This window comes from Rickettsia endosymbiont of Oedothorax gibbosus (assembly GCF_936269705.1).
Lineage (GTDB): Bacteria > Pseudomonadota > Alphaproteobacteria > Rickettsiales > Rickettsiaceae > Tisiphia.
In genome coordinates, this window is the sequence record NZ_OW370493.1 from 1,819,705 (window position 1) to 1,935,047 (window position 115,343).

Here is a 115,343-nt window from a genome sequence, read left to right on the forward strand (position 1 = left end):
GCGTCTTCAAGGGCTGTTACACAAAATTCACTTTCCAAACTAATGGAGATTCGCCAACTTAGAATATAACGACTATACCAGTCAATAATAGCTACTAAATATACGAACCCTTGGCTCAGTCTTATATACGTTATATCTGCACTCCAAACCTGGTTTGGCAATACTATTTCTAATCCTTTTAGTAAATAAGGATATATTTTATGCACTTGATTCCTCTTGCTTAAATTTATTTTAGGATAAACAGTAAGGTGGTCCCCTTTGTCTAGACAAAGGGGACCACCTTAATTCATCAACTTCTGCTTGAGTAAAACCATAGAACTTAGAATATTTTTCATCAAGCAAGCTATACTCACTAACATTATTCAAATCCGAAAATAAATTAGCTTTAGCAACTCGTAATATGCCAGTAATTACGCCTTTCTCTAAATAAGGATTAGTTTTTAAACTACTGCCAAACATCCCGCGGAATATTTTTAGTACATCATCAAATTCTTTTAATTTATCACCAAATTCAATGTATGAACTATTGATCGGTGTATCATATTCATCGATTAAGATGTATACTTTTTGATTAAAATGTTTGTACAACACTTCACTCAAAAAACTTAAACTATTTTTTAAATCGTTCTTCTCAAGTTTCCCATCAAAATATCTCCTTAGTTTTTCTTTTTGTGCATTATTTAATAGTCCTGTATCTTCTGTTACATGATGATTTAAGTAATGATGACTTGCAAATAATTCTATAACCTGATCCTTAATACTTAGTTCTATTTCCTGATAACTACTGCCTTTTACATCTTTAAGATTGAGCAAAATTACCGGAAATTGACCCTGACGTTTCATGCTACTTGCATCACTCGCAATTTTCAAAGGTTTTAGCTCTTTAGTTTCGTCAAATCCTAAATCTACTGTACCACCAGTAAATAGCTTGTTATTTACTCTACCTTCTTCAGCTAAAGACATACCTCTCTCATCTACCTCTATCTCAAAAAATTTCTGGAGCATGTTCATATTCAAACTTTTCCCCCAACGCCTTGGTCTGGTGATTAGGATGACTTCACCACTATCTTCTAGTAATTCTTTAATCATTAGGCTTTTATCAACAAATACATCACTATTTAACAATAACGTCTTAAAATCATCAGTACCTGTTCTCATTCTTGGTGGCGTATTACTTTCCATATAAATATCTTGATTGGTTGTATTATGATTAGAAAGTTTAATAGTCATATTATTTGATCATATTTGAAAATAAATATTTAACCTGGATATTGCATGGTAGATAATAAATCAATTGCTCTATCCCTTGTCTTATAAGGGCTACAAGCTAAAATATAATAAATTTTAATATACAATTTGTATTTTTGTATAATCCCTCCTAATTCCTTATATTACAAGGAGTTCAGAGGTGAATTTTACTATCTTCATGCAATATCCAGGCTAGGAGGCTGCCTGCGATAAATTGATTATGCAGAAAGTTTAATTAACATATGTTTCTTCTTACCCGCAGATATCTTAATAACTTGGTTGTCCTGCATAAAAGTCAAGTCAACCATCATATTTTCATCTTCGATTAGTTGATTATTGATTTTAGCCCCAGCCCCTCTAATGAGTCTACGCCCCTCAGATTTTGATTCAACAAGACCCAACTCATGAAGCAATTCATATACTGAAATGCCTAGAGTTAACCGACTATGTTCAATATAGATAGTTGGTAAATTTACGTCGATTTCCCCTTGTTCAAAAACCTTTGTAGCTGTTTCTAAGGCTGCTATAGCCGCTTGTTCACCATGACAAAGTTTTGTTAAATTAAATGCTAATTGCTTCTTGGCACCATTAATATCAGACTCAGCAAGTACTATAAACTCTTGCATTTTATCTTCCTCTAACTCGCTATATAATTTAGCAAATTTGACTACATCTTGATCTTCACAATTCCGCCAATATTGATAATAATCATATGGACTTAACATATCTTCATTTAGCCACACTGCTCCACCAATAGACTTACCCATCTTATTGCCAGAAGCAGTTGTTAATAATGGTGTAGTCATACCAAAAACTTCATTACCTGTTAGTTTCCTAGTAAAATCAACGCCCATTATGATATTACCCCATTGGTCGCTACCACCTATTTGCAAAGAACAGCCATATACTTTGTTTAAATGATAAAAATCGTAGGCTTGTAGCAACATATAGTTAAATTCTAAAAAACTCATATGCTGTTCTCTTTCCAAACGTAATTTCACCGAATCCATAGATAACATACGATTCACAGAAAAAAAACTACCAAAATTGCCAAGAAAATCTAAGTAACTTAACGATCCGAGCCACTCTGAATTATCAACTAATATTGCATCATTTGTCCCAGTACCGAATTTAATAAATTTTGATAATGATTTTTTTATACCTTCAGCATTTTTGGCAATTTCTTCTTTTGTTAAAGATTTTCTTGCCTCATCTTTACCAGTAGGATCACCAATTTTACTAGTCGCCCCTCCCAGGATTACTATTGGTTTATGACCATATTGTTGCAATAGACGCAAAATCATAATTTGCATCAGACTCCCAACATGTAAAGATTGAGCTGTACAATCAAAGCCAATATAAACAGATATTTTACTATTGTTCATTAGCGTCGTTAGTTTTTCTAAATCAGTACATTGATATAAAAAGCCTTTATTCTCAAAATCTTTAATAAACATAATGATTTACAAAATAATAAAATTAAACAAAAAACTATATAGCTAACCCCTTCGTCATTGCGAGAAGCTACTTTAGCGACAATAAAGCAATCTATAAATGTGGTCTCACTAATAGCAGATATAGTTACTTACTCATTGATTGTTGAGTCCCTTTACCCATAGCAGCCTCTTTTATTGCCGAACCTAGATTAACAACACTCTTGGCAACGTCTCCCATGGCTATAGCATTGTTTAAACTACTTTTAACTATAGTACTAACTGCCTTACATGAACATTTTATTACATTCACCACCGCATTTAAAATCTTATTATCTTTGATGGCATTAATGGGTGCCTCAAATATTTTTTCAACTTTTTTTAATTGTTCTGTAGCAAAATCTTTTAAGCGACCTGTAAGAGTTAGTGAAGAGCTTAATTTATCTAGAGGTTTTTTATGATCTACATTATCAGCGAATTCCTTGAGTTTTTCAAATGAACTCATAAATTCCTCAAACACCTTTCCTGCTTTCTCAAATTCTAATTTCTTTACCCCAGAAAAAGCCTTACTAGCAGTACCAGAAAAACATTTCCGTGCTTCCTCCAGATTCTTTTTTACTTCTTCTAGTTGTTGCAAGGCTAGAAAAGTACCAGGCATTTCTCCTATATGACTCTTTAGTTCTTCTGCAGGCAAACTCTCTTGAACTTCATCTACTTTTTTACCCATAATTTCCTCTGATTATTTAATTAAATTTTTTATCCATGGACTTCACTAGAAATTGTAGCAGAAAATTCCCCTTATCTCAATCATTAAAAATCTAAATCGGCGTAGCATGTGGGTGGAGTAAAACCTGGTATTTTGTCTTGTAGTAGGGAGCGAAAGCTAGGTCTGGATTTGACTATTGCATACCAATGACGAATAGATGACCATTTATCCCAGTTAACTTCACCGAAATAATCTAGAACGGAGATATGACAGGCGGCAGCTATATCTGCACAGCTTAAGGAATTTGATGCAATAAAGCTACGTAACTCCAATAAATTGGACATATAGTTCAAGTGATGTGACAAATTAGTCTTTGCTGCTCTAAGAAAATCGGTTCTAGGTCCCCCTAATTGACAGGATGGTCTTACTACTTTTTCATCGATAATAATTTTTGTTACTTCGCGGTAAAATTTTTCATTAAACCAACTGAGTAATCGACGGATTTCGCATCTAATATCAAAATCTTCGTCCATAAAATTAAAATTTGGATATTTTTCATGAAAATACTCAGTGATCGGATAAATTCCTGCTATAATTAAATTGGATGCCTCTTGTAAGACCGGTAAAGTACCCGCCTGATTTAAAGACAAAAATTCCTGATTCCTCTGCCAATAATCCTCTTTAACCATAGTAAATTGAGCATCTAGTTCTTTTAGCAACACCCGAACCTGACGTGATAATGGACAAATAGGATAATGGTATAATTTTCTCAATTAACTACCCTTGATTTAAACATTAAACCTAAAATGCACTACATCTCCATCTTGCATTTTATACTCTTTACCTTCTAAACGCATTTTACCCATTTCTTTGGCTTTTACTTCCCCATTAAACTTTATATAATCCTGATAGCTAATGACTTCAGCCCGAATAAAACCTTTCTCGAAATCAGTATGAATAATACCAGCTGCTTTAGGAGCCAGTGTACCATTACTAAAAGTCCAGGCATGTGTTTCTTTAGGTCCAACAGTAAAAAAGCTTTTTAGATCTAATAAATTATACATTTCTCTTATAATTTTACTCAGACCTGTTTCCGCAAGCCCTATACTATTTAAGAACTCAATTTTTTCCTCTTTACTTTCCAAAACTGCAATATCCGCTTCAATTTTCGATGAAATGAGGACATGTTTTGCCCCTTCTTCTTCAGCTTTTTTTGCTACAAGCTCGGTAAATTTATTACCAGTAATCGCCTCATTTTCCAAGACATTACAAGCATATAAAACTGGCTTAGAAGTCAATAATTGCAATTGATCTAACATTTCTTTGCTATAAGCCTTGCTGATGCTGCGTATTGGCTTACCTATCGCTAGAGTTGCTTGAATTTCTTTTAATAACTCTACTTGATCTTTTAAAGCTTTATCACCTGTTTTTAAACGTTTCTCAGCATTCGTTAAACATTTTTCTACCGATTCAAGATCGGCTAAAATTAATTCTGTTTCTATTATTTCAGCATCATATATTGGATCAATTTTATTATGCACATGAGTAATATCTATATCCTCAAAACAACGTAATACGTGCAAAATAGCATCGACCTCCCGTATATGAGATAAAAACTTATTACCAAGCCCCTCACCTTTACTAGCCCCTTGTACCAAGCCAGCAATATCGACGACTTCTATATAAGTAGGAATAATTTTAGTAGAATTAGCAACAACTGCCAACTCATTTAGCCTAATATCCGGTACTGATACTATAGCCGAATTTGGCTCTATAGTGCAGAAAGGATAATTAGCCGCTTCTGCTGCAACACTGGAAGTTAAAGCATTAAACAAAGTTGATTTTCCTACATTTGGCAAACCAACAATACCACATCTTAATGTCATAAATCTTTCCTTAAATAATATACTTCCGAATCTTTATCATAGCCACTTCTTACAAACTCTAATTTAAAGCCTAATTTTTCATAAAATGGTTTGGCCTGCCAATCGGTAGTGCATACAGTCATAAATTTACAATTACGCTCTCGTGCTACATCTTCCACCTTTGCCATCAGTAAAGTGCCATAATTCTGACCACGAAAATTTTCGGAAACCCATAACATGTCAACAGATAAACAACCATAGAAGATCTTGCCATCTACACCAGCAACAAAATTTTTATCATTATCAAAACAGGTGAAGGAAAATGATTTTATAACATCAAGCCCCTTCTTGACTTTAGCCTGCTCATTTAAACCATCTTCCATTATCTTCATATATTGTGCATCTATGCTATTATCTGCATAGATTATCTGTAAATTTAATGGTTTCTCCATAACTCCTGTTAAATTCTTCTACTTTACCTGAAAGTAATAAATGGAAATTATTGGTTATTACTTCAATGGAACTGATAATAATTTTATATTCTTCTTTAGAAAAAGGAGCTAAGACGTAATCCGATACATCATCATATGCCGCTGGTCTTCCTACCCCAATTCTGATACGGTGATAATCATTCCCTACACACTGATCCAATGATTTTAAACCATTATGCCCTCCGCTACCACCAGCTAATTTATATTTTATTCGACCAATTTCTAAATCTATATCATCATGTAAAATGAAAATATTTGGTGGATTGATATTATAGTAAGAACATATGGCTTGTACTGCTTTACCGGACAGATTCATATAAGTTACAGGTTTTACCAATAGTAACTTCTGTCCGTTCACTATCCCTTGAGCCAGTTCTGCATGAAGTTTGGATTTTGTATTCCAAGAAATTTTATAGTATTCTGATAAATAATCGACAGCTATGAAGCCAACGTTATGACGAGTATTTTGATACTCCTTGCCTATATTCCCCAAACCTACAACGAGTACACTCTTCTGATTTGAGTATATATTTGAAGGCTTTGAAGAATTGGCTTCGCCAATAATTGAGGGATATTCACGCGTTTTTGATAATGTCATTATTACGACCTTTTGTCATTTCACACCACTTCATCATTTCCACCCACTATTGTCATATATGGACGAGTGAATTTGTTATTCCCGCGTAGGCGGGAATCTAGACCCCGCACCGAAGCAGGTATGACACAAAAATGGATTGCTTCGTCGACCTACGGTCTTCCTCGCAATGACGGCTATATAATTATTTTGCTTTCACTTCGTCAGTTGCAGTTTCTTCACTTTCTGCCTTACTACCCTTACGCCCAATGATAGTAGCAATAATAAAATCACTTTTACTAGCTAGCTGAGTTCCTTCAGGTAATTTAATGCCTTTAGCTTTTAAAGACTGACCTATTAGCATATTGCTAACATCAATATTAATATTTTTAGGTATATTATTGACATCACATAAAAGAGTCATAGTTCTTTTGATGATATTAAAGAATCCACCCCTTTTAACTCCTAAAGCTCTTTCTTTACCTTCGTAAACTACTGGAACTTCCATTGTTTGGGTTTTTTCTTCTAAATGGACAAAATCAACATGCCTAACTATGTCAGTAATAGGGTGCAATTCTACAGCTTTTGGTAATACTTTATGAGTTTTGTTCCCCACTTTAATTTGAACAATGGATGATATAAAACCAGGCTTTCTATAGTGCTTAGTTATTTCTTTTTCTTCAATAGAAACGGCAAGTGGCTGTTTATTTGCTCCATAAACCACAGCAGGAACCATACCTCTTCTGCGTAGGTCTCTTGCAGCTCCTGTCCCAAATTTCTCCCGCATTTCCGCTGCAAGTTCTAATAGTTCACTCATCTTTTTCTCCCAAGAGATTTTAATAATATTAGGTAATGATAGTACTAAATGCTAAAAAATTCAAGTATTAATTTGACAAGTTGTTTGTCAATTGGTTACTATAGAAGTTCATAGTAAAGTTATATAGGGAGTATTTGCATGTCAAAAGATCAAGGTCAACAACAAATAGAAGCTGTGTTATTAAAAGAAACCACTGCATTAACAAAGATGCAGAATGCTATAGGTGGACTCCTAGAGGCTAATAAACAACTGGAGGACAGTATACAGTTAAAACAAAAAGTGGAAAAGCTAAAAAAAGAAGCACCATCTTTACCTTGGTTTAAAAGACTTGTGCAAATTATTCCACAGGTAAAATATCTTTTTATAAAAAATGATGAGCAGATCTCTGCAGAGAAAAGAGAAATTAACAGAGAGATACTTACAGATGTTGACGATACATTAAAAAAAATAGGAAAAAAATCTTCATCGTTACAAGTAATCATCGATAAAGAATTGCAAAAAGGGTTGGATAAGATTTTGCAAAAAGAGTTATCGGATAAACAAAAAGAAAAAGCAGCAGAATTACAAGAACAGTTGAACAACTTGGCTGTATCCCAAGAAAATTTTAGGGAAATTGTACCAAAAGTTTATAATGCTAATGAAGCTGTGGCATTAATGCACGAAAGAACACAACTAACCCAAATACAAAAAGACATCACCAAACTGGTAAATGCTAATGATAAAGTGCAAGGGCTGCTTACTATAAAACAACAATTAGCAGAATTGCGGCAAGAATTACCATCAACTTGGTTAGATGGTCTTAAACAAATTGTAACAAAAATCAAGCACATTTTTGTAAGTACTCCGGAAGAAATTCTAAAAAACACCGTAACCAAAAACAATGAAACGTTACATCATATTGATAATGCTTTAAAATTCACTGGTAAGAACATAGAGAGTTCAAAACTAGCTAGAAAAGATAAGTTACATAAAGAATTAGAGAATTTGACAAAAAGAAAGTTATCAGATGAGCAGTTAAATTCAGTGGAAGCTTTAAGTAGTAAAATTGATTTGACTTTTTCCAAAATAATTTCCACTTCAGAACCATTACTAACTACGATTGGTCAAGAGCAGACTCAGTCACAAGCCTTGCACTCATCAATGCCTAATCTACAGACGGAGCCACTACGTCCAGCCCCGCCACCACCTCCTTTAGCTAACGCCTCATTACCAAACCAAGCTGTTCAGCAACAAAACACAATACCACAAGCACCACCTCTACCTCCTGGGGATATAGGTCTTCAGCAAGCAGCCGGCTCTATACCACGACCAACACGTCCAGCTCCACCGCCGCCTCCTCCACTAACGCCTACTACTTCGTTGCCGGATATAAATGCTCCACAACCAGAAGAACATGCTAGACGAGCATCTATGCCATCGTTAACAAAACGGCATGCTCCACCTCCACCTGTACGTACTACGTCGTTGCAGAATCTAGCTGACCCACAACCAAATATTGCAGCGGAAATACCTCCAGCACCGCCACCACCACATGTGATACCAGGCTTACAACAAGGGGCTCATCAAGAACCCCAAATAATACCACCGCCACCACCATTGCCACCTACAGCAACCCAACCAGTTCCGCCGCCTCTACCAGGAGGGTTTGATCAACCGCTACCACCTCCACCACCGCCACCACCTGGTCAAACTAACAACCCGGCAGCAGCAAACCCAATAGAAGGGCAGGATAATGCTCATGGGCAACTATTAGATGAAATTAATAAGGGAATACAACTTAAACCAGTGGCAGTAGCTGGGGAGAAACAGCCGGCAGTAGCAGTGCATGAGGAAAAACCGGTAGATACAAGGGGCGATCTATTAGCTGCAATTAAGGCTAGCAAGGATGGTGGCTTTAAACTAAAGACAAAAGAAGAAAGAGACAGAATAGAAGAAGCAAGAGTAAAAAAAGCAGGAGTAGAAAAAGACGGTGATAAGGGTGAAACTGAAACACAAAACGACCTGCAAGCTATACTGGAAAAAGCAATTGCTAATAGAAGACCTGCGTTCCAAGATAATGACGACGATGATGAACACCCACATGCTGAGCTTGTGGAGTTTATTGAAAACAAAAAAGTTAATGAATCTACTCTTATTGATACACTTCATGCTGAACTTCCGGAGACTAAAGATATTAAGAACAAAGAAAAGCTAATTGAATTTATTGGGAAAGATTTTAGTTTTGATGATGATGATAGTGATGAAAAACAAACAAATATCGTTAACAAGCTAAATGAACTTAAAGAGAAATATGAGAACAAGAAGCTTGACTTATCAGCTAAGCCTGTTGTTGAAGTGGTAGCAACAAAGGAAGAGCTCCCTAAAGAGCTTCAGGCAGAAGCAAAAGCTATTGCAGCCGCTATCCCTAAACCCGAGAATGTTACAGGAGCCAATAAGCCCCCTCCTCCACCACCTCCTCTCCCTAAACGACCTGTGGGAAGTCATGGTAAATAGGCTAACAACCATAATACAGTCTAGGATTGGATTGCCTTCAATGGCACTAAAGTGGCTCTGAGCCATGAAGCTGAGGCTAAAAGGATTGTGAGTTGTCATATATGGACGAGTGAATTTGTCATATATGGACGAGTGAATTTGTCATTCCCGCTTCTCTTTGTCATTCCCGCTTCTCTTTGTCATATATGGACGAGTGAATTTGTCAACAAAGAAAATAAAAAAATAGAGCCACAAAGGAAGCGGTCATATATTCGGCATCGAGTGCCATAATGGTTTCTGCATTCTTATAAATATCCTTGAGTGACCTCTCATTCCCACGGCTTCTAGAGCCTCGACATAATTACGGATTTTATTCAGAATACTTATTCATTAACTCTTTAACTTTCGTTCTCTTTATTGTTACTATTCTTTACTCGCAATATTTATCAATTACCAATTTTTATTTAGTTGACATAGTTTCTTCTTTTTTCTCAACTAAACTAATTTGCAACATATTCGCTACCATTGGTGACTACTGCATAAGCAATCCTTGCTAACTTATTTGCTAAACCAACACATATAATATTATATGATTTATTTTCAGCAAATTTCTTCACTGCCCACTGCACGCACTAGTTTATCTTTCGATTCCTTACCACTTTTTGCTCTTATTGCTATTGTCCTTGCGGCTTGAATCAACATAGTTCTGGCATATCTATCTCCCTGTTTGGTAATCCCTCCTAAAACTATCTTATCTCCTGAGCTATGTTGCTTTGGTACCAAACCAAGCGAAGCAGCAAAATCCCTCGGGGTTGGATAACTTTCCATTGGGGCTACACTCAAACAACTAGCATTGATTGCTCCAATGCCAAAAATTGTCTGCAACCTAGTAGCTTTCTCACTTTGCTTATTATTGCTGATAATCAGCTTTTCTAAAGTTTTCTCTTTGTCACATAAATCCTCAATTTCTTTACATTCTAAAAGTAAAATTGACCGTATCCCAGAATTTATATAACCTTTACTATACGCTAACTCTACCTCCAGCCTACATGATTTGCAAAATTTATTTTTACTTAATTTTGTATTATAGCCATATTCACATAAACTTGATATTGTAGAATTAGTTTTTTGCACACGATCTCTGATCGTATTACTTCTAATTTTATGCAAAAATTTTATATCTTGTTCCTCTTTGCTTTTTGGCAGCACAGTTTTTAATTCTGGATCACGAGCCGCTTTGCATATTGCTAACGCATCGTTATAATCATTTTTCTGTTTCGATGTAGCATAAACTTTTACATCTTTTGTTTTCATTAGTTTGACTTGCAAACCAAGCTTAGCAATTTCCTGTGACCAATAATTAGCTCCTCCACATGCTTCCATAGCTACCAATGAACTTTTATCGAGATTGCTTAAATAGGCTATTAACTCATCTCTTGTAACTTTTTGATAACCTATTTTTTTGCCATTTTGATCGACTTGCACCAAGTGCATACTATTTTTTGCTAAATCTATTCCTATTATAGTATTTTTTATGCTATTATTTATCATGGTATGGACCTATTAATTAAATTATTATTTAATTTGGAGCAGCTGAAAACTATTTTTCAGCTGACTCCGTACAAGTAAAGCATATTTCGCTTCACTCGTCCATACCATCATTCCCGCGTAGGCGGGAATCTAAGACCCCGCACCGAAGCAAGGGTGACATTGAGCCAAGCAGGGGTGACACTAAATCACAACTGTTAAAAGTTAAAAAGAGAGCCAATCACAACTAAAGGTTGTGTATAAATATAAACTCAGGGTAATTATAGTCAATTGATGAGAAGTTGGTGACGTCGTTGCTCAATGCTCGCCTATTACTTATAGGCGTCGCTCCATCGTTCCTAGCCCCAAATTCTCCTGAATTAACTATACCATACAAACCCGTCATTGCGAGCTGATGTATCCCCACGAAATTAAGCACGACAAAGCTCCGTCTTTATAATAGATGCCAGGGGTTCTACCAATGGTTTTATGGCATGCAAATAATTAAATTCAATAATAAATTTCCCAAGGGTAAAATACGGCTCTGTACAAATAAGTGTGTAAATTTTTCAAAGGTTATATAAAAATATAATATAACAAAAGGAGAAATTATAATGCGTCACAAACAAAATGAAGCAATGAATCAAGCAATAGATTTATTAATAAATAATGATACAGATATATCAACTTTATTTAAAGAGGATGGTTTATTAAAACAATTAACCAAAAGGCTTGTAGAGAAGGCATTGCAGTCAGAGATGAATAATCACTTAGGATATGATAAATATTGTCATACTGATAGCAATAATGTTCGTAATGGTAGTAAAGTAAAGAATCTAGTAACAAATAATGGAGTTGTAGAGATTGAGGTTCCAAGGGATAGAAGTAGTACATTTGAACCTGCATTAATTCCGAAGCGTCAAAGACGTATTGAAGGATTTGATGATAAAATAATATCGTTATACGCTAAAGGAATGAGCTTATCTGATATTAAGATTCAAATGCAAGAATTGTATGGAGCTGACGTTAGCGAAAGTTTGATAAGTCAAATTACTGATGATGTAATTGAGGATGTCAAGATATGGCAAAGCCGACCATTGGATCGAGTATATGCTATAGTATTTTTTGACTGTTTAGTAGTAAAAGTACGTCAAGATAAACGAATTATCAATAAGTCTGTATATGTAGCATTAGGTATTGATTTATCTGGAAGGAAGGATATTTTAGGATTGTGGAACAGTGAAAATGAAGGAGCTAAATTTTGGCTTGGTAATTTTACTGAGATGAAGAACAGAGGTATGCAAGACATGCTTATTGCTTGCAGTGATAATTTAACCGGTATGTCTGAGGCAATAGAAGCAGTTTTTCCGAAAACCGAACATCAATTATGTATTGTACATCAGATTAGAAATAGTTTAAAATATGTATCATATAAAGACCGAAAAGAATTAGCGGCTGATTTAAAGCCTATATATACTGCTAGCACAGAGGAAGAAGCACATCTTGCTTTAGAATCTTTTGAAGCTAAATGGAGTAAACAGTATCCACAAATTGCTAAATCTTGGTATGTTCATTGGGAAAATTTAATGGTTTTTCTAGAATACCCTGAGGCGATAAGGAAAGTAATATACACAACTAATAGTATAGAATCTGTCAATAGCCAATTACGTAAGGTTACTAAGAATAAAAGGGTTTTTCCAAATGATAATGCCGTTTTTAAGACCTTATATTTGGCAATTGATTATATGACCAAGAAATGGGTTATGCCGATTCCGAACTGGAACGCAGCTATGGCTCACTTTTTGATAAAATTTGAAGGTAGAATTTAAGCGAGTCTGTCCTATAGTTTGTGTAAGTTGCAAAGAAAGCAGTAAGAGATTACTGTAAAAAAGTAACTTAAGCAAGCAAGGAGGAATTATGGCTAAAAAATTAGATACAGATAAAGATACATTAAACATCAGTAATCAGCTAGTAGAAGAATTATTATCAAAAGCAGATCCATCGGAGTTATTTGGTCGAGATGGTTTATTTCAACAGCTAAAGAAGCAAATAGTTGAGAAAATATTAGCAAGTGAGTTGGATCATGAATTAGGATATTCAAAACATAGCAAGATGCCAAAAGTAGATAATAATCGTCGTAATGGTAGCTATGAGAAGACAGTAATTGATGGGGATGGTCGTAAGCTGACAGTAGAAGTACCAAGAGATCGGGAAGGAGAGTATAATCCTCAATTAATACCAAAAGGGCTGAGGAGATTTAATGGATTTGATGAGAAAGTGATATCCCTTTATGGTCGCGGTATGACAGTCAGCGAGATCCGAGGGCATTTAGAAGAAATATATCAAACTGATGTATCTGGTGACTTGATATCCACCATAACAGATGGGGTAATAGAAGAAGTAACTAGGTGGCAAAATCGTTGTTTAGATAGGGTGTATCCAATATTATACTTGGACTGTATCTATGTAAAATCTAGAGACAATCACATAGTAATAAATAAAGCAGTATATTTAGCACTTGCTGTAAATATAGAAGGGAAAAAGGAGTTACTTGGCATTTGGATAGGCAAAAATGAAGGTGCTAAATTTTGGATGCAAGTAGTTACTGAGTTAAAGAATCGAGGAATTGAACAAATTTATGTTGCTTGTGTGGGGTTTAAAGGGCTTTCCAGAAGCTATAAGCAGTGTATTCCCGAGTACTATAGTACAATTATGTATTGTACATATGGTTCGCAATTCAGTAAAGTATGTGTCATATAAAGATTTAAAAGAGGTCACATCAGATCTAAAACAAATTTATACAGCTAATAATGACGAAATGGCACGTTTAAAACTTCAGCAATTTGGTGTAAAATGGGATAAAAAATATCCGGTAATTTCTGATATTTGGCAACGTAATTGGTCTGGGATAATACCGTTTTTTGCCTTTCCTGAAGAGAACAGAAAGGTAATTTATACTACTAACACTATAGAATCTGTAAATCGTCAAATTAGAAAAATTATCAAAAATAAGGGGGTGTTTCCAGATGATAAGTCAATTCAAAAAATAATATTTTTATCCCTACAAAATGCAGCCAAAAAATGGACCATGCCTATTAAAGATTGGTCTTTAGCTTTAAATCAATTTGAAATACTTTGTGGAGATTTTAAATATGATTTATTGGAAAATAAAAAATGAACTTTGTGAGTAGACCTAACCAATTGCTTGGTTAAGCCCCTCCTCAGAACCGGACATGCAGAGCTACCGCATCCGGCTCCCGAAAGGTAAGATAGGCTTGTACCCTATTTTTTTTTTGTTGGTTTTAGAACATTGAAATGGTCTTCCACTTATTTGGAAAGTCGACCCTTTTGAGTATTTCAGCTAATCTTTGCCAATTCATCTTACGCTTCCCACCCATTCTATTAAACCACCCATATATTGCTCGCCTAGTTTGGTGAATAAATGAACTTACTCGTCTTTGATTATCTGATATACCATGATAATTGATCCACCCCTTTGTAGCTCTAATGACTTGCAATAATATCTGTTCTTTGCCCCTCTCATTAAGGTGACTTCGTAGATATTCTCTTAGCCCTTTAAGCTTCTCGGTAAATCGATCTTTCCTTGTGGTATATTTTAATCTCCATATGTTACCAAACCTTGATTTACCCCAATAGCAAGTAAAGCCAAGAAAATTATAACTCTTGATCTTCTTACCTTGCTTAGCTAAGTCCTCAGCATGGTATCTACCGGACTGAATCATCTGCGATTTAGCTTCATTGATGTTCAAGCCATACTTGTTTAATCTTTTGGGCAAAACCTCATAAAACTTCCTCGCGTCTTCTTCATTCTCAAAGACGAACACCATATCGTCACAATACCTCACCATTCCAGTTTGCCCTCTTATGTTTTCCTTGCTGATTTTAGCAAACCAACAGTCAATAACATAATGTAGGAAGACATTTGCCAAAATTGGTGATGTTTTAGACCCTTGGCGGCATCCTTCCTTGTTAGTAACTGTAATGCCGTTTTCTATAATTGGTGTTTCCATCAGTTTCATAACTAGTCTTAGGAATCTTTTGTCAGATATTCTCTTTCTTAGGAATCCCATCAACTCAGAATGTTTGATTGAATTGAAGCACTTAGTTATATCAATTTCAACTACAGCTCCTTTATTGAAGTTATACGTAAGTCTATTCAACTCCTTAAGTGCATCATGGGCGTTTAATTTAGGTCGAAACCCGTAAGAACATTTTAAGAATATTGGCTCGAACACTGAGTTTAATATCTTGCTTACTGCCGACTCGATTATCTTGTCTTCAAAGCATGATATTACCAAAGGTCTTTTGCCTCCATCTTCTTTTGGAATCAATGTAATTCGTGCAGGTTTAGCTTGATATTGCCCCTTGCGAATTTTAGTAAGGAGCGAGAGCAAATTTGCTTCCAACTTCTTACCATAAACCGCTTTGGTTATACCATCTATTCCTACAGCTTTCTTGCTATCAAGTTCCTTATATTGTTCTTCTAACATCTTTAAATCAATAATATGTCCAAGATTATTAAACTTTATGTCTTGATTTTGTGATGATAGCAACTTTATACGCTCAAGTTTCGTTGACCATGTATTTCCGTCTATGCTGTGTACGGTCATTGTTTCCCTCTTACGTTCTTACCTTTCTGTCAGCCCTTCGCTCCACTCCCATTACGAAGCTTCATCACTACTACAACTGACTCAGCCATCCTTAACACCATCTCCAAAGCCTTATGTTTCGGCACTTGTACTTTGAATACTTACTTAACTCAGTAAGAGTTATAAGGACTTCTCAAGTTGTGTCATTAATCTCTACAAACTCGCTGACGCCTGAGACCCCGATGGTTGAAAACTTTCGGATTTTCGCTAGTTTGACCTCTAGTTTTCTCTTGTCTACTGCGTTGTGTAGCACATCGACTTCCACTACCAATATCATTTCAGGGCTATCACGTTCACCATTTGGTTTCGGCTCGGATGTTTCGCTGTCTACGCTTTACTACTGTCGTTACCTTCAGCAGCACAAGACTCGCTATATGGTGGAGCTAGCTACTCCTTCCATAACAGGACTTTCACCCGTAAGATTAATGCACCTTATCTTGACGCACACACAAATTAAATGATTGACTCATTTAAGCCCTATGAAAAATTTACACACTTAATTAGAAAGGCTCTCCACACAAGCAACATAAATTTGTTCAATTCCTCGATTCTTTAACTCAGTAACTACTTGCATCCAAAATTTAGCACCTTCATTTTTGCCTATCCAAATGCCAAGTAACTCCTTTTTCCCTTCTATATTTACAGCAAGTGCTAAATATACTGCTTTATTTATTACTATGTGATTGTCTCTAGATTTTACATAGATACAGTCCAAGTATAATATTGGATACACCCTATCTAAACAACGATTTTGCCACCTAGTTACTTCTTCTATTACCCCATCTGTTATGGTGGATATCAAGTCACCAGATACATCAGTTTGATATATTTCTTCTAAATGCCCTCAGATCTCGCTGACTGTCATACCGCGACCATAAAGGGATATCACTTTCTCATCAAATCCATTAAATCTCCTCAGCCCTTTTGGTATTAATTGAGGATTATACTCTCCTTCCCGATCTCTTGGTACTTCTACTGTCAGCTTACGACCATCCCCATCAATTACTGTCTTCTCATAGCTACCATTACGACTATTATTATCTACTTTTGGCATCTTGCTATGTTTTGAATATCCTAATTCATGATCCAACTCACTTGCTAATATTTTCTCAACTATTTGCTTCTTTAGCTGTTGAAATAAACCATCTCGACCAAATAACTCCGATGGATCTGCTTTTGATAATAATTCTTCTACTAGCTGATTACTGATGTTTAATGTATCTTTATCTGTATCTAATTTTTTAGCCATAATTCCTCCTTGCTTGCTTAAGTTACTTTTTTTACAGTAATCTCTTACTGCTTTCTTTGCAACTTACACAAACTATAGGACAGACTCGGGTAATGGAAAAAGTAAAAAAGATAATTGCTGTGCCTCCATATCCTCTTTTACCATCTTTCAACATTTTCTTGCGGAAGTTGGGAGAGAATTGACTATATAGAATTCTTTAATTATCTCCGACAGCAGCTTCTGGTCTCTGCTGTTACTCCTGTACAAGGTGCAATACTTTAAACAATAGTCCCATTTTATTGGGAGCAATTAGTCTATCAACTTGCTTGGCTATGATATTTGCCTCTATAATAGGTAATTTACTTTGTAACAGTTGACTTCGTAATAATATACCATTGCTAATTAAGAAATCACGTTGAGTTATTGATCCATACACATTTATTCCTATATTTTTGCTTACTGTCTTTAAGGCATAAAAGTCAACATGTGCTGATAAATCGGCTTCTCCTAAAGTTTCAAGTAGTGGATAATATTTATGATTTTTTATCGCTTGTAAAGTAGGATTATATTGGTTACGCGTCCTCTTTATTGGATCTATATCATAACCGTAATCGATAATTAAGCTAGCCCCACCGAATTGCATTATATGCTTGCTGATAAATTTTACGATTTCTAATGATTTAGGGGATTCTTCTATTACTGCTCCATCATGTGCGTTTGAGTGTTCTTGCAGTAAATAACGCTGTAACTCCTTACTAACCTCTATCTTATCGAATTTAATCTTACCATCAGCTGGGTCAATAATAAGTGTTAGCTCGTACCAAAGCTTTTTGCTTTTAATATATTGCTTAATTGGCATAGCATCAAAAAATTCATTAGCTATTATAATAGAAGGAATTTTAGATATATATTGTATGGATGTATAGTGTTTGATAGGTAGAGCTGTTAACTTTAGGTTTGTTTTTTGTTTTTTGATAAAATGAGGATTAATATCAATTAATTCTATAGAGAGAGTGCGGTAAAATTCTGGAACTAATTTAGCAACATTTAGCAAATCTCGCATTAACACTCCCTGCCCAGGACCCAATTCAACTAAATTAGTTTTCTGTGGGCAACCCATTTTATACCATTGGTCAATAGTCCATAAAGCTATCATTTCACCAAAAAGCTGAGAAATTTCTGGAGCTGTTGTAAAATCTCCTAAGCAACCTAGCTTATCTTGTTTTTGGTAATAGGAAGAAGGGGCTACAGATGTTACTTGGAGCATCATTTCATCAAGCTTAATACTACCATTTTGCTCAATAAGTTTTCTTATTTTGGAGTCGACTGGCATTTAATTCGTATTATTAAATAAATTCCTAGTATTAGCATAGGTAATGACAAAATTTGCCCCATAGTTAAATTATTAAAAATAAAACCTATGTGAAAGTCTGGCTCACGAAACATTTCTATAATAATTCGAAATACCGAATAGAATATTAAAAATATAGCAAAATTTAACCCATGGATATTTATAGTTTTGTATTTAAAAGTGGCGTAAGCTAGAATTAGGAATAATACAATTCCTTCAAAAAATGCCTCATAGAGTTGGCTAGGATGTCTTAGTTGTAGATCACTATTTGGAAAAATCATGCCCCAAGGCATTGTAGTCACTCTGCCATATAATTCCCCATTAATAAAATTGGCAATTCTACCTAAAAATAAACCAATAGACCCAACCGTAGCTAATATATCACACATAAGCAAGAAGTTAACTTTATGCTTATAGCAGAAAAAATAACTAGAGATGATTAAACCAATCACACCACCATGAAATGACATACCTCCTTCATAAGTCTTTAAAATGAGAATAGGATCAGAAAAATATTGAATCGGATTATATAGGAACACATAGCCTAATCTTCCACCTATTACGATACCAAGAATAGCCCAAGTAACAAAATTTTCTAAGTGTACTGTAGTAACACCAACTTCGAATTTTTTTATAATTTTATAAGCATAGAACCACCCAGCTATTATACCCAAAACGTAAGCCATAGAGTACCAATAAACAGTAAATGATCCGATAGAAAAAATAACAGGATTGATATTTGGAAAGAGCATACGTTTATTATATACACAGACTTTATCGATTGCAAGTAGTAGTAGGAAAAAATGTTAGGTGTTATGGCGAGGAGTGCGGAAACCGCACGACTAAGAAATCCATATAGTCTTGATGTATCTATACTAATTCTTATGGATTGCTTTGTCGCTACTATAGTCAAGTCAGAAGAATTGGGGGCTAGGAGGTTGCCTGCAATAACTAATTAATTATATTTTGAGCTATTTTTCGGCGAGAATACATATGATTCTTTGCAAGAATAGGCTATCTATTTCAAGAAAATCATGTTTATTCGTAGCCAAAAAGAGCCAAATATAGAATTACTTTCGTTATCGCAATAAGCTTCCTAGGGCATTTTAGCTTTCTTGCCCCAACTAATAATCCTTTCATATAATATTCGGGTTAATGGGTTATACATAAGAAACAACAAAAACATAGTTGAATTATATTCAAAATATATTATAAGTTTTAGTTACAAGAAAAATAATATAGTCAATGTCAAAATTAAAAAATTGTATATACAAAATTTTTTCCAAAAAAGAAAATAAAGCAAATACTATACTGGTATGTTGGGATTTTGATTGCACTGTAGTAAACGGGCATATTCATTCTTTATTAAAACACAAAGATTTTAAACCTATAACATATGAAAATTGCCTTATTATAAACGGTAGCATAGAAGAAGGGCATACACTAAATAGTACTTATGATCCACATCAAATTCAAGAGATAATGAAACCATTATTACGTTCTGATAAGTTTGGATTAAACCATCGCGATCAATTAAAAGATACGTTTAATTATTTATTAAACAAAGGTCATAAAGTGGCTATTACTTCTCATACCCGATATCCTGATACAATCAAACCAGCATTAAAGAAAATGGGCTTAACTGAGAAACAAATTGAAAAAATTGATATAATAACAGGCGTTCCTACAGGCGGAATAAAAATGGGAAAGAACTTACATATTGAAAAGGCAATGAAGCTTAATGGTATTACAAACTACTTCAATGTAGTATTAGTAGATGATGATGTACGTAATTTAAACGAAGCACAAAAAATAGGTGTGCATGCTATTTTAGTAGGTCCAGATATTAAAAACAATATGTTATCACTTATTAAAGGGATAAAGTATCAACAAGTTACTGATATTGGAGAATTTAATAATATATCTGAGGCACATCAACCGAATCAAATCAAAGATAACTCGAACATATTAGATTCTGAAATTCCTAAATCACGTCAGTTCGGGATAAGATATAGATGAAATAGTAATAGATAAAAGGATTGTCAAAAAGGAGTGCCTGCAGTATTTATATTTTTAAACAAAAAAACAAACTACAGGCATGAAAAAAGATATCACAGAATTATATAGTTTTATAGATGATTTTTGTAAAATTTATTTGGAGTATGAACAGAGAAAGTTATTACCATCAAATAAGCAAAGAAATCGCTGTTGTAGCATGAGTCTAAGTGAAATGTTAACAATAATAATTATGTTTCATACATCCTATGCTAAGAATTTTAAATTTTTCTATAAAAGTTATATAGAGTGCATGCATAAGGATGATTTTCCCAAAGCCTTGAGTTATAATAGATTTGTTGAATTAATGGCACGATTATTCATACCGCTAAATATGTTGATTCATTTGTTGTTTGGTGAGGAAACAGGTATTTATTTTATTGACTCTACAACGATTAAAGCTTGTCACAATAAAAGGCGTTATAGCAATAAAGTTTTTAAAGGATTAGCCAAACATAGTAAATCCTCTATGGGGTATTTTTATGGTTTTAAATTACATGTAATAATCAATAATAAAGGGGAGTTTATGGCATTAAAAGTGACCAAAGGCAATGTAGATGATAGGGTTCCAGTACCGGAGTTAACAAAAAGATTAACTGGAATTATAGCAGCTGATAAAGGTTATATTAAGCAAAATTTGTTCTTAAATTTATATGAAAGAGGCTTAAAAATGATTCATGGAATTAAGAAGAATATGGAAAATAAATTAATGGATTTGAAAGAAAAAATCTTACTTCGAAAGCGTAACTTAATTGAAACAGTTTTTGATTATCTAAAAAATAAAATGAACCTTGAACATACTAGACATAGATCACCAATAAATGCCTTTGTCCATATATTATCTACTCTTGTTGCTTACTCATTAAAGAAAAATAAACCTTCAACAAAATTTGATTTTAATCTACATGTTCACAATATCCTTATCCCGAATTGACGTATAAACAGTATTTTGTCGGTTTCGACTATAGCATTTATACAAGAGTTAAAAAAATCACCATATTTGCTAAAGGAAGTAATGGATAAAGTGGATTTGAAACAGCTGGATGATTATGTAACAAATATCAAGATATTTAGGCTATATATAAAAGAATATTTGATAAATCACCCGATGATTTATCAACAAAATTTCACCTTTCTGGTGCGTCAGTTGACTCCAACCCCTAATGGTCTGCCAATAGAGTTATGTGTCTTTACCCATGAGACGAGGAAGGGGCTATTTGAAGATATCCAATCAGATATTTTTGATCATTTGATGGCGGTGCTGCCTGATCTCAAATTAAAAATATTTCAAAATAGTAATAATTAAAACTGGATATAACAATGACTTTAGAAACCAAATTCAATTTAGCTTCTGCCTACCAAATTCTTGCAATTTTGGGCTTCGATGATCATACATATACCCATCTATCTGCAAGACCTAAAGGGGCTGACTATTACTATATTTATCCTTTTGGGTTAAGGTTTGAGGAAGTAACTAGCGATAATTTACTGCAAGTTAGTTTAGATGGAACAATTATAAAGGGCAATGAATATAATTATAGTAAAACCGGCTACGTTACTCACGGTAATATATACAAAGAAAGGTCGGATATTTTATCTATCTTTCATCTGCATACTCCAGCAATTGTTGCTGTATCATCTATGCGAGTAGGATTGTTGCCAATAAGTCAGTGGGCACTGCATTTTTATGAAAAACTATCTTATCATGAGTATAACTCTCTTATACTGACCTCCAATCAAACTAGTAAAATACTAGACGATCTTGGGCAGAATTATGTTATGTTTCTACGTAATCACGGAATATTAGCCTGTGGCAGGACAATACATGAAGCGATGTTTTATACTTATCATTTAGAGCAAGCATGTAAAACCCAATGTTTAGCATGTTCAACAAATCAGGAATTAATTATACCGTCTCCAGAAACTTGCAAGAAATCAGTGCAAGATTTATTGTCATTTGAGGAAGATTTAGGCAAACGTGACTGGATAGCTTGGCTTAATTTGCTCAAGACGGCTAAGAAAAATTTTTAACAGGTTTATGGTGAGCAATGAAAAAAATATTGAGAGAATAAAGCTACACTCTTAAAATTAGATAGCCAGTTTAACTGAGGATGAATATATTTTATAATATAGTGAAATTAATATGACAGTAGAATTTTTTGATAATATATCAACCAAAAAAACTAATATTGTTAAAGATAACAATAAGCCACCAAGAATGAGGGTAGGTACCGATGAATTCTATGACCTGCTAGTTAATAGTGATGTCTTTGTTGATAAAAGCTTAATGATCAAAGAATTATTGGAAGATAGTGGTAAGGTTATATTGATCACCAGACCAAGACGGTGGGGTAAGAGCTTGAATATGAACATGCTCCATAAATTTTTTGAAATAGAGGTGGATAAGAGAGGTACACCTTTACCTGAAGAGGATAGAGTAAATAGCAAGCTATTTACAGGTGGTACAGTAGATTTAGGCTTTGACGAAACTAAAGAACTCAAGTCTTTAAAGATTGTTCATGACGCAAGTAGCATGAAACGTCAAGGTCAATTTCCAGTCATCTCTATAAATTTTAAGGATGTTAAAGGCAGTAACTACCAGGAAATTGAAAATGGAATAAAAAATCAAGTAACTAATTTATTTACAAATCATCGATACTTAAAGCGTTATATAACAACAGATGAAAAATTACTAGATGATGCACAAAAGGAAAAGTTAAATCGATATTTTACAGGAAAGCTTGATAAGGAAGACTTAAAAGATAGTTTACGGGTTTTGAGTGAAGTATTGTACAAACATTTTGGTCAGAAAGTTTATATATTGATCGATGAATACGATACGCCGATCAATAGTTCGTACATTGAATTTGGTGATAAATTAAAAGAATTTGATGATGTACTAAAAATATTCCGTGGGATGTTTGGCAGTAGTTTAAAAACTAATCCTTATTTAGAGAAAGGGGTAATAACTGGCATATTACGGGTTGCTAAAGCTAATTTATTTTCGGATTTGAATAATGTTCGTGAATATACTCTGCTAGATGAAAAATTTGCTGAGTTTTATGGCTTCACTCAAGCAGAGGTTGATGAGTTATTAACAAAAGTACCACTTGACACAAGTCCTGAAAAAATTAAAGCTTGGTATAATGGTTATAGTTTTGGTGGTGAGGTAATTTATAATCCATGGTCAATTATGTTATGCCTAGATACTAGAGGCAAGCTTGACCATTATTGGCTTGATAGTGGGGGGACGGGTCTTGTTGATAAAGCATTATTGTCAGATGGAATGCAGGAAGATTTACAGAGCTTAGCTGCCGGAAAGGCTATTATCTCACCGATTGTCAAACAAATTAGTTTTGCTGATATCAACAAACCAGTAGGATTATTTAGCTTGTTGTTATTTAGCGGTTATTTAAACCCTGTTGCTAAAAAACCAGAAGAAGATATTTACGAATTGTCGGTACCAAATAAAGAGGTACGATATATAATGCCAGAATGCTCCAATGGGTAACTGATCAGTTACAAATCGATCACTCTCGATATTATTCTTTTGCTACTTTGCTGCCGGCAGGTAAAATAGAACAATTTAAAGAAAGATTGCAAGAATTATTACTCAATGCTACTAGTTTTTACCAAACTGGCGAGAAAAAAGCCGAGCTATTTTATAGTGGTTTTATGCTAGGTTTGATTAATACTTTAGCTTCCGACTACATAATAGACAGCGAAAGAGAGACTGGTAGCGGTAGGGCTGATATTATGTTGATACCTAGAGCTGGAAAGCAAGACAATGCCATTATTATTGAATATAAAATATGCAAGTCTGCTGATATTTTAGAATCTACGTCAATTCGGGATAAGGATATTGTGAACATGTAGATTAAAATCAAATTTTGTTGAAGGTTTATTTTTCTTTAATGAGTAAGCAACAAGAGTAGATAATATATGGACAAAGGCATTTATTGGTGATCTATGTCTAGTATGTTCAAGGTTCATTTTATTTTTTAGATAATCAAAAACTGTTTCAATTAAGTTACGCTTTCGAAGTAAGATTTTTTCTTTCAAATCCATTAATTTATTTTCCATATTCTTCTTAATTCCATGAATCATTTTTAAGCCTCTTTCATATAAATTTAAGAACAAATTTTGCTTAATATAACCTTTATCAGCTGCTATAATTCCAGTTAATCTTTTTGTTAACTCCGGTACTGGAACCCTATCATCTACATTGCCTTTGGTCACTTTTAATGCCATAAACTCCCCTTTATTATTGATTATTACATGTAATTTAAAACCATAAAAATACCCCATAGAGGATTTACTATGTTTGGCTAATCCTTTAAAAACTTTATTGCTATAACACGTCAATTCGGGATAAGGATATTGTGAACATGTAGATTAAAATCAAATTTTGTTGAAGGTTTATTTTTCTTTAATGAGTAAGCAACAAGAGTAGATAATATATGGACAAAGGCATTTATTGGTGATCTATGTCTAGTATGTTCAAGGTTCATTTTATTTTTTAGATAATCAAAAACTGTTTCAATTAAGTTACGCTTTCGAAGTAAGATTTTTTCTTTCAAATCCATTAATTTATTTTCCATATTCTTCTTAATTCCATGAATCATTTTTAAGCCTCTTTCATATAAATTTAAGAACAAATTTTGCTTAATATAACCTTTATCAGCTGCTATAATTCCAGTTAATCTTTTGTTAACTCCGGTACTGGAACCCTATCATCTACATTGCCTTTGGTCACTTTTAATGCCATAAACTCCCCTTTATTATTGATTATTACATGTAATTTAAAACCATAAAAATACCCCATAGAGGATTTACTATGTTTGGCTAATCCTTTAAAAACTTTATTGCTATAACGCCTTTTATTGTGACAAGCTTTAATCGTTGTAGAGTCAATAAAATAAATACCTGTTTCCTCACCAAACAACAAATGAATCAACATATTTAGCGGTATGAATAATCGTGCCATTAATTCAACAAATCTATTATAACTCAAGGCTTTGGGAAAATCATCCTTATGCATGCACTCTATATAACTTTTATAGAAAAATTTAAAATTCTTAGCATAGGATGTATGAAACATAATTATTATTGTTAACATTTCACTTAGACTCATGCTACAACAGCGATTTCTTTGCTTATTTGATGGTAATAACTTTCTCTGTTCATACTCCAAATAAATTTTACAAAAATCATCTATAAAACTATATAATTCTGTGATATCTTTTTTCATGCCTGTAGTTTGTTTTTTTGTTTAAAAATATAAATACTGCAGGCACTCCTTTTTGACAATCCTTTTATCTATTACTATTTCATCTATATCTTATCCCGAACTGACGTGTTATATTAAGAGGAGATATATCAATACAGCTAATGTTAGGGAAGCGATAGTTGAGGTTGTTAATGCAATTTTAGAAACAAGAGATTCAAGGATTTGGGGTTTTGCTACAACTGGTTGTGCTTGTGATTCAACTAGGACCAGTGTTAAGAACAAGCTCTTTTGCCGCCACTTACAGTTCCTAAAAAAATAATGTTTACACTTTTTTATTGTTAGAGCAAAAAATATATTGCAAAATAATTGTAATATGAATAAAATCGAGTAAATCAATACCGACACTGTGATTTCTAGGAACAGATAAAAATGCAATATAATTTATCATTAGAGGATTTAAATTTATGCAAGAAAAAGAAAGGTCAATCAAATCAGTTAACTTTTGCAATAATGTTAGTGTATTTCAAAAAATACATACAATTTCCCTCTAATAAAGCTAACACAGTTTCGATGCAATTATTGTTACAGGTTGCCAAACATTTAGATATTGATCCAACACAAATTATTACATTTGACTGGGATACACGTACTGGAGAAAGGTATCGTCAGGATATCAGACAGTATTTAGGATATCGTGTAGCAAATGCCAAGGATATTACATTAATAATGAATTATCTTGTAGATGACTTGATACCGCGTCATTTCTCAGATTCAGTGCTACTTGAACAAATACGTACATATTTCATCAAAGATAGAATAGAAATTGTTAATACCAAACAATTAGAAAATTACATTTCGTTAGCTAAACAAAAATTTGAACAACAATTTTTTAGAAAAATATTTGATAATTTAAGTCAAGGAAATCTTCTTTTAATAGATCGCATTCTTAGTAAAAATAGTGATGAGGATAATAACATTATAGAATTATCAGAACTTAAAAAAGATATCTCTGGAGCTAAAATTAAGAATATTCAATGTGCCATAAATAAAATCAATTTACTAGGTCAAATCAAATTATCTGACTGCATAATAGAGTCAGTAGACAGAAAATTATTATTAAAATATTATGAACGTGTGATGGTTTTTGCACCTAGCAATATTCTAGATTTTGCCCCGACTATAAAATATGCCACCATGGCAATATTCTGTAGTGTAAGACTGGAGCTATTGTTGGATGCCTTAATAGATACCATGATTAAACTAATTAAAAAGATGCGAGCCGGAGCAGAGAAGCATGTAGACCGTCATATTCTTCAGGAAGTTAAGCGTGTTGACGGAAAGTTTGATATTCTAGAAAAGTTGGCTATACTAAATGCAAAAAATCCTAAAAGCATTATTGAGGACAAAGTTTATCCGGTAGTGCCTCAGGAGAAGCTGGAAGAAGTAATTGAAGATCTACAACATCGTGGTAGCAAGTGGTATCAGGCTCAGGTGCGAGAAAAAATGCATACCACCTATGCTTATGGCAATAGAGGTAGTCTACTTGCGATAATAAGAATATTACAAATTTCTGAAGATCATATTGATTATCAACCTATCTTAAAGGCAATTCGTTTTATCAACCAATACTGGAATGAATCAGATTTAGCTTACTATATTAATATCCCACCAATCAATAGAGCTATCCCACAGAACTGGTATAGCATGATCTTTAAAATAGAAAAAGGTCAATTGCGAATAAATAAATATAATTATGAACTAGCCATATTAGAACAGATTAAAGAACTTCTTGGTTTTAAAGCTATTTGGGTTAATAAAAGTTACCGTTATAGAGATCCGAATAAGGACTTACCGAAGGACTTTATTGAGAAACGAGAATCATATTATGAGTTACTTGGGTTACCGCTAAAATTCGAGGAGTTCGTAGAAAAATTAAAGACTTCACTTACTAACAGCTTAGATGCATTAAATGCAAATATTCCTAATAATCAGTTTGTAAAGATCCAACAAAGTAAAGTTGGTAACAATATAAAGCTTACTCCCTTAGACTCACAGGATGAACCTGATAATATTATTAAGTTACAGCAAGAAATCAATAATAAGTGGTCAAGTATACACTTAATTGATATTTTAAAAGAGTGCGATCTAAGAATCAATTTTACTAAGGAACTTGAAACTGTTGGTAAAAGCAGCAATATCAATAGTTCTGATCTACAAAGAAGACTATTACTATGTATATTTGGCATTGGTAGCAACACCGGATTAAAAAGAATCAGCATTGCTAATGATAATGTTAATTATAGTGATTTACGTTATGTAAAAAAACGCCATATTAATGCTACAAACATTAGAAATGCTATTCGTACAATGGTTAATAACGTTTTAAAAACACGAAATCCTGATGTTTGGGGAGAGGCTACTACAACAGTGGCCTGTGACTCAACTCATCTGTTTGCTTGGGATCAAAATCTAATGAGCGAATGGCATTTTCGTTATGGTAAGAAAGGAGTAATGATTTATTGGCATGTTGACAAGAAATCATTATGTATTTACTCGCAGTTAAAGGATTGCACCTCATCAGAGGTAGGTAGCATGATAAAAGGCATTATTGACCATGATACGGACATGGACATGAATCGTGTATTTGTCGATACCCATGGACAAAGTGTAATAGGTTTTGCCGTGAGTTATTTACTAGATTTCTCCTTATGCCCGAGACTAAAGGCAATCAATAAGCAAAAATTGTATTACGTTGATTCTAGAGATAGAAATAAATATAAAAATATTTCAGAGATCCTAAAGGGAAGTATAAATTGGGAGTTATTAGAAGATAATTACGATGAGACTGTCAAACATATGGTTGCCCTAAAACTAGGAATAGTTACACCATCCGTATTAATCAAAAGATTTAGTAATAATAATTACGCTCATCCGGTATATAAGGCACTGGTAGAACTAGGCAAAGCCAATAAAACCATATTTTTGTGTAAATATTTATCCTCGGAAGAATTACGTATTGAAGTTAATGAAGGACTAAATATTGTTGAACGCCTTAATAATGTAATGGATTTTATTTTTTACGGTAAACTAGGTCACATTGCAACGAACAATATTGAAGATCAGGAATTATCGGTATTATGTTTACATCTGTTGCAGGTATGTATGGTTTATATCAATACCTTGATTATTCAACAAATATTATCACAGCCACATTGGCAGAACAGGTTTATGCCTGAAGACTATAGAGCATTAACACCGTTATTCTCAGGTCATATAAATCCTTATGGTCTTTTTCCGTTAGATTTTAATAAACGCTTGTTAATCGGGATAACTATTTAATTGCTTATTATGATATTAGAACGTACGCCAGTTAGAGAAAAAGCTAAATATTTTTGCAAACATCTGAAAAAAGAAAAGCCTGATTATAATTACTTAAGAGAATTATTCAGGCATATAAGAAAAAATCTTGATGTAGAAGTAAAGAGTGGTAAGGAAAGGAAGTTGCCGTATGTGCCTACGGAAGAGGAAATAAATAAATATTACAACACGGTATGGAAATCTAGAAATATGAAGCATATAGTAATGATTAAAACATTGCTTTATACCGGGGTGAGAGTTTCTGAGTTAGTAAATATAAAAATATCTGACATAGATTTAGATAATTGTCAGATAAAAGTTGTGCAAGGTAAGGGAAAGAAGGACAGAATAGTTCCGTTTCCTGATAGTTTTAAGGAAATATTAGCTGTTCATCTAGAAAATATGAAAAGAAATGATTCAAAATATTTATTTGAATCAAGTTTGAAGATGGCATATTCTGATCGAGGCATTAGAAAAATATTAATGAACTATACAAAAGAAGCGGGTATTGAGCATTCAATATCTCCTCATACATTAAGACATTTTCTTTTTACTTGGATGAAGAAAAAAGGCGTAGATGACGCATTAATTCAGCCATATTCAGGACATGAGAGTCGTCAATCATTGGAGATGTATTCAAAATTATCACTCGGAGATTGCCAATCTGAGTATGAAAAAAGGATTAAAGATTTTCCAATTTAATTCTAAGTGGCGGCAAAAGAGCTTGTTCTTAACACTAGTCCCTGTTATGGTGGATATCAAGTCACCAGATACATCAGTTTGATATATTTCTTCTAAATGCCCTCGGATCTCGCTGACTGTCATACCGCGACCATAAAGGGATATCACTTTCTCATCAAATCCATTAAATCTCCTCAGCCCTTTTGGTATTAATTGAGGATTATACCATAGTACCCTACAATTTTTGTAAAGATGGTATTAGGATAGAAAAAAGTTTTTGTTTGGGAGGTATTAATAATGTGGATATTATACCAATTGCAATAATTAACGCAGTGGTGTAAAATGGGTTTTTAACTGATAAAGGTACTCAAATGGCTAGGTTAATATTACCACAAGGTTTTCATGGTCATGATTTTATAAAAATGATGAAACATGAGCCGCATGGTCGAAATCGTATACGTTTATTGGCGATGTATCACCTTCAATTAGGCAAATCTTTAAAAGCCATATCTGAAATAGTGAAGTCACACTGGAAAACTGTGCAATCATGGCTCAGAAGATTTAGGAATCATGGTTTTGAAGGATTATTTGAATCACAAAGAAGCGGCGCCCCTAGGAAGATTAACACTATACAAGAGTCTGCTCTTTTTGATAAAATCAATACGCTCAGTGAAAGTAAAACTGGTGGGTATATAACTGGAAAGGAGCTACATATCATGTTACTTGAGGAATATGGTGCTAAATGCGCTTTAAAAACAGTCTACAATACTATGCACCGCCTTGGTTTTAGCTGGATTACTTCTCGTTCAATGCATCCAAAGTCAAATCAAGAGACTCAAAATACATATAAAAAAACTTCCCAGACATGTTAACAAAATTATTACCAAAAAATATCGATAGATGTAAAGTTGATATATGGTCTCAGGATGAAACTCGAGTTGGGCAACAAGGTAGCTTAACTCGTATATGGGCTAAGCGTGGCACTAGACCCCGTAAAGTTCGGCAACAGCAATTCATTTCAACATATATTTATGGAGCTGCTTGCCATGATACAGGAGAAGCTTTTGCATTAATTTTACCATATGCAAACACACAGGCAATGAATAAATTCTTAGAAGAGCTTTCTCGCAGTATTCAAGGCAACCGACATATAGCTTTACTAACGGATAATGCAGGTTGGCACACAGCCAAAAAACTAACTGTGCCAAGCAATATCACTTTGATACCGCTTCCGCCCTATGCACCGGAACTTAATGCAATGGAACAAGTTTGGGAATGGATCAAAAATCATTTCTTGTCTAACCAATGTTATGGTGTATATGAAGATATCGTCACTATGGCTTGTTACGCTTGGAATCAATTTGCTCATAATGTAGATTTAGTAAAATCAATTATGTATAGAGACTGGATAAACACACCGTGTTAATTATTGCAATTGGTATTAGCTGCGTTATGGCTGTTGTAGATTGATAAAAAGCATTTTTGATATGATCAAAGCCATAGGTAAATAATGAAAACAATTGTCTTTCAATGGTTTTGTACCGTTTTATTCGGATGAGATTTAAGGCATTTTGTATTATTCCATTTTTGACTATTAAAGCTGAAGCAATAGCAGTTATCACTAATAATTTTTCAAATCTATCCAATTTTACAATGTGACTTTTTTCAATATCAAAACCACCGCTTTTTAGGTGCAAAAATAGTCGTTCAACACTCCAACAAAATTTATATAAAGCAAAAATATCTTGCTCTATTTCAATTGAAGACACCAGAACCATCAGCTCGCTCTTATCATTTCTATATGCGGTAAAATTAACCTTTCTATTCCATAATATACCACTACAAGCCCTATACTCTAAGGCTTTAACATCACTAAATATTCTTTCAATGGTTAAAGTTCTTAAACCTTTTGTAAGACGAATTTTATGATCCATTTTTAATGGAATAACAAACTTTAGATGGTTATTTATCAGAAAGTCTAACCATTCTTTATTCATAAATTCTCTATCAGCAAGCAAATATTTTATTCTTTCAACGCCAAAATTATTAATAAATTTCTGTAAAAATTCCTTCATAAATTCTGCAGAACACCCGCCACCATGCGACAAAGTCTTCCAGAATATTGGCACCGATATTTTACCAATTACCATTACTAAAAATAAAATATTAATATCGGATTTACCAAATTTCCAACTTGTCCTATCCATTGCTACGACATAATTTTTTGAAGCAAAAAAGCTTAATAGCAAATAGCCAACCTTCATATAATCAAAATTAAAATCTTTTAAAAAACGATAAATTCTATGAGTTTTTGACGTCGCTTTAGCATCACCTAAAATACCAAGTGCTAAACCTTTTTGATAAATTGAGCTGCCCGTCAGCAAACTAATTACCATACCAACCAAACATTTTAATCTTGATTTATTTCCGTCTATATATAAAATCAATTCTTGAAGTATTATATTATGCATTTTGTTATAAAAATACCTACCTTATACTACTTCACACCACTCTAAATCAACCATTCTTCTTCATCTTCTCAAAATTGTAGGGTACTATAATATAATACAAGCGATAAACCTAAATATCATCGTTTTGCCAATGATGCAGCTGGTCATGAAGAGGTGATTAAATTAGCAAAAGAGCAAGAGATTAAGCTAATAATATGTGAACCCACTGGAGGATACGAAGCTGAGATTTGTCAAAAGCTGTATAATAATAAGCAACAAATACATAAGGTCAATACATATAGTTTTAATTCTTTTAGTAAATCGGTAAATTTGTGTAAAACTGATAGGAAGGATGCATTTAAATTAGCATATTATGGTGATAAGATGCAGCTTTCAGCGAATTATATATATCAAGTTGAATCAGAGAATTTGAAGAGATATAAGCAAAGACGAGAAGATTTAGTATTAATGCTTAGCAATGAAAAGAAAAGACTACATCATAGTATTGATGGTATTGATAAAGATAGTATAGAAAAACACATTAAATTCTTACAAAATGAAATAGCTGAGCTTGATAAGAAGTTAAACAAAACAATAGATGAGTCAGAAGAGTTAAAAGAGAAGGTAAAAATATTAGAGACTGTACCTGGTATTGGTAAATGTTTGGCTACAAAACTAATTAGTTTTGTACCTGAATTAGGGGATAAAAATTATAGTAGTAATGAATTGTCAGCAATTGTGGGGATAGCTCCGTACGCCCGTGATAGTGGTAATAAGCAAGGACGAAGATTTATTAGGGGAGGCAGAAAAATACCACGGGATGCTTTATACATGGCGGTATTAACTGGCAAAAATGGTTTTCAATATTTAAAAACTTTATACAATAGGCTTGTTAATAATTTTAAACCTAAGAAAGTTGCGATAGTTGCTTGTATGCGTAAGCTACTTGAAGTTTGCCATAAACTTATTCAACAAAAACGTTGTTTTATTATTTAGATAAATATTTTTTTGAAAATTTAGATAAAAGATAATTGCTATGATAAAAGGTATATTATTGAAACCATTAACGATCAACTAAAAAACCTTTGTCATATAGACCATACAAGGCATAGATCTGTTATGAATTTTCAAACTAACGTATTAGCTGGACTGCTTGCCTATGTTTTTAAGCCTAATAAAATTTCTGTAGCTTTTGGAAAATTAAACAATCTCAACCTTCCTCTTACATCAAACTGAGGTTAATATAACAAAATTAAAGCTAATCGCTGAACAATATTTAGCAAATAATTCTAAATTGACACAAGATATATGTGATAGATCATAGTACCCCACACTTTTATAAAAGCCTATCCTGATGCGGTAAACAGACATTTCTTATTACTACTCTAACTAACTATTTAATTGGACTTTGGACAAAATACCCTATTTTTTTACAAAATACGTCAATTCGGGATAAGGATATTGTGAACATGTAGATTAAAATCAAATTTTGTTGAAGGTTTATTTTTCTTTAATGAGTAAGCAACAAGAGTAGATAATATATGGACAAAGGCATTTATTGGTGATCTATGTCTAGTATGTTCAAGGTTCATTTTATTTTTTAGATAATCAAAAACTGTTTCAATTAAGTTACGCTTTCGAAGTAAGATTTTTTCTTTCAAATCCATTAATTTATTTTCCATATTCTTCTTAATTCCATGAATCATTTTTAAGCCTCTTTCATATAAATTTAAGAACAAATTTTGCTTAATATAACCTTTATCAGCTGCTATAATTCCAGTTAATCTTTTTGTTAACTCCGGTACTGGAACCCTATCATCTACATTGCCTTTGGTCACTTTTAATGCCATAAACTCCCCTTTATTATTGATTATTACATGTAATTTAAAACCATAAAAATACCCCATAGAGGATTTACTATGTTTGGCTAATCCTTTAAAAACTTTATTGCTATAACGCCTTTTATTGTGACAAGCTTTAATCGTTGTAGAGTCAATAAAATAAATACCTGTTTCCTCACCAAACAACAAATGAATCAACATATTTAGCGGTATGAATAATCGTGCCATTAATTCAACAAATCTATTATAACTCAAGGCTTTGGGAAAATCATCCTTATGCATGCACTCTATATAACTTTTATAGAAAAATTTAAAATTCTTAGCATAGGATGTATGAAACATAATTATTATTGTTAACATTTCACTTAGACTCATGCTACAACAGCGATTTCTTTGCTTATTTGATGGTAATAACTTTCTCTGTTCATACTCCAAATAAATTTTACAAAAATCATCTATAAAACTATATAATTCTGTGATATCTTTTTTCATGCCTGTAGTTTGTTTTTTTGTTTAAAAATATAAATACTGCAGGCACTCCTTTTTGACAATCCTTTTATCTATTACTATTTCATCTATATCTTATCCCGAACTGACGTAAAATAGTAAGTTTTATAAAAAACTAGTATTTTTAGCTAACTTTTTAAAAAGTTTATTAATCTATAGTTAATATTTTTACAATTTTAGATAATTATTTTATATAATAGATAAATTATAAGTTGCTAAATATAGGCTAAATTATTTTGTCCAAAGTCCAATATTTAAGATATTATACCAATTGCAATAATTAACGCAGTGGTGTAAAATGGGTTTTTAACTGATAAAGGTACTCAAATGGCTAGGTTAATATTACCACAAGGTTTTCATGGTCATGATTTTATAAAAATGATGAAACATGAGCCGCATGGTCGAAATCGTATACGTTTATTGGCGATGTATCACCTTCAATTAGGCAAATCTTTAAAAGCCATATCTGAAATAGTGAAGTCACACTGGAAAACTGTGCAATCATGGCTCAGAAGATTTAGGAATCATGGTTTTGAAGGATTATTTGAATCACAAAGAAGCGGTGCCCCTAGGAAGATTAACACTATACAAGAGTCTGCTCTTTTTGATAAAATCAATACGCTCAGTGAAAGTAAAACTGGTGGGTATATAACTGGAAAGGAGCTACATATCATGTTACTTGAGGAATATGGTGCTAAATGCGCTTTAAAAACAGTCTACAATACTATGCACCGCCTTGGTTTTAGCTGGATTACTTCTCGTTCAATGCATCCAAAGTCAAATCAAGAGACTCAAAATACATATAAAAAAACTTCCCAGACATGTTAACAAAATTATTACCAAAAAATATCGATAGATGTAAAGTTGATATATGGTCTCAGGATGAAACTCGAGTTGGGCAACAAGGTAGCTTAACTCGTATATGGGCTAAGCGTGGCACTAGACCCCGTAAAGTTCGGCAACAGCAATTCATTTCAACATATATTTATGGAGCTGCTTGCCATGATACAGGAGAAGCTTTTGCATTAATTTTACCATATGCAAACACACAGGCAATGAATAAATTCTTAGAAGAGCTTTCTCGCAGTATTCAAGGCAACCGACATATAGCTTTACTAACGGATAATGCAGGTTGGCACACAGCCAAAAAACTAACTGTGCCAAGCAATATCACTTTGATACCGCTTCCGCCCTATGCACCGGAACTTAATGCAATGGAACAAGTTTGGGAATGGATCAAAAATCATTTCTTGTCTAACCAATGTTATGGTGTATATGAAGATATCGTCACTATGGCTTGTTACGCTTGGAATCAATTTGCTCATAATGTAGATTTAGTAAAATCAATTATGTATAGAGACTGGATAAACACACCGTGTTAATTATTGCAATTGGTATTACGGCTTCTTATTTATCTAAAAATGTTTTTATATCTTTCTTTTTAAGATTTTTGATCTTGAATTTACCCCATCAGGATCGGCTTTTATAAAAGTGTGGGGTACTATGGTGATAGATTAGTGGCTAATTACAAAGCTAATCTTGAAGAGGATGAAGGTTTAAATACAGATTCAAACGCAATGATAGATGATAAAATTAATGACGAAGGATATGGAAGTGGTACTATAGTAAATTCAGAGAAATTTGGGGCTAGGAACGATGGAGCGACGAGTGCCAACGTCAGCAATTTTTCATCAATTGGCTATATCTCATTTCCCTATGCTCAAGACATGATGGAACTTGAAGGGGTAGAGACCGACTATATCTCCCAACATTAACCATAACCTAAACTATTTTAGCATAAATATAATAGTCCCTATGTATTCCTTGCACAATCTCATATTTTTTGAGCAATCCCTCTTTAACAAAATTACATCGTTCCAAAACATTAATTGAGCGAGTATTGTCAGTTATAACAGTTGCTTGGGTGCGAACAATTCCAGCATATTCGATAAACCTTAAAATAGCTTTGATAGATTTCAGCATAATTCCTTTACCCCAAAATTCCGGATCAAGATCGTAACTTATTTCTGCTTTGAAGTGCATTGCAGAAACACTATTAAACCCAGCAGTCCCTATAAGTTTATTAGTATCTTTGAGGGAAATAGCCCAGTAAAATCCCCGATGATTATGAAATAAGCTGGACCAATATCTTATCTCATCAGTAGCTTGAGCTGTGTCCGATGGACAATTTTGTTCGGTCAGGAATGGTAGCATTTCTGGCTTATTCATATAGGTAAAATAGTTTTCGGAATCATCACTAGTTAATTCCCTAAGCACTATATTACCTAGGTCTAATACAGGAAATTGATGATATATAGAGTGGTTTAGCATATGTTAGAAGATAATTTATTCTTTATAATTAGTGGGGTCAGTTACATTATTCTCTTCAAAGGCTTTAAGTCTAGTTAAGCATGAATGACATGTACCACAAGACAACCCCTCATCTGATGGATCATAACAAGAAATCGTTTTAGAATAATCTACCCCTAATTCTAGACCAGCCTTGATAATTTCTCCCTTTGACATATTTATTAAGGGAGCATGAATGGTAATTTGTTTACCTGATACTCCTACAGCAGTTGCAAGATTTGCCAGATTATTAAAAGCTACTAAATATTCCGGGCGGCAATCTGGATAATTAGCGGAATCAGTTGCGTGTATCCCTATAAAAATATCAAAAGCTCCTATTATTTCACTAAATCCTAAAGCATAACTTAAAAATATGGTGTTACGTGCTGGTACATAAGTAACTGGTATATTGTCCGACAATTCACTATGATCTTTATATTTTGGTACGTCTATGGCATTGTCAGTGAGAGCTGATCCGCCAAAGTTACGTAAATCAATATTTACAATTTTATGCTGTTTGATGTTATAGTTGTTAACTAATTGTTTAATCTTCTCCAGTTCAACATTATTGCGTTGAGAATAGTTGAAACTTATGGCATAAATTTCGTAATTCATTTTTTCCATCATGGCTAGTACGGTAGCTGAATCTGCACCACCACTAACTAAAGCTACTGCCTTTTTCATAATAATCTGCATCCGTTTATCATTAGTATATATAGCTAATCCGATTAGCATTACTCTACCTATTAGCGAGCCGTAGTATCGCTCGATTAAGCACTTGCAAGTTATCACTCCCGCTTCCCGTTGTCATATATGGACGAGTGAATTTGTCAACAAAGAAAATAAAAAAATAGAGCCACAAAGGAAGCGGTCATATATTCGGCATCGAGTGCCATAATGGTTTCTGCATTCTTATAAATATCCTTGAGTGACCTCTCATTCCCACGGCTTCTAGAGCCTCGACATAATTACGGATTTTATTCAGAATACTTATTCATTAACTCTTTAACTTTCGTTCTCTTTATTGTTACTATTCTTTACTCGCAATATTTATCAATTACCAATTTTTATTTAGTTGACATAGTTTCTTCTTTTTTCTCAACTAAACTAATTTGCAACATATTCGCTACCATTGGTGACTACTGCATAAGCAATCCTTGCTAACTTATTTGCTAAACCAACACATATAATATTATATGATTTATTTTCAGCAAATTTCTTCACTGCCCACTGCACTAGTTTATCTTTCGATTCCTTACCACTTTTTGCTCTTATTGCTATTGTCCTTGCAGCTTGAATCAACATAGTTCTGGCATATCTATCTCCCTGTTTGGTAATCCCTCCTAAAACTATCTTATCTCCTGAGCTATGTTGCTTTGGTACCAAACCAAGCGAAGCAGCAAAATCCCTCGGGGTTGGATAACTTTCCATTGGGGCTACACTCAAACAACTAGCATTGATTGCTCCAATGCCAAAAATTGTCTGCAACCTAGTAGCTTTCTCACTTTGCTTATTATTGCTGATAATCAGCTTTTCTAAAGTTTTCTCTTTGTCACATAAATCCTCAATTTCTTTACATTCTAAAAGTAAAATTGACCGTATCCCAGAATTTATATAACCTTTACTATACGCTAACTCTACCTCCAGCCTACATGATTTGCAAAATTTATTTTTACTTAATTTTGTATTATAGCCATATTTACATAAACTTGATATTGTAGAATTAGTTTTTTGCACACGATCTCTGATCGTATTACTTCTAATTTTATGCAAAAATTTTATATCTTGTTCCTCTTTGCTTTTTGGCAGCACAGTTTTTAATTCTGGATCACGAGCCGCTTTGCATATTGCTAACGCATCGTTATAATCATTTTTCTGTTTCGATGTAGCATAAACTTTTACATCTTTTGTTTTCATTAGTTTGACTTGCAAACCAAGCTTAGCAATTTCCTGTGACCAATAATTAGCTCCTCCACATGCTTCCATAGCTACCAATGAACTTTTATCGAGATTGCTTAAATAGGCTATTAACTCATCTCTTGTAACTTTTTGATAACCTATTTTTTTGCCATTTTGATCGACTTGCACCAAGTGCATACTATTTTTTGCTAAATCTATTCCTATTATAGTATTTTTTATGCTATTATTTATCATGGTATGGACCTATTAATTAAATTATTATTTAATTTGGAGCAGCTGAAAACTATTTTTCAGCTGACTCCGTACAAGTAAAGCATATTTCGCTTCACTCGTCCATACCATCATTCCCGCCTACGCACATAGGCGTCAGTTTAAGGAAAATAAGATGAAAAATATGTAGGAAGATACGACTTAAGATTGTATAAATGAGGATTCACAAACAACTAATAAGGCATCCTCAAAATAAGTATACAAGAAATAGTCAAAAAAATAAAAGGTTTTTTAATACCAGCTCAATTAAAAAAACTTGCTAAAGAACAGAAAATGATAATAAGAGAACGTAAAATTACAGCAGAGTCAGTAGTACAAGCTACTCTTCTTGCATCTGTTACTCGATAATCAAGTTTTTTGCAGAGCTTATAAATAGTAGGTTGTTTGAAGGAAATTTGAATATATCTCTTGCCTAAAACTCGCCTACCTATTATTTATTGTTCTTATTTCCCAAATTATTTGAGTATACTATACAAATAGTATATGTTAGAATGAAAGATAAAAATAGCAACAAAATCAACTAATTTATAATATGGAATTTGATCCTAATCTACTATCTCGTATACAATTTGCTTTTACTATAAGCTTCCATATAATTTTCCCGTCTTTCACAATTGGTCTTGCTAGCTGGCTGGCTGTAGTAGAAGGGTTATGGCTCAAAACTGGCAATAATATTTACCAAGAAATATATAAATTTTGGATTAAGATTTTTGCTATTACCTTTGGTATGGGGGTAGTATCCGGCGTTGTTCTGTCTTACCAAATTGGTACTAATTGGTCAGGTTTCTCTTATAAGGTAGGTAATGTACTTGGACCACTTCTCGGTTTTGAAGTGCTTACTGCCTTCTTTTTGGAATCATCTTTTCTTGGAGTAATGTTGTTTGGTTGGAATAAAGTTAGTAAAAAAATGCATTTTGCTGCTACTTTAATCGTGGCAATTGGTACAATTATCTCTGCCTTTTGGATTCTGTCAGCTAATAGCTGGATGCAAACTCCTAGTGGTTATGAAGTACGAGCCGATAATATTTTATATCCGATAAATTGGTTAGAAATTATTTTTAATCCTTCATTTCCATATCGTTTCTGCCATATGATTGTTGCATCATACTTAACTACAGCCTTTGTCATTGGTGGCATCGCTGCTTGGTATCTTGTACAGAAAAAATTTGTTGCCCATGCTAAAATCATGTTTGGTATGGCAATGTTGATGGCAGTATTTGTTGCTCCAATACAGCTTTTTATTGGTGACCAACACGGGTTAAATACTCTAGAACATCAGCCTGCAAAAATTGCTGCTATGGAAGGTATTTGGGATACAGAAAAAGGTGCTGCCCTTAGGGTCTTTGGCTGGCCATCAGCTCAAGAAGAGACAACAAAATATACGATAGATATTCCAAAAATTGCTAGTTTAATACTGACCCATAGCTTAGATGGAGAAGTACAAGGGCTAAAAGAATGGTCAAAAGAAAATCGCCCCCCGGTATTAATAGTATTTTTATGTTTCCGAATAATGGTAGGAATCGGTATGTTAATGATAATTACTGGGGTAATTGCCGTAGTCTTATATTTACGTAAAAGATTGTTTGATACTAAATGGTTCCAATATTGGTGTATGTTGATGACGCCAACTGGCTTTGTAGCCGTGCTATCCGGATGGTTTGTTACGGAAATTGGTAGGCAACCTTATATAGTATATAATATAATCAGAACATCTGAAGCATCTTCACCAATACTAGGGCAATATATCTTTACTTCATTAATTGCCTTTGTGATAGTTTATGTTTTTATATTTGGCAGTGCCACTTATTATATTATAGATTTAATAAAGAAAGGACCTACTATAATAACAAAAGAAGAGACATATGGTTTCCACAGTTTAGGAAATCCAATAGAGGATACTGCCTACGATAACTAATTAATTATATTTTGAGCTATAGTCAATTGATGAGAAGTTGGGGGACGTTGTCGCTCAATGTTCCTAGCCCCAAATTCTCCTGAATTGAATTGACTATAAGTCAGAATGGGTATAAGAGGCTAAAACAATGATAGGTAGGAGCTTATATGTGTAAATTCATCAGAACACCAATGCACCCACACGAGAATGACATTAAATGGCTACCAAATCTTTTTCTTATTAATAAAATCACCAAAGATACCAAACAAAATTATTCGGTCAATTCTCCTCTTATAGTTAATGATCATTTGGAATATGGTAGAATATTTCATAAGATTCTAGAAGATGCCGTAAAGATTAATGATTTTTCTAGTATGAACACCCACCCATTTATTGGTAAATTACCAACAATGTTACAAGAAAAAATTCACAAAAATATTGACAAGTTACTGAATAATCTAGAATTTATGGCACTTATTTCTCAAGAGCTAAAAACCGAAGTACCGATAGGGATAAATCTAAATGATGGTGTTAAGATAGGAAGGATTGATTTACTTGCCATCGATAAGGGAAAGTTAACCATTATTGATTATAAATCCGATGCTAATCCACCTAAAAATTGTCAACTAGTTAAGGAATCTTATATCGATCAATTGAATTTTTACCGACATCTATTAGCCAAGTTGTATCCTGACAATGAAATTATTTGCAAAATTTTATGGCTAGAAGATGCCAGTTTTATGGCTATTATGTAAGACATATAGCAAAGGTGGAGTTCATACCCTACAATTTTTTATTTATTTCCTTATGATGAATAAAAAAGCTGACTGCTAAGCGTCATGGCTCAGAGCTACTTTAGTAGCGACAAAGCAATCTATAAGAATTTAGTATAGATAACTATATGGTTTCATCTATGTGTCATCAAGACAAAAATACCAATTTTGTTACTATTTTTGTGTTAGTTTACTTATGAGTTTATAAAAACAAAAAATTATAAAAAATTTACTAATTAGCTATTAGTGGAGAATAAAAAAGTAGTATAATGGATATTATAGTTGGAAGGAACAGGTGAAAACAATGATAGAAGAAAAAATAAAAATAATATTAATTACCAACCAAGAATGTTTGTTGGTACCGATGACTTCTACGATTTGTTGCTTAATAGCGACATATTTGTTGACAAAAGTCTGATGATCAAGGAGTTGTTAGAAGATAGTGGTAAAGTCACCTTAATCACCCGCCCAAGGCGGTGGGGGAAAAGCCTGAATATGGATATGGTTCGGAGATTCTTTGAGATAGAGGTGGATGAGCATGGGATACCCTTGCCGCAAGAACAAAGAGTTAATTATAAGTTGTTTAGTGGAGGAGAGGTGGATTTGGGTTTTGATGAAACTAAAGAACTAAAGCCATTGAAAATTGCTAATGTAGAAAACTCTATGAAACGTCAAGGTCAATTCCCAGTTATTATTATAAGTTTCAAGGGCGTTAGGGGCAGTAGTTATGAGGAGATTGAAAGTAAAATCAGCTATCAAATAATTAAGTTATTTAGCAATTATCGTTATTTAAAACGTTATGTAAGTGAAACAGAACATTTATTGGAAGAAGCGGAAAAAGAGCAATTAACTAGATATTTTTCTGGAAAGATTAACAAAGTAGATCTTGAGAATAGTTTAAAATTTTTAAGCGATTTACTTTTCAAATATTTCAATCAAAAGGTCTATATACTAATTGACGAGTATGATACGCCAATTAATAGTGCATATATGAAATTTGGCAATAATTCAGAAGAATTTGAGGAAGTATTATCTCTATTCCGGGCAATATTTGGCAATAGTCTTAAAACCAATGATTCATTACAAAAAGGTGTTATTACCGGCATATTACGGATTGATAAGGCTAATTTGTTTTCAGATTTGAATAATTTAACTGAATGTAGTTTACTAGATGAAAGATTTTCTAGCAGTTACGGATTTACTCAAGCAGAAGTTGATGAACTATTAACTAAAGTACCAACCACTACAAAGCCAGAAGAAATTAAAAATTGGTATAATGGCTATAATTTTGGTGGAGAAGTCATTTATAATCCATGGTCGATTATGCAATGTTTGGCAAGTAAAGGCAAGCTTGATCATTATTGGATTGATAGTGGCGGGACTGATTGGATTGATCATATACTGCTCTCAGATGAGATGCAACAAGAGTTAGATCAATTGTTAGCAGGAAAATCTATAGTGAAAAAAAAGAGTCTGTCCTATAGTTTGTGTAAGTTGCAAAGAAAGCAGTAAGAGATTACTGTAAAAAAAGTAACTTAAGCAAGCAAGGAGGAATTATGGCTAAAAAATTAGATACAGATAAAGATACATTAAACATCAGTAATCAGCTAGTAGAAGAATTATTATCAAAAGCAGATCCATCGGAGTTATTTGGTCGAGATGGTTTATTTCAACAGCTAAAGAAGCAAATAGTTGAGAAAATATTAGCAAGTGAGTTGGATCATGAATTAGGATATTCAAAACATAGCAAGATGCCAAAAGTAGATAATAATCGTCGTAATGGTAGCTATGAGAAGACAGTAATTGATGGGGATGGTCGTAAGCTGACAGTAGAAGTACCAAGAGATCGGGAAGGAGAGTATAATCCCATAGTACCCTACAATTTTTGTAAAGATGGTATTAGGATAGAAAAAAGTTTTTGTTTGGGAGGTATTAATAATGTGGATATTAGCTGCGTTATGGCTGTTGTAGATTGATAAAAAGCATTTTTGATATGATCAAAGCCATAGGTAAATAAGAGTCAATCATTTAATTTGTGTAAGTTCATTTTTTATTTTCCAATAAATCATATTTAAAATCTCCACAAAGTATTTCAAATTGATTTAAAGCTAAAGACCAATCTTTAATAGGCATGGTCCATTTTTTGGCTGCATTTTGTAGGGATAAAAATATTATTTTTTGAATTGACTTATCATCTGGAAACACCCCCTTATTTTTGATAATTTTTCTAATTTGACGATTTACAGATTCTATAGTGTTAGTAGTATAAATTACCTTTCTGTTCTCTTCAGGAAAGGCAAAAAACGGTATTATCCCAGACCAATTACGTTGCCAAATATCAGAAATTACCGGATATTTTATAATGGTCCCAATATTTTGGACAGAAAAATAAGAAAAATGAGATAGAATTCTTTAGCAAACAAGGAGAGCTAGAGATGAAAAAACAAGTAAGGCAATATAGTGCTGAGGAGAAAGCCAAAATTGTCATAGAAGCAATTAAGGGAGAGCTAACAATAGCCCAGATAACCAGTAAGTATGGTGTTCATGCAACACAGATCAGCAACTGGAAAAAACAAGGTCTTGAGTTGTTAGTACAAGGTTTTAAGAATAAAACACAGAGTGCTGATCCAAATCAGCAGGGGTTAATCAAGAATCTATATGAGCAAATTGGTCAGTTAAGCGTTGAGTGTGACTGGCTCAAAAAAAAATCTGCATTGTTTGGAATTAAAGGTTAGGTGTAATATGATAGAGCCTAATCATAATAAGTTAACAATTGTACAACAGTGTAAGTTATTGGATATTAGCAGGTCAACCTATTACTATCAACCTACTGGTATTAGTGAACAAGATATCAAGATTATGGCAATAATTGATGAGACCTATACTATGCATCCATATTATGGTATGCGGCGGATGGCTAAATATTTACAAGCCCAAGGTTTTTCGGTAGGTCGTAAAGCTGTTAGACGTTACTACAAGATAATGGGTCTTGAAGCTGTTTATCCTAAAATAAATTTAAGCAAGAGGAATCAAGCGCATAAAATATATCCTTATTTACTAAAAGGATTAGAAATAGTATTGCCAAACCAGGTTTGGAGTGCAGATATAACGTATATAAGACTGAGCCAAGGGTTCGTATATTTAGTAGCTATTATTGACTGGTATAGTCGTTATATTCTAAGTTGGCGAATCTCCATTAGTTTGGAAAGTGAATTTTGTGTAACAGCCCTTGAAGACGCTATAGAAAAATATGGTATGCCAAAAATATTTAATACTGATCAAGGAGTACAATTTACCTCGGAGAATTTTATTAGTATGCTAAAGCTACATAATATCTTGATTAGTATGGATGGTAAGGGACGAGCCTTAGATAATATTTTTATTGAACGTTTTTGGCGATCATTAAAACAGGAAAAAATTTATCGGATTATTTTAACAACAGTAAAGGAGGCAAAGACAGCAATTAACGAATATATGGACTTTTATAATAGACAAAGGATGCATCAAGCTTTGGATTATAAAACTCCAGAATGTGTATATTTTGAAAAAAATATTGTATAAAAACAACAATTTAATTTTTGTGAATTATATCTCTATTTATCTAAATTTTTGTCTAGACAAAGGGGACCACCTTACTACTAACACTATAGAATCTGTAAATCGTCAAATTAGAAAAATTATCAAAAATAAGGGGGTGTTTCCAGATGATAAGTCAATTCAAAAAATAATATTTTTATCCTTATAAAATGCAGCCAAAAAATGGACCATGCCTATTAAAGATTGGTCTTTAGCTTTAAATCAATTTGAAATACTTTGTGGAGATTTTAAATATGATTTATTGGAAAATAAAAAATGAACTTTGTGAGTAGACCTAACCAATTGCTTGGTTAAGCCCCTCCTCAGAACCGGACATGCAGAGCTACCGCATCCGGCTCCCGAAAGGTAAGATAGGCTTGTACCCTATTTTTTTTTTGTTGGTTTTAGAACATTGAAATGGTCTTCCACTTATTTGGAAAGTCGACCCTTTTGAGTATTTCAGCTAATCTTTGCCAATTCATCTTACGCTTCCCACCCATTCTATTAAACCACCCATATATTGCTCGCCTAGTTTGGTGAATAAATGAACTTACTCGTCTTTGATTATCTGATATACCATGATAATTGATCCACCCCTTTGTAGCTCTAATGACTTGCAATAATATCTGTTCTTTGCCCCTCTCATTAAGGTGACTTCGTAGATATTCTCTTAGCCCTTTAAGCTTCTCGGTAAATCGATCTTTCCTTGTGGTATATTTTAATCTCCATATGTTACCAAACCTTGATTTACCCCAATAGCAAGTAAAGCCAAGAAAATTATAACTCTTGATCTTCTTACCTTGCTTAGCTAAGTCCTCAGCATGGTATCTACCGGACTGAATCATCTGCGATTTAGCTTCATTGATGTTCAAGCCATACTTGTTTAATCTTTTGGGCAAAACCTCATAAAACTTCCTCGCGTCTTCTTCATTCTCAAAGACGAACACCATATCGTCACAATACCTCACCATTCCAGTTTGCCCTCTTATGTTTTCCTTGCTGATTTTAGCAAACCAACAGTCAATAACATAATGTAGGAAGACATTTGCCAAAATTGGTGATGTTTTAGACCCTTGGCGGCATCCTTCCTTGTTAGTAACTGTAATGCCGTTTTCTATAATTGGTGTTTCCATCAGTTTCATAACTAGTCTTAGGAATCTTTTGTCAGATATTCTCTTTCTTAGGAATCCCATCAACTCAGAATGTTTGATTGAATTGAAGCACTTAGTTATATCAATTTCAACTACAGCTCCTTTATTGAAGTTATACGTAAGTCTATTCAACTCCTTAAGTGCATCATGGGCGTTTAATTTAGGTCGAAACCCGTAAGAACATTTTAAGAATATTGGCTCGAACACTGAGTTTAATATCTTGCTTACTGCCGACTCGATTATCTTGTCTTCAAAGCATGATATTACCAAAGGTCTTTTGCCTCCATCTTCTTTTGGAATCAATGTAATTCGTGCAGGTTTAGCTTGATATTGCCCCTTGCGAATTTTAGTAAGGAGCGAGAGCAAATTTGCTTCCAACTTCTTACCATAAACCGCTTTGGTTATACCATCTATTCCTACAGCTTTCTTGCTATCAAGTTCCTTATATTGTTCTTCTAACATCTTTAAATCAATAATATGTCCAAGATTATTAAACTTTATGTCTTGATTTTGTGATGATAGCAACTTTATACGCTCAAGTTTCGTTGACCATGTATTTCCGTCTATGCTGTGTACGGTCATTGTTTCCCTCTTACGTTCTTACCTTTCTGTCAGCCCTTCGCTCCACTCCCATTACGAAGCTTCATCACTACTACAACTGACTCAGCCATCCTTAACACCATCTCCAAAGCCTTATGTTTCGGCACTTGTACTTTGAATACTTACTTAACTCAGTAAGAGTTATAAGGACTTCTCAAGTTGTGTCATTAATCTCTACAAACTCGCTGACGCCTGAGACCCCGATGGTTGAAAACTTTCGGATTTTCGCTAGTTTGACCTCTAGTTTTCTCTTGTCTACTGCGTTGTGTAGCACATCGACTTCCACTACCAATATCATTTCAGGGCTATCACGTTCACCATTTGGTTTCGGCTCGGATGTTTCGCTGTCTACGCTTTACTACTGTCGTTACCTTCAGCAGCACAAGACTCGCTATATGGTGGAGCTAGCTACTCCTTCCATAACAGGACTTTCACCCGTAAGATTAATGCACCTTATCTTGACGCACACACAAATTAAATGATTGACTCCATTACCCCCATATACTAAACCTCAATTGGTCCAGTAGTTAAACCATTAACAAATTGTTGCAAATAGGGATTATCACTATTTTTTATCTCATCTTTTGTTCCAAACCATAAAATCTTCCCTTGATAAATCATAGCAACCTCTTTAGCTATCATATAAGCACTATTCATATCATGGGTTATGGTAATGGTAGTAGCTTTTAGCTCTTCTTGAACTTTAATTATTAATTCATTAATAACATTAGCCATGATAGGATCAAGACCGGTAGTTGGTTCATCAAGAAAAAGAATCAAAGGATTACCACAAATAGCCCTAGCTAAAGATACTCTTTTCTGCATCCCCCCAGAAAGTTCAGATGGATAAAGATTGAGTATCTTACTAGATAAACCTACCGAATTAAGTTTAGATGCCGCTAACTCTTGTTTATTTTTGGGAGATAATTTATACAATTTTTCAGCAAAAAACGTAATATTATCTTGAACAGTTAGAGAATCAAATAAAGCTCCCCCCTGGAATAGAAAGCCTATAGTTTCCATCATTTTAAATCTATCTTTATTTGAGATATTGACAGTCTCTACCCCATCAACAACTATACTACCTTTATCAGGCTGCATTAACCCAACTATCGTCTTAATTAGTACTGATTTACCAGTTCCTGAACCGCCAAGGATTACTATCGAACTATCCTGCTTTATATCCAAGTCTATACCATCAAGTACCTTTCGGTTACCGAAAGATTTATATAATGAACGTATTTTTATTTTTAATTGGTTATTCATAACTTTAAAAAAAACATGCTGTTATTAAGTAATTACTGATTAAAATCAGCACCGAGGAACTTACTACCGCCGAAGTTGTAGCAGTTCCAACTCCTTTTGCTCCTGTTCCAGAGCAATATCCACTATAGCAACTTATTATTGAAATAATAAAACCAAAAGCTACTGCTTTTACCAACCCAGAAATAACATCTATTGATTGTAAAAACTTAAAGCTATTTACCATATAACTAGAGCTATTAAAATTAAGCTTATAAACACTTACCAAATAGCCACCCATTACTCCTAATACATCACCTATTAATACTAAACATGGTAAGGTAATAACTGCAGCTAGCACCCTTGGCAAAACTAAATATTTTATTGGATCAGTTGACAAAGTATAAAGAGCATCTATTTGTTCCGTCACTCTCATTGTAGCTATTTCAGCGGCAATTGATGCACCAACCCTACCAGCCACCATGAGACCTGCAAGAACTGGTCCAAGTTCTCTAGTTATTGACAGAATTACCACCGTAGCTATTGAACTTTCAGCCGAGAAACGAGAAAAACCTGTATAACTTTGTAATGCCAGTACAGCCCCAGAAAAAAAGGTAGTCATCGCAACAACTGGTAGGGAGTAAAAGCCTATAGATAACAACTGCTTGAATAGTAAGTTGCCATATAAGGGACGCCTAAAAATACTAGTAACTACCGCTATAGTAAATAGAGAAAAAGCTCCTATAGTTTTTGCGAAAGCAATAGTATGTTTGCCGAATAAATTAACTATATTAATAATCATTTTTATATACTCTCTTATATCTGTCACCGAGCATGGTAAGAATTTCATAACCAATGGTGTTTATTACACTAGCTATTTTATCTGGGGTACAATAATCCCCTATAATCTCCACTTGTTGCCCTAAAAATATTTCATTTGGTGGTAGTTCAGTAACATCAATGGTAATTAAGTCCATCGACACTCTACCAACTACAGGAGCTAAGTAGGAACCAATACAAACTTCTCCACAATTGCTAAAAGCCCTAGAATAACCATCAGCATAACCAAGAGGCAAGGTAGCAATCAATCTATTACGCTTTGTTTTAAAAATCATATTATAACCAATATAATTTTCTGGCGGTAATTCTTGTAATTGTATTATCGGAGCAGTCAGCCTAATTGGGTTATGCATCGGATTTTTCGAGGAAATTCCCAAAGGATTAATCCCATATAATGCCGCACCAGGACGTATTAAGTCAAAATGATATTCTTGTCCTAGAAATATACTACTAGAATTAGCTAAGCTAGCTTTAGCTGTTGGTAAATAGTTTAGATAATATCTAAATTTTGTTAATTGTTGTAAATTATAAGGATTATCCGCTATTTCAGAGGCAGATAAATGACTTATAACATATTGTAATTCAAGACCAGATAATAGGTTAGGGTTATCTATGATACGTTGCATCTCTATGTCAGCCATTCCCAAACGATGCATACCAGTATCAACATGGATTGTACAGCGTAATACTTGTTGTTTTTCAGCAGCAAACTTTTGCCATATGGCAATTTGTTGTAAACTATTAAGTACCGGAATTAAGTTGCTATTGCCAAATTCCTCAACATCATTGTAAAATACACCATGAAACACAAAAATATTAGATTTTTCTCCTAACACTTTACGTAATTCTACCCCCTCATTAACTGAGTTTACAAAAAAATTCTGACAATTCTCCATCTGTAATGCTGGTGCGATAATATCGGCTCCAAGTCCATAGCTGTTAGCCTTTACCACAGCAGCAATTTTTGAATTTTTGCAAATTTCAGAAATAATACGATAATTAGTACGAATTTTTGCTAAATCTATTTCAAGAGTACAACGAGCATTGTGCATAATAAAATCCTAAATCCTCATAATTTTGTCATAATCTTGCATAGGTTGTAATGCTGCTACAATAATTGGAGTAACGGATATTATATGAAATTTAGAAGGTAAATCAGTAGTTTCTATAGTATCAGTTATATAAATGTTCATTATATCAGAATTCTCAATATTTTTCTTAGACGCCCCAGAAAGCACAGGGTGAGTTACAAAAGCATCAACAGATAATACCCCTACTGCCATTAATAGCTTAGCCCCCTTACAAAGGGTTTTACCACTATCAACAATATCATCAATTAATAGACAATGCTTGCCTGAAACGTTACCTATTATTTCTGACATTTGGCATTGATCCTTGCTATCCCTGCTTTTATTAATAACCGCCATATTCATGTTAAAAAGCTTATTAACTGCACCTATACGTACAAAACCACCAATATCTGGAGACACAATAATAGCATTATTATAGTTCTTAATAATCGGAGCAAATAAACTGATTGGCTCAAGATTTTGTATAGCAATTTTAAAAAATCCTTCTAATTGCTGTGAATGCAAATCAACAGTTATTATGCGATCAACCCCAGCAATTTCCAACATATTTGCTACCAAACGAGCAGGGACTGGAGAAAAATTATCATATCTACGATCTTGGCGACTATAGCCCAAATAGGGTATAACCGCAGTCACTTTTGAGGCTCCTGCCCTTTTCACCGTATCCACTAATAATAAAAGCTCCATCAAGTGGTTATTAGTTGGTCTAGAAATAGATTGCACTATAACAACATCACACCCTTGTACGTCCTCAAGGATTTGTACTTTTGTCTCACTATCGTCAAAAGTTGTAATGTAAGTTTCCACATATTGACAATTTAGCTCCTTAGCTAAATGTCTAGCTAATTTTTTGTGACTAAGACCTGCAAGAATTTTCATGCTAATTAACCTCAGTTTGATGTAAGAGGAAGGTTGAGATTGTTTAATTTTCCAAAAGCTACAGAAATTTTATTAAGCTTAAAAACATAGGCAAGCAGTCCAGATAATACATTAGTTTGAAAATTCATAACAGATCTATGCCTTGTATGGTCTATATGACAAAGGTTTTTTAGTTGATCGTTAATGGTTTCAATAATATACCTTTTATTTAAAAACCGCTTTTTAATAGGATCTATTATTCTTTCTTTCATATTACTTTTAATTTTTGTTATTAGTTCTAAACCTTGATTAGCAAGGGATTGAGTGAGTTTTTTACTGATATACCGTATACCTGCAGCAAAACTGCATAACTTTATCTAATGTTTTTGCTAGTATGAATTTTTTATACATTTGGATTCCATACTATGCAAATACCATCAATTACTATTGAGCAAGTAGCTCAGCAATTTAAAGCCTGGCGTCAAACTAAAACTAATAAGTTTGATCCTATACCAAACCATCTAAAGGAATTAGTTTACCAATTACTCCATCATTATTCTTACCAAGAGATAGCTAAACATCTTAATATTAATAAAGCAACAATCAGTTCAATTAAAAAAGCCCATGAGCCTACCCTCAAAACTTCTCCTGTCTCAACTTCAAATCAAGCTCTACAACAAAATATTAATTTTCTCCCATTTCAACTATTATATTCTATAGATACCGATCCTGTAGCTGCCCCCAAACAAAATCACTATACTTGTCACATTATTAAACCAAATGGTACCAAACTTATTATCCAAACACTAGAACCAAAAACCATAATTCAGACATTTTTATGTTGCAACTAACCCCGGCGTCAGTTATTTTTGTTACCACTATTGCCATCGATTTTCGCAAGGGTATCGATGGCTTAATCGCTGTTTGTAGACAAAAACTTTCTTCTGACCCTCTTAATGGTTCCTTGTTTTTATTCTATAATAAAAACAGAACTGCCATTAAAATTTTGTCCTTTGACGGTCAAGGCTTTTGGCTATGCTCTAAACGCCTATCCAAAGGTAAATTTACCGCAAAACTTTTCCCATCTGATAATTCATCTTATCAAATTTGTTATAGAACCTTACACATTCTTATTCATAATGGTAATCCTAGTTCTGCCAAATTCTCTAATGATTGGCTTCCTGTCGTTTAAGCTGCTGTCTCGATTAATTCCGTATTATTCATATATCTTGCATAGGCAAAAGGCGTATAATTCGCAGGACTCTTCTTTGCTTTGCTACTCTGCTCTTGTAGCCAATTTAAATATTTAAAGGCATTGATCTCGTTCTCACTACAAGTCTTTACTATACTATACAGACCACTATGTATCTCAGCACTATTGATTGTTTTAAAGAATAATGAATTCTTCCTTTGTAAAATAATGGTACGCAGTGATCTCTCAGCCCAATTATTATCAAGATTGCTAACTGGCATTTTGAGTCAAACCTTCTTTATTATTTATCCAATATTTCATAGCTTGTCCAAGCCTACTATTAGGCTCAACTTTCTTGTCGTTAAATAATTCGTCTATTTTGTTATATATGTTTTCTATATATTTACCGCTATGTTCCTGATGATACCAAAGTTTTTCTTCAGGACTCATCTCTTTACATTGATGTTCATTGTGGTAAATCCCTCGTGTTTGTTTGAGAAAATATCCGCATTCTTCAGGGTAATATAGTTCATTCTCTGTAAATTTTCTCTGACCATGTGACAAACAATTGATCATCACTATTATTGCCAGTAATTCTTGATCTGCTTCTGATAATACCGGGTTATTATTATTACTTGCGTCAGTCATTAATTGGATAGAATCTGTTCTATTCTTACGATTCTTTAGTACGTTACCTATATTTTCTCCACCATGCCTATTACCGGTAAAATATAAAACTATCACCTCATTATTTGCAGTCTTAGCACATATTGTAGTAGTATAACAGCTGCGTCCTTTCTTATTTTGAGTACGTAATTTCTTATTGGCTATAGTAATTTCTAAAATCCTAGCTCTAGTATCATCAAGGTTCAGTGAACTACATTCAGCAGCCATTTCCAATAATACCCCGTAAATTTCAGCTCCACCACCTTCTTGCCAAACATCTAAATATTGTTGCCAGAGCGAGCTATATGCCACAGGAACACCACTTAAACTTTGCAGCCTAGATAAACGGTAGAAAGGAGTGCCATAGGTCTTTTGTAACACTATTGCACTTCTGCTACTATTTGTCCATTTGTTGATATTTTTATTGTTCATAACTATATAATCACAAGCATTACAACGTAGCGTTTTCTTTACATATCTGTTGACTGTAATTGGAGCATTACCTGTAAATTGTAGCAATTTTCTAGCTTCACTATTATATAGTTTGCCATTACAACAGTGAGGACAGCTATCACCACTACAAAAATTCTCAGGAGTTAAATAGCTGGTATTCGCATCCTTATAATCATCAAACCCATATTTACCTTGCCAATTACTACGATCTATCTTTTTGGGCTTATCGCACTCTTCTTCATTACCACCATTCCCGTTATCAGATTCACTTGGCGGTTCTTTTAATGAATCTGAACTATCTTTTTTTTGTTATCTGCCTTAAAACCAATCAGCATTTCCTTAAGCTTATTTATACTGATATTTGATGATGCTAGCTTGTCTATTAGCTCATTACAAAATTTCACAAGTTCTACTATCGTTTGCTGTTCATCTCCCGTTAATGAACTTTCCTTGACGTGTTGTATTAGTTCTTCTCGTTCTTCAGCACTTAAGGTCGCTACTTTTGGTTTTTTCATTTGATTAATTATCATTATTATTAATATTTCAAATGTTATAATATAACTGGTACTTTTTCAACTAGTTTTTATTAATCGGTGATATTTGCATAGTAGAAACCCAAATTTATACAATAAATTCGTACTAGCAAAAAAATTAGATAGTGTTACGCAGTTTTGCTGCAAGTATACGATATACCCACGATCACCAAAAAGCCAGCCTTGTAATTTATCTACTAAATTTTCTACCACTGCTCTATCATCAACATTTCCTGGAGTTAAAGAAAAACTCATAATCTCTCCGCAACTGTTAATGACAATATGTAGCTTACAACCAAAGAACCACCCAGTGGAAGTCTTACCTCTTTTTGCTATGTCTTTGAATACTTTATGTCTATTAATTCTTAAATTATGGCAAGCAGGAAGTTTAGTAGAGTCGATATAATATTGACCAGTTTGTTTTCCTGATAGGCTTTTTAGCAGTAATACCATGGGCATGAAGCTCATTGGCATTAACTGAACAAAACGACTATAGCTCACAAGTTTTGGAAATTCCTTTCTATAACTTTGACATAGGCAGCATAAATAAAAATCTTTAAAGGTACGGTAGTGACTCAAGTGAAACATTACTATAATAGTAATAATCTCTGAGAGTCCTATACTGCAAACTACTTTACGCTTACGGTTAGGATTTGGTAATATATATTTATTTTGCTCCGTATCAAAATGCTTGCAAAAATCATCAATTAAGCAGAAAATCTCCGTAAGAGGGATCATAATATATTCTCCAATTTTGTTGTTATTATTCGAGAACTTTATAATCCCTCCCTTCTTACTTTTCAAATATTCTTTCTCCTAACACACTAGTTTGAAAGAAGGTTTTATTTTTACCATAGCTCACCACCAACAGTTTGTTTATGTTATTACATAATGCTTAGCATTTTGTTTGGTGCTTACGTCAAACTCAGGTTAATTAATATAATTTATCAAACTCATCGTAGTATATACTAATTATGATGTGCACTAAGCATTTTATGAAAAATATTTTTATTATTTTTATACTAACCTAAATATCATTATTTTATACGTCGTTACGAGGAGCTACTTTAACGAAGCAATCCAATCCAGAAAAGCGATTAGAAATGGATTGCTTCGACCACTATGTGGTCTCGCAATGACCTTTTACCCAAACTTCATTGCGAGAGGGCATAAGCCTCCGAAGCAATCTATTTTTCGTTTTTCTTGTCGGTACTATAGTCAATTCAGGTTAATTGACTATATAATATTACTTCCGTAATCTTTCATTTTTTCTAAATAAATCATTACCAATGATAGACCACTATGTACCTCTATAGAAACAGTTTCGCAAATAGTTCTATTAAAAGAAGAATTAGTACCTGGAAATGACATCTGATAATGCTCTAATTCCCATTTTAAGCCTTTAGTAGAAATTTGTGCTGATGAAAATCCAAGTAATGAGATTTTGGTATCTACAGACAATGTAAAAACCCTACTCTCTCCAGCCTTAATTACGTACCCTACAATAGACGGGGCATAAAAAATGCTACCATTTTTAAGAAAAATACTAATATTATTTAATATATGATCAATATATCCTCCACTCATTCCTACAATTATAGCCGGTAACAGATTTTTATTCTCAAGATATTGTAGAGATTTTTTAAAATCACAGCTGTTTTGATCTGGTACACGAATCATTTCAGTAGTATACAGTAAATCGACTTTTGCAGAATCTAAATCACCAATCACAACTTTTGGTATTATACCCATCTTGTACAAAGAATTTATTGCTCCATCAGCAGCTATAATAGGCAAGCCAATGTCAAAAAATGACTTATCAGGCAAGTCACCATTTAAAGCCAATATAGAATGGTATAGACTGGTATCTATATGTTCATAAAAAGCTCTGTATCTATCTTGCATCGTAGTAACATTTTTGAATAATAGATATTATACTGATTATGAGTCCGGCAACATTGCTAAGAACGACAAATATTGAACCTTGGCAATAGCCATGAACAATCCATGCAACTGAGCAAATAAGGTAATTTATTAGCATCAGCATAGATATATCATGTGTGGATTTTGTTATATATGCTTTATAGACCTGCGGCAATAGACCTATTAGAGATGTAATTAAGGCAATATAGCCAAAAAATTCTTCAATACTGTACACATTTCCCTCCGTTTGTATTAACAATATCAGGTTCAAAGGGTTGTTTATTAACTCTCAGCCTTAGTCTCCTATGGCACCCCTAATGTGAGTAAAATTATATATTTAAAGTAGATTAGTTGTCAAGATGTTTACAACAGTATTATTTAAGATTTGAGGGCTATAGTCAATTGATGAGAAGTTGGTGACGTCGTCGCTCAATGCTCGCCTATTACTTATAGGCGTCGCTCCATCGTTCCTAGCCCCAAATTCTCCTGAATTGACTATATATCCGAGTCACGACATCTATCTTTAAACGCAAAATTTTTCATCCCTGCTTCGGTGCGGAATCTATAATACCTTAGGGTATTTTTAGATCCCTGCTTTCACAGGGATGACAACCATGATCCTATATTTTATTCAAATCTGCAAAAAAACTTGATTATCGAGTATAAAGAACAATAATATAAACAAAAAAGGCTTCCTCTTGGAGAAGGAAGCCCTTTTTGTAGTAATAGATAAGTAAACTTAAATGATTAGTTTAGAAGTTTACACGAACTTTTAAAGTACCTTGATGACCAACATATTTATTGGCTAAATATGCATCATAACCAGCTCCATACTCCATAACACCAGCTTTAGCAATAACGCCTAAACCAACATTAAATGATGTTTTTGCAGCTTTTTCAGACTTAGTAATAAAGGAATCAGTCATACCCTCTAATCTAACATCAACTTTTCCTAACGAATTAGCACCTAACTTTTGTGAAACAAAAGCATGTAATTCAGGAGTCACTACAACACCATCAGTATCTATAGAGGTTGAAGCTTTAGCACCAATTATAGCCTCAATGTTATTAATACTTCTCTCACCAACAATCTTATTTTGATTTGTTGTACCAGCTTCCTTATAACTTTCATCGTTAAATCTTGTATAACGAATTCCAGCCATCGGAGTTAGTAATGCTGAGTCAGCTATTTTAGCGTTGTAACCAAATAACACCTCTCCGCCGTAAGACATAGTACCATAATCAGCTTTAGCAGTTTCCTGACCACTAGAATGAGTCTTAGTAGAAACTATTCTAGGATCAGTACCTTTAATTTTACTTGAACCTAAAGAAGCCACAGCTTGTACAAAGAAGTTTTGAGGAAGTGATTGTGCTGCATAAATAGAACCCATGAAAGTACCTATTTCAGTTTTTCCAGCGTAATCACCTTTGTACTTCATGTCACTCTTAACAAAGCTAACAGCAGCACCAATCGTTAGATCATCATTGACTAAAGTATCAAAACCAACGACTCCACCAAAAGATTTTACTCCATACCCAGCATCATCACCGCTCTTATTCTGAGTAGCTTGACTATAATATGGCATAGCCCATGCACCCATTGAAGAATCATCAGAACCAGCAGCAACTACAACATTAGACATTCTGTTACGAAGAGCAGCATTAAACATTTCACCAACCTTTGCAACTTGACCTGTTACTTTATCATTGTCATTTGACTCTATTTTTTTCATTGCAGCAAAACGTTTTTTCTGACATTCTGATTGCTTTTCCTCGTCATCCTGGTTATCTTGGTCTGGATAAATAAAGCTTAGGTCATTCATAAACTTTTTCGCCTTAACAAAGTTATCAATATTTGCTAAATATTGATAACTAGCACCAGCCTTTTTCATGTCCTCTGTAATACCAGCTTTTACATCAACTTTACGCTCAAACACTAATTGATCACCTTCAGTTTTAATAATCCAATCTATATATGCCCGATCTTTTATTAATCCGTCTTTTACTAGATTGACTGCACCACCCTCTAGAACTAAGTTATTATTACCATCTATAAGTATAAATTTCTTGTTACTAAACTTGTCTAAGTCAGCTTTGTCAGAAATTCTAACAACAATTCCTAAACCGCTATTAACAGTAACTTTGTCCTTAAGCACTATATTACCAAATGAACCTTCTTCAGTTAAATCAGTATGAATACTAGTTTTTTCTCCCCAAGTTCCAGATTTTTTGAGGCTCAACTGATTAGATTCTAGATCAATATTTGCATTATTCTGTGAAATACCATGAAGTGCTACCTTTTTAGCAGCAATTTTAATATTTTCATTACCAAAGTTAATATTTTTCGCATGCAAATCAGAAGATTTCAAAGTTGCAGTATGTGTATTATCACCAGTAAAGTTAATCGTCTCAAAGGCATTTTTAGCTGTACCAAAAGTCTTGCTACTAATTTCAGCATTACCTGCAAAGGCGATGGTATTTTTAGCTCCCATACTGGTCATATCAGCTTTCAGAATAACGTTATCTCTGAATTCAACAGAAGCAACACCACCAGCGTCAGTCTCAGTATGACCAAGCTGTATTGCCCCGTCTACTGTTCCACCAGCTGCATAATATACATTATCATGAACAACAACCTTATTAGCAAAGGTATCGCCATAGTTTGTGACTTTTGATTTTAAATTTACTAGTTTTAAGTTGTAATTCTCACTACCTAAACCATAAATAGCACCATCAACTCCTTTACCCAAATCATAGTTAACAGTACCTTTCTCTTTAACTACAGTAGTTACACCAACAAAGGCTTTTTGACTCTTAACATCTAAAATAGTATCTGCAGTAAATGCTAAATTAACAGGATGATCACCGCTCCCAATATTTTGACCTGAGATAATTTCATCTTGATTTATTGCACTTGCTAACCGAATTGTAGGTCTTTTATCTGCAACAGTACTTTCAACCTCTATCCCACTAAGTTTCATATCATTAGGTAAAATTAAGGTTGAACCCTTGCTAAAAGCAATTTTTTTGAATTTAAGACCATTACCTTTTAATGTAACATTACCATCGCCTTGTAACTCTAATGCCGCTAGTGCCTTAACACCAACAGGAGCACGAACACGACCAGCAGGAGCAGTAATAGTATTTGTTTCGAATGTTGCTGCACCATTATTGGTAAATCTTAGTATTCCACTACCATCAGTTTTAACAGCAAATTTTTTAACCTTATAGTCATTATCTACAACTAATATAGAACTATCCCCCAAGGCTATATCTGTGAGGTAGGCTTTACCAGAGGTAGTTGCTTCAACACTATCATTTACTTGAAGTGCGTTAAAAATCCTACTATATGTTCCTATATTTCCTTTCAAAGCACTAGTTTCATCAAAAATTATCTTACCTTGATTATCCTTGTGAGTTGTTATAGAGCCAACAGTAATATCCATACCCCCTTTAAGAGTTAAAGTCTTATCTCCTTTAAAGTTAATTTCCTCTAGCTTATCGTCACCGGTTGTTTTGGTATTAAGTAATGAGACATCTTCAGAAATTTCAATTTTCGCTTTATTCGCCTTCTTCAATTCTCCCAAAGCATAATCAATACCAACAGTTTTTAAAACAATTGTTGAAGCTTTTTCATTAAATTCCATTCCAGCAATATTAACCGATTTTCCATTTGCAGGCTGTAAACTAAGATTTTGTCCACTCAGTAATATTTTATCTAAAGGCATATTACCAGCAATAGCAGGATCAGTTCCTATATTACCAATAATCGTTAAAGTTTTCTTATCTGCCATTTTAGTTGCATCAATATTACCACCAGATTCACCGATTTGCACTGATTTAATGAGTACGTTACCTGCTGAATTAAGAGATAATGTTCCTTTGGCATTACCAAATAAGATAGTATTAGCCTCAATATGAGTACCGCCTACCATTAATGTTTTATCCTGTGCAATATTAATCCCATTAACATCTGTAATATTACCAGCAACTTCAGCGTTTTCGAAATTTAAGGTTCGAGCACGTTCAATATTACCAATTAATTTATAATCGTTAACAAAATCAAATATGCTGCCACCACCACCTACTGCTCCCTGTATTTTAGTGACAATATTAGTACCAGCTTTTGTGAATTTCAAAGTACCAGCCGCCGTATGCTCAATCAAAGCCAAGTCAGTTACAGTACCATCAAATTCACTATTACCGCTAAAACTTAGTGTTCCGATTTTGTTTTTGAGTCTTTTATTAGCATCACCATAAAAATTCCCAGAAAGATTTTTGTTAGCTCCTATGATAATTGTACTATTAGCCTGGAAGTCTACTTTACCAAGATTAGCATCATCATTAAAAGTTACTGTTGATGCAGCAGTAAAATTCGTGATTCCATCATTACCAACATAAACTGCATCGGTAAAAGTACTTATTCCACCGTTTAATTCAAGCTCCTTAGTATATACTTTACCTTGAATTGTTGCATTATTACCAACAACCGTAATAACTTTGAGTTTCTTGGCTCTATTATCTTCATCACGACCTATCACGGTTTTATTAACTGCACTAAGAGTACCAGCTACTGCTGTAGTTTTAAAATGGATTACACCATAATCGTCAATAGCCCCACCAAGTGAACCATTCATAACTTGAAAGTTAGTAGCAGCACCAACCTTAGAGGTAAGTAACAATCTACCAGTACCAGTATCACCAAAGTTGATAACATCATCTCTTGCTTGTTGAAGATTTAATGCATTACCACCAGTCACACTAGAGTCAAATTGAAGAGTACTACCATCATTAATATTAATTGTCTTAGCTGTGGCAACTTCTGCTTTATTAAATGTTGTAACATGCCCAATATTAGTAATATCCAATGTCGCATTTTGACCATTAAGTATTACCAAATCAGCAAAAACGATATCGCTTGAAGTAGTAGGAGCAATATGTAAAGTACGAGCATAAGCGTTAGCTACACCAAAATCAATATTTCTTACACCTGAAAAATCATTAACAGCAGCATTAAAACCATGTGTACCAGCAACTGCACTCTCTCCGGTTAAGGTAAGAGTGACATTACGATCAACAGCTGCATCAAAAGTAAAGTCTACATGCTTATTAGCAGCACCACCGCCACCACCAACAAAATTAACGACAGAACCAGTAATCAAGTTTGCACTAAGAAGTACAGTATTATCATTCTTACCACCAGCACTTATTGCCCGAACTGTCCGATCAACATTAATCTTAACAGTAGTACCATTACGCCCAAACGTAAATGCTTGCTCACGACTTGGTCCATCAACGGCAACAGGACCAGCGATAAGCGTACCATTATTATCAATTCGATGCCAATTTCCTGTAGCAGCATTGTCACCAATATTGACTGCAACTTGAGCAGCATTAGTAATTACACCATTAGGAGTCGCAACACCAAACGCTGAACTACTTGCCCCAACTATTACCGAAGCAACAGAAGCGGTAGTCAGCAAACTTCTTAAAAAATTGCTTTTTTTTCTTTCTTTATTCATAAATTTTTCCTAATTTAAGTTAATTTTCTAAATCGGTTTTTATGTCATTCCCGCGTAGACGGGAATCTAAGACCCCCCTACCTTCGCAGGGATGACACAAAACCTTATGCCATTCTTGTGTTCTAATCACGCCCTTCCTACCCGAGTCTTTGGTCATTTTCCCTCATCTTATGTCATTGCCGCTTCGATGTGAAATCTAAGGTTTTTTAGCTCCACGCCGTTGCCAGGAATGACATCATTTTTGTGGGAATGACGCATTTTTCGTGTAGATGACAGCCTTTTACAGGAATGACATACCTATTCTATATAAAACCTTTTAGAATATCTAGCACGCAGAATACTATATATGCAAAACTAATTAATTACAAGCTACTTAGACTATTTTTTTTGATAAATCCTTATCTATTGTGTTATATTTGAAACAGTACTAATTTAGAGAGGTTGTAATTTAATTATACGTAGTGTCACCCCCGCTTCCCGTTGTCATATATGGACGAGTGAATTTGTCAACAAAGAAAATAAAAAAATAGAGCCACAAAGGAAGCGGTCATATATTCGGCATCGAGTGCCATAATGGTTTCTGCATTCTTATAAATATCCTTGAGTGACCTCTCATTCCCACGGCTTCTAGAGCCTCGACATAATTACGGATTTTATTCAGAATACTTATTCATTAACTCTTTAACTTTCGTTCTCTTTATTGTTACTATTCTTTACTCGCAATATTTATCAATTACCAATTTTTATTTAGTTGACATAGTTTCTTCTTTTTTCTCAACTAAACTAATTTGCAACATATTCGCTACCATTGGTGACTACTGCATAAGCAATCCTTGCTAACTTATTTGCTAAACCAACACATATAATATTATATGATTTATTTTCAGCAAATTTCTTCACTGCCCACTGCACTAGTTTATCTTTCGATTCCTTACCACTTTTTGCTCTTATTGCTATTGTCCTTGCAGCTTGAATCAACATAGTTCTGGCATATCTATCTCCCTGTTTGGTAATCCCTCCTAAAACTATCTTATCTCCTGAGCTATGTTGCTTTGGTACCAAACCAAGCGAAGCAGCAAAATCCCTCGGGGTTGGATAACTTTCCATTGGGGCTACACTCAAACAACTAGCATTGATTGCTCCAATGCCAAAAATTGTCTGCAACCTAGTAGCTTTCTCACTTTGCTTATTATTGCTGATAATCAGCTTTTCTAAAGTTTTCTCTTTGTCACATAAATCCTCAATTTCTTTACATTCTAAAAGTAAAATTGACCGTATCCCAGAATTTATATAACCTTTACTATACGCTAACTCTACCTCCAGCCTACATGATTTGCAAAATTTATTTTTACTTAATTTTGTATTATAGCCATATTCACATAAACTTGATATTGTAGAATTAGTTTTTTGCACACGATCTCTGATCGTATTACTTCTAATTTTATGCAAAAATTTTATATCTTGTTCCTCTTTGCTTTTTGGCAGCACAGTTTTTAATTCTGGATCACGAGCCGCTTTGCATATTGCTAACGCATCGTTATAATCATTTTTCTGTTTCGATGTAGCATAAACTGAGTTTGACGTAAGCACCAAACAAAATGCTAAGCATTATGTAATAACATAAACAAACTGTTGGTGGTGAGCTATGGTAAAAATAAAACCTTCTTTCAAACCAGTTTGTTAGAAAGAATATTTGAAAAGTAAGAAGGGAGGGATTATAAAGTTCTCGAATAATAACAACAAAATTGGAGAATATATTATGATCCCTCTTACGGAAATTTTCTGCTTAATTGATGATTTTTGCAAGCATTTTGATACGGAGCAAAATAAATATATATTACCAAATCCTAACCGTAAGCGTAAAGTAGTTTGCAGTATAGGACTCTCAGAGATTATTACTATTATAGTAATGTTTCACTTGAGTCACTACCGTACCTTTAAAGATTTTTATTTATGCTGCCTATGTCAAAGCATAGTACCCTACAATTTTTGTAAAGATGGTATTAGGATAGAAAAAAGTTTTTGTTTGGGAGGTATTAATAATGTGGATATTAGCTGCGTTATGGCTGTTGTAGATTGATAAAAAGCATTTTTGATATGATCAAAGCCATAGGTAAATAATGAAAACAATTGTCTTTCAATGGTTTTGTACCGTTTTATTCGGATGGGATTTAAGGCATTTTGTATTATTCCATTTTTGACTATTAAAGCTGAAGCAATAGCAGTTATCACTAATAATTTTTCAAATCTATCCAATTTTACAATGTGACTTTTTTCAATATCAAAACCACCGCTTTTTAGGTGCAAAAATAGTCGTTCAACACTCCAACGAAATTTATATAAAGCAAAAATATCTTGCTCTATTTCAATTGAAGACACCAGAACCATCAGCTCGCTCTTATCATTTCTATATGCGGTAAAATTAACCTTTCTATTCCATAATATACCACTACAAGCCCTATACTCTAAGGCTTTAACATCACTAAATATTCTTTCAATGGTTAAAGTTCTTAAACCTTTTGTAAGACGAATTTTATGATCCATTTTTAATGGAATAACAAACTTTAGATGGTTATTTATCAGAAAGTCTAACCATTCTTTATTCATAAATTCTCTATCAGCAAGCAAATATTTTATTCTTTCAACGCCAAAATTATTAATAAATTTCTGTAAAAATTCCTTCATAAATTCTGCAGAACACCCGCCACCATGCGACAAAGTCTTCCAGAATATTGGCACCGATATTTTACCAATTACCATTACTAAAAATAAAATATTAATATCGGATTTACCAAATTTCCAACTTGTCCTATCCATTGCTACGACATAATTTTTTGAAGCAAAAAAGCTTAATAGCAAATAGCCAACCTTCATATAATCAAAATTAAAATCTTTTAAAAAACGATAAATTCTATGAGTTTTTGACGTCGCTTTAGCATCACCTAAAATACCAAGTGCTAAACCTTTTTGATAAATTGAGCTGCCCGTCAGCAAACTAATTACCATACCAACCAAATATTTTAATCTTGATTTATTTCCGTCTATATATAAAATCAATTCTTGAAGTATTATATTATGCATTTTGTTATAAAAATACCTACCTTATACTACTTCACACCACTCTAAATCAACCATTCTTCTTCATCTTCTCAAAATTGTAGGGTACTATAATGTCAAAGTTATAGAAAGGAATTTCCAAAACTTGTGAGCTATAGTCGTTTTGTTCAGTTAATGCCAATGAGCTTCATGCCCATGGTGTTACTGCTAAAAAGCCTATCAGGAAAACAAACTGGTCAATATTATATCGACTCTACTAAACTTCCTGCTTGCCATAATTTAAGAATTAATAGACATAAAGTATTCAAAGACATAGCAAAAAGAGGTAAGACTTCCACTGGGTGGTTCTTTGGTTGTAAGCTACATATTGTCATTAACAGTTGCGGAGAGATTATGAGTTTTTCTTTAACTCCAGGAAATGTTGATGATAGAGCAGTGGTAGAAAATTTAGTAGATAAATTACAAGGCTGGCTTTTTGGTGATCGTGGGTATATCAGTAAAAAACTCACTCAATCCCTTGCTAATCAAGGTTTAGAACTAATAACAAAAATTAAAAGTAATATGAAAGAAAGAATAATAGATCCTATTAAAAAGCGGTTTTTAAATAAAAGGTATATTATTGAAACCATTAACGATCAACTAAAAAACCTTTGTCATATAGACCATACAAGCCATAGATCTGTTATGAATTTTCAAACTAACGTATTAGCTGGACTGCTTACCTATGTTTTTAAGCCTAATAAAATTTCTGTAGCTTTTGGAAAATTAAACAATCTCAACCTTCCTCTTACATCAAACTGAGGTTAATGTATAGGCAAGGCTTGACAAAATTAGTCTGAGTTGATTAGCCCACCATTTATGGCATGAAGTGCGATCGGCAAATAGCTCTAACTGTTGCTCTTTTATACGATTTTCCATATCTCCACGTGCACAGTAATTTTTATCATATAAATCTTCTGGCTTACCTGCTAAATTAGTTACTATATATCTTGGATTCTCACCAAGGCTAGTTACTTCTGCTTTACCAACTATCTTACGATGACGACTCCAGCTATCAGCTTTATATTTAAATTCACTAAAAAAGCGTTGCTTCTCTTTGCTAATTGTGAAGGCTTCGTTAGATTGTTGCATCAATAGCTCAAGCAGCTTGTTAAGTCTAGTATTTTGGGCTATTCCGACTATATATTTTACATTATTTTCATCACACCAATCCAGCATCTGATGACGACAAAATCCACCATCACCACGAAAAATAATCTCTACTTCAGGCCACGATTGACGAAAACGCTTGACTAATAGAGATAATATTGCCCAGCTATGCTTTGCTTGTTCTAGCTTTGAGCTGCGAAGATTGCTTACTAACAGCTTTTTTCCACAAAAAACATATAAAGGTAGAAAGCAATTATGACGATAATATCCATGATAAAACTTCCCCTCTTGATTGCCATAAATTTCATCATCAGTGGCATCAAAATCAAGTATTAATTGTTTCGGCACGGTTTTACGAGATTCGACAAACTTGTCAATCATCACCTTATGAGCTTTAAGAGCAAATCCACGATCTACTTTATTTTCTAAACGGCATAAAGTAGAGCTACTAGCCATATCGTCCAGTGTGTCTATACTTGTTTGCAAAGCTGGACATTTTCTTAAATTATCGTGATCATTTAAATCTTCATAACCAAGAGCAATACCATAAATACGCTGTTTGAGCATTGTTAAAATAGTATGAGTAATTTTATCAGAATCTCGCTTATCAGGAAAAATCTTAGCCAGTTCATTAGTTAGACCAAGTCTTTTATCTGCTTCTCTTAGCAATAATACACCTCCATCGCTACTAATATTACCTCCTGTGAAATTTATTTCTATTTGACGATTTTTTACTTTCGATTGGTAAATTAATCCTGTACAATTTGTCATGGCAAAACCCTCTATGTAATCTTCTTTTAACACTGATATTATATAGTATTACAAGGGTTTTGTCTCTATTCTTTCATGCAATATTCAGGTTAGCTCCTCCACATGCTTCCATAGCTACCAATGAACTTTTATCGAGATTGCTTAAATAGGCTATTAACTCATCTCTTGTAACTTTTTGATAACCTATTTTTTTGCCATTTTGATCGACTTGCACCAAGTGCATACTATTTTTTGCTAAATCTATTCCTATTATAGTATTTTTTATGCTATTATTTATCATGGTATGGACCTATTAATTAAATTATTATTTAATTTGGAGCAGCTGAAAACTATTTTTCAGCTGACTCCGTACCAGTAAAGCATATTTCGCTTCACTCGTCCATACCATCATTCCCGCGTAGGCGGGAATCTAAGACCCCCTACCTTCGCAGGGGTGACATCTAAGGCAAGCAGGGGTGATACTGAATTAAGCAAGAGTAAAATATTACAGGGCATTTTAAATTATTAGTTGACTTATTGGAAATTTGGTATTGTAATAGGTTATAATTTTGTGTATCATAATAAATGTTTTTAATCATTATTAATTGGAGAATTTTAATGCAAGTGTTCGTTGGAAAAGCTGCTCCGGATTTTACAGCTAAAGCTATTATGCCTGATAATAGTATAGAATCTGAATTTAATCTTAGAAATTATGCTAAGGATCATAAAGTGGTGTTGTTTTTTTATCCGCTTGATTTTACTTTTGTTTGTCCGTCAGAAATTATAGCTTTTAATAATAGGTTAGGAGAATTTACTGAGAGAAATACAAAATTAGTGGCAATAAGTGTTGATTCGCATTTTTCGCATTTAGCTTGGAAAAATACTCCTTACAATAAAGGCGGGGTTGGTAATATCCAGATTCCTATGGTGTCAGATCTTAAAAAGATTGCCTCACATAGTTATAATGTACTGCACGATGATGGAATATCACTGCGTGGTACTTTTGTTATTGATGAAGCATTTATAGTTCGGCATTTGCTAGTTAATGATTTGCCAATTGGTAGAAATATTGATGAAGTAATAAGAGTGATCGATGCTATAGACTATAATACCAAACATGGCGAAGTATGTCCAGCTGGATGGCATAAAGGTGATGAGGGTATTACTCCTTCACATAAAGGAGTGGCAGATTACTTAGCTTCTAATGCAGAAAAGTTATAATAAAAGTTATAATATATAAAAATTTGAATCATAGCCCACTAACATTACTTCATTCTATTGGTAAGGAGTAATGTTAATCAGGTTAGTTATAAAATAAAAAACTCACCTTACGCATGGCATTTAAAAGTCATAGGAAAAATATCCTGGTGTCATTGCGAGGAGCCATTTTGGTGGCGACGAAGCAATCTAATGAATGTGGATTGCCACGACCACTACGTGGTCTCGCTAATAGCATCTTATACTTTTCTGCAATTTTTAAATTGTCACAGGATTTATGCGTAAGGTGAGTTGCTAATAGATACTTGGCGTTCAGACTTTTTATTCATCATGAGAAAACAGTAAAAAAAAATGTAGGGTACTATGGGAAAAAATACGCAATATTACAAGAATAATGAAAACAGCTATTAGTGTAGCAAAAAAATCTGTTATATTATAGATATAACCGAATTTGGAATAATTTGTTATATCGAATTCAGGGGAATCGGGCAGCAAAAACGATGCCTATAAGTAATAGGCGAGTGACGATGAGTGATGACGTTACCAACTTCTCATCAATTGACCATATAAAGCAGCCGAAGGGGTTTGATGCTGAAGGAGCTATTTTTGGATACTAACCCAGTATCTTATACAAAAGAAACTATTGATATTCTAAGACTAATTAGGAGCGAAAATGTTGGTTCAAGAACTTTTTGGAGCTTAATAAAGCTATTTGGTAGTAGTAGTGTTGCAATTGACAACATACAAGAATTTTCTGTGCGAGGTGGGCGTTCTAAGCCAGTAAAGGTATTTTCTCAGAGTGATGCAAGTAAAGAACTTGAATTGTTGCAAAAACATAATGATCAGATTATTACCTATAAATCTCCAGAATATTCAAGGTTATTGTTAGAGATTTTTGATTGCCCACCGATACTAAGTTATAAGGGTAATATTGGGTTATTATCACACGAAAGATGTTTAGCAATTGTTGGAGCAAGAAATGTTTCAGTAAATGGTCGTGCCTTTGCTGCTAAAATTGCTAAGGAATTGACTGATGCAAATTATATAGTGGTTTCTGGACTTGCCAGAGGTGTTGATACAGCAGTGCATCAAGTAAATACCTCTAAAACAATAGGAGTTATAGCTGGAGGAATTGATTATGTTTATCCCCCAGAGAATGTTAGATTATTTGAGCAAATCCAGCAAGATGGCTTGATAATTGCTGAATTACCAGTAGGTTCAAAACCTCTAGGGCAACATTTTCCACAGCGTAATCGATTAATTTCTGGTATATCTCTTGGAACAGTAGTGATTGAAGCAAGTCTAAAATCTGGATCGTTAATAACAGCACGGTTTGCTTTAGAACAGAATAGAGAAGTATTTGCCGTACCAGGATTTCCGCTGGATCCTAGGTGTCAGGGTACTAATAAACTTATCAAGGAAGGAGCTCATATGTGGAATCTACTCAGGATATAGTGACTAATTTACCACCTTTTAACAAAATTATCAATAAATCTAAGGATGTAGCAAATGATTCAACCGAAAATAATCAGTTTAGAACGTTAGATATCAAATATGATAATGTAATTACCAATGATATGCGTATGAGGGTTAAGGAGCTTTTATCTTCAACTCCTATAGATTTTGATTGTTTACATCAAACACAGCTACCTTTGCAGGCTATATATATGATAATATTAGAGCTAGAATTGGCTGGAAAAATAACCAGATATCCTGGCAACAAGATATCTTTAATTTATAAATAAATATGAAATTAGTAATAGTAGAATCGCCGGCAAAGGCGAAAACAATAAATAAGTATCTGGATAGTGATTTTAAGGTTATTGCTTCGTTTGGACATATTAGAGATTTACCATCTAAAAATGGTTCAGTTCTGCCAAATGAAGATTTTGCCATGAAATATGTTATATCAGATAAAGCAGAAAAATATGTTGAAGCAATAACTAAGGATGCTGCCAAAGCTGAAATGGTTTATCTAGCAACAGATCGAGACCGAGAAGGAGAAGCAATTGCCTGGCATGTTGCAGAAATAATAAAAGAAAAAAACTTGATTAAATCTAATGATTTCTTTAAGAGAGTAGCATTTGATGAGATTACCAAAAAAGCTATTTTACATGCAATGGACAACCCAAGAAATATTGATATTGATTTGGTTAATGCTCAACAAGCAAGGAGAGCATTGGATTATTTGGTAGGATTTACTTTATCACCGATATTATGGCGTAAATTGCCGGGATGTAGATCAGCAGGTAGAGTTCAGTCTGTAGCACTCCGACTTATTTGTGAGCGAGAAGATGAAATTGAGCATTTTAAATCGCAAGAATATTGGGATATTACCCTTAATGTTCTGAATAGTAATAAGGAACCGTTTTTAGCGAGATTAACTCATGTCAATGGTAATAAATTAGAGAAATTCTCAATTATTAATGAATCGGCAGCTAATGATCTAGTCAAAGAAATAAAATCAAAGAATTTTCACATTGCAGCTTTAGAAAAAAAGCAGCAAAAACGTCAGCCTCAACCGCCTTTCATTACTTCTTCGTTACAGCAAGAAGCAGCTCGAAAATTAGGGTTTACTGCTAAAAAAACTATGCAAATTGCTCAAAAGCTTTACGAAGGCATGGATATAGGTAATGAAACGATAGGTTTGATTACCTATATGAGAACTGATGGTACTACCCTTGCTAGTGAGGCTGTTGAACAAATACGTCAGTTGATACATAAGAATTTTGGTGATAAATATCTACCAGCTAGCCAGCGAGTTTATAAATCTAAAGCCAAGAATGCTCAAGAAGCTCATGAAGCTATTAGACCAACCAATGTTACTCTGTTACCAGAAAAATTAAAGGATACACTAGATAAAGATTATTATAGGCTTTACGACTTGATTTGGAAAAGGACGATAGCCTGTCAAATGGAAAATGTTATTATTGATTTGGTGGTCGCTCAGCTTGATACAGAAAATAAAGAATTCACCGCCAGGGCAACTGGTTCAATTATTGCCTTTGATGGTTTTTATAAAATTTATCGTGAGGGTCTAGATGATGAAACGGAAGAAGAAAATAGGCTTCTACCATTACTACAAGAAGGAGAAAAATTAACTACAACTTCAGTGAATCCAGCACAGCATTTCACCGAACCACCACCAAGATATTCTGAAGCCAGTCTCGTCAAGAAGCTTGAAGAACTTGGGATTGGTCGTCCTTCTACTTATGCTTCTATTATATCAGTATTGCAAGATAGGAACTATGTGGTTGTTGAGAAAAAACGTTTCTTTCCAGAGGAATTAGGGCGTTTAGTGACAACATTTCTGACAGGGTTTTTCAAAAAATATGTTGAATATGATTTTACAGCTGATCTGGAGAATGATTTAGATGAAGTGGCAGAAGGTAAAATAGAATGGAAAAATTTACTAAAAAAATTCTGGGATGGGTTTAATAATAACGTAGAAATAGTTAGTGATAAGAAAATATCTGATATAATTCTTTATGTTGAACAAGCATTAGATTATCACCTATTTGGAGAAAAATCAGAAAGTAACAATTCGAAAAATTGCCCATCCTGTTCTACAGGGCAATTAGGTCTGAAACTTGGTAAGTTTGGAGCGTTTTTAGCTTGCAGTAACTATCCTGAATGTACTTTCAAAAAACAAATTACTTCGAAGAATAGTGATATTGTTGATATGGCTGAAGAGAACAAATTATTAGGAGTAGATAAAGAGGGTCATGATGTTTTATTAAAGAAAGGTCCATATGGTTTTTATGTACAGACTAGCAAACCAGTTGCCAAGGGTGAAAAACCAAAGCGTGTGTCATTGCCACCGTCAGTAGCACAAAATGACGTGACTCTTAGTTTGGCTCTAAGGCTTCTTGAGTTACCGGTTAAGTTATGCCTGCACCCTGAATCTCATCAAGAGATTATACTGGGTATAGGTAGATATGGTCCGTATCTTAAATATCTTGATAGGTTTATTTCGATACCGAAAAGATACGATCCTTTTACCATCACATTAGAAACTGCTGTGGAAATAATTGAGGCTAGTAATAATAGGCTGAAGAATAAACCGGAAAAAGATACTGATAAGTCAGGAGTAGTGGTAACAACAATTCCTAAAAAGAATATTAGGACAAGGACTGGTGCTGCAAAAAAAATAACAAAAAAGAAAAGACACCCTGCATAAGTCAATTTAGTTGGTGATTTTGTCGTCGAAACTCGCCTCCGCTCCGAACAATCGTCTATGTACGCTGCGGTACTCGGCTTCGTTTCTCCTAAAAATCCCTCAACTATCTTTGACTTATGCAGGGTGTCTAAAAAAGCAAAATAAGCAGTTAGAAAATTATGAGAAAAGTTATCACAAGATTTGCCCCTTCACCAACTGGTATGTTGCATATAGGTAATAGTAGGACAGCTCTGATAAATTGGTTATATGCTAGAAAGCATAATGGCATATTTATTTTAAGGTTTGATGATACCGATCTTGAACGTAGCAAACAACAATATAGACATGCCATTGAAGAGGATTTTAAATTTTTAGGACTTAACTGGGATCAAACTTTTTGCCAATCTGATAGATTTGATAAGTATGAAGCGGTAAAAGCATTATTATTACAAAAAAATAAATTATATCCTTGTTTTGAGACCCAGGAAGAGCTGGAATTAAAGCGTAAGTTACAACTATCTAGAGGGCTTCCTCCAATATATGATCGTGCGGCTTTGAACCTTACTGAACAACAAATAAATGACTATATTAGTCAAGGAAGAAAACCGCATTATCGATTCTTGGTATCGCATACTCCAATTATTTGGCAAGATATGATTAAGGGTGAAGTCAAATATGAAGGCAAGAATATTGGTGATCCGATAGTTATCAGAGAAGATAACAGTATGACTTATATGCTTTGTTCGGTTGTTGATGATATTGATTATGGCATTACCGATATTGTTCGGGGCGAGGATCATGTAACTAACACTGCCATTCATGTGCAAATGTTTGAAACTCTAGAGGCAGAGGTACCAAATTTTGCTCATCTTAGCCTAGTTATCAGTCGGGATGAAAAAATATCTAAAAGAATAGGGGGATTTGAGATTGCCTCTCTAAAGGATGAAATTGGATTAGAACCAATGGCAATTAATAGTTTCTTTAGTTTGCTTGGCTCATCATCGCCTATTATACCATTTAAAAATTTAGATGGGCTAATAAAAGAGTTTGACATTAATAATTTTTCTAAAAGTCCAACAACTTATTTACCAGAAGAGCTAGAGCGTTTAAATCATAAATTACTAATTAGCTTGAGTTTTGATGAAATAAAAGATCGCTTAAAAGAGATTAAAGCTGAACAAATAAATAAGCAATTCTGGTTGGCAGTTAGAGGTAATTTACAAAAATTATATGAAATAAAAGATTGGTGGAATATTTGTTATTCCCCCTCTAAAGTTGAAGGATTAGATAAAGAGTTTTTAAAACAAGCAGCTACCTTATTAATAGACGAACCAATAACCATCGATAGTTGGAGCATATGGACTAAAAGAATTATGGAAATAACTGGTAAAAAAGGTAAAGAAGTATTCCTACCTTTAAGACTTGCTATAACGGGAATGACATCTGGACCAGAAATGTCAGTAATATTACCTCTGCTCAATAAAGATGAAATTACAAAAAGACTAACAAGTTGATTTATGCAAATATAGTCAATTCAGAAGAATTTGGGGCTAGGAGCGATGGAGTGCATAAGCGTCAGTTTAAAAAACAATAATTGAGAAACCGTCATTGCGAGGAGACCTTAGATCCATAACTGTTGAAAGTTAAAAAGAGAACCAAATTGCAACTAAAGGTGGCGTGTAAATATAAACTCAGGGTAATTACCACACAAACCCGTCCCGACTTCAGTGTTGTTGTGCCAAAAAATGGCTGACAGAAGAGGAAATGATAAAATTTGTAGGCACAACAAATTATTTATTTTAGTTGTCGCTACACATATTTGTTCGAATATAAAAATTTCAAAATAATCCTATAATAATTATTAGCTTTACTACTTGATTATTTCTTTTACTCTCCTGATGATATTAAATAAGGAATAGTGCTAATCGGTAAATTCATTGCTTTATAAATAATCTTTGCCTCATCTGATACCGGGGATGGAATGCCAAATACTCTTTTATCTTTAATGTGTACTACACTGGTAATCTCCACCCCAATTAGTGCCTTACGTAATCGTTCCGGTGATAGTTTAATTGACTGTAAATTTACTCGATATTCTAAATGCCTGATACATACTAACCATAGTACCCTACAATTTTTGTAAAGATGGTATTAGGATAGAAAAAAGTTTTTGTTTGGGAGGTATTAATAATGTGGATATTAGCTGCGTTATGGCTGTTGTAGATTGATAAAAAGCATTTTTGATATGATCAAAGCCATAGGTAAATAATGAAAACAATTGTCTTTCAATGGTTTTGTACCGTTTTATTCGGATGGGATTTAAGGCATTTTGTATTATTCCATTTTTGACTATTAAAGCTGAAGCAATAGCAGTTATCACTAATAATTTTTCAAATCTATCCAATTTTACAATGTGACTTTTTTCAATATCAAAACCACCGCTTTTTAGGTGCAAAAATAGTCGTTAACACTCCAACGAAATTTATATAAAGCAAAAATATCTTGCTCTATTTCAATTGAAGACACCAGAACCATCAGCTCGCTCTTATCATTTCTATATGCGGTAAAATTAACCTTTCTATTCCATAATATACCACTATAAGCCCTATACTCTAAGGCTTTAACATCACTAAATATTCTTTCAATGGTTAAAGTTCTTAAACCTTTTGTAAGACGAATTTTATGATCCATTTTTAATGGAATAACAAACTTTAGATGGTTATTTATCAGAAAGTCTAACCATTCTTTATTCATAAATTCTCTATCAGCAAGCAAATATTTTATTCTTTCAACGCCAAAATTATTAATAAATTTCTGTAAAAATTCCTTCATAAATTCTGCAGAACACCCGCCACCATGCGACAAAGTCTTCCAGAATATTGGCACCGATATTTTACCAATTACCATTACTAAAAATAAAATATTAATATCGGATTTACCAAATTTCCAACTTGTCCTATCCATTGCTACGACATAATTTTTTGAAGCAAAAAAGCTTAATAGCAAATAGCCAACCTTCATATAATCAAAATTAAAATCTTTTAAAAAACGATAAATTCTATGAGTTTTTGACGTCGCTTTAGCATCACCTAAAATACCAAGTGCTAAACCTTTTTGATAAATTGAGCTGCCCGTCAGCAAACTAATTACCATACCAACCAAACATTTTAATCTTGATTTATTTCCGTCTATATATAAAATCAATTCTTGAAGTATTATATTATGCATTTTGTTATAAAAATACCTACCTTATACTACTTCACACCACTCTAAATCAACCATTCTTCTTCATCTTCTCAAAATTGTAGGGTACTATAGTTGATGATAGAGCAGTGGTAGAAAATTTAGTAGATAAATTACAAGGCTGGCTTTTTGGTGATCGTGGGTATATCAGTAAAAAACTCACTCAATCCCTTGCTAATCAAGGTTTAGAACTAATAACAAAAATTAAAAGTAATATGAAAGAAAGAATAATAGATCCTATTAAAAAGCGGTTTTTAAATAAAAGGTATATTATTGAAACCATTAACGATCAACTAAAAAACCTTTGTCATATAGACCATACAAGCCATAGATCTGTTATGAATTTTCAAACTAACGTATTAGCTGGACTGCTTGCCTATGTTTTTAAGCCTAATAAAATTTCTGTAGCTTTTGGAAAATTAAACAATCTCAACCTTCCTCTTACATCAAACTGAGGTTAGTTATTTCTTCTTGGTCTGATGCACTACCAATATGTCGAACAACCCGTTGTTTTACTTTATTAGTTATGGGATCGCGTATCCCTTCTACTAGTTGAACAGCGTTAACATTACGGGTAGCAGATTTTTTGACTCTAACGAACATATCAGTAGCATATTTAAAACTAATTGTTGGTTAGTATATCTACTAAAATATTGTATGTCAATAATAAAAATATATGGAGGCACAACAAACGCCCTCTAATTAACAAAACCTTTTAAGGTGGTCCCCTTTGTCTAGACAAAAATTTAGATAAATAGAGATATAATTCACAAAAATTAAATTGTTGTTTTTATACAATATTTTTTTCAAAATATACACATTCTGGAGTTTTATAATCCAAAGCTTGATGCATCCTTTGTCTATTATAAAAGTCCATATATTCGTTAATTGCTGTCTTTGCCTCCTTTACTGTTGTTAAAATAATCCGATAAATTTTTTCCTGTTTTAATGATCGCCAAAAACGTTCAATAAAAATATTATCTAAGGCTCGTCCCTTACCATCCATACTAATCAAGATATTATGTAGCTTTAGCATACTAATAAAATTCTCCGAGGTAAATTGTACTCCTTGATCAGTATTAAATATTTTTGGCATACCATATTTTTCTATAGCGTCTTCAAGGGCTGTTACACAAAATTCACTTTCCAAACTAATGGAGATTCGCCAACTTAGAATATAACGACTATACCAGTCAATAATAGCTACTAAATATACGAACCCTTGGCTCAGTCTTATATACGTTATATCTGCACTCCAAACCTGGTTTGGCAATACTATTTCTAATCCTTTTAGTAAATAAGGATATATTTTATGCGCTTGATTCCTCTTGCTTAAATTTATTTTAGGATAAACAGCTTCAAGACCCATTATCTTGTAGTAACGTCTAACAGCTTTACGACCTACCGAAAAACCTTGGGCTTGTAAATATTTAGCCATCCGCCGCATACCATAATATGGATGCATAGTATAGGTCTCATCAATTATTGCCATAATCTTGATATCTTGTTCACTAATACCAGTAGGTTGATAGTAATAGGTTGACCTGCTAATATCCAATAACTTACACTGTTGTACAATTGTTAACTTATTATGATTAGGCTCTATCATATTACACCTAACCTTTAATTCCAAACAATGCAGATTTTTTTTTGAGCCAGTCACACTCAACGCTTAACTGACCAATTTGCTCATATAGATTCTTGATTAACCCCTGCTGATTTGGATCAGCACTCTGTGTTTTATTCTTAAAACCTTGTACTAACAACTCAAGACCTTGTTTTTTCCAGTTGCTGATCTGTGTTGCATGAACACCATACTTACTGGTTATCTGGGCTATTGTTAGCTCTCCCTTAATTGCTTCTATGACAATTTTGGCTTTCTCCTCAGCACTATATTGCCTTACTTGTTTTTTCATCTCTAGCTCTCCTTGTTTGCTAAAGAATTCTATCTCATTTTTCTTATTTTTCTGTCCAAAATATTGGAACCATTATACTTATCTTTAACTATTTTCCGAAGTCAGGAATAGAGCCAAATTGCAACTAAAGGTGGCGTGTAAATATAAACTCAGGGTAATTACCACACAAACCCGTCATTGCGAGGAGGTCGCCAGACCAACGAAGCAATCCTTTCTATTCACTTTTTCTTGGATTGCCGCGTCACCGCTTTTAGCGGCTCCTCGCAATGACGGCTTGAGGACATATTTATGTTCATACAATCTTTAGTTGTAATTTTAATAATTTTCTAACTTTCAACAGTTGTGCCTAAGAGACCTGAGCTATTTGGTATTCTAAAGCCACTTCTTTACCGCGAAACGCTATAGCAATTTTGATGATTTTTTGAACATGGGAGTGTTCTTTTATTTTAGCCTCATATTTTTTTCTCATGATTTGATCTAGCCCTTCTTTGGCAACAGATTCTAAAATATCAGCAGACTTGCATATTTTATATTCAATAATAATGGCATTATCTTGCTTCCCAGCTCTAGGTATCAACATAATATCAGCCCTACCGCTACCAGTCTCTCTTTCACTGTCTATTATGTAGTCGGAAGCTAAGGTATTAATCAAACCTAGCATAAAGCCACTATAAAACAGCTCGGCTTTTTTCTCGCCTGTTTGATAAAAACTAGTAGCATTGAGTAATAATTCTTGCAATCTTTCTTTAAATTGTTCTATTTTACCTGCCGGCAGCAAAGTAGCAAAAGAATAATATCGAGAGTGATCGATTTGTAACTGATCAGTTACCCATTGGAGCATTCTGGCATTATATATATATCGTACCTCTTTATTTGGTACCGACAATTCGTAAATATCTTCTTCTGGTTTTTTAGCAACAGGGTTTAAATAACCGCTAAATAACAACAAGCTAAATAATCCTACTGGCTTGTTGATATCAGCAAAACTAATTTGTTTGACAATCGGTGAGATAATAGCCTTTCCGGCAGCTAAGCTCTGTAAATCTTCCTGCATTCCATCTGACAATAATGCTTTATCAACAAGACCCGTCCCCCCACTATCTAGCCAATAATGATCAATTTTCCCTTTATGAGCCAAACATTGCATAATCGACCATGGATTATAGATGATTTCTCCGCCAAAATTATAACCATTATACCAAGCTTTAATTTGTTCAGGATTAGTTGCCGTTGGTACTTTGGTTAATAACTCATCAACTTCTGCTTGAGTAAAACCATAGAACTTAGAAAATTCTTCATCAAGCAAGCTATATTCACTAACATTATTCAAATCCGAAAATAAATTAGCTTTAGCAACCCGTAATATGCCGGTTATTACGCCTTTCTCTAAATAAGGATTAGTTTTTAAACTACTGCCAAACATCCCGCGAAACATTTCAAGTACCTGTTCAAACTCTTCTGGCTTGTTACCAAACTTAATGTATGAACTATTGATCGGCGTATCGTATTCATCGATCAATATGTAAACTTTTTGACCAAAATGTTTGTACAGCACTTCACTCAAAACCCGTAAACTATCTTTTAAGTCTTCCTTATCAAGCTTTCCTGTAAAATATCGATTTAACTTTTCCTTTTGTGCCTCATCTAGTAAATTTTCATCTGTTGTTATATAACGCTTTAAGTATCGATGATTTGTAAATAAATTAGTTACTTGATTTTTTATCCCATTTTCAATTTCTTGGTAGTTACTACCTTTTACATCCTTAAAATTTATGGAAATAACCGGAAATTGACCTTGCTGAGTCATGGCATATACATTACCGTTAATCTTTAAAGGCTCTAAAGTCCTTTTTCCTTTAATACCTAAATTGATTTCCCCACCGATAAATAGCTTGTTATTTACTCTATCTTCTATAGGTAAAGGAACACCATTTTGATCCACCTCTATCTCAAAAAATTTCTGGAGCATATTCATGTTCAAGCTCTTACCCCACCGCCTTGGTCTAGTGATCAGGATAACTTTACCACTATCTTCCAATAATTCTTTGATCATTAAGCTTTTATCAACAAAGACATCACTATTAACTAGCAAGTCATAGAATTCATCTGTTCCCACCATCATTTTGGGTGATTTATTGTTACCTTGCATGGTGCTATTAGAATCAGAAAGTTTAAAGGTCATGTTATTTATTATATTTGATTTAAGCAAAGTGTAGCATAAATAAGCTAACAACACCAGCAATCTAAAGAACAAATTGAAAAATTAAAATGACCCCCCTCAAATTAACCATAGTACCCATCGTGCTGTCTATAACTCGATAATCAAGTTTTTTGCAGAGCTTATAAATAGTAGGTTGTTTGAAGGAAATTTGAATATAGTCAATTGATGAGAAATTGGTGACGTCGTCGCTCAATGCTCGCCTATTACTTATAGGCGTCGCTCCATCGCTCCTAGCCCCAAATTCTCCTGAATTGACTATATATCCGAGTCACAACATCTATCTTTAAACGCAAAATTTGTTATTCCCGCGTAGGCGGGAATCTAGACCCATAGTACCCTACAATTTTTGTAAAGATGGTATTAGGATAGAAAAAAGTTTTTGTTTGGGAGGTATTAATAATGTGGATATTAGCTGCGTTATGGCTGTTGTAGATTGATAAAAAGCATTTTTGATATGATCAAAGCCATAGGTAAATAATGAAAACAATTGTCTTTCAATGGTTTTGTACCGTTTTATTCGGATGAGATTTAAGGCATTTTGTATTATTCCATTTTTGACTATTAAAGCTGAAGCAATAGCAGTTATCACTAATAATTTTTCAAATCTATCCAATTTTACAATGTGACTTTTTTCAATATCAAAACCACCGCTTTTTAGGTGCAAAAATAGTCGTTAACACTCCAACGAAATTTATATAAAGCAAAAATATCTTGCTCTATTTCAATTGAAGACACCAGAACCATCAGCTCGCTCTTATCATTTCTATATGCGGTAAAATTAACCTTTCTATTCCATAATATACCACTACAAGCCCTATACTCTAAGGCTTTAACATCACTAAATATTCTTTCAATGGTTAAAGTTCTTAAACCTTTTGTAAGACGAATTTTATGATCCATTTTTAATGGAATAACAAACTTTAGATGGTTATTTATCAGAAAGTCTAACCATTCTTTATTCATAAATTCTCTATCAGCAAGCAAATATTTTATTCTTTCAACGCCAAAATTATTAATAAATTTCTGTAAAAATTCCTTCATAAATTCTGCAGAACACCCGCCACCATGCGACAAAGTCTTCCAGAATATTGGCACCGATATTTTACCAATTACCATTACTAAAAATAAAATATTAATATCGGATTTACCAAATTTCCAACTTGTCCTATCCATTGCTACGACATAATTTTTTGAAGCAAAAAAGCTTAATAGCAAATAGCCAACCTTCATATAATCAAAATTAAAATCTTTTAAAAAACGATAAATTCTATGAGTTTTTGACGTCGCTTTAGCATCACCTAAAATACCAAGTGCTAAACCTTTTTGATAAATTGAGCTGCCCGTCAGCAAACTAATTACCATACCAACCAAATATTTTAATCTTGATTTATTTCCGTCTATATATAAAATCAATTCTTGAAGTATTATATTATGCATTTTGTTATAAAAATACCTACCTTATACTACTTCACACCACTCTAAATCAACCATTCTTCTTCATCTTCTCAAAATTGTAGGGTACTATAATCTAGACCCCGCACCGAAGCAGGGGTAACAACTACACTTCTTTGTCATATATGGACGAGTGAATTTGTCAACAAAGAAAATAAAAAAATAGAGCCACAAAGGAAGCGGTCATATATTCGGCATCGAGTGCCATAATGGTTTCTGCATTCTTATAAATATCCTTGAGTGACCTCTCATTCCCACGGCTTCTAGAGCCTCGACATAATTACGGATTTTATTCAGAATACTTATTCATTAACTCTTTAACTTTCGTTCTCTTTATTGTTACTATTCTTTACTCGCAATATTTATCAATTATCAATTTTTATTTAGTTGACATAGTTTCTTCTTTTTTCTCAACTAAACTAATTTGCAACATATTCGCTACCATTGGTGACTACTGCATAAGCAATCCTTGCTAACTTATTTGCTAAACCAACACATATAATATTATATGATTTATTTTCAGCAAATTTCTTCACTGCCCACTGCACTAGTTTATCTTTCGATTCCTTACCACTTTTTGCTCTTATTGCTATTGTCCTTGCAGCTTGAATCAACATAGTTCTGGCATATCTATCTCCCTGTTTGGTAATCCCTCCTAAAACTATCTTATCTCCTGAGCTATGTTGCTTTGGTACCAAACCAAGCGAAGCAGCAAAATCCCTTGGGGTTGGATAACTTTCCATTGGGGCTACACTCAAACAACTAGCATTGATTGCTCCAATGCCAAAAATTGTCTGCAACCTAGTAGCTTTCTCACTTTGCTTATTATTGCTGATAATCAGCTTTTCTAAAGTTTTCTCTTTGTCACATAAATCCTCAATTTCTTTACATTCTAAAAGTAAAATTGACCGTATCCCAGAATTTATATAACCTTTACTATACGCTAACTCTACCTCCAGCCTACATGATTTGCAAAATTTATTTTTACTTAATTTTGTATTATAGCCATATTCACATAAACTTGATATTGTAGAATTAGTTTTTTGCACACGATCTCTGATCGTATTACTTCTAATTTTATGCAAAAATTTTATATCTTGTTCCTCTTTGCTTTTTGGAAGCACAGTTTTTAATTCTGGATCACGAGCCGCTTTGCATATTGCTAACGCATCGTTATAATCATTTTTCTGTTTCGATGTAGCATAAACTTTTACATCTTTTGTTTTCATTAGTTTGACTTGCAAACCAAGCTTAGCAATTTCCTATGACCAATAATTAGCTCCTCCACATGCTTCCATAGCTACCAATGAACTTTTATCGAGATTGCTTAAATAGGCTATTAACTCATCTCTTGTAACTTTTTGATAACCTATTTTTTTGCCATTTTGATCGACTTGCACCAAGTGCATACTATTTTTTGCTAAATCTATTCCTATTATAGTATTTTTTATGCTATTATTTATCATGGTATGGACCTATTAATTAAATTATTATTTAATTTGGAGCAGCTGAAAACTATTTTTCAGCTGACTCCGTACCAGTAAAGCATATTTCGCTTCACTCGTCCATACCATCATTCCTGCTTCGGTGCGGGATCTATAATACCTCAGGGTATTATAGATCCCTGCTTTCGCAGGGATGACAACCATGATCCTATATTTTATTCAAATCTGCAAAAAAACTTGATTATCGAGTATTAGCAAGGAGGCGTAAGCCTCCGAAGCAATCCTTTTAATAGTTTTTTGGATTGCTTAGTCGCTACTAAAGTGGCTCTGAGCCATGACGTTGAGGTTAAATACTAATCGGATTTATAGTTAATTCAGGAGAATTTGGGGCTAGGAACGATGGAGCGACGCCTATAAGTAATAGGCGAGCATTGAGCGACGACGTCCCCAACTTCTCATCAATTGACTATATAACGTTGCCAATTCAAGTTAATTCACTATGTCATCAGCTAATAATGGTACATAATTATTATGTACATTGTCGTATAAATGATTATCAATAGTAATATCACTCAAGTAATCCTTTATTACTTCAAATAAGGAGCCTGCATTTTTAGTGAATTCTTTTAGACTCCTAGTTACCTCAGGTGATGAATGCACTTGTTTATTGGCTAATAGATCGTGCATAGTTCCTATCTCCTTATTCCGCAGTGCATACCATAAATCTGCGTTTGTTATTTTGGCACCATTATCTAACAGTATTTTTCTACAATTAGGATGGTTGTCTGCAGAGGCAATATTTAATGGTGTCATACCATTATTATTAGTTACATTTGGGTTTGCCTCCCATCCTAATAACATTTCAGCTATACCAGAACAATTATTTTTTATAGCATAGTGTAATGCAGTATTGCCATTTTCATCCTGATTATTTACATTAGCTTTGGTGAGTAAATGATTTGTTAAATGCATATTACCTGTTTTTACAGCGTGAAATAAGCCATGCTTTTTAAATAACGCTGATACACCACCGTAATATCCTTTACAAAAAAGTTGTTTCAATGACATATTTACCTCTTAATTATTAATGATTGCTTTTTTATTCTACCAGAACAAACCGTTTAATACGGTTATTCTGTTGTTGGCATCATACACTAATTTTTCACCTTATGCAAGCACTTATTTTAATAATTCCGTGTTTTCTTGGTTTTTATCATGTTTTTATTATTTAAAATCTCTCTTGCTTTAGCGAGTCTTATAAATCGTCCAAAAGCAAGAATCATAGAGTCAACAAAACCATCAAAACCAAATACCCAATATCGTCTTATAAAGAATGATTTTAGAAAATAAAAAATAATTTCTGTAGCAATTCTTATTTTTGATGGATTCCTACCTAGTTTGACGAAATCTTCTGCCTGCTCGGAAGAATAAAAATTTGCCTTAGCTACCATTTGCTCAATTGACATGCCAGACCTATGATAAATTATACCATTTAACTCATAGATTTTGTCTTGTGGGTTAATATCTGGGTTAAATAACACCGAATCATGAGTAGTAGTACTCATATTATTAGAAAAACTACTATATTTACGATTATATAATCTGATGAATTTATGATAAGGAGCAAAGCGACGAACTTTATGATCGTTACGGTGCAATATAACATTTTTAGTACGATAAGCTAAATAATTATCTTGAATATTTGAAGCAAATATAAATTCTATTTCATCCTGTAATTCTTTTGACAACTCTTCATCAGCATCAATATTTAATATCCAATCATTCTGACATAAATTTTCACCAAAAATTTTTTGTTTAACATAACCACTCCATTCATTAAAAATTACTTTGGTTCCTAAATCTCTAGCAATTTGTACTGTATTATCAGTGCTACCACTATCAACAACAATAATCTCATCGACAATGCCCTTAACACTGTTGATAGCTCTTGCCACTCTAGCGGCTTCATTTTTTGTGATAATAAAAGCTGAAATCTTTAGCATATGACCCCTTATACTCGATAATCAAGTTTTTTGCAGAGCTTATAACTATATTCAACTCTCCTGAATTGACTATAACAATCTACTTAACTGTAAAGGTAAAGACTAGGAGGCACCTGCAATAACTAAAATAATTCTATATTTGGCTCTTTTTGGCTACGAATAAACATGATTTTCTTGAAATAGGTATAGTCAATTCAGGGGAATTTGGTACTAGGAACGATGGAGCGACGCCTATAAGTAATAGGCGAGCGACGAGTGACGATGTCACCAACTTCCCATCAATTGACTATACCTATTTCAAGAAAATCATGTTTATTCGTAGCCAAAAAGAGCCAAATATAGAATTATTTTAGTTATTGCAGGTGCCTCCTAGTTCATGTTTTTAATTTTTTGAGATAATTTACTGATTTTACGTGAGGCGGTATTTAACTTGATAATATTCTTTGTTACGCCTTTCATTATTTCAGATTGTGCAACAATCAACGCTAATCTGGCCGATTCTTTTGAACCGCTAGCAACTTCTTGCAAAACTTTTTTTAAATAGGTTTTAATTCTACTCGCTCTATTCTTATTTATTAAAGTTTTTTTAATTGTTTGTCTTATTGCCTTTTTTGCTGATGAATGATTAGCCATATTTATTATTTTCCTACAGATTCATTAATTTTGTTCTTCATGATTATGACTTTCTGCTTGTGGAGTCATACAACCTTTACTATTTACATCTCTATCAACGAACTCAATATAAGCCAGTGGTGCCATATCTCCATAGCGAGAACCAGCCTTTATTATCCTAGTATATCCACCTGGACGTTCACTATATCTTTTACCTAAAACGCTAATAAGTTTTTCAGTTGCCACTTTATCTTTGATTTTAGCAAGCACCATTCTTCTAGTGGCTAAATCAGACTTCTTAGCCTTAGTTACTAGTACCTCAATATAAGGTCTAAGCTCTTTAGCTTTAGGTAAAGTTGTTTTTATTTGCTCATTCATCACAAGTGCCACAGCCATATTAGCAAACATCGCCTGCCTATGACTACTTGTTCTGTTGAGTTTTCTACCCTTAATTTTATGTCGCATATTGTTACCTTAAATTAATATGGATCTTCGTAACGCTTAGATAAATCCTGAATATTTTCAGGAGGCCAGCCTGCTACGTCCATACCAAATTTCAAGCCAAAAGTGGCTAATATATCTTTGATCTCATTAAGAGATTTTCTACCAAAATTTTGAGTTCTCAGCATTTCTCCTTCCGTTTTGATAACAAGATCTCCTATATAGATTATATTATCATTTTTCAAACAATTTTGAGATCTGACAGATAATTCTAATTCCTCAACTTTTTTCAACAAGGCTGGATTAAATGATAATTCTTCTAATTTATCCTGCTTATCTTCCATTTGTTCTTCAAATGTAATAAATAATTGCAACTGATCCTGCATAATTCTAGCAGCAAGGGCTATAGACATTTCAGGAGAAATACTACCATTAGTTTCAACGGTCATAATTAGTTTGTCATAATCTGTAACCTGACCAACACGTGTATTATCAACTTTATAAGTAACCTTCCTTACAGGACTAAATAACGCATCTATTGGGATTACCCCAATAGCAGCTTCTGAATCAACATTACTCACAGCAGGAACATAACCTTTTCCTGTCTCACACACTAGTTCCATTTCAAGCTGGGCTCCTTTTGCCAAGGTACAAATCATATGATTAGGAGTTAATATCTCCACATCATGACCCGCCCCAATCATACCGGCAGTCACCACACAAGGTCCAGTAGCACTTAATCTTACAACCTTCTTTTCGGAAGAATGCATCTTAATGACTAAGGACTTAAGATTTAAAACTACATCAACTAAATCTTCTTTAACACCAGGTATAGCAGAAAATTCATGCACCACCCCTGGTATCTTTATCGAAGTTATTGCAGCACCCTGAAGAGAAGAAAGCAAAATTCTCCTCATAGCATTACCTACTGTTAAACCAAACCCTCTCTCTAAAGGCTCAACTACAATCTTTACTATATTAGCATTCTTATCAGGACTGTCATACACGATCTTCGAAGGCTTGATCAGTGAGTTCCAGTTTTTATTTAATGATAACATTATTTACTACCTATCTCTCTATACTCTTCTTCTCTTTGGCGATCTAACACCGTTATGAGCAACGGCTGAAACATCCAAAATTGAGGTAACTATAAAATTTTGACTAAACACTGCCCGCATAGCCGATTCTCTTTGTACCCCTGCCCCTTGCACTCTAATTGAAACAGTTTTAAGACCATGCTCTTTTGCTGCTTCTGAGGCTTTATCAACAGTTATTTGAGCGGCATAAGGAGTAGCTTTTCTAGCCCCTTTAAAACCATGTGTACCGGCTGTTGAGAACGCTATAGCATTGCCTTGCACATCTGTAAAAGTCACAATAGTATTATTAAAAGTTGTTTTTATATGAACAACACCAAGAGTGATATTTTTTCTTTTTTTCTTGATCTTAGTATTAGACTGACTCATTATTATACCATATTACTTTGTAACTTTTTTCTTACCGGCAATTGCAACAGCTTTGCCTTTTCTTGTTCTAGCATTAGAATGAGTATTTTGTCCTCGCACAGGCAGTTTTCTTATATGCCTGAGACCTTGGTAACTTCTAATATCTTTTTTCTTCTTGATGTTAAGAGTTACTTCTCTTCTTAAATCACCTTCTACTTTATATTCTTTTTCAATAACACTACGTAAAACAATAAGTTCTTGATCAGTTAAGTCTTTAACCCTTTTACTCTCAGATATCCCAGCCTTTTGACAAATTTTTCCTGCAGCAAAAGAGCCGAGTCCATAAATATATGTTAAACTCACTACTAATCTTTTGTTTGCTGGAATGTTAACACTCGCTATTCTTGCCACAAATAATCTCCAAATTTTGATAACAACCAAAAGGGAATAATATAAAAATATCCCTTAAAGTCAAATAATTTCTAACATTTTATCTAAAACATCTTCTACTTCTTGCTTATCCTTACTTGCATCAACAACATAGAATTCACTATTATCTCTATAATAGCTAAGTAACGGATAAGTTTCTATCTTATATTCTTCTATTCTATGTTTAATAGTCTGTTCATCATCATCTTGTCGATGAATGAACTTATCCGATCCACAAACATCACAAACATTATCAATCTTAGGTTTAATAAAGTAACTATTATAAATTTGTTTACAATTTGCACAACTAAATCTACCCAAAATCCTCTTAATAATTACTTGATCGTCTATCTCAAAAAACACCACTTTAATCTTTTGACTAGCGAATTCTCTAAGAAAACTAGCTTGCTCTAGATTACGAGGATAACCATCTAGAACATAACCATTTTTATATATATCCTGAGTTAAAAACTTTTTAACTACATTATTTACCAATTTATGAGGGACAAGTTTTCCTTGTGCCATATACTCTTGAATTAACAACCCCTCTTCATTATTGACCTTTACCATTTGTCTAAATATATCACCTGTAGACACATGAGGTAAATTTAACTTTCCTGCCAATAACTGCCCTTGAGTTCCCTTCCCTGAGCCAGGAGATCCTATAAGCACTATAATCACTTTAAACCCATCTTTAGATATATAACATAATATATACTTACCACTAAGTATAAAAGTACATTATTTTAAGAATTAGCTACAAAAACTCTAAAATATTCACAAAGCAATTTAAAAATCGCAAAAAAAACAGTCTCCAAACCCAAAGAGTCTATTACTCGATAATCAAGTTTTTTGCAAAGCTTATAAATACTAGGTTGTTCGAAATATATCCGAGTCACAACATCTATCTTTAAACGCAAAATGTCATATATGGACGTATATGGACGAGTGAATTTGTCAACAAAGAAAATAAAAAAATAGAGCCACAAAGGAAGCGGTCATATATTCGGCATCGAGTGCCATAATGGTTTCTGCATTCTTATAAATATCCTTGAGTGACCTCTCATTCCCACGGCTTCTAGAGCCTCGACATAATTACGGATTTTATTCAGAATACTTATTCATTAACTCTTTAACTTTCGTTCTCTTTATTGTTACTATTCTTTACTCGCAATATTTATCAATTACCAATTTTTATTTAGTTGACATAGTTTCTTCTTTTTTCTCAACTAAACTAATTTGCAACATATTCGCTACCATTGGTGACTACTGCATAAGCAATCCTTGCTAACTTATTTGCTAAACCAACACATATAATATTATATGATTTATTTTCAGCAAATTTCTTCACTGCCCACTGCACTAGTTTATCTTTCGATTCCTTACCACTTTTTGCTCTTATTGCTATTGTCCTTGCGGCTTGAATCAACATAGTTCTGGCATATCTATCTCCCTGTTTGGTAATCCCTCCTAAAACTATCTTATCTCCTGAGCTATGTTGCTTTGGTACCAAACCAAGCGAAGCAGCAAAATCCCTCGGGGTTGGATAACTTTCCATTGGGGCTACACTCAAACAACTAGCATTGATTGCTCCAATGCCAAAAATTGTCTGCAACCTAGTAGCTTTCTCACTTTGCTTATTATTGCTGATAATCAGCTTTTCTAAAGTTTTCTCTTTGTCACATAAATCCTCAATTTCTTTACATTCTAAAAGTAAAATTGACCGTATCCCAGAATTTATATAACCTTTACTATACGCTAACTCTACCTCCAGCCTACATGATTTGCAAAATTTATTTTTACTTAATTTTGTATTATAGCCATATTCACATAAACTTGATATTGTAGAATTAGTTTTTTGCACACGATCTCTGATCGTATTACTTCTAATTTTATGCAAAAATTTTATATCTTGTTCCTCTTTGCTTTTTGGCAGCACAGTTTTTAATTCTGGATCACGAGCCGCTTTGCATATTGCTAACGCATCGTTATAATCATTTTTCTGTTTCGATGTAGCATAAACTTTTACATCTTTTGTTTTCATTAGTTTGACTTGCAAACCAAGCTTAGCAATTTCCTGTGACCAATAATTAGCTCCTCCACATGCTTCCATAGCTACCAATGAACTTTTATCGAGATTGCTTAAATAGGCTATTAACTCATCTCTTGTAACTTTTTGATAACCTATTTTTTTGCCATTTTGATCGACTTGCACCAAGTGCATACTATTTTTTGCTAAATCTATTCCTATTATAGTATTTTTTATGCTATTATTTATCATGGTATGGACCTATTAATTAAATTATTATTTAATTTGGAGCAGCTGAAAACTATTTTTCAGCTGACTCCGTACCAGTAAAGCATATTTCGCTTCACTCGTCCATACCATCATTCCCGCGTAGGCGGGAATCTGGATACCTGCTCACGCAGGTATAACACTAACAAGTTTTAGTTTTTTAATTTCATTTTTTTTATTAACCCCTCATATCTACTGCTAAATAAATGAGTTTGAATTTGGGCAAATGTATCTAAAACAACATTAACAACAATTAAAAAACTTGTTCCCCCTAAAGCAAAAGATACAGAATATTTATTCATTAACATTTCAGGGACTATACATATAAAACTTAGATATATACCACCTATGACAGTTAATCTAGTTAGCAAATAATCAAAATATTCCGAAGTATTTTTACCAGGTCTTTTTCCATGAATATATGCCCCATATTTCCTCAAATTATTTGCTGTTTCTTCTGAATTAAAAACTATTGCTGTATAAAAAAAGCTAAAAAACATTATCAATGCAACATACAGCAAAATATATAGAGGTTTTCCATGCCCTAAATGGAAAGTTACTAAATTCATAATTTCCGAATTATTGCTAGAAAAATTAGCTATTGTTATCGGAAACAATAAAATTGCACTAGCAAATATTGGTGGTATTACCCCAGCAGTATTAAGCTTAAGAGGCATATGAGTTGAATCACCACCATAAATCTTATTACCAACCTGTCTTTTTGGATATTGTACCAAAACTTTCCTTTGGGCCTTCTCAAAGAAAATTATCATGGCTATAATCAAAATAACTCCTAAACAAATAGCCATCACCACGACAGGAGACAATCCTCCACTTCTTGACAACTCAAACATACTTATAATAGCACTTGGTACTCCAGATACTATACCTATAAATATAATCAATGAGGATCCATTACCAATACCTCTACCAGTAATCTGTTCACCAAGCCACATTAAGAACATAGTACCTACAACTAAGGTGATAACAGTAGTAACTTTGAAAAAAAGCCCAGGTATAATCACTACAGGTCCAACATTAGTTACAACATGTTCCAAACTTATTGCCACACCATACGCCTGAAAAGAAGCTAATAAAACAGTTAAATATCTAGATAACTGATTGATTTTTCTTTTACCAGCCTCACCTTCTTTTTTTAAATTCTCTAACGGCTTGTAGGCTATTGACATCAATTGAATAATAATTGATGCAGTTATATATGGCATAATGGCTAAAGCAAAAATAGACATCCTACCTAGAGAACCACCAGATAGCATGTTAAACATACCAAGTAAACCAGATTGGTTTTGTTCAGCCACACTGCTTAACGCAATCGAATCAATACCCGCTATAGGAATAAATGAACCAAATCTACATATTATAAGAGCTAGAATAGTAAAAATAACTCTATTAGCTAAGTCTTTATTAGATTTTTGTGTGGATTTTAAGCTCATAAATTACAATATTTGACCACTAACTTGCTCAATTATCTTTTTAGCAGATGCCGAATAAGCATCTAATTGAAACGATAAGGGACTATTAAATTCACCACTGCTAACAGATAATAACTTAACCAACAACTTACTATTCTTAATTAACCCTACTTCAACTAACTTATCTTTTGTGATAACTTCCGTTGAATTTAAACGACTTTCTGATATTAAAAATTCTATATCGGCAATATTCACTACATTATATTTCTTAGAACTAGGACAATTAAACCCTCTCTTTGGCAATCTTTTAATCATTGGCATCTGCCCGCCTTCAAAACCCTTGATAGCTACACCAGATCTAGATTTTTGACCCTTAACACCTCTACCGCATGTTTTGCCTTTACCGCACCCAATACCGCGTCCTACCCTTTTTTTATCTCTCTTGGCACCAAAATTGTTAGATAACTCATTTAACTTCATTTTATAAACTCTAATTTATATTTTCTACTTTTAATAAATGTTGTACCTTTCTGATCATCCCTCTAATAGAGCTTGTATCTTTTAAAATAACAGATTTATGCATTTTATTTAAACCCAAGCCTATCAAGGTTTCTTCTTGATCATATTTACGACCTATAATACTACCAATTTGGGTAACTTTAACTTTTGCATCATTCATTTTTTCTTTATCACTATTCATAGATTTCTACAACCCAATTATTACTTATAACATTACTTTAACAAGAAACTATAGCTATAGTCAATTGATGGAAAGTTGGTGACGTCATCACTCACCGCTCGCCTATTACTTTAGGCATAGAGTTTTGCAGGAGGTCTAATGCTTCCTGCCACTAAAATAACTCAATCTAAATGACTGCTCACTAATAGCCCAGTTTGATTCGCCTCATCCCAGATTTCACTGGTCTTTCACAATTGCGATATCTTTTATCAGACCCCTAAAGAATATAGCTCAAATTATTCTGATATTACTTCTTGTTGCCCTTTTATAGACTGAGTCGATATCTCATTTAAGTTCTTCCCTCTCCTTTCAGCAATATTCTTGGGAAAAGAAAGTTGAGATAACGCATCAAAAGTCGCAGCAATCATTGCATATACATTACTAGACCCTAAAGATTTAGCAACAATATCATGAACTCCTAAAGAATCAAAAATAGCCCTCATAGCACCACCAGCAATAACGCCAGTACCCGCCTTGGCTCTTCTTAAAATGACTTTTGCTGCTCCACTTTTACCAATAACATCATGGTGAATGGTTCTACTCTGATAAAGAGGAACCCTAATCATATCTTTCCTTGCTTCTTGGGTAGCCTTAGCTCTAGCCTCTGTTACCTCTTTCGCCTTACCATGACCATAACCAACCTTACCGGATTTGTCACCAGCTACAATACAAGCAGAAAAAGAAAATTTTCTTCCACCTTTTACTACTTTAGTAACTCTGTTTACATCCACCAAAGTTTCGGTTAATGCTTCACCCATATTTTTTTTAGCTTTAGCCATTTCTTAAACCTAAAATTAGAAATTTATTTTCTTTCTTGCTGCATCAGCCAATGCCTTAACAACACCGTGATATTTATAACCACCCTTATCGAATACAACCTCTTGCACTCCTTTAAGCGATGCTCTTTCTCCTATCAACTCACCTACTTTTGTAGCTGTACCAACATTACAGCTAGATTTTTTTAACTGTCTAATTTCTTTATCCAAGGTTGAAGCAGAAGCAATAGTAATTGACTGTTTGTCATCTATAACTTGTGCATATATATGCTTTCCAGATTTAAAAATAGACAATCTGATTCTGTTTGATACCTTTGATATCTTAGACCGTACTCTAGCCTTTCTTGTCTCAAATCTTAACTTTGAACTACGCATACTTAACTTTTAACCCTTAAATTTTAGTTTTTCTTACCTTCTTTTCTTTGAACATACTGACCCTTACGTTTAATACCTTTACCCTTATATGGCTCAGGCGGTCTCTGCTTTATAATAATTGATATAAACTGACCTAGTTTTTCTTTATCAACACTTTGCAATATAATCTGATTTTGTTTAGGAGCGGTAACTTTTATATTCTGAGGTATCTCGATTTTAGTATTATGACTTTTAGCGAGCATTAAGTTTAAATATTTATCTTTCACCAAAGCCTTATAACCAACACCATTTATTTCAAGCTCTTCTGTAAAACCTTCACTAACACCTTTCATCATACCATTTATTATACTTCGTGCCGTACCCCACATAGACCTAGCACTTTTAGTCTCTGCTAATGGTTTAACAACAAGCTGATTATCTTTCAATGAAATTGCTATATTCCCGGCAAAAGTCTTTGATAACTCTCCCTTAGGACCGACAACATTGACTTTCAATCCATCAAGCTCAACTTTTACCCCTTCAGGTACAGGGACTGGCAATTTTCCAACACGTGACATTTTTATACCTTAAAACACTTTACAAATTACTTCACCGCCAATCTTTTGGCTATGTGCTTCTCTATCAGATAACACGCCTCTAGAAGTAGAAAGAATATAAATACCCATATTGTTATAATATCCTTTTAATTTATCAATGGAAGAATAAATTCTCTTACCTGGTTTTGAAACTCTATTTATTTCACATATAGCAGGTTTTCCATTAACAGAATATTTTAAATCCACCTCAATGTGACTTATATTATCATTCTTAACAACTACATACTCTTTGATATAACCTTCTTTTTTTAAAACATCCAAAATGGCACATTTTATTTTTGAAGAAGCTAGAGATATACTCATCAATTTACTTTTTTGACCATTTCTAATTCTAGTCAACATATCTGCTATATTATCTGTCATTGACATACGATAAACCTACTTTTTACCAACTTGCTTTAACTAAACCAGGAACCAATCCCTTACTACCAAGCTCTCTTAGCTTATTTCGTGATAAACCAAATTTACTGTACACTCCTCTTGGACGCCCAGTAAGTTCACACCTATTTCTAATTCTATTCATAGCTGAATTCCTAGGTAACTTAGCCAGAACCATCACTAGCGAAAATCTCTCTTCTAAAGATAAAGTTTTGTCGTAAATCTTGTCTTTTAACTTAGCACGCTTATTATACAAACTTTCTGCCATCTTTCTTCTTCTATTATTCTTTTTTATAGAACTTACTTTAGCCATCTTCTTTCTTCAAAAATTAATTATAAAAAGGCAAATTAAAGCCTGAAAGTAATAATTTACCTTCTTCATTATTCGTAGCACTTGTAACAATCGTGATATCCATACCACGAATTACATCTATCTTATCGTAATTAATCTCTGGAAAAACAATCTGTTCTTTTATACCAAAAGTAAAATTACCTCTACCATCAAAACTTTTACTTGAAAAGCCTCTAAACTCTTTTATACGTGGTAGGGCAACAAGTACTAGCCTTTCGAGAAAATCATACATTCTATCTTTACGCAAAGTAACTTTGCAACCAACTTTCATACCTTCACGAAGTTTAAAAGTAGCAATAGACTTCTTTGCCTCAGTTACCAAAGGCTTTTGCCCTGAAATTAAAGTTAGATCATTAACAGCATGATTAATTATCTTAGAATCAGCAACCGTTTCACCAACTCCCATATTAACAACAATTTTTATAACCTTAGGTATCTGATGTTTATTATCATAGGCAAACTTTTTTTGTAAGCTTGGGATAATCTCTTTACCATATAAATCTTTAAACCTGAACAACATTACTTACCTTCCTTACTGATAATTTCACCAGACTTCTTAGCTACTCTTACTTTAGAACCATCATCTAGAAATTTAAAAGCAATTTTTGTACCAGTACCTGTCTTAGGGTCTACATGAGCAACATTGGATATATGTATTGATAATTCCTTTGACACTATGCCACCTTCACTTGTTTTACTTGGCTTAACATGCTTGCGAGCAATATTTACCCCTGAAACAATTGCTCTATTCTGTTCTGGGAAAACTTTTAACACTTTACCCTTTTTTCCCTTATTTTTTCCGGTGATAACAATAACTTCATCACCTTTCTTGATTTTTAACTTAACCATTACAATACCTCTTCTGCCAGCGACATAATCTTAACGAATTTTTTTGCCCTTAATTCTCTAGTTACAGGACCAAAAACCCTGGTACCTATCGGCTCTCCCTGTTTATTCAAAAGTACTACTGCATTGGAATCAAATTTAATTGTACTACCATCTGCTCTTCTAACACCCTTCTTTGATCTAACAAGCAACGCCATATATATCTCACCTTTCTTTACTTTGCCATTTGGTGACGCTTCTTTTACAGAAACCACAAAGAAATCTGCAAGGTATGCTATCATGCGGTGTGAACCACCAAGCACTTTAATACACATAACTTTTTTAGCACCAGAATTATCAGCAACATCTAAGATGCTCTGCATCTGAATCATAACTTACTCCCACTTGAGAATTTAATAATGCCACAAGATAAACAATCTAAACAACAAAGTCAAAGGATAAAAACTACCTTTCTTTTAGATTGTCTAGAATATTTTTCTAATAAGCATATTTACAAACATTACCATAAGCAAAGAACCGTAACGTACGGAAATACATACGAAAACAGATTTACCAACAAAATAATAACTAACCCTAAGAGGCTGCCTGCGATAACTAATTAATTATCGCAGGCAACCTACAGCATTAAAGAGGTATATTTATACCCCTAATACCACCCAAGACTTAGTCTTAGATATAGGGCGACTTTCAACTATACTAACCTTATCACCATCCTTATACGTATTTTCTGGATCATGAGCAGCGTATTTCTTAGAAACTTTTACAATTTTTTTATACATAGGATGCTTAAACCTACGCTCCACTTTAACCGTAATAGTTTTATCTGTTTTTGAACTTACAACAACGCCCTGCAACACTCTTTTCGGCATTTCTCTATTCTCCAGTTTTTGATCTTGTGGTTAATTCTGTATTAATACGAGCTATTGTTTTTTTTACAAAAGAAAACCTACTAGTATTTTCTAATTCACCTAAAGTTTTTTGAAACCTTAGATTAAAAAGCTCTTTTTTAAACAGAATTCTTTTTTCGTGGAGTTCCTCCATGGTTTGTCCAACCAACTCCTTTGGTGATACTAATTTACTCATAACGCCTCACTATCCTTGTTCTTACAGGCAATTTGGCACTAGCAAGTTCAAGTGCCCTGGTAGCTACATCATCTGTAACCCCTTCAATTTCAAACATAATTCTGCCAGGTGATACCCTTACTGCAAAAAATTCAGTAGAGCCTTTTCCTTTACCCATTCTAACTTCCGCAGGCTTCTTTGACACAGGCAAATCAGGAAAAATCTTAATCCATAACCTACCCTGCCTTTTCATACAACGAACAGCTGCCTTTCTTGCAGCCTCTATTTGCCTTGCAGTAACCCTTAAGCCATCCAATGACTTCAAGCCAAAAGAACCAAAAGCTAGCATAGTACCAGATTTTGCCTTTGAGGAAACTCTTCCTTTATGTGCTTTTCTAAATTTTTGTTTTTTCGGAGCTAACATTATCTTACTTCAAAATTAATTATGTTTCTTTCTATTTTCCACATGATCACCCCTATAGACCCAAATCTTTATACCTATAACTCCATAAGTTGTCATAGCTTCAGCAGTCGCATAGTCAATATCAGCTCTCAAAGTATGCAAAGGCACTCTACCTTCTCTATACCACTCTGTTCTCGCTATTTCAGCTCCAGCCAAACGTCCAGAACAAGCCACTTTTATACCTAACCCTCCTTGCTTAAAGCAAGCTTGGATAGCAGTTTTCATAGCTTTTCTAAAAGACACTCTTTTTTCAAGCTGTACAGCAATCGTTTGAGCAATAATAGTAGCGTCTATATTAGGTTTCTTTACTTCATGTATGTTAATATATATTTCTTCTAAACAGGTAATTTTTTGGACATGTTTTTTTAATTTATCAATGTCGTTACCACTTTTACCTATAATAACACCAGGCTTTTTAGCAAAAATATTAATTATAACACTTTTATTAGAAGGTCTTTCTATTAACACTCTACTAACTTGTGCTTGCATATAGTTTTTATTAATCAGATTTCTAACCTCTAAATCTTGAATAAAAAGAACTTTATACTGCTTTTCAGCATATAACACCGAGTCCCAACCTTTAATTAATGTTGGACCAACTCTAAAGCCATGCGGATTAACTTTTTGCCCCATATTTTACTTCCCCTTAACTTCAGTAACTGTAATATATAAATTACTAAAAAATTTATTAATCCTTGTTGCTCTTCCTTTAGCTCTTGGCATAATTCTTTTCATCACCAATGCCTTACCTACCGTTGCAGAAGTAACAAACAACGCATCAATATCTAAACCAAAGTTATTCTCAGCATTAGCAACAGCAGACTGTAAACATTTTTTTACATCTTTAGCAATTCTTTTCGGGGAAAAGGTAAGCTGAACCATAGCTTCCGATACTTTCATATTCCTAATAGAAGTTGCAACCAAATTCAATTTTCTTGGACTCACTCTAAGAGACTTAGCAATTGCTGTAGTCGAACCTTTATTCACCTTTACCATATTTATTTTCTCTTAACTTTTTTATCTGCCCCATGACCATGGAAAGTTCTAGTTGGAGAAAATTCACCTAATTTTTTACCAACCATTTCTTCACTGACAGTGACAGGTATAAATTTATTTCCATTATGCACAGCAAATGTTACTCCAACAAAAAATGGTAAAATTGTTGACCTCCTAGACCAAGTCTGAATCATTTCTGATTTACCGGACTCAATCAATTTCTGTACTTTTTTTATCAGATAACCATCTACAAAAGGTCCCTTCCAAACTGAACGTGCCATAATTACTACCTAATTATTTTCTTCTCTTAATAATAAACTTTGATGTAGACTTATTCTTACGGGTTTTCTTACCCTTAGTTGGGAAGCCCCATGGAGTCACCGGATGACGACCACCAGAAGTTTTTCCCTCTCCACCACCATGTGGGTGATCAACTGGGTTCATTGCAACACCACGAACATGTGGTCTCCAACCTAACCATCTATTTCTTCCAGCCTTACCCAAATTTGTATTTTTTTGATCAGGATTTGAGACAACACCTACCGTAGCTTTACAATCTAACGGCACCAACCTAAATTCTCCAGACCGAAGTTTGATCTGAGCATAACCCGAATCCTTACCTACTAAATTAACCGAAGTCCCCGCAGATCTTGCAATCTGACCACCTTTGCCAATTTTCATTTCCACATTATGCAAAGTAGTCCCAATAGGGATAGATTTCAAAGATAAACAATTTCCAACTTTTATGTCAGCATTATCGCTTGACACTATTCTATCGCCTACAACAAGCTTTTGTGGTGCTATAATATAAGAATACTCACCATCATCAAATTTAATCAGAGCAATGAAAGAGGTCCTATTAGGATCATACTCTATTCTTTCAACTGTAGCGAATATATCTTGCTTATTTCTTTTAAAATCAATTATACGATAAAGCCTCTTATGCCCCCCTCCTCTATGCCAAGAAGTGGTTCTACCAAGATTATTTCTACCACCAGTCTTACATAAACCTTTAGTTAAAGGTTTATGAGGCTTGCCCTTCCAAAGATCAGATTTATCAACCTGTATTAATTCTCTAAGAGATGGAGTAACTGGATTAAACTTTTTTAAAGCCATCTTATTTTATACCCCCAGTAAAATCAATAGTATAATCTTTTTCTAGCGTCACGATAGCTTTCTTTTGATCTGATTGTCTACCGTTAACACCTTTGAATCTTTTTTTCTTACCTTTTACATTCATGATGTTAACTTTTTTAACCTTAACCTCAAAAATTTTCTCAATAGCTGTCTTGATAGAAGCCTTTTCAGCACTATCAGCAACATGAAAAGTAAACTTATTTTGTTCAGATAAAATATTGCTCTTCTCAGTGATCACAGGATTCCTAATAAGATCATAATGTTTATAAGATTTCACTTCAACCTCTTTTCTAAAGCATCTACAGCTTCTCTTGATAACAAAACATAATCATGGCGTATTATATCATAAACATTTGTACCAATTTGTGGTACCGAAATAGTATTAGGAATATTTTGTACTGCCAAAGAAAAATTAGTATCAACTTCATTACCACTAACAATAAAATAACTCTTACCATGAAAATTATTTAATAATTTTGCAAGATTAGAAGTTTTTGATTCATCTAATTTTAAAGAATCTAATATTAACAATTTCCCTTCTGTCAATTTTTCTGACAATGCATGTTTTAAACCAAGTTTTCTAACTTTCTTTGGTAATTTTGTAGCATGACTCCTTACTACTGGACCGTGAGAAATTCCACCGCCCCTCATTTGTACAGACCTTAAAGACCCCTGCCTTGCATTACCGGTACCTTTTTGCTTAAAAGGTTTCTTTGTAGTACCAGATACTTGCGATACTGTCTTCGTTTGATGTGTACCAGCCATAGCTTTCGCTCTTTGCCAATCAACAACAAGCTTGATAATATCTTGTCTAACAAAGTCTATGGCAAATACTTCATGATCTAAATCAACCTCACCAACAACTTCATTTTCAAGATTTAATAATTTAGCTTTCATATAGTTTATCCTGCAGCTGTAATGGTTTTCTTAATAGCATCCTTAATGTAGACATAAGATCCTTTCGAGCCTGGGACATTACCACTAACTATGATTATACCTTTTTCTATATTAGTATCAACTATCTTCAAGTTCTGAATAGTAACTCTTGTACTCCCCATGTGTCCAGCCATTTTCTTATTCTTAAATACTTTACCAGGGTCTTGTCTACCACCAGTAGAACCATGTGAACGATGAGACACAGATACACCATGTGAAGCTTCAAGTCCTCTAAAATTATGCCTCTTCATACTACCAGCAAAACCTTTACCAATAGTAGTACCTACAACATCTACAAACTGCCCAACAACAAAATGATCAACACGCAATGTAGAACCTATATCAATGAAAAAAGAAGCAGAAATTCTGAATTCCTTCAATTTTTGTTTTGGTGCAACGTTATCATTAGCAAATACTTGCCTCATTGGCTTTGTTACTTTAGATAATTTCTTATCCTTTACCCCAACAACCAAGGCGTTATAACCATCCCTTTCTTGGGTCTTTTGTCCCACTACTTGACAATCTTCAACTTGCAGAAAAGTAACGGTAGTTCTCTCTCCCTTTTCATTAAAAATTGAACTCATGCCAATTTTTTTAGCGATTAAACCGGTTCTCATCACTCAATACTCTCTAACTTAATCTCAACATCAACACCAGCAGGCAAATCAACTTTCTTTAAAGCATCAACAGTCTGAGGGGTTGGATAACTTATTATTAAAAGCCTTTTCTGAATTCTAATCTCAAATTGCTCCCTTGATTTTTTATTGACATGTGGAGACCTATTAACGGTAAATCTTTCAATTGTCCTTGGAAGCGGAATTGGACCAATTATATCTGCACCAGTTCTTTTAACAGCCCCTACTATCTCTCTAGTACCTTGCTCAAGCGAACGGTGATCAAATGACTTTAGACGAATTTTAATTTTTTGATTATTTTTCATTAACTAAACCTTTTTATAAACAGCCCGACCATCCAAAATACGCTTCTTTAACAGACTTGCTCAAATTTTTTGTAAACATAACTTTAGGCAAGTTCAATTAAACGTATTTTGCTTAGCCATTAAAAAAAAGTAATCATCCTAAATTATTTTAAGATGATTACTCCTTTGTTATTTTATAATCTTTGATACTACACCAGCTCCTACTGTCTTACCACCTTCACGTATAGCAAAACGAACACCTTCTTCCATAGCTACTGGAGAAATCAGGGTAATATTTAGATTCGCATTATCACCTGGCATAATCATCGTTTTACCATCTTTTAAAGTAATCTCCCCAGTCACGTCAGTAGTTCTAAAATAAAACTGTGGACGATACTTGTCTGTAAACGCTGTATGACGACCACCTTCTTTAGTGGTAAGCACATAAACCTCAGCTTCAAATTCAGTATGCGGAGTTATACTACCAGGCTTAGCTAATACTTGTCCTCTACACACATCTTCTCTTTTAGTTCCACGTAGCAATATACCAACATTGTCACCAGCTTCACCTTGATCCAATAGTTTCTTAAACATTTCCACACCAGTACAAGTAGTTTTTTGAGTATCTCTTATACCAACAATCTCTACCTCTTCACCAACTTTTACTACACCTTTCTCAATTTTACCAGTAACAACCGTACCTCTTCCAGAAATAGAAAATACATCTTCTATTGGCATTAAGAATGGTTTATCTGTATCTCTCTTTGGTTGTGGTATATATTCATCAATAGCATCCATCAATTTTTTAATCGCAGCTTCTCCTTCAGGTTTTCCTTCTAAAGCCTGCAAAGCTGAACCCCTGATAACTGGTATATCATCTCCAGGAAAACCATACATTGACAGAAGCTCTCTGACTTCCATTTCTACTAAGTCAACTAATTCTGGATCATCAACCATATCAACTTTATTCAAGAAGACAACCATTGTAGGCACACCTACTTGCTTAGCAAGCAATATATGTTCCCTTGTTTGAGGCATTGGACCATCACAAGCAGATACTACCAATATTCCAGCATCCATTTGGGCCGCACCACTAATCATATTCTTTATAAAATCTGCGTGTCCAGGACAGTCAATATGAGCATAATGCCTTTTTTTAGTTTTATACTCAACGTGAGCAGTAGCAATAGTTATACCCCTTTCTTTTTCTTCCGGGGCAGCATCAATTTCATCATAGTTAGTAGCCTTAGCACCACCTTCTTTTGACAATACTAAAGTTATTGCAGCTGTTAAAGAAGTTTTTCCATGATCTACGTGTCCTATAGTACCTACATTACAATGGGGCAGATCCCTCTCAAATTTTACCTTTGCCATAATTCATTCTCCACAATTTAAGATTTATACAAATTTAACAATAAAAACAACAAATTTATCCAATTTCCAATTAACACCAATAGTTTTGGAGCGGGTGATGGGAATCGAACCCACGTGGCCAGCTTGGAAGGCTGGAGCTCTACCATTGAGCTACACCCGCGTATTTCACCTAACCAATCTGTGGTGGAGGAAGAAGGATTCGAACCTTCGTACGCTCACGCGGGCGGATTTACAGTCCGCTGCCATTGACCACTCGACCACTCCTCCAAAGAATTTACGCAAGCATTAAATAGCCTAATTAAAAGTAAAGCACAACATAAATTTACTGTAAGTGCCAACAAATCTTCTTTGCCATTTTCTTCAGCCTTTTAGATAAGCTAATATTAAACTTATATATTTGATGCAAATCAACAAATAATAAAAGTATAGATAAAAACCTATACAAATAGTTTCTATTAAAATTTACAACAACTTAGAACGTTTATCTAGTTGTAACTTTCTATAATAAATAGTAGTTTGTGTCAAGAATAAATTACTATAGGTTCTAATAAGATGATAAATAAATCTAATATTTCTAAAGATTTCTACTACCTATATGGTAAACATCCAGTACTTGCAGCTCTAAGTAACCCCAAGCGTTATATTCAAAGAGTTTTCTGTACAGAAGATATTTTTAATTTGAACAAAAATTTAATATCTAACCATCAATATGAGATTACCAATACAGATTCCCTAACCCGTCTTCTTGGTTCAAATCATAATCATCAAGGAATAGCCGCTAACGTTAAAAGCATTTTCTCTAATCATATTGAAGATATTGACATAACTACTGGCAATTGTAAAGTAGCTATTTTAGATCAAGTAACCGATCCACAAAATATTGGTGCTATTATTCGTAGTGCGGCTTCTTTTGGCATCACAGCCATAATATTACCCGCCGATAATGCCCCAGATGAAAATGCTACTATAGCAAAAACAGCTTCTGGAGCTTTGGAACTAGTACAAATGGTTAAGGTAACTAATTTAAGGCGGTCAATAGAATATCTAAAGAAACATGGGTTTTGGATTATTGGTCTGGATGGTAAAGCAACACAATCCTTAGATAGCAAAATATTTTCAGATAAAATGGCAATAATACTTGGGTCTGAAGATAAAGGAATAAGACGGCTAGTTAAAGAACAATACGATTATCTGGTTAAAATCCCAATTTCCAGTAAGGTAGAAAGCCTGAATGTTTCAAATGCTGCGGCAATATTGTTTTATTTAACCTCATTAATAAGATAGCACCCTACATTTTTTTTACTATTTTCTTATGATGAATAAAAAATCTGGTCACCAAAAGTCATTGCGAGGAGATCGTAAGGTCGACGAAGCAATCCCAAGAATAACCAGGAATGGATTGCTTCTTGGCTATAGTCAATTCAGGAGAATTTGGGGCTAGGAGCGATGGAGCGACGCCTATAAGTAATAGGCGAGCGACGAGTGACAACGTCCCCAACTTCTCATCAATTGACTATAACTGATTAATTACTTATCTCTATACTGCGTAACTAATATCTTAATCTTCTACAGCTTCAACCGATTCTACCTCAGGAACGAAGTGTTTAAGCATTGATTCAATACCATTTTTTAAAGTAATAGTTGAGCTAGGACAACCATGGCAAGCTCCGCGAAGCTCTAATTTTACCACTCCATTTTCAAACCCTCGATATATTATATCACCTCCATCCATGGCAACCGAAGGACGTACACGTGTTTCAATAATTTCTACAATCTGTTGTTCGACTTCAGACATCTCGTCCAAATTATTTACACTAGATTTGTCAGTAGATATATTATTTTGCACATCAAACACAGTAAAACCAGAAGTAAAATGATCCATCATAATCATCAAAATTTCAGGTTTTAAAACCAGCCAATCACTTTCTTCTTCCTTAGTAATAGTAATAAAGTCACTACCAAGAAATACCGATTTTATGTTATTTATACCGAATAATTGAACTACCAAACTGCTTTTACCCCTTACCTCATCAAGATTACTAAAATGCATTGGTTGATTAGGGCTAACAGGTATATTAGGGAAAAATTTTATCGCATTAGAATTAGGAGTAATTTCAGTTTGAATAAACATATACATCTTCCTTGATAAAAAATAAATGGTACCCGCGGCCAGACTTGAACTGGCAAGGGCTTGCACCCCACGGATTTTAAGTCCGTTATGTCTACCATTCCATCACGCGGGCAAAGGAAGTTAGTTCAATCCTAATTGCTTACACAACTAATACATATTGGAGTAACTTACTATTCCAAATTCATGTAGATTATGTTAAGATTGCACAGACTAATAAAAAAAACATTAAAAAGCAAGTGTTTTTATAAATCACCAGAATTATAAATTCAAAATGTAAAATGCAGTATAGTCAATTGACTATACTATTAACTTAACAGATTTAATTTAGATCAATAAGCATCTAATAACATATTAGACAAAAATTCTGTATTTTAGACAAGTACAATAATGTTATAATTAATGTACGAACCTGTGTGTTAAGCACTATATGATATTGACATAATAGAAGTTTAAGGATATATTATGGTCTTTGTTAAAGATTTCACTTTTTAGACACTTATAAAAATAAGCACACAATGTCATCCAAACTCCAACACAAGGCATAATATAAGGCACCCGTAGCTCAATTGGATAGAGTATATGACTACGGATCATAAGGTTGGGGGTTCGACTCCCTCCGGGTGCGCCAGACTTCTCAAGGCTTACAGGATTTTTCAATTTCTCAAAAGCATTTTTATTTTGGTTTTATTTTGGTTTTCCAACAAAACTCCCCAGACTTAACCTACAAAAAGGTCTATTTTCAACCGTTTTTCACGGGGAGGAAATATGACGGAATCGTTAATTTTTCCCGACGGTTTAGCTGAAAATTCCGATACTATCTTTTATAATATAGTCGGTAATTTCGTCCCACCTGAATGGCGAAACCTTACTAATAATTGTGGTAAGCAATTAAGTAAAACTTCTCGTCAACTTCTGTCTTTGATAGTTTCTCGCCTACAAATTTATCAAAAAGATAAACTATCAGAAGAATTACAAGAAGGCTATCATTTTTTCGAAAAAGAGCTAGGAGTTTGTCAAAAACGGGTTAAACAATGTCTAACAGAATTACAAACAAGTGGGTTCATTGATCACTCTTTAATTACTACGATCAAACATAACCTAAAATGTCGCAATATTTTATGTATCAGAATTCTTAAAAATTTTATAAGTTTTCGTAAAGCTAATGATAATTCTTATCACTCTGATTGTATAAATATTCAATATAGCCATAAAAATATTTCACTTCAACCGGAAAAAAATTACCACTCAACTGTAAAAAAATCAAAAAAAAACACATCTCTATATATATCTATAATATCTAGCCTAATTTTGAACAATTTTAAACGCACCGTTCCTACCAAGGCTTTAGCTAATTCAGTACCTTGTAAAAACTTATCATGTATATATTCTACTAATGTATAGGCAAGGCTTGACAAAATTAGTCTGAGTTGATTAGCCCACCATTTATGGCATGAAGTGCGATCGGCAAATAGCTCTAACTGTTGCTCTTTTATACGATTTTCCATATCTCCACGTGCACAGTAATTTTTATCATATAAATCTTCTGGCTTACCTGCTAAATTAGTTACTATATATCTTGGATTCTCACCAAGGCTAGTTACTTCTGATTTACCAACTATCTTACGATGACGACTCCAGCTATCAGCTTTATATTTAAATTCACTAAAAAAGCGTTGCTTCTCTTTGCTAATTGTGAAGGCTTCGTTAGATTGTTGCATCAATGGCTCAAGCAGCTTGTTGAGTCTAGTATTTTGGGCTATTCCGACTATATATTTTACATTATTTTCATCACACCAATCCAGCATCTGATGACGACAAAATCCACCATCACCACGAAAAATAATCTCTACTTCAGGCCACGATTGACGAAAACGCTTGACTAATAGAGATAATATTGCCCAGCTATGCTTTGCTTGTTCTAGCTTTGAGCTGCGAAGATTGCTTACTAACAGCTTTTTTCCACAAAAAACATATAAAGGTAGAAAGCAATTATGACGATAATATCCATGATAAAACTTCCCCTCTTGATTGCCATAAATTTCATCATCAGTGGCATCAAAATCAAGTATTAATTGTTTCGGCACGGTTTTATGAGATTCGACAAACTTGTCAATCATCACCTTATGAGCTTTAAGAGCAAATCCACGATCTGCTTTATTTTCTAAACGGCATAAAGTAGAGCTACTAGCCATATCGTCCAGTGTGTCTATACTTGTTTGCAAAGCTGGACATTTTCTTAAATTATCGTGATCATTTAAATCTTCATAACCAAGAGCAATACCATAAATACGCTGTTTGAGCATTGTTAAAATAGTATGAGTAATTTTATCAGAATCTCGCTTATCAGGAAAAATCTTAGCCAGTTCATTAGTTAGACCAAGTCTTTTATCTGCTTCTCTTAGCAATAATACACCTCCATCGCTACTAATATTACCTCCTGTGAAATTTATTTCTATTTGACGATTTTTTACTTTCGATTGGTAAATTAATCCTGTACAATTTGTCATGGCAAAACCCTCTATGTAATCTTCTTTTAACACTGATATTATATAGTATTACAAGGGTTTTGTCTCTATTCTTTCATGCAATATTCAGGCTAGGAGTTTGTCAAAAACGGGCTAAACAATGTCTAACAGAATTACAAACAAGTGGGTTCATTGATCACTCTTTAATTACTACGATCAAACATAACCTAAAATGTCGCAATATTTTATGTATCAGAATTCTTAAAAATTTTATAAGTTTTCGTAAAGCTAATGATAATTCTTATCACTCTGATTGTATAAATATTCAATATAGCCATAAAAATATTTCACTTCAACCGGAAAAAAATTACCACTCAACTGTAAAAAAATCAAAAAAAAACACATCTCTATATATATCTATAATATCTAGCCTAAATATTGCATGAAAGAATAGAGACAAAACCCTTGTAATACTATATAATATCAGTGTTAAAAGAAGATTACATAGAGGGTTTTGCCATGACAAATTGTACAGGATTAATTTACCAATCGAAAGTAAAAAATCGTCAAATAGAAATAAATTTCACAGGAGGTAATATTAGTAGCGATGGAGGTGTATTATTGCTAAGAGAAGCAGATAAAAGACTTGGTCTAACTAATGAACTGGCTAAGATTTTTCCTGATAAGCGAGATTCTGATAAAATTACTCATACTATTTTAACAATGCTCAAACAGCGTATTTATGGTATTGCTCTTGGTTATGAAGATTTAAATGATCACGATAATTTAAGAAAATGTCCAGCTTTGCAAACAAGTATAGACACACTGGACGATATGGCTAGTAGCTCTACTTTATGCCGTTTAGAAACTCAATACACGTCAGTTCGGGATAAGATATAGATGAAATAGTAATAGATAAAAGGATTGTCAAAAAGGAGTGCCTGCAGTATTTATATTTTTAAACAAAAAAACAAACTACAGGCATGAAAAAAGATATCACAGAATTATATAGTTTTATAGATGATTTTTGTAAAATTTATTTGGAGTATGAACAGAGAAAGTTATTACCATCAAATAAGCAAAGAAATCGCTGTTGTAGCATGAGTCTAAGTGAAATGTTAACAATAATAATTATGTTTCATACATCCTATGCTAAGAATTTTAAATTTTTCTATAAAAGTTATATAGAGTGCATGCATAAGGATGATTTTCCCAAAGCCTTGAGTTATAATAGATTTGTTGAATTAATGGCACGATTATTCATACCGCTAAATATGTTGATTCATTTGTTGTTTGGTGAGGAAACAGGTATTTATTTTATTGACTCTACAACGATTAAAGCTTGTCACAATAAAAGGCGTTATAGCAATAAAGTTTTTAAAGGATTAGCCAAACATAGTAAATCCTCTATGGGGTATTTTTATGGTTTTAAATTACATGTAATAATCAATAATAAAGGGGAGTTTATGGCATTAAAAGTGACCAAAGGCAATGTAGATGATAGGGTTCCAGTACCGGAGTTAACAAAAAGATTAACTGGAATTATAGCAGCTGATAAAGGTTATATTAAGCAAAATTTGTTCTTAAATTTATATGAAAGAGGCTTAAAAATGATTCATGGAATTAAGAAGAATATGGAAAATAAATTAATGGATTTGAAAGAAAAAATCTTACTTCGAAAGCGTAACTTAATTGAAACAGTTTTTGATTATCTAAAAAATAAAATGAACCTTGAACATACTAGACATAGATCACCAATAAATGCCTTTGTCCATATATTATCTACTCTTGTTGCTTACTCATTAAAGAAAAATAAACCTTCAACAAAATTTGATTTTAATCTACATGTTCACAATATCCTTATCCCGAATTGACGTAATTCACAAAAATATTGAAAATTAATTACTTTTTTACTTAGTGAAAAAAAATTTTGATGTACACTATAGAAATATTAAGAAATTTTATAGTCAATTGATAAGAAGTTGGTAACGTTGTCGCTCAATGCTTGCCTATTACTTATAGGGGTTGCTCCATCGCTCCTAGCCTGGATATTGCATGAAGGTGGTATTTATAAAAATAAAATGGCAATATCGCTTATAAGTGGTAATGGATATGTTAATTTTCACTTAAATTATGTCTAGATATGCAATTCTTCCTGATTTAAGATAGAATCCCCCCTTACCCCCATTTTTTATTGTACCGGGGACAGTACCATATTAGCTTATTCTATAGCTAATTTTTTCATAACACTATCCCATATATGTTGGTAAGGATAAGATGAAGACAACAAGAATTTAATGCTCCTAGTATTTCTAATAATTACTGCTCCAATTTTGAACAATTTTAAACGCACCGTTCCTACCAAGGCTTTAGCTAATTCAGTACCTTGTAAAAACTTATCATACCAAGTGCAATAATTAACGCAGTGGTGTAAAATGGGTTTTTAACTGATAAAGGTACTCAAATGGCTAGGTTAATATTACCACAAGGTTTTCATGGTCATGATTTTATAAAAATGATGAAACATGAGCCGCATGGTCGAAATCGTATACGTTTATTGGCGATGTATCGTATACTTGCAGCAAAACTGCGTAACACTATCTAATTTTTTTGCTAGTACGAATTTATTGTATAAATTTGGGTTTCTACTATGCAAATATCACCGATTAATAAAAACTAGTTGAAAAAGTACCAGTTATATTATAACATTTGAAATATTAATAATAATGATAATTAATCAAATGAAAAAACCAAAAGTAGCGACCTTAAGTGCTGAAGAACGAGAAGAACTAATACAACACGTCAAGGAAAGTTCATTAACGGGAGATGAACAGCAAACGATAGTAGAACTTGTGAAATTTTGTAATGAGCTAATAGACAAGCTAGCATCATCAAATATCAGTATAAATAAGCTTAAGGAAATGCTGATTGGTTTTAAGGCAGATAACAAAAAAAAGATAGTTCAGATTCATTAAAAGAACCGCCAAGTGAATCTGATAACGGGAATGGTGGTAATGAAGAAGAGTGCGATAAGCCCAAAAAGATAGATCGTAGTAATTGGCAAGGTAAATATGGGTTTGATGATTATAAGGATGCGAATACCAGCTATTTAACTCCTGAGAATTTTTGTAGTGGTGATAGCTGTCCTCACTGTTGTAATGGCAAACTATATAATAGTGAAGCTAGAAAATTGCTACAATTTACAGGTAATGCTCCAATTACAGTCAACAGATATGTAAAGAAAACGCTACGTTGTAATGCTTGTGATTATATAGTTATGAACAATAAAAATATCAACAAATGGACAAATAGTAGCAGAAGTGCAATAGTGTTACAAAAGACCTATGGCACTCCTTTCTACCGTTTATCTAGGCTGCAAAGTTTAAGTGGTGTTCCTGTGGCATATAGCTCGCTCTGGCAACAATATTTAGATGTTTGGCAAGAAGGTGGTGGAGCTGAAATTTACGGGGTATTATTGGAAATGGCTGCTGAATGTAGTTCACTGAACCTTGATGATACTAGAGCTAGGATTTTAGAAATTACTATAGCCAATAAGAAATTACGTACTCAAAATAAGAAAGGACGCAGCTGTTATACTACTACAATATGTGCTAAGACTGCAAATAATGAGGTGATAGTTTTATATTTTACCGGTAATAGGCATGGTGGAGAAAATATAGGTAACGTACTAAAGAATCGTAAGAATAGAACAGATTCTATCCAATTAATGACTGACGCAAGTAATAATAATAACCCGGTATTATCAGAAGCAGATCAAGAATTACTGGCAATAATAGTGATGATCAATTGTTTGTCACATGGTCAGAGAAAATTTACAGAGAATGAACTATATTACCCTGAAGAATGCGGATATTTTCTCAAACAAACACGAGGGATTTACCACAATGAACATCAATGTAAAGAGATGAGTCCTGAAGAAAAACTTTGGTATCATCAGGAACATAGCGGTAAATATATAGAAAACATATATAACAAAATAGACGAATTATTTAACGACAAGAAAGTTGAGCCTAATAGTAGGCTTGGACAAGCTATGAAATATTGGATAAATAATAAAGAAGGTTTGACTCAAAATGCCAGTTAGCAATCTTGATAATAATTGGGCTGAGAGATCACTGCGTACCATTATTTTACAAAGGAAGAATTCATTATTCTTTAAAACAATCAATAGTGCTGAGATACATAGTGGTCTGTATAGTATAGTAAAGACTTGTAGTGAGAACGAGATCAATGCCTTTAAATATTTAAATTGGCTACAAGAGCAGAGTAGCAAAGCAAAGAAGAGTCCTGCGAATTATACGCCTTTTGCCTATGCAAGATATATGAATAATACGGAATTAATCGAGACAGCAGCTTAAACGACAGGAAGCCAATCATTAGAGAATTTGGCAGAACTAGGATCACCATTATGAATAAGAATGTGTAAGGTTCTATAACAAATTTGATAAGATGAATTATCAGATGGGAAAAGTTTTGCGGTAAATTTACCTTTGGATAGGCGTTTAGAGCATAGCCAAAAGCCTTGACCGTCAAAGGACAAAATTTTAATGGCAGTTCTGTTTTTATTATAGAATAAAAACAAGGAACCATTAAGAGGGTCAGAAGAAAGTTTTTGTCTACAAACAGCGATTAAGCCATCGATACCCTTGCGAAAATCGATGGCAATAGTGGTAACAAAAATAACTGACGCCGGGGTTAGTTGCAACATAAAAATGTCTGAATTATGGTTTTTGGTTCTAGTGTTTGGATAATAAGTTTGGTACCATTTGGTTTAATAATGTGACAAGTATAGTGATTTTGTTTGGGGGCAGCTACAGGATCGGTATCTATAGAATATAATAGTTGAAATGGGAGAAAATTAATATTTTGTTGTAGAGCTTGATTTGAAGTTGAGACAGGAGAAGTTTTGAGGGTAGGCTCATGGGCTTTTTTAATTGAACTGATTGTTGCTTTATTAATATTAAGATGTTTAGCTATCTCTTGGTAAGAATAATGATGGAGTAATTGGTAAACTAATTCCTTTAGATGGTTTGGTATAGGATCAAACTTATTAGTTTTAGTTTGACGCCAGGCTTTAAATTGCTGAGCTACTTGCTCAATAGTAATTGATGGTATTTGCATAGTATGGAATCCAAATGTATAAAAAATTCATACTAGCAAAAACATTGAGTCAATCATTTAATTTGTGTAAGTTCATTTTTTATTTTCCAATAAATCATATTTAAAATCTCCACAAAGTATTTCAAATTGATTTAAAGCTAAAGACCAATCTTTAATAGGCATGGTCCATTTTTTGGCTGCATTTTGTAAGGATAAAAATATTATTTTTTGAATTGACTTATCATCTGGAAACACCCCCTTATTTTTGATAATTTTTCTAATTTGACGATTTACAGATTATAATGGTTCCAATATTTTGGACAGAAAAATAAGAAAAATGAGATAGAATTCTTTAGCAAACAAGGAGAGCTAGAGATGAAAAAACAAGTAAGGCAATATAGTGCTGAGGAGAAAGCCAAAATTGTCATAGAAGCAATTAAGGGAGAGCTAACAATAGCCCAGATAACCAGTAAGTATGGTGTTCATGCAACACAGATCAGTAACTGGAAAAAACAAGGTCTTGAGTTGTTAGTACAAGGTTTTAAGAATAAAACACAGAGTGCTGATCCAAATCAGCAGGGGTTAATCAAGAATCTATATGAGCAAATTGGTCAGTTAAGCGTTGAGTGTGACTGGCTCAAAAAAAAATCTGCATTGTTTGGAATTAAAGGTTAGGTGTAATATGATAGAGCCTAATCATAATAAGTCAGAACGCCCTCGCAAAGCGAGGGGCTTGACGGTTATGAGCAGCCCAAAGGGCTGCCATTGTTAATTAAAATTCTCCTGATTCGTCAGAGCCTAAACTATCAAGTTGCTCTTGATTCTTAATGTAGTGTTTGATCTGATTCTCTTCAAATCCTACAGTTGAGACCGCATAACCTCTAGCCCACAACTTTTCTCCATTAAAATTACGTTTTCGTCCACCAAACTGCCTAGCAACGGCTATAGCACTTTTCCCCTTGATATAGCCTATTACTTCAGCTACAGAATATTTAGGAGGAATCTTGATGAGCATATGCACATGATCTTGTACCATATGCCCCTCTATGATCTTGCTCCCACGTTGAAAAGCTAACTCATGGAATACGTTCCCAAGATATTTTCTAACCTTCCCGTACAATTCTTTTTTACGACACTTTGGAATAAACACAATATACGTCAATTCGGGATAAGGATATTGTGAACATGTAGATTAAAATCAAATTTTGTTGAAGGTTTATTTTTCTTTAATGAGTAAGCAACAAGAGTAGATAATATATGGACAAAGGCATTTATTGGTGATCTATGTCTAGTATGTTCAAGGTTCATTTTATTTTTTAGATAATCAAAAACTGTTTCAATTAAGTTACGCTTTCGAAGTAAGATTTTTTCTTTCAAATCCATTAATTTATTTTCCATATTCTTCTTAATTCCATGAATCATTTTTAAGCCTCTTTCATATAAATTTAAGAACAAATTTTGCTTAATATAACCTTTATCAGCTGCTATAATTCCAGTTAATCTTTTTGTTAACTCCGGTACTGGAACCCTATCATCTACATTGCCTTTGGTCACTTTTAATGCCATAAACTCCCCTTTATTATTGATTATTACATGTAATTTAAAACCATAAAAATACCCCATAGAGGATTTACTATGTTTGGCTAATCCTTTAAAAACTTTATTGCTATAACGCCTTTTATTGTGACAAGCTTTAATCGTTGTAGAGTCAATAAAATAAATACCTGTTTCCTCACCAAACAACAAATGAATCAACATATTTAGCGGTATGAATAATCGTGCCATTAATTCAACAAATCTATTATAACTCAAGGCTTTGGGAAAATCATCCTTATGCATGCACTCTATATAACTTTTATAGAAAAATTTAAAATTCTTAGCATAGGATGTATGAAACATAATTATTATTGTTAACATTTCACTTAGACTCATGCTACAACAGCGATTTCTTTGCTTATTTGATGGTAATAACTTTCTCTGTTCATACTCCAAATAAATTTTACAAAAATCATCTATAAAACTATATAATTCTGTGATATCTTTTTTCATGCCTGTAGTTTGTTTTTTTGTTTAAAAATATAAATACTGCAGGCACTCCTTTTTGACAATCCTTTTATCTATTACTATTTCATCTATATCTTATCCCGAACTGACGTAATATGATATTTGCAATCCCATTTAGAATGATTTAAACTTTCGTATGTTGTCATATATTTTCTCCTTTGACCGTCAAGCCAAAGAAGTTATATATGATAACTTTTTATTTTATACTAAATCTAAAGGCCAAGCCTTGATGGTCTCACTAGTCAAACTAGTGGCTTACCTATCATTGAGTTAACAATTGTACAACAGTGTAAGTTATTGGATATTAGCAGGTCAACCTATTACTATCAACCTACTGGTATTAGTGAACAAGATATCAAGATTATGGCAATAATTGATGAGACCTATACTATGCATCCATATTATGGTATGCGGCGGATGGCTAAATATTTACAAGCCCAAGGTTTTTCGGTAGGTCGTAAAGCTGTTAGACGTTACTACAAGATAATGGGTCTTGAAGCTGTTTATCCTAAAATAAATTTAAGCAAGAGGAATCAAGCGCATAAAATATATCCTTATTTACTAAAAGGATTAGAAATAGTATTGCCAAACCAGGTTTGGAGTGCAGATATAACGTATATAAGACTGAGCCAAGGGTTCGTATATTTAGTAGCTATTATTGACTGGTATAGTCGTTATATTCTAAGTTGGCGAATCTCCATTAGTTTGGAAAGTGAATTTTGTGTAACAGCCCTTGAAGACGCTATAGAAAAATATGGTATGCCAAAAATATTTAATACTGATCAAGGAGTACAATTTACCTCGGAGAATTTTATTAGTATGCTAAAGCTACATAATATCTTGATTAGTATGGATGGTAAGGGACGAGCCTTAGATAATATTTTTATTGAACGTTTTTGGCGATCATTAAAACAGGAAAAAATTTATCGGATTATTTTAACAACAGTAAAGGAGGCAAAGACAGCAATTAACGAATATATGGACTTTTATAATAGACAAAGGATGCATCAAGCTTTGGATTATAAAACTCCAGAATGTGTATATTTTGAAAAAAATATTGTATAAAAACAACAATTTAATTTTTGTGAATTATATCTCTATTTATCTAAATTTTTGTCTAGACAAAGGGGACCACCTTAGATTCTATAGTGTTAGTAGTATAAATTACCTTTCTGTTCTCTTCAGGAAAGGCAAAAAACGGTATTATCCCAGACCAATTACGTTGCCAAATATCAGAAATTACCGGATATTTTTTATCCCATTTTACACCAAATTGCTGAAGTTTTAAACGTGCCATTTCGTCATTATTAGCTGTATAAATTTGTTTTAGATCTGATGTGACCTCTTTTAAATCTTTATATGACACATACTTTACTGAATTGCGAACCATATGTACAATACATAATTGTACTATAGTACTCGGGAATACACTGCTTATAGCTTCTGGAAAGCCCTTTAAACCATCCACACAAGCAACATAAATTTGTTCAATTCCTCGATTCTTTAACTCAGTAACTACTTGCATCCAAAATTTAGCACCTTCATTTTTGCCTATCCAAATGCCAAGTAACTCCTTTTTCCCTTCTATATTTACAGCAAGTGCTAAATATACTGCTTTATTTATTACTATGTGATTGTCTCTAGATTTTACATAGATACAGTCCAAGTATAATATTGGATACACCCTATCTAAACAACGATTTTGCCACCTAGTTACTTCTTCTATTACCCCATCTGTTATGGTGGATATCAAGTCACCAGATACATCAGTTTACGTCAGTTCGGGATAAGATATAGATGAAATAGTAATAGATAAAAGGATTGTCAAAAAGGAGTGCCTGCAGTATTTATATTTTTAAACAAAAAAACAAACTACAGGCATGAAAAAAGATATCACAGAATTATATAGTTTTATAGATGATTTTTGTAAAATTTATTTGGAGTATGAACAGAGAAAGTTATTACCATCAAATAAGCAAAGAAATCGCTGT

Annotated in this window: 126 protein-coding genes, 4 tRNA genes, 15 pseudogenes and 1 riboswitch (2 of these 146 only partly in view); of the genes and pseudogenes, 49 read left to right on the plus strand and 96 right to left on the minus strand. The window is 33.5% G+C overall.

What is annotated here, in order from left to right; genetic code table 11:
• From NBW66_RS09920 to NBW66_RS09960, 9 genes and pseudogenes are all read right to left on the minus strand, one after another.
• Positions 1-203: pseudogene (locus NBW66_RS09920) on the minus strand (IS3 family transposase); its annotated part reaches 340 nt to the left of the window's first position; the annotation flags it as partial.
• Positions 204-231: 28 nt separating this feature from the next.
• On the minus strand, positions 232-1,182 hold the full coding sequence (locus NBW66_RS09925; RefSeq protein ID WP_250310877.1) for an AAA family ATPase: 951 nt from the start codon (positions 1,180-1,182) through the stop codon (positions 232-234).
• A 284-nt stretch (positions 1,183-1,466) separates the two neighbouring features.
• Positions 1,467-2,708 (minus strand): tyrosine--tRNA ligase, encoded by a 1,242-nt coding sequence (gene tyrS, locus NBW66_RS09930; protein WP_250312183.1) that lies wholly within the window; start codon positions 2,706-2,708, stop codon positions 1,467-1,469.
• Positions 2,709-2,829: 121 nt separating this feature from the next.
• A complete protein-coding gene (locus tag NBW66_RS09935) occupies positions 2,830-3,408 on the minus strand; it encodes a hypothetical protein (protein WP_250310878.1) in 579 nt (192 codons plus the stop codon).
• 83 nt (positions 3,409-3,491) lie between these two features.
• A complete protein-coding gene (locus NBW66_RS09940; protein WP_250310879.1) occupies positions 3,492-4,160 on the minus strand; it encodes a glutathione S-transferase family protein in 669 nt (222 codons plus the stop codon).
• Positions 4,161-4,175: 15 nt separating this feature from the next.
• The gene (ychF, locus tag NBW66_RS09945; protein ID WP_250310880.1) at positions 4,176-5,273 is read right to left on the minus strand and encodes a redox-regulated ATPase YchF; all 1,098 of its coding nucleotides are present in this window, start codon (positions 5,271-5,273) and stop codon (positions 4,176-4,178) included.
• Positions 5,270-5,704 carry a GNAT family N-acetyltransferase gene (locus NBW66_RS09950; RefSeq protein ID WP_250310881.1) on the minus strand — a complete coding sequence of 145 codons (435 nt, stop codon included), beginning with the start codon at positions 5,702-5,704 and terminating at the stop codon, positions 5,270-5,272. Before NBW66_RS09950 ends, ychF begins: the two co-directional genes overlap by 4 nt.
• Entirely contained in the window at positions 5,664-6,341 is a 678-nt protein-coding gene (gene pth / locus NBW66_RS09955) for an aminoacyl-tRNA hydrolase (RefSeq protein ID WP_250310882.1), read from the minus strand. Before pth ends, NBW66_RS09950 begins: the two co-directional genes overlap by 41 nt.
• A gap of 181 nt (positions 6,342-6,522) precedes the next feature.
• Positions 6,523-7,134, minus strand: coding sequence for a 50S ribosomal protein L25/general stress protein Ctc (locus tag NBW66_RS09960; protein WP_250310883.1), 612 nt, complete (start codon positions 7,132-7,134; stop codon positions 6,523-6,525).
• 138 nt (positions 7,135-7,272) lie between these two features.
• On the opposite strand from NBW66_RS09960, the gene NBW66_RS14615 reads away from it, so the two are divergent.
• Positions 7,273-9,627 (plus strand): WH2 domain-containing protein, encoded by a 2,355-nt coding sequence (locus NBW66_RS14615; protein ID WP_284346682.1) that lies wholly within the window; start codon positions 7,273-7,275, stop codon positions 9,625-9,627.
• Between the two features lie 479 nt (positions 9,628-10,106).
• Here NBW66_RS14615 and NBW66_RS14620 read toward each other — a convergent pair whose 3' ends face one another.
• The 3 genes from NBW66_RS14620 to NBW66_RS09975 form a co-directional block, all read right to left on the minus strand.
• Positions 10,107-10,235, minus strand: a complete 129-nt coding sequence (locus tag NBW66_RS14620) for a hypothetical protein (RefSeq protein WP_284346674.1) — start codon at positions 10,233-10,235, stop codon at positions 10,107-10,109.
• Entirely contained in the window at positions 10,207-11,157 is a 951-nt protein-coding gene (locus NBW66_RS09970; protein ID WP_250310642.1) for an IS110 family RNA-guided transposase, read from the minus strand. The genes NBW66_RS14620 and NBW66_RS09970 overlap by 29 nt, the downstream gene beginning before the upstream one ends.
• 223 nt (positions 11,158-11,380) lie before the next feature.
• Positions 11,381-11,539: a palindromic element RPE2 domain-containing protein gene (locus NBW66_RS09975; protein WP_250310884.1), complete on the minus strand. Its 159-nt coding sequence runs from the start codon at positions 11,537-11,539 to the stop codon at positions 11,381-11,383.
• A gap of 208 nt (positions 11,540-11,747) precedes the next feature.
• Between NBW66_RS09975 and NBW66_RS09980 the strand changes: the two genes are divergently transcribed.
• Together NBW66_RS09980 and NBW66_RS09985 are read left to right on the plus strand one after the other, a co-directional pair.
• On the plus strand, positions 11,748-12,962 hold the full coding sequence (locus tag NBW66_RS09980) for an IS256 family transposase (RefSeq protein ID WP_250310568.1): 1,215 nt from the start codon (positions 11,748-11,750) through the stop codon (positions 12,960-12,962).
• Between the two features lie 88 nt (positions 12,963-13,050).
• Positions 13,051-14,311, plus strand: a pseudogene (locus NBW66_RS09985) (IS256 family transposase).
• A gap of 124 nt (positions 14,312-14,435) precedes the next feature.
• Here NBW66_RS09985 and NBW66_RS09990 read toward each other — a convergent pair.
• The 4 genes and pseudogenes from NBW66_RS09990 to lgt form a co-directional block, all read right to left on the minus strand.
• Positions 14,436-15,764, minus strand: a complete 1,329-nt coding sequence (locus tag NBW66_RS09990) for a reverse transcriptase domain-containing protein (RefSeq protein ID WP_250310618.1) — start codon at positions 15,762-15,764, stop codon at positions 14,436-14,438.
• Positions 15,765-16,299: 535 nt separating this feature from the next.
• A pseudogene (locus NBW66_RS15085) lies at positions 16,300-17,052 on the minus strand (IS256 family transposase).
• A 232-nt stretch (positions 17,053-17,284) separates the two neighbouring features.
• Positions 17,285-18,364: a class I SAM-dependent methyltransferase gene (locus NBW66_RS10005; RefSeq protein ID WP_250310887.1), complete on the minus strand. Its 1,080-nt coding sequence runs from the start codon at positions 18,362-18,364 to the stop codon at positions 17,285-17,287.
• Positions 18,343-19,134 (minus strand): prolipoprotein diacylglyceryl transferase, encoded by a 792-nt coding sequence (gene lgt, locus NBW66_RS10010; protein WP_250310888.1) that lies wholly within the window; start codon positions 19,132-19,134, stop codon positions 18,343-18,345. Before lgt ends, NBW66_RS10005 begins: the two co-directional genes overlap by 22 nt.
• Positions 19,135-19,627: 493 nt before the next feature.
• On the opposite strand from lgt, the gene NBW66_RS10015 reads away from it, so the two are divergent.
• From NBW66_RS10015 to NBW66_RS10040, 6 genes are all read left to right on the plus strand, one after another.
• Positions 19,628-20,401: an HAD family hydrolase gene (locus NBW66_RS10015; protein ID WP_250310889.1), complete on the plus strand. Its 774-nt coding sequence runs from the start codon at positions 19,628-19,630 to the stop codon at positions 20,399-20,401.
• Positions 20,402-20,480: 79 nt separating this feature from the next.
• Positions 20,481-21,371 carry an IS982 family transposase gene (locus NBW66_RS10020; protein WP_250310582.1) on the plus strand — a complete coding sequence of 297 codons (891 nt, stop codon included), beginning with the start codon at positions 20,481-20,483 and terminating at the stop codon, positions 21,369-21,371.
• Between the two features lie 81 nt (positions 21,372-21,452).
• Positions 21,453-21,743 carry a hypothetical protein gene (locus tag NBW66_RS10025; protein ID WP_250310890.1) on the plus strand — a complete coding sequence of 97 codons (291 nt, stop codon included), beginning with the start codon at positions 21,453-21,455 and terminating at the stop codon, positions 21,741-21,743.
• A 14-nt stretch (positions 21,744-21,757) separates the two neighbouring features.
• On the plus strand, positions 21,758-22,468 hold the full coding sequence (locus tag NBW66_RS10030; RefSeq protein WP_250310891.1) for a class II aldolase/adducin family protein: 711 nt from the start codon (positions 21,758-21,760) through the stop codon (positions 22,466-22,468).
• Positions 22,469-22,580: 112 nt separating this feature from the next.
• Positions 22,581-23,948, plus strand: a complete 1,368-nt coding sequence (locus NBW66_RS10035) for an AAA family ATPase (RefSeq protein ID WP_250310892.1) — start codon at positions 22,581-22,583, stop codon at positions 23,946-23,948.
• Entirely contained in the window at positions 23,933-24,313 is a 381-nt protein-coding gene (locus tag NBW66_RS10040; RefSeq protein WP_250310893.1) for a PD-(D/E)XK nuclease domain-containing protein, read from the plus strand. Before NBW66_RS10035 ends, NBW66_RS10040 begins: the two co-directional genes overlap by 16 nt.
• Here the strand turns inward: NBW66_RS10040 and NBW66_RS10045 are convergent.
• Together NBW66_RS10045 and NBW66_RS10050 are read right to left on the minus strand one after the other, a co-directional pair.
• Positions 24,281-24,793, minus strand: a pseudogene (locus NBW66_RS10045) (IS982 family transposase); the annotation flags it as partial. The gene NBW66_RS10040 and the pseudogene NBW66_RS10045 overlap by 33 nt on opposite strands.
• Before the next feature lie 5 nt (positions 24,794-24,798).
• A pseudogene (locus NBW66_RS10050) lies at positions 24,799-25,688 on the minus strand (IS982 family transposase).
• Positions 25,689-25,740: 52 nt separating this feature from the next.
• On the opposite strand from NBW66_RS10050, the gene NBW66_RS15090 reads away from it, so the two are divergent.
• The 3 genes from NBW66_RS15090 (at position 25,741) to NBW66_RS10060 (ending at position 29,726) form a co-directional block, all read left to right on the plus strand.
• Positions 25,741-25,986 carry a Tn3 family transposase gene (locus tag NBW66_RS15090; RefSeq protein WP_410525795.1) on the plus strand — a complete coding sequence of 82 codons (246 nt, stop codon included), beginning with the start codon at positions 25,741-25,743 and terminating at the stop codon, positions 25,984-25,986.
• 110 nt (positions 25,987-26,096) lie between these two features.
• On the plus strand, positions 26,097-29,006 hold the full coding sequence (locus NBW66_RS10055; protein WP_250310841.1) for a Tn3 family transposase: 2,910 nt from the start codon (positions 26,097-26,099) through the stop codon (positions 29,004-29,006).
• Between the two features lie 9 nt (positions 29,007-29,015).
• Entirely contained in the window at positions 29,016-29,726 is a 711-nt protein-coding gene (locus NBW66_RS10060; protein WP_250310731.1) for a tyrosine-type recombinase/integrase, read from the plus strand.
• A gap of 42 nt (positions 29,727-29,768) precedes the next feature.
• Here the strand turns inward: NBW66_RS10060 and NBW66_RS10065 are convergent.
• Positions 29,769-29,930, minus strand: a pseudogene (locus tag NBW66_RS10065) (transposase); the annotation flags it as partial.
• Between the two features lie 146 nt (positions 29,931-30,076).
• Between NBW66_RS10065 and NBW66_RS10070 the strand changes: the two are divergent.
• Both NBW66_RS10070 and NBW66_RS10075 read left to right on the plus strand, forming a co-directional pair.
• Complete coding sequence (locus NBW66_RS10070) at positions 30,077-30,577, plus strand: helix-turn-helix domain-containing protein (RefSeq protein ID WP_250310542.1); 501 nt, start codon at positions 30,077-30,079, stop codon at positions 30,575-30,577.
• Positions 30,571-31,131 carry an IS630 family transposase gene (locus NBW66_RS10075; protein WP_250310543.1) on the plus strand — a complete coding sequence of 187 codons (561 nt, stop codon included), beginning with the start codon at positions 30,571-30,573 and terminating at the stop codon, positions 31,129-31,131. Before NBW66_RS10070 ends, NBW66_RS10075 begins: the two co-directional genes overlap by 7 nt.
• On the opposite strand, the gene NBW66_RS10080 is transcribed toward NBW66_RS10075, so the two are convergent.
• Positions 31,097-32,176, minus strand: coding sequence for a transposase (locus NBW66_RS10080; protein ID WP_250310894.1), 1,080 nt, complete (start codon positions 32,174-32,176; stop codon positions 31,097-31,099). The two genes, NBW66_RS10075 and NBW66_RS10080, sit on opposite strands and share 35 nt — an antisense overlap.
• Positions 32,177-32,296: 120 nt before the next feature.
• Between NBW66_RS10080 and NBW66_RS10085 the strand changes: the two are divergent.
• Positions 32,297-33,151 (plus strand): annotated as a pseudogene (locus tag NBW66_RS10085) (IS110 family transposase); the annotation flags it as partial.
• Between the two features lie 42 nt (positions 33,152-33,193).
• Positions 33,194-33,391: pseudogene (locus tag NBW66_RS10090) on the plus strand (transposase); the annotation flags it as partial.
• Positions 33,392-33,597: 206 nt separating this feature from the next.
• Here the strand turns inward: NBW66_RS10090 and NBW66_RS10095 are convergent.
• On the minus strand, positions 33,598-34,488 hold the full coding sequence (locus tag NBW66_RS10095; RefSeq protein ID WP_250310582.1) for an IS982 family transposase: 891 nt from the start codon (positions 34,486-34,488) through the stop codon (positions 33,598-33,600).
• 342 nt (positions 34,489-34,830) lie between these two features.
• Here NBW66_RS10095 and NBW66_RS10100 point away from each other — a divergent pair, with 342 nt between their 5' ends.
• From NBW66_RS10100 to NBW66_RS10110, 3 genes are all read left to right on the plus strand, one after another.
• On the plus strand, positions 34,831-35,331 hold the full coding sequence (locus NBW66_RS10100; protein WP_250310542.1) for a helix-turn-helix domain-containing protein: 501 nt from the start codon (positions 34,831-34,833) through the stop codon (positions 35,329-35,331).
• Positions 35,325-35,885, plus strand: coding sequence for an IS630 family transposase (locus NBW66_RS10105; protein ID WP_250310543.1), 561 nt, complete (start codon positions 35,325-35,327; stop codon positions 35,883-35,885). Before NBW66_RS10100 ends, NBW66_RS10105 begins: the two co-directional genes overlap by 7 nt.
• A gap of 135 nt (positions 35,886-36,020) precedes the next feature.
• Positions 36,021-36,278 (plus strand): hypothetical protein, encoded by a 258-nt coding sequence (locus tag NBW66_RS10110; RefSeq protein ID WP_250310895.1) that lies wholly within the window; start codon positions 36,021-36,023, stop codon positions 36,276-36,278.
• A gap of 7 nt (positions 36,279-36,285) precedes the next feature.
• Here NBW66_RS10110 and NBW66_RS10115 read toward each other — a convergent pair whose 3' ends face one another.
• The 3 genes from NBW66_RS10115 to NBW66_RS10125 form a co-directional block, all read right to left on the minus strand.
• Positions 36,286-36,834, minus strand: a complete 549-nt coding sequence (locus tag NBW66_RS10115; protein ID WP_250310896.1) for a GNAT family N-acetyltransferase — start codon at positions 36,832-36,834, stop codon at positions 36,286-36,288.
• A 15-nt stretch (positions 36,835-36,849) separates the two neighbouring features.
• A complete protein-coding gene (gene queC / locus NBW66_RS10120) occupies positions 36,850-37,536 on the minus strand; it encodes a 7-cyano-7-deazaguanine synthase QueC (protein WP_250310897.1) in 687 nt (228 codons plus the stop codon).
• 423 nt (positions 37,537-37,959) lie between these two features.
• Positions 37,960-39,006 (minus strand): IS110 family RNA-guided transposase, encoded by a 1,047-nt coding sequence (locus NBW66_RS10125; protein WP_250310898.1) that lies wholly within the window; start codon positions 39,004-39,006, stop codon positions 37,960-37,962.
• Positions 39,007-39,574: 568 nt separating this feature from the next.
• Here NBW66_RS10125 and NBW66_RS10130 point away from each other — a divergent pair.
• The 4 genes from NBW66_RS10130 to NBW66_RS10145 all read left to right on the plus strand — a co-directional run bounded on the left by NBW66_RS10130 (position 39,575) and on the right by NBW66_RS10145 (position 43,685).
• The gene (locus NBW66_RS10130) at positions 39,575-40,957 is read left to right on the plus strand and encodes a cytochrome ubiquinol oxidase subunit I (RefSeq protein ID WP_250310899.1); all 1,383 of its coding nucleotides are present in this window, start codon (positions 39,575-39,577) and stop codon (positions 40,955-40,957) included.
• A gap of 170 nt (positions 40,958-41,127) precedes the next feature.
• Positions 41,128-41,691: a PD-(D/E)XK nuclease family protein gene (locus tag NBW66_RS10135; RefSeq protein WP_250310900.1), complete on the plus strand. Its 564-nt coding sequence runs from the start codon at positions 41,128-41,130 to the stop codon at positions 41,689-41,691.
• A gap of 300 nt (positions 41,692-41,991) precedes the next feature.
• Entirely contained in the window at positions 41,992-43,221 is a 1,230-nt protein-coding gene (locus tag NBW66_RS10140; protein ID WP_250310901.1) for an AAA family ATPase, read from the plus strand.
• 44 nt (positions 43,222-43,265) lie between these two features.
• Positions 43,266-43,685, plus strand: coding sequence for a transposase (locus tag NBW66_RS10145; protein ID WP_250310902.1), 420 nt, complete (start codon positions 43,266-43,268; stop codon positions 43,683-43,685).
• 67 nt (positions 43,686-43,752) lie between these two features.
• Here NBW66_RS10145 and NBW66_RS10150 read toward each other — a convergent pair whose 3' ends face one another.
• A complete protein-coding gene (locus NBW66_RS10150; RefSeq protein WP_284346754.1) occupies positions 43,753-44,118 on the minus strand; it encodes a transposase in 366 nt (121 codons plus the stop codon).
• A gap of 26 nt (positions 44,119-44,144) precedes the next feature.
• Here NBW66_RS10150 and NBW66_RS15320 point away from each other — a divergent pair, with 26 nt between their 5' ends.
• The 3 genes from NBW66_RS15320 to NBW66_RS10165 are packed head-to-tail and all read left to right on the plus strand — an operon-like array spanning position 44,145 to position 45,454.
• Positions 44,145-44,444 (plus strand): transposase, encoded by a 300-nt coding sequence (locus tag NBW66_RS15320; protein ID WP_094649795.1) that lies wholly within the window; start codon positions 44,145-44,147, stop codon positions 44,442-44,444.
• Positions 44,445-44,451: 7 nt separating this feature from the next.
• Complete coding sequence (locus NBW66_RS10160) at positions 44,452-45,270, plus strand: IS3 family transposase (RefSeq protein ID WP_250310664.1); 819 nt, start codon at positions 44,452-44,454, stop codon at positions 45,268-45,270.
• Between the two features lie 19 nt (positions 45,271-45,289).
• Positions 45,290-45,454, plus strand: coding sequence for a transposase (locus NBW66_RS10165; protein WP_250310903.1), 165 nt, complete (start codon positions 45,290-45,292; stop codon positions 45,452-45,454).
• Between the two features lie 235 nt (positions 45,455-45,689).
• On the opposite strand, the gene NBW66_RS10170 is transcribed toward NBW66_RS10165, so the two are convergent.
• From NBW66_RS10170 to NBW66_RS10195, 6 genes and pseudogenes are all read right to left on the minus strand, one after another.
• Complete coding sequence (locus NBW66_RS10170) at positions 45,690-47,018, minus strand: reverse transcriptase domain-containing protein (RefSeq protein WP_250310618.1); 1,329 nt, start codon at positions 47,016-47,018, stop codon at positions 45,690-45,692.
• Positions 47,019-47,540: 522 nt separating this feature from the next.
• Positions 47,541-48,302, minus strand: a complete 762-nt coding sequence (locus tag NBW66_RS10175) for an ABC transporter ATP-binding protein (RefSeq protein ID WP_250310904.1) — start codon at positions 48,300-48,302, stop codon at positions 47,541-47,543.
• A gap of 4 nt (positions 48,303-48,306) precedes the next feature.
• Positions 48,307-49,080, minus strand: coding sequence for an MlaE family ABC transporter permease (locus tag NBW66_RS10180; RefSeq protein WP_250312185.1), 774 nt, complete (start codon positions 49,078-49,080; stop codon positions 48,307-48,309).
• Complete coding sequence (locus NBW66_RS10185; RefSeq protein WP_250310905.1) at positions 49,070-50,170, minus strand: alanine racemase; 1,101 nt, start codon at positions 50,168-50,170, stop codon at positions 49,070-49,072. The genes NBW66_RS10180 and NBW66_RS10185 overlap by 11 nt, the downstream gene beginning before the upstream one ends.
• A gap of 9 nt (positions 50,171-50,179) precedes the next feature.
• Positions 50,180-51,088: a ribose-phosphate diphosphokinase gene (locus tag NBW66_RS10190; protein ID WP_250310906.1), complete on the minus strand. Its 909-nt coding sequence runs from the start codon at positions 51,086-51,088 to the stop codon at positions 50,180-50,182.
• Between the two features lie 11 nt (positions 51,089-51,099).
• Positions 51,100-51,411 (minus strand): annotated as a pseudogene (locus tag NBW66_RS10195) (transposase); the annotation flags it as partial.
• An 81-nt stretch (positions 51,412-51,492) separates the two neighbouring features.
• Here NBW66_RS10195 and NBW66_RS10200 point away from each other — a divergent pair.
• Both NBW66_RS10200 and tnpB (NBW66_RS10205) read left to right on the plus strand, forming a co-directional pair.
• Complete coding sequence (locus NBW66_RS10200; RefSeq protein ID WP_250310639.1) at positions 51,493-51,918, plus strand: hypothetical protein; 426 nt, start codon at positions 51,493-51,495, stop codon at positions 51,916-51,918.
• A complete protein-coding gene (gene tnpB, locus NBW66_RS10205) occupies positions 51,906-52,259 on the plus strand; it encodes an IS66 family insertion sequence element accessory protein TnpB (RefSeq protein ID WP_250310638.1) in 354 nt (117 codons plus the stop codon). The genes NBW66_RS10200 and tnpB (NBW66_RS10205) overlap by 13 nt, the downstream gene beginning before the upstream one ends.
• On the opposite strand, the gene NBW66_RS14625 is transcribed toward tnpB (NBW66_RS10205), so the two are convergent.
• From NBW66_RS14625 to NBW66_RS10240, 8 genes and pseudogenes are all read right to left on the minus strand, one after another.
• A complete protein-coding gene (locus tag NBW66_RS14625) occupies positions 52,256-52,540 on the minus strand; it encodes an IS66 family transposase (RefSeq protein ID WP_250311030.1) in 285 nt (94 codons plus the stop codon). The two genes, tnpB (NBW66_RS10205) and NBW66_RS14625, sit on opposite strands and share 4 nt — an antisense overlap.
• A complete protein-coding gene (locus tag NBW66_RS10210; RefSeq protein ID WP_250311243.1) occupies positions 52,530-53,357 on the minus strand; it encodes an IS66 family transposase in 828 nt (275 codons plus the stop codon). The genes NBW66_RS14625 and NBW66_RS10210 overlap by 11 nt, the downstream gene beginning before the upstream one ends.
• A 302-nt stretch (positions 53,358-53,659) precedes the next feature.
• Positions 53,660-53,893, minus strand: a complete 234-nt coding sequence (locus tag NBW66_RS10215) for a hypothetical protein (RefSeq protein ID WP_250310741.1) — start codon at positions 53,891-53,893, stop codon at positions 53,660-53,662.
• 171 nt (positions 53,894-54,064) lie between these two features.
• Positions 54,065-54,649: pseudogene (locus NBW66_RS10220) on the minus strand (IS982 family transposase); the annotation flags it as partial.
• A 498-nt stretch (positions 54,650-55,147) separates the two neighbouring features.
• Complete coding sequence (locus NBW66_RS10225) at positions 55,148-55,816, minus strand: thiamine diphosphokinase (protein WP_250310908.1); 669 nt, start codon at positions 55,814-55,816, stop codon at positions 55,148-55,150.
• A complete protein-coding gene (locus NBW66_RS10230; protein WP_250310909.1) occupies positions 55,806-56,069 on the minus strand; it encodes a SemiSWEET family sugar transporter in 264 nt (87 codons plus the stop codon). The genes NBW66_RS10225 and NBW66_RS10230 overlap by 11 nt, the downstream gene beginning before the upstream one ends.
• Positions 56,056-56,160, minus strand: a riboswitch (TPP riboswitch). It overlaps the preceding gene by 14 nt.
• 426 nt (positions 56,161-56,586) lie before the next feature.
• On the minus strand, positions 56,587-61,356 hold the full coding sequence (locus NBW66_RS10235) for an autotransporter outer membrane beta-barrel domain-containing protein (protein WP_250310910.1): 4,770 nt from the start codon (positions 61,354-61,356) through the stop codon (positions 56,587-56,589).
• A gap of 783 nt (positions 61,357-62,139) precedes the next feature.
• Positions 62,140-62,946 carry an IS110 family RNA-guided transposase gene (locus NBW66_RS10240; protein WP_250312187.1) on the minus strand — a complete coding sequence of 269 codons (807 nt, stop codon included), beginning with the start codon at positions 62,944-62,946 and terminating at the stop codon, positions 62,140-62,142.
• Between the two features lie 169 nt (positions 62,947-63,115).
• Here NBW66_RS10240 and NBW66_RS10245 point away from each other — a divergent pair.
• Positions 63,116-63,328: pseudogene (locus tag NBW66_RS10245) on the plus strand (IS982 family transposase); the annotation flags it as partial.
• Between the two features lie 8 nt (positions 63,329-63,336).
• On the opposite strand, the gene NBW66_RS10250 reads toward NBW66_RS10245, so the two are convergent.
• The gene (locus NBW66_RS10250; RefSeq protein ID WP_250310912.1) at positions 63,337-64,437 is read right to left on the minus strand and encodes a transposase; all 1,101 of its coding nucleotides are present in this window, start codon (positions 64,435-64,437) and stop codon (positions 63,337-63,339) included.
• A gap of 90 nt (positions 64,438-64,527) precedes the next feature.
• Between NBW66_RS10250 and NBW66_RS10255 the strand changes: the two are divergent.
• Positions 64,528-65,214: pseudogene (locus NBW66_RS10255) on the plus strand (IS982 family transposase); the annotation flags it as partial.
• Here the strand turns inward: NBW66_RS10255 and NBW66_RS10260 are convergent.
• The gene (locus NBW66_RS10260) at positions 65,206-66,366 is read right to left on the minus strand and encodes an IS1380 family transposase (RefSeq protein ID WP_250310914.1); all 1,161 of its coding nucleotides are present in this window, start codon (positions 66,364-66,366) and stop codon (positions 65,206-65,208) included. The pseudogene NBW66_RS10255 and the gene NBW66_RS10260 overlap by 9 nt on opposite strands.
• Positions 66,367-66,406: 40 nt before the next feature.
• Positions 66,407-66,613 carry a hypothetical protein gene (locus tag NBW66_RS10265; protein WP_250310915.1) on the minus strand — a complete coding sequence of 69 codons (207 nt, stop codon included), beginning with the start codon at positions 66,611-66,613 and terminating at the stop codon, positions 66,407-66,409.
• 317 nt (positions 66,614-66,930) lie between these two features.
• On the opposite strand from NBW66_RS10265, the gene NBW66_RS10270 reads away from it, so the two are divergent.
• The 5 genes from NBW66_RS10270 (at position 66,931) to gltX (ending at position 73,203) form a co-directional block, all read left to right on the plus strand.
• Entirely contained in the window at positions 66,931-67,533 is a 603-nt protein-coding gene (locus NBW66_RS10270; protein ID WP_250312188.1) for a peroxiredoxin, read from the plus strand.
• A 603-nt stretch (positions 67,534-68,136) separates the two neighbouring features.
• Positions 68,137-68,985: a DNA-processing protein DprA gene (gene dprA / locus NBW66_RS10275; RefSeq protein WP_250310916.1), complete on the plus strand. Its 849-nt coding sequence runs from the start codon at positions 68,137-68,139 to the stop codon at positions 68,983-68,985.
• The gene (locus tag NBW66_RS10280; RefSeq protein ID WP_250310917.1) at positions 68,985-69,275 is read left to right on the plus strand and encodes a DprA-like winged helix domain-containing protein; all 291 of its coding nucleotides are present in this window, start codon (positions 68,985-68,987) and stop codon (positions 69,273-69,275) included. The genes dprA and NBW66_RS10280 overlap by 1 nt, the downstream gene beginning before the upstream one ends.
• Positions 69,276-69,277: 2 nt before the next feature.
• Positions 69,278-71,710 carry a type I DNA topoisomerase gene (gene topA / locus NBW66_RS10285; RefSeq protein ID WP_250310918.1) on the plus strand — a complete coding sequence of 811 codons (2,433 nt, stop codon included), beginning with the start codon at positions 69,278-69,280 and terminating at the stop codon, positions 71,708-71,710.
• A 158-nt stretch (positions 71,711-71,868) separates the two neighbouring features.
• Complete coding sequence (gltX, locus tag NBW66_RS10290; protein WP_250310919.1) at positions 71,869-73,203, plus strand: glutamate--tRNA ligase; 1,335 nt, start codon at positions 71,869-71,871, stop codon at positions 73,201-73,203.
• 373 nt (positions 73,204-73,576) lie between these two features.
• Here the strand turns inward: gltX and NBW66_RS15325 are convergent.
• The 3 genes and pseudogenes from NBW66_RS15325 to NBW66_RS10305 all read right to left on the minus strand — a co-directional run.
• Positions 73,577-73,807: pseudogene (locus NBW66_RS15325) on the minus strand (IS1634 family transposase); the annotation flags it as partial.
• A gap of 10 nt (positions 73,808-73,817) precedes the next feature.
• Positions 73,818-74,144 carry a hypothetical protein gene (locus NBW66_RS10300; protein ID WP_250310575.1) on the minus strand — a complete coding sequence of 109 codons (327 nt, stop codon included), beginning with the start codon at positions 74,142-74,144 and terminating at the stop codon, positions 73,818-73,820.
• Positions 74,135-74,917, minus strand: a complete 783-nt coding sequence (locus NBW66_RS10305) for a transposase (RefSeq protein WP_250310921.1) — start codon at positions 74,915-74,917, stop codon at positions 74,135-74,137. The genes NBW66_RS10300 and NBW66_RS10305 overlap by 10 nt, the downstream gene beginning before the upstream one ends.
• A gap of 89 nt (positions 74,918-75,006) precedes the next feature.
• Here NBW66_RS10305 and NBW66_RS10310 point away from each other — a divergent pair.
• Positions 75,007-75,387: pseudogene (locus tag NBW66_RS10310) on the plus strand (transposase); the annotation flags it as partial.
• Between the two features lie 335 nt (positions 75,388-75,722).
• On the opposite strand, the gene NBW66_RS10315 reads toward NBW66_RS10310, so the two are convergent.
• The 9 genes from NBW66_RS10315 to NBW66_RS10360 all read right to left on the minus strand — a co-directional run bounded on the left by NBW66_RS10315 (position 75,723) and on the right by NBW66_RS10360 (position 83,969).
• A complete protein-coding gene (locus tag NBW66_RS10315; RefSeq protein ID WP_250310664.1) occupies positions 75,723-76,541 on the minus strand; it encodes an IS3 family transposase in 819 nt (272 codons plus the stop codon).
• A gap of 7 nt (positions 76,542-76,548) precedes the next feature.
• A complete protein-coding gene (locus tag NBW66_RS10320; protein ID WP_094649795.1) occupies positions 76,549-76,848 on the minus strand; it encodes a transposase in 300 nt (99 codons plus the stop codon).
• Positions 76,849-77,194: 346 nt separating this feature from the next.
• Positions 77,195-78,997, minus strand: a complete 1,803-nt coding sequence (locus NBW66_RS10325; protein ID WP_250310923.1) for an AAA family ATPase — start codon at positions 78,995-78,997, stop codon at positions 77,195-77,197.
• A gap of 409 nt (positions 78,998-79,406) precedes the next feature.
• A complete protein-coding gene (locus tag NBW66_RS10330; protein ID WP_250310868.1) occupies positions 79,407-79,733 on the minus strand; it encodes a hypothetical protein in 327 nt (108 codons plus the stop codon).
• Positions 79,724-80,506, minus strand: coding sequence for a transposase (locus tag NBW66_RS10335; RefSeq protein WP_250310924.1), 783 nt, complete (start codon positions 80,504-80,506; stop codon positions 79,724-79,726). Before NBW66_RS10335 ends, NBW66_RS10330 begins: the two co-directional genes overlap by 10 nt.
• 434 nt (positions 80,507-80,940) lie before the next feature.
• Positions 80,941-81,765 (minus strand): IS110 family RNA-guided transposase, encoded by an 825-nt coding sequence (locus NBW66_RS10340; RefSeq protein ID WP_284346677.1) that lies wholly within the window; start codon positions 81,763-81,765, stop codon positions 80,941-80,943.
• Between the two features lie 18 nt (positions 81,766-81,783).
• On the minus strand, positions 81,784-81,987 hold the full coding sequence (locus NBW66_RS10345) for a hypothetical protein (protein ID WP_250310719.1): 204 nt from the start codon (positions 81,985-81,987) through the stop codon (positions 81,784-81,786).
• Between the two features lie 468 nt (positions 81,988-82,455).
• Positions 82,456-83,034 carry an ankyrin repeat domain-containing protein gene (locus NBW66_RS10355; RefSeq protein WP_250310925.1) on the minus strand — a complete coding sequence of 193 codons (579 nt, stop codon included), beginning with the start codon at positions 83,032-83,034 and terminating at the stop codon, positions 82,456-82,458.
• Positions 83,035-83,150: 116 nt separating this feature from the next.
• Positions 83,151-83,969, minus strand: a complete 819-nt coding sequence (locus NBW66_RS10360) for a glycosyltransferase family 2 protein (protein ID WP_250310926.1) — start codon at positions 83,967-83,969, stop codon at positions 83,151-83,153.
• A 149-nt stretch (positions 83,970-84,118) separates the two neighbouring features.
• Between NBW66_RS10360 and NBW66_RS10365 the strand changes: the two genes are divergently transcribed.
• On the plus strand, positions 84,119-84,322 hold the full coding sequence (locus tag NBW66_RS10365; protein WP_250310927.1) for a palindromic element RPE2 domain-containing protein: 204 nt from the start codon (positions 84,119-84,121) through the stop codon (positions 84,320-84,322).
• 16 nt (positions 84,323-84,338) lie between these two features.
• On the opposite strand, the gene rpsT is transcribed toward NBW66_RS10365, so the two are convergent.
• The 32 genes from rpsT to NBW66_RS10525 all read right to left on the minus strand — a co-directional run bounded on the left by rpsT (position 84,339) and on the right by NBW66_RS10525 (position 101,838).
• Positions 84,339-84,602 (minus strand): 30S ribosomal protein S20, encoded by a 264-nt coding sequence (rpsT, locus tag NBW66_RS10370; RefSeq protein ID WP_250310928.1) that lies wholly within the window; start codon positions 84,600-84,602, stop codon positions 84,339-84,341.
• Between the two features lie 24 nt (positions 84,603-84,626).
• Entirely contained in the window at positions 84,627-85,046 is a 420-nt protein-coding gene (rplQ, locus tag NBW66_RS10375; protein WP_094648910.1) for a 50S ribosomal protein L17, read from the minus strand.
• 14 nt (positions 85,047-85,060) lie between these two features.
• Positions 85,061-86,080 carry a DNA-directed RNA polymerase subunit alpha gene (locus NBW66_RS10380; protein WP_250310929.1) on the minus strand — a complete coding sequence of 340 codons (1,020 nt, stop codon included), beginning with the start codon at positions 86,078-86,080 and terminating at the stop codon, positions 85,061-85,063.
• Positions 86,081-86,098: 18 nt separating this feature from the next.
• Positions 86,099-86,485, minus strand: coding sequence for a 30S ribosomal protein S11 (rpsK, locus tag NBW66_RS10385; RefSeq protein ID WP_250310930.1), 387 nt, complete (start codon positions 86,483-86,485; stop codon positions 86,099-86,101).
• 12 nt (positions 86,486-86,497) lie between these two features.
• Positions 86,498-86,875, minus strand: coding sequence for a 30S ribosomal protein S13 (gene rpsM / locus NBW66_RS10390; protein ID WP_250310931.1), 378 nt, complete (start codon positions 86,873-86,875; stop codon positions 86,498-86,500).
• 60 nt (positions 86,876-86,935) lie between these two features.
• Positions 86,936-87,574, minus strand: a complete 639-nt coding sequence (locus tag NBW66_RS10395; RefSeq protein WP_250310932.1) for an adenylate kinase — start codon at positions 87,572-87,574, stop codon at positions 86,936-86,938.
• 553 nt (positions 87,575-88,127) lie between these two features.
• A complete protein-coding gene (locus NBW66_RS10400) occupies positions 88,128-89,174 on the minus strand; it encodes an IS110 family RNA-guided transposase (protein WP_250310795.1) in 1,047 nt (348 codons plus the stop codon).
• Between the two features lie 167 nt (positions 89,175-89,341).
• The gene (gene secY, locus NBW66_RS10405) at positions 89,342-90,643 is read right to left on the minus strand and encodes a preprotein translocase subunit SecY (RefSeq protein WP_250310933.1); all 1,302 of its coding nucleotides are present in this window, start codon (positions 90,641-90,643) and stop codon (positions 89,342-89,344) included.
• Positions 90,644-90,646: 3 nt separating this feature from the next.
• Entirely contained in the window at positions 90,647-91,102 is a 456-nt protein-coding gene (gene rplO / locus NBW66_RS10410; protein ID WP_250310934.1) for a 50S ribosomal protein L15, read from the minus strand.
• Between the two features lie 10 nt (positions 91,103-91,112).
• Positions 91,113-91,301 carry a 50S ribosomal protein L30 gene (gene rpmD / locus NBW66_RS10415; protein WP_410520958.1) on the minus strand — a complete coding sequence of 63 codons (189 nt, stop codon included), beginning with the start codon at positions 91,299-91,301 and terminating at the stop codon, positions 91,113-91,115.
• Between the two features lie 296 nt (positions 91,302-91,597).
• Positions 91,598-92,140, minus strand: coding sequence for a 30S ribosomal protein S5 (rpsE, locus tag NBW66_RS10420; RefSeq protein ID WP_250310936.1), 543 nt, complete (start codon positions 92,138-92,140; stop codon positions 91,598-91,600).
• Positions 92,141-92,155: 15 nt separating this feature from the next.
• On the minus strand, positions 92,156-92,512 hold the full coding sequence (gene rplR / locus NBW66_RS10425) for a 50S ribosomal protein L18 (protein ID WP_094648901.1): 357 nt from the start codon (positions 92,510-92,512) through the stop codon (positions 92,156-92,158).
• Between the two features lie 23 nt (positions 92,513-92,535).
• Positions 92,536-93,069, minus strand: a complete 534-nt coding sequence (gene rplF, locus NBW66_RS10430) for a 50S ribosomal protein L6 (protein WP_250310937.1) — start codon at positions 93,067-93,069, stop codon at positions 92,536-92,538.
• Between the two features lie 9 nt (positions 93,070-93,078).
• On the minus strand, positions 93,079-93,477 hold the full coding sequence (gene rpsH, locus NBW66_RS10435) for a 30S ribosomal protein S8 (protein WP_250310938.1): 399 nt from the start codon (positions 93,475-93,477) through the stop codon (positions 93,079-93,081).
• 16 nt (positions 93,478-93,493) lie between these two features.
• Positions 93,494-93,799 carry a 30S ribosomal protein S14 gene (gene rpsN / locus NBW66_RS10440; RefSeq protein WP_250310939.1) on the minus strand — a complete coding sequence of 102 codons (306 nt, stop codon included), beginning with the start codon at positions 93,797-93,799 and terminating at the stop codon, positions 93,494-93,496.
• A 16-nt stretch (positions 93,800-93,815) separates the two neighbouring features.
• Positions 93,816-94,355, minus strand: coding sequence for a 50S ribosomal protein L5 (gene rplE, locus NBW66_RS10445; RefSeq protein ID WP_341751007.1), 540 nt, complete (start codon positions 94,353-94,355; stop codon positions 93,816-93,818).
• A gap of 2 nt (positions 94,356-94,357) precedes the next feature.
• A complete protein-coding gene (gene rplX / locus NBW66_RS10450) occupies positions 94,358-94,687 on the minus strand; it encodes a 50S ribosomal protein L24 (RefSeq protein ID WP_250310941.1) in 330 nt (109 codons plus the stop codon).
• The gene (gene rplN, locus NBW66_RS10455) at positions 94,687-95,055 is read right to left on the minus strand and encodes a 50S ribosomal protein L14 (RefSeq protein ID WP_094648896.1); all 369 of its coding nucleotides are present in this window, start codon (positions 95,053-95,055) and stop codon (positions 94,687-94,689) included. The genes rplX and rplN overlap by 1 nt, the downstream gene beginning before the upstream one ends.
• A 267-nt stretch (positions 95,056-95,322) precedes the next feature.
• Entirely contained in the window at positions 95,323-95,553 is a 231-nt protein-coding gene (gene rpsQ / locus NBW66_RS10460; protein ID WP_094648895.1) for a 30S ribosomal protein S17, read from the minus strand.
• A 4-nt stretch (positions 95,554-95,557) separates the two neighbouring features.
• Positions 95,558-95,767 (minus strand): 50S ribosomal protein L29, encoded by a 210-nt coding sequence (gene rpmC / locus NBW66_RS10465; protein WP_250310942.1) that lies wholly within the window; start codon positions 95,765-95,767, stop codon positions 95,558-95,560.
• The gene (rplP, locus tag NBW66_RS10470) at positions 95,760-96,170 is read right to left on the minus strand and encodes a 50S ribosomal protein L16 (RefSeq protein WP_094648893.1); all 411 of its coding nucleotides are present in this window, start codon (positions 96,168-96,170) and stop codon (positions 95,760-95,762) included. The genes rpmC and rplP overlap by 8 nt, the downstream gene beginning before the upstream one ends.
• Before the next feature lie 15 nt (positions 96,171-96,185).
• Positions 96,186-96,842: a 30S ribosomal protein S3 gene (rpsC, locus tag NBW66_RS10475; RefSeq protein ID WP_094648892.1), complete on the minus strand. Its 657-nt coding sequence runs from the start codon at positions 96,840-96,842 to the stop codon at positions 96,186-96,188.
• Positions 96,843-96,845: 3 nt separating this feature from the next.
• Entirely contained in the window at positions 96,846-97,205 is a 360-nt protein-coding gene (gene rplV, locus NBW66_RS10480; RefSeq protein WP_250310943.1) for a 50S ribosomal protein L22, read from the minus strand.
• Between the two features lie 2 nt (positions 97,206-97,207).
• Complete coding sequence (gene rpsS, locus NBW66_RS10485; RefSeq protein ID WP_094648890.1) at positions 97,208-97,486, minus strand: 30S ribosomal protein S19; 279 nt, start codon at positions 97,484-97,486, stop codon at positions 97,208-97,210.
• 13 nt (positions 97,487-97,499) lie between these two features.
• On the minus strand, positions 97,500-98,321 hold the full coding sequence (gene rplB, locus NBW66_RS10490) for a 50S ribosomal protein L2 (protein WP_094648889.1): 822 nt from the start codon (positions 98,319-98,321) through the stop codon (positions 97,500-97,502).
• Between the two features lies 1 nt (position 98,322).
• Complete coding sequence (locus tag NBW66_RS10495; protein ID WP_094648888.1) at positions 98,323-98,619, minus strand: 50S ribosomal protein L23; 297 nt, start codon at positions 98,617-98,619, stop codon at positions 98,323-98,325.
• On the minus strand, positions 98,616-99,239 hold the full coding sequence (gene rplD / locus NBW66_RS10500) for a 50S ribosomal protein L4 (RefSeq protein WP_250310944.1): 624 nt from the start codon (positions 99,237-99,239) through the stop codon (positions 98,616-98,618). Before rplD ends, NBW66_RS10495 begins: the two co-directional genes overlap by 4 nt.
• Before the next feature lie 5 nt (positions 99,240-99,244).
• Positions 99,245-99,895, minus strand: coding sequence for a 50S ribosomal protein L3 (gene rplC / locus NBW66_RS10505; RefSeq protein WP_250310945.1), 651 nt, complete (start codon positions 99,893-99,895; stop codon positions 99,245-99,247).
• Positions 99,895-100,218, minus strand: coding sequence for a 30S ribosomal protein S10 (gene rpsJ, locus NBW66_RS10510; protein ID WP_094648885.1), 324 nt, complete (start codon positions 100,216-100,218; stop codon positions 99,895-99,897). Before rpsJ ends, rplC begins: the two co-directional genes overlap by 1 nt.
• A 168-nt stretch (positions 100,219-100,386) precedes the next feature.
• A complete protein-coding gene (gene tuf / locus NBW66_RS10515; protein ID WP_250310946.1) occupies positions 100,387-101,571 on the minus strand; it encodes an elongation factor Tu in 1,185 nt (394 codons plus the stop codon).
• 86 nt (positions 101,572-101,657) lie between these two features.
• Positions 101,658-101,731 (minus strand) — tRNA-Gly (locus NBW66_RS10520).
• Positions 101,732-101,752: 21 nt separating this feature from the next.
• Positions 101,753-101,838, minus strand: a tRNA-Tyr gene (locus NBW66_RS10525).
• 285 nt (positions 101,839-102,123) lie between these two features.
• Between NBW66_RS10525 and rlmB the strand changes: the two genes are divergently transcribed.
• On the plus strand, positions 102,124-102,855 hold the full coding sequence (rlmB, locus tag NBW66_RS10530; protein WP_250310947.1) for a 23S rRNA (guanosine(2251)-2'-O)-methyltransferase RlmB: 732 nt from the start codon (positions 102,124-102,126) through the stop codon (positions 102,853-102,855).
• Positions 102,856-102,965: 110 nt separating this feature from the next.
• A complete protein-coding gene (locus NBW66_RS10535; protein ID WP_250310948.1) occupies positions 102,966-103,094 on the plus strand; it encodes a palindromic element RPE2 domain-containing protein in 129 nt (42 codons plus the stop codon).
• Between the two features lie 35 nt (positions 103,095-103,129).
• On the opposite strand, the gene NBW66_RS10540 is transcribed toward NBW66_RS10535, so the two are convergent.
• On the minus strand, positions 103,130-103,702 hold the full coding sequence (locus tag NBW66_RS10540) for a NifU family protein (RefSeq protein ID WP_250310949.1): 573 nt from the start codon (positions 103,700-103,702) through the stop codon (positions 103,130-103,132).
• 26 nt (positions 103,703-103,728) lie between these two features.
• A tRNA-Leu gene (locus NBW66_RS10545) sits at positions 103,729-103,814 on the minus strand.
• A gap of 439 nt (positions 103,815-104,253) precedes the next feature.
• On the opposite strand from NBW66_RS10545, the gene NBW66_RS10550 reads away from it, so the two are divergent.
• Positions 104,254-104,330: transfer RNA gene (locus NBW66_RS10550), tRNA-Arg, on the plus strand.
• A 610-nt stretch (positions 104,331-104,940) separates the two neighbouring features.
• Here the strand turns inward: NBW66_RS10550 and NBW66_RS10555 are convergent.
• Positions 104,941-106,242 (minus strand): IS1380 family transposase, encoded by a 1,302-nt coding sequence (locus NBW66_RS10555; protein WP_250310950.1) that lies wholly within the window; start codon positions 106,240-106,242, stop codon positions 104,941-104,943.
• 411 nt (positions 106,243-106,653) lie between these two features.
• Here NBW66_RS10555 and NBW66_RS10560 point away from each other — a divergent pair, with 411 nt between their 5' ends.
• Positions 106,654-107,067 carry a transposase gene (locus tag NBW66_RS10560; RefSeq protein ID WP_250310951.1) on the plus strand — a complete coding sequence of 138 codons (414 nt, stop codon included), beginning with the start codon at positions 106,654-106,656 and terminating at the stop codon, positions 107,065-107,067.
• Between the two features lie 83 nt (positions 107,068-107,150).
• Entirely contained in the window at positions 107,151-108,041 is an 891-nt protein-coding gene (locus NBW66_RS10565; protein ID WP_250310582.1) for an IS982 family transposase, read from the plus strand.
• Between the two features lie 347 nt (positions 108,042-108,388).
• Here the strand turns inward: NBW66_RS10565 and NBW66_RS14640 are convergent, their stop codons facing one another.
• The gene (locus tag NBW66_RS14640; protein WP_284346759.1) at positions 108,389-108,604 is read right to left on the minus strand and encodes a transposase; all 216 of its coding nucleotides are present in this window, start codon (positions 108,602-108,604) and stop codon (positions 108,389-108,391) included.
• A gap of 27 nt (positions 108,605-108,631) precedes the next feature.
• On the opposite strand from NBW66_RS14640, the gene NBW66_RS10575 reads away from it, so the two are divergent.
• From NBW66_RS10575 to NBW66_RS14645, 4 genes are all read left to right on the plus strand, one after another.
• Positions 108,632-108,772: a hypothetical protein gene (locus NBW66_RS10575; protein WP_250310952.1), complete on the plus strand. Its 141-nt coding sequence runs from the start codon at positions 108,632-108,634 to the stop codon at positions 108,770-108,772.
• A gap of 136 nt (positions 108,773-108,908) precedes the next feature.
• Complete coding sequence (locus NBW66_RS10580) at positions 108,909-109,142, plus strand: hypothetical protein (protein WP_250310741.1); 234 nt, start codon at positions 108,909-108,911, stop codon at positions 109,140-109,142.
• Positions 109,143-109,444: 302 nt separating this feature from the next.
• Positions 109,445-110,272: an IS66 family transposase gene (locus NBW66_RS10585; protein WP_250311243.1), complete on the plus strand. Its 828-nt coding sequence runs from the start codon at positions 109,445-109,447 to the stop codon at positions 110,270-110,272.
• Positions 110,262-110,546, plus strand: coding sequence for an IS66 family transposase (locus NBW66_RS14645; protein ID WP_250311030.1), 285 nt, complete (start codon positions 110,262-110,264; stop codon positions 110,544-110,546). Before NBW66_RS10585 ends, NBW66_RS14645 begins: the two co-directional genes overlap by 11 nt.
• Here the strand turns inward: NBW66_RS14645 and tnpB (NBW66_RS10590) are convergent.
• The 3 genes from tnpB (NBW66_RS10590) to NBW66_RS10600 all read right to left on the minus strand — a co-directional run bounded on the left by tnpB (NBW66_RS10590) (position 110,543) and on the right by NBW66_RS10600 (position 111,543).
• Positions 110,543-110,896: an IS66 family insertion sequence element accessory protein TnpB gene (tnpB, locus tag NBW66_RS10590; protein WP_250310953.1), complete on the minus strand. Its 354-nt coding sequence runs from the start codon at positions 110,894-110,896 to the stop codon at positions 110,543-110,545. The two genes, NBW66_RS14645 and tnpB (NBW66_RS10590), sit on opposite strands and share 4 nt — an antisense overlap.
• A complete protein-coding gene (locus tag NBW66_RS10595; protein WP_250310639.1) occupies positions 110,884-111,309 on the minus strand; it encodes a hypothetical protein in 426 nt (141 codons plus the stop codon). The genes tnpB (NBW66_RS10590) and NBW66_RS10595 overlap by 13 nt, the downstream gene beginning before the upstream one ends.
• Before the next feature lie 72 nt (positions 111,310-111,381).
• Complete coding sequence (locus tag NBW66_RS10600) at positions 111,382-111,543, minus strand: hypothetical protein (protein ID WP_250310784.1); 162 nt, start codon at positions 111,541-111,543, stop codon at positions 111,382-111,384.
• 120 nt (positions 111,544-111,663) lie between these two features.
• Here NBW66_RS10600 and NBW66_RS10605 point away from each other — a divergent pair, with 120 nt between their 5' ends.
• Positions 111,664-111,963, plus strand: a complete 300-nt coding sequence (locus NBW66_RS10605; protein WP_094649795.1) for a transposase — start codon at positions 111,664-111,666, stop codon at positions 111,961-111,963.
• Positions 111,964-112,060: 97 nt separating this feature from the next.
• Here the strand turns inward: NBW66_RS10605 and tnpA are convergent, their stop codons facing one another.
• Both tnpA and NBW66_RS10615 read right to left on the minus strand, forming a co-directional pair.
• On the minus strand, positions 112,061-112,450 hold the full coding sequence (gene tnpA, locus NBW66_RS10610; RefSeq protein WP_250310954.1) for an IS200/IS605 family transposase: 390 nt from the start codon (positions 112,448-112,450) through the stop codon (positions 112,061-112,063).
• The gene (locus NBW66_RS10615; protein WP_250310582.1) at positions 112,447-113,337 is read right to left on the minus strand and encodes an IS982 family transposase; all 891 of its coding nucleotides are present in this window, start codon (positions 113,335-113,337) and stop codon (positions 112,447-112,449) included. The genes tnpA and NBW66_RS10615 overlap by 4 nt, the downstream gene beginning before the upstream one ends.
• Positions 113,338-113,628: 291 nt before the next feature.
• On the opposite strand from NBW66_RS10615, the gene NBW66_RS10620 reads away from it, so the two are divergent.
• On the plus strand, positions 113,629-114,417 hold the full coding sequence (locus NBW66_RS10620; RefSeq protein WP_284346760.1) for an IS3 family transposase: 789 nt from the start codon (positions 113,629-113,631) through the stop codon (positions 114,415-114,417).
• Positions 114,418-114,490: 73 nt separating this feature from the next.
• On the opposite strand, the pseudogene NBW66_RS10625 reads toward NBW66_RS10620, so the two are convergent.
• A pseudogene (locus NBW66_RS10625) lies at positions 114,491-115,120 on the minus strand (IS256 family transposase); the annotation flags it as partial.
• A gap of 112 nt (positions 115,121-115,232) precedes the next feature.
• On the opposite strand from NBW66_RS10625, the gene NBW66_RS10630 reads away from it, so the two are divergent.
• On the plus strand, positions 115,233-115,343 hold the 5' end (the start) of the coding sequence (locus NBW66_RS10630; protein ID WP_250310582.1) for an IS982 family transposase. Its footprint extends 780 nt past the window's final position; only the first 111 of its 891 coding nucleotides appear in the window; it begins with the start codon at positions 115,233-115,235; the stop codon falls past the right edge of the window.

Bases quoted from the DNA above. Each gene is read 5' to 3' on its own strand.
- NBW66_RS09925 (WP_250310877.1), bottom strand. From the start codon at position 1,182: ATGGAAAGTAATACGCCACCAAGAATGAGAACAGGTACTGATGATTTT.
- NBW66_RS09935 (WP_250310878.1), bottom strand. From the start codon at position 3,408: ATGGGTAAAAAAGTAGATGAAGTTCAAGAGAGTTTGCCTGCAGAAGAA.
- ychF (WP_250310880.1), bottom strand. From the start codon at position 5,273: ATGACATTAAGATGTGGTATTGTTGGTTTGCCAAATGTAGGAAAATCA.
- NBW66_RS09950 (WP_250310881.1), bottom strand. From the start codon at position 5,704: ATGGAGAAACCATTAAATTTACAGATAATCTATGCAGATAATAGCATA.
- pth (WP_250310882.1), bottom strand. From the start codon at position 6,341: ATGACATTATCAAAAACGCGTGAATATCCCTCAATTATTGGCGAAGCC.
- NBW66_RS09960 (WP_250310883.1), bottom strand. From the start codon at position 7,134: ATGAGTGAACTATTAGAACTTGCAGCGGAAATGCGGGAGAAATTTGGG.
- NBW66_RS14615 (WP_284346682.1), top strand. From the start codon at position 7,273: ATGTCAAAAGATCAAGGTCAACAACAAATAGAAGCTGTGTTATTAAAA.
- NBW66_RS09970 (WP_250310642.1), bottom strand. From the start codon at position 11,157: ATGATAAATAATAGCATAAAAAATACTATAATAGGAATAGATTTAGCA.
- NBW66_RS09975 (WP_250310884.1), bottom strand. From the start codon at position 11,539: ATGACGGGTTTGTATGGTATAGTTAATTCAGGAGAATTTGGGGCTAGG.
- NBW66_RS09980 (WP_250310568.1), top strand. From the start codon at position 11,748: ATGCGTCACAAACAAAATGAAGCAATGAATCAAGCAATAGATTTATTA.
- NBW66_RS09990 (WP_250310618.1), bottom strand. From the start codon at position 15,764: ATGACCGTACACAGCATAGACGGAAATACATGGTCAACGAAACTTGAG.
- NBW66_RS10005 (WP_250310887.1), bottom strand. From the start codon at position 18,364: ATGCCAGTCGACTCCAAAATAAGAAAACTTATTGAGCAAAATGGTAGT.
- lgt (WP_250310888.1), bottom strand. From the start codon at position 19,134: ATGCTCTTTCCAAATATCAATCCTGTTATTTTTTCTATCGGATCATTT.
- NBW66_RS10015 (WP_250310889.1), top strand. From the start codon at position 19,628: ATGTCAAAATTAAAAAATTGTATATACAAAATTTTTTCCAAAAAAGAA.
- NBW66_RS10020 (WP_250310582.1), top strand. From the start codon at position 20,481: ATGAAAAAAGATATCACAGAATTATATAGTTTTATAGATGATTTTTGT.
- NBW66_RS10025 (WP_250310890.1), top strand. From the start codon at position 21,453: ATGGATAAAGTGGATTTGAAACAGCTGGATGATTATGTAACAAATATC.
- NBW66_RS10030 (WP_250310891.1), top strand. From the start codon at position 21,758: ATGACTTTAGAAACCAAATTCAATTTAGCTTCTGCCTACCAAATTCTT.
- NBW66_RS10035 (WP_250310892.1), top strand. From the start codon at position 22,581: ATGACAGTAGAATTTTTTGATAATATATCAACCAAAAAAACTAATATT.
- NBW66_RS10040 (WP_250310893.1), top strand. From the start codon at position 23,933: ATGCTCCAATGGGTAACTGATCAGTTACAAATCGATCACTCTCGATAT.
- NBW66_RS10055 (WP_250310841.1), top strand. From the start codon at position 26,097: ATGCAATATAATTTATCATTAGAGGATTTAAATTTATGCAAGAAAAAG.
- NBW66_RS10060 (WP_250310731.1), top strand. From the start codon at position 29,016: ATGATATTAGAACGTACGCCAGTTAGAGAAAAAGCTAAATATTTTTGC.
- NBW66_RS10070 (WP_250310542.1), top strand. From the start codon at position 30,077: ATGGCTAGGTTAATATTACCACAAGGTTTTCATGGTCATGATTTTATA.
- NBW66_RS10075 (WP_250310543.1), top strand. From the start codon at position 30,571: ATGTTAACAAAATTATTACCAAAAAATATCGATAGATGTAAAGTTGAT.
- NBW66_RS10080 (WP_250310894.1), bottom strand. From the start codon at position 32,176: ATGCATAATATAATACTTCAAGAATTGATTTTATATATAGACGGAAAT.
- NBW66_RS10095 (WP_250310582.1), bottom strand. From the start codon at position 34,488: ATGAAAAAAGATATCACAGAATTATATAGTTTTATAGATGATTTTTGT.
- NBW66_RS10100 (WP_250310542.1), top strand. From the start codon at position 34,831: ATGGCTAGGTTAATATTACCACAAGGTTTTCATGGTCATGATTTTATA.
- NBW66_RS10105 (WP_250310543.1), top strand. From the start codon at position 35,325: ATGTTAACAAAATTATTACCAAAAAATATCGATAGATGTAAAGTTGAT.
- NBW66_RS10115 (WP_250310896.1), bottom strand. From the start codon at position 36,834: ATGCTAAACCACTCTATATATCATCAATTTCCTGTATTAGACCTAGGT.
- queC (WP_250310897.1), bottom strand. From the start codon at position 37,536: ATGAAAAAGGCAGTAGCTTTAGTTAGTGGTGGTGCAGATTCAGCTACC.
- NBW66_RS10125 (WP_250310898.1), bottom strand. From the start codon at position 39,006: ATGATAAATAATAGCATAAAAAATACTATAATAGGAATAGATTTAGCA.
- NBW66_RS10130 (WP_250310899.1), top strand. From the start codon at position 39,575: ATGGAATTTGATCCTAATCTACTATCTCGTATACAATTTGCTTTTACT.
- NBW66_RS10135 (WP_250310900.1), top strand. From the start codon at position 41,128: ATGCACCCACACGAGAATGACATTAAATGGCTACCAAATCTTTTTCTT.
- NBW66_RS10145 (WP_250310902.1), top strand. From the start codon at position 43,266: ATGGCTAAAAAATTAGATACAGATAAAGATACATTAAACATCAGTAAT.
- NBW66_RS15320 (WP_094649795.1), top strand. From the start codon at position 44,145: ATGAAAAAACAAGTAAGGCAATATAGTGCTGAGGAGAAAGCCAAAATT.
- NBW66_RS10160 (WP_250310664.1), top strand. From the start codon at position 44,452: ATGATAGAGCCTAATCATAATAAGTTAACAATTGTACAACAGTGTAAG.
- NBW66_RS10170 (WP_250310618.1), bottom strand. From the start codon at position 47,018: ATGACCGTACACAGCATAGACGGAAATACATGGTCAACGAAACTTGAG.
- NBW66_RS10175 (WP_250310904.1), bottom strand. From the start codon at position 48,302: ATGAATAACCAATTAAAAATAAAAATACGTTCATTATATAAATCTTTC.
- NBW66_RS10180 (WP_250312185.1), bottom strand. From the start codon at position 49,080: ATGATTATTAATATAGTTAATTTATTCGGCAAACATACTATTGCTTTC.
- NBW66_RS10185 (WP_250310905.1), bottom strand. From the start codon at position 50,170: ATGCACAATGCTCGTTGTACTCTTGAAATAGATTTAGCAAAAATTCGT.
- NBW66_RS10190 (WP_250310906.1), bottom strand. From the start codon at position 51,088: ATGAAAATTCTTGCAGGTCTTAGTCACAAAAAATTAGCTAGACATTTA.
- NBW66_RS10200 (WP_250310639.1), top strand. From the start codon at position 51,493: ATGCAAATACCATCAATTACTATTGAGCAAGTAGCTCAGCAATTTAAA.
- tnpB (WP_250310638.1), top strand. From the start codon at position 51,906: ATGTTGCAACTAACCCCGGCGTCAGTTATTTTTGTTACCACTATTGCC.
- NBW66_RS14625 (WP_250311030.1), bottom strand. From the start codon at position 52,540: ATGCCAGTTAGCAATCTTGATAATAATTGGGCTGAGAGATCACTGCGT.
- NBW66_RS10210 (WP_250311243.1), bottom strand. From the start codon at position 53,357: ATGAACAATAAAAATATCAACAAATGGACAAATAGTAGCAGAAGTGCA.
- NBW66_RS10215 (WP_250310741.1), bottom strand. From the start codon at position 53,893: ATGAAAAAACCAAAAGTAGCGACCTTAAGTGCTGAAGAACGAGAAGAA.
- NBW66_RS10225 (WP_250310908.1), bottom strand. From the start codon at position 55,816: ATGCAAGATAGATACAGAGCTTTTTATGAACATATAGATACCAGTCTA.
- NBW66_RS10235 (WP_250310910.1), bottom strand. From the start codon at position 61,356: ATGAATAAAGAAAGAAAAAAAAGCAATTTTTTAAGAAGTTTGCTGACT.
- NBW66_RS10250 (WP_250310912.1), bottom strand. From the start codon at position 64,437: ATGCATAATATAATACTTCAAGAATTGATTTTATATATAGACGGAAAT.
- NBW66_RS10265 (WP_250310915.1), bottom strand. From the start codon at position 66,613: ATGATAAATAATAGCATAAAAAATACTATAATAGGAATAGATTTAGCA.
- NBW66_RS10270 (WP_250312188.1), top strand. From the start codon at position 66,931: ATGCAAGTGTTCGTTGGAAAAGCTGCTCCGGATTTTACAGCTAAAGCT.
- topA (WP_250310918.1), top strand. From the start codon at position 69,278: ATGAAATTAGTAATAGTAGAATCGCCGGCAAAGGCGAAAACAATAAAT.
- gltX (WP_250310919.1), top strand. From the start codon at position 71,869: ATGAGAAAAGTTATCACAAGATTTGCCCCTTCACCAACTGGTATGTTG.
- NBW66_RS10305 (WP_250310921.1), bottom strand. From the start codon at position 74,917: ATGCATAATATAATACTTCAAGAATTGATTTTATATATAGACGGAAAT.
- NBW66_RS10315 (WP_250310664.1), bottom strand. From the start codon at position 76,541: ATGATAGAGCCTAATCATAATAAGTTAACAATTGTACAACAGTGTAAG.
- NBW66_RS10320 (WP_094649795.1), bottom strand. From the start codon at position 76,848: ATGAAAAAACAAGTAAGGCAATATAGTGCTGAGGAGAAAGCCAAAATT.
- NBW66_RS10325 (WP_250310923.1), bottom strand. From the start codon at position 78,997: ATGCAAGGTAACAATAAATCACCCAAAATGATGGTGGGAACAGATGAA.
- NBW66_RS10335 (WP_250310924.1), bottom strand. From the start codon at position 80,506: ATGCATAATATAATACTTCAAGAATTGATTTTATATATAGACGGAAAT.
- NBW66_RS10345 (WP_250310719.1), bottom strand. From the start codon at position 81,987: ATGATAAATAATAGCATAAAAAATACTATAATAGGAATAGATTTAGCA.
- NBW66_RS10355 (WP_250310925.1), bottom strand. From the start codon at position 83,034: ATGTCATTGAAACAACTTTTTTGTAAAGGATATTACGGTGGTGTATCA.
- NBW66_RS10360 (WP_250310926.1), bottom strand. From the start codon at position 83,969: ATGCTAAAGATTTCAGCTTTTATTATCACAAAAAATGAAGCCGCTAGA.
- rpsT (WP_250310928.1), bottom strand. From the start codon at position 84,602: ATGGCTAATCATTCATCAGCAAAAAAGGCAATAAGACAAACAATTAAA.
- rplQ (WP_094648910.1), bottom strand. From the start codon at position 85,046: ATGCGACATAAAATTAAGGGTAGAAAACTCAACAGAACAAGTAGTCAT.
- NBW66_RS10380 (WP_250310929.1), bottom strand. From the start codon at position 86,080: ATGTTATCATTAAATAAAAACTGGAACTCACTGATCAAGCCTTCGAAG.
- rpsK (WP_250310930.1), bottom strand. From the start codon at position 86,485: ATGAGTCAGTCTAATACTAAGATCAAGAAAAAAAGAAAAAATATCACT.
- NBW66_RS10400 (WP_250310795.1), bottom strand. From the start codon at position 89,174: ATGATAAATAATAGCATAAAAAATACTATAATAGGAATAGATTTAGCA.
- secY (WP_250310933.1), bottom strand. From the start codon at position 90,643: ATGAGCTTAAAATCCACACAAAAATCTAATAAAGACTTAGCTAATAGA.
- rplO (WP_250310934.1), bottom strand. From the start codon at position 91,102: ATGAAGTTAAATGAGTTATCTAACAATTTTGGTGCCAAGAGAGATAAA.
- rpmD (WP_410520958.1), bottom strand. From the start codon at position 91,301: ATGAATGATGCAAAAGTTAAAGTTACCCAAATTGGTAGTATTATAGGT.
- rpsE (WP_250310936.1), bottom strand. From the start codon at position 92,140: ATGGCTAAAGCTAAAAAAAATATGGGTGAAGCATTAACCGAAACTTTG.
- rplR (WP_094648901.1), bottom strand. From the start codon at position 92,512: ATGCGTAGTTCAAAGTTAAGATTTGAGACAAGAAAGGCTAGAGTACGG.
- rplF (WP_250310937.1), bottom strand. From the start codon at position 93,069: ATGTCACGTGTTGGAAAATTGCCAGTCCCTGTACCTGAAGGGGTAAAA.
- rpsH (WP_250310938.1), bottom strand. From the start codon at position 93,477: ATGTCAATGACAGATAATATAGCAGATATGTTGACTAGAATTAGAAAT.
- rpsN (WP_250310939.1), bottom strand. From the start codon at position 93,799: ATGGCTAAAGTAAGTTCTATAAAAAAGAATAATAGAAGAAGAAAGATG.
- rplX (WP_250310941.1), bottom strand. From the start codon at position 94,687: ATGGTTAAGTTAAAAATCAAGAAAGGTGATGAAGTTATTGTTATCACC.
- rplN (WP_094648896.1), bottom strand. From the start codon at position 95,055: ATGATTCAGATGCAGAGCATCTTAGATGTTGCTGATAATTCTGGTGCT.
- rpsQ (WP_094648895.1), bottom strand. From the start codon at position 95,553: ATGCCGAAAAGAGTGTTGCAGGGCGTTGTTGTAAGTTCAAAAACAGAT.
- rpmC (WP_250310942.1), bottom strand. From the start codon at position 95,767: ATGAGTAAATTAGTATCACCAAAGGAGTTGGTTGGACAAACCATGGAG.
- rplP (WP_094648893.1), bottom strand. From the start codon at position 96,170: ATGTTAGCTCCGAAAAAACAAAAATTTAGAAAAGCACATAAAGGAAGA.
- rpsC (WP_094648892.1), bottom strand. From the start codon at position 96,842: ATGGGGCAAAAAGTTAATCCGCATGGCTTTAGAGTTGGTCCAACATTA.
- rplV (WP_250310943.1), bottom strand. From the start codon at position 97,205: ATGGTAAAGGTGAATAAAGGTTCGACTACAGCAATTGCTAAGTCTCTT.
- rpsS (WP_094648890.1), bottom strand. From the start codon at position 97,486: ATGGCACGTTCAGTTTGGAAGGGACCTTTTGTAGATGGTTATCTGATA.
- rplB (WP_094648889.1), bottom strand. From the start codon at position 98,321: ATGGCTTTAAAAAAGTTTAATCCAGTTACTCCATCTCTTAGAGAATTA.
- rplD (WP_250310944.1), bottom strand. From the start codon at position 99,239: ATGAAAGCTAAATTATTAAATCTTGAAAATGAAGTTGTTGGTGAGGTT.
- rplC (WP_250310945.1), bottom strand. From the start codon at position 99,895: ATGAGAACCGGTTTAATCGCTAAAAAAATTGGCATGAGTTCAATTTTT.
- rpsJ (WP_094648885.1), bottom strand. From the start codon at position 100,218: ATGAAAAATAATCAAAAAATTAAAATTCGTCTAAAGTCATTTGATCAC.
- tuf (WP_250310946.1), bottom strand. From the start codon at position 101,571: ATGGCAAAGGTAAAATTTGAGAGGGATCTGCCCCATTGTAATGTAGGT.
- rlmB (WP_250310947.1), top strand. From the start codon at position 102,124: ATGATAAATAAATCTAATATTTCTAAAGATTTCTACTACCTATATGGT.
- NBW66_RS10535 (WP_250310948.1), top strand. From the start codon at position 102,966: ATGGATTGCTTCTTGGCTATAGTCAATTCAGGAGAATTTGGGGCTAGG.
- NBW66_RS10540 (WP_250310949.1), bottom strand. From the start codon at position 103,702: ATGTTTATTCAAACTGAAATTACTCCTAATTCTAATGCGATAAAATTT.
- NBW66_RS10565 (WP_250310582.1), top strand. From the start codon at position 107,151: ATGAAAAAAGATATCACAGAATTATATAGTTTTATAGATGATTTTTGT.
- NBW66_RS10575 (WP_250310952.1), top strand. From the start codon at position 108,632: ATGGCTAGGTTAATATTACCACAAGGTTTTCATGGTCATGATTTTATA.
- NBW66_RS10580 (WP_250310741.1), top strand. From the start codon at position 108,909: ATGAAAAAACCAAAAGTAGCGACCTTAAGTGCTGAAGAACGAGAAGAA.
- NBW66_RS10585 (WP_250311243.1), top strand. From the start codon at position 109,445: ATGAACAATAAAAATATCAACAAATGGACAAATAGTAGCAGAAGTGCA.
- NBW66_RS14645 (WP_250311030.1), top strand. From the start codon at position 110,262: ATGCCAGTTAGCAATCTTGATAATAATTGGGCTGAGAGATCACTGCGT.
- tnpB (WP_250310953.1), bottom strand. From the start codon at position 110,896: ATGTTGCAACTAACCCCGGCGTCAGTTATTTTTGTTACCACTATTGCC.
- NBW66_RS10595 (WP_250310639.1), bottom strand. From the start codon at position 111,309: ATGCAAATACCATCAATTACTATTGAGCAAGTAGCTCAGCAATTTAAA.
- NBW66_RS10605 (WP_094649795.1), top strand. From the start codon at position 111,664: ATGAAAAAACAAGTAAGGCAATATAGTGCTGAGGAGAAAGCCAAAATT.
- NBW66_RS10615 (WP_250310582.1), bottom strand. From the start codon at position 113,337: ATGAAAAAAGATATCACAGAATTATATAGTTTTATAGATGATTTTTGT.